The organism is Comamonas testosteroni ATCC 11996 (assembly GCF_000241525.1).
GTDB lineage: Bacteria > Pseudomonadota > Gammaproteobacteria > Burkholderiales > Burkholderiaceae_C > Comamonas > Comamonas testosteroni.
The window spans coordinates 54798-166746 of record NZ_AHIL01000041.1 but is presented as its reverse complement, the minus strand read 5'-3'; the positions used below and the strand labels follow the sequence as shown (position 1 = coordinate 166746).

Annotated in this window: 109 protein-coding genes, 1 tRNA gene and 1 pseudogene (1 of these 111 running past the window's edge); 49 read left to right on the top strand and 62 right to left on the bottom strand. The window is 61.8% G+C overall.

The features are described from left to right. The 5 genes in view from CTATCC11996_RS18175 to CTATCC11996_RS24660 are tightly spaced (at most 2 nt apart) and all read right to left on the bottom strand, a layout consistent with a single transcriptional unit that may run on beyond the window. Nucleotides 1-1961 carry the 5' portion of a host specificity factor TipJ family phage tail protein gene (locus CTATCC11996_RS18175; protein ID WP_080569896.1) on the bottom strand. Its footprint begins 724 nt before the window's first position, so the window shows 1961 of its 2685 coding nt (coding positions 1-1961); its start codon is at nt 1959-1961; its stop codon lies off the left edge, out of view. After that, a complete protein-coding gene (locus CTATCC11996_RS18170) occupies nt 1861-2337 on the bottom strand; it encodes a hypothetical protein (protein WP_003078913.1) in 477 nt (158 codons plus the stop codon). Before CTATCC11996_RS18170 ends, CTATCC11996_RS18175 begins: the two co-directional genes overlap by 101 nt. Beyond that, on the bottom strand, nt 2334-2825 hold the full coding sequence (locus CTATCC11996_RS18165) for a DUF1833 family protein (protein WP_003078912.1): 492 nt from the start codon (nt 2823-2825) through the stop codon (nt 2334-2336). The genes CTATCC11996_RS18170 and CTATCC11996_RS18165 overlap by 4 nt, the downstream gene beginning before the upstream one ends. A 2-nt stretch (nt 2826-2827) precedes the next feature. Next, on the bottom strand, nt 2828-3295 hold the full coding sequence (locus tag CTATCC11996_RS18160) for a hypothetical protein (RefSeq protein ID WP_034349572.1): 468 nt from the start codon (nt 3293-3295) through the stop codon (nt 2828-2830). Further along, complete coding sequence (locus CTATCC11996_RS24660) at nt 3296-5320, bottom strand: phage tail tape measure protein (protein WP_157999251.1); 2025 nt, start codon at nt 5318-5320, stop codon at nt 3296-3298. Between CTATCC11996_RS24660 and CTATCC11996_RS26595 the strand changes: the two genes are divergently transcribed. Next, the gene (locus CTATCC11996_RS26595; protein ID WP_238532426.1) at nt 5261-6058 is read left to right on the top strand and encodes a hypothetical protein; all 798 of its coding nucleotides are present in this window, start codon (nt 5261-5263) and stop codon (nt 6056-6058) included. The two genes, CTATCC11996_RS24660 and CTATCC11996_RS26595, sit on opposite strands and share 60 nt — an antisense overlap. A gap of 3 nt (nt 6059-6061) precedes the next feature. On the opposite strand, the pseudogene CTATCC11996_RS26590 reads toward CTATCC11996_RS26595, so the two are convergent. The 22 genes and pseudogenes from CTATCC11996_RS26590 to CTATCC11996_RS18045 all read right to left on the bottom strand — a co-directional run. Continuing rightward, nucleotides 6062-6145 (bottom strand): annotated as a pseudogene (locus CTATCC11996_RS26590) (hypothetical protein); the annotation flags it as partial. Then, nucleotides 6142-6600, bottom strand: coding sequence for a phage tail assembly chaperone family protein, TAC (locus CTATCC11996_RS18140; RefSeq protein WP_003078903.1), 459 nt, complete (start codon nt 6598-6600; stop codon nt 6142-6144). The gene CTATCC11996_RS18140 and the pseudogene CTATCC11996_RS26590, both read right to left, overlap by 4 nt. Beyond that, nucleotides 6597-7097: a phage tail tube protein gene (locus CTATCC11996_RS18135; RefSeq protein WP_034349571.1), complete on the bottom strand. Its 501-nt coding sequence runs from the start codon at nt 7095-7097 to the stop codon at nt 6597-6599. Before CTATCC11996_RS18135 ends, CTATCC11996_RS18140 begins: the two co-directional genes overlap by 4 nt. A 48-nt stretch (nt 7098-7145) precedes the next feature. After that, nucleotides 7146-7514: a DUF3168 domain-containing protein gene (locus tag CTATCC11996_RS18130; protein ID WP_003078899.1), complete on the bottom strand. Its 369-nt coding sequence runs from the start codon at nt 7512-7514 to the stop codon at nt 7146-7148. After that, nucleotides 7511-7984 carry an HK97-gp10 family putative phage morphogenesis protein gene (locus tag CTATCC11996_RS18125; protein WP_003078897.1) on the bottom strand — a complete coding sequence of 158 codons (474 nt, stop codon included), beginning with the start codon at nt 7982-7984 and terminating at the stop codon, nt 7511-7513. The genes CTATCC11996_RS18130 and CTATCC11996_RS18125 overlap by 4 nt, the downstream gene beginning before the upstream one ends. Then, on the bottom strand, nt 7974-8318 hold the full coding sequence (locus CTATCC11996_RS18120) for a phage head closure protein (protein WP_003078894.1): 345 nt from the start codon (nt 8316-8318) through the stop codon (nt 7974-7976). The genes CTATCC11996_RS18125 and CTATCC11996_RS18120 overlap by 11 nt, the downstream gene beginning before the upstream one ends. Continuing rightward, entirely contained in the window at nt 8315-8515 is a 201-nt protein-coding gene (locus CTATCC11996_RS18115) for a hypothetical protein (RefSeq protein WP_003078892.1), read from the bottom strand. Before CTATCC11996_RS18115 ends, CTATCC11996_RS18120 begins: the two co-directional genes overlap by 4 nt. A gap of 69 nt (nt 8516-8584) precedes the next feature. Further along, nucleotides 8585-8944, bottom strand: a complete 360-nt coding sequence (locus CTATCC11996_RS18110) for a head-tail connector protein (protein ID WP_003078891.1) — start codon at nt 8942-8944, stop codon at nt 8585-8587. 2 nt (nt 8945-8946) lie between these two features. Further along, nucleotides 8947-9330: a hypothetical protein gene (locus CTATCC11996_RS18105; RefSeq protein ID WP_003078889.1), complete on the bottom strand. Its 384-nt coding sequence runs from the start codon at nt 9328-9330 to the stop codon at nt 8947-8949. Between the two features lie 71 nt (nt 9331-9401). Next, nucleotides 9402-10811 carry a phage major capsid protein gene (locus CTATCC11996_RS18100; protein WP_003078887.1) on the bottom strand — a complete coding sequence of 470 codons (1410 nt, stop codon included), beginning with the start codon at nt 10809-10811 and terminating at the stop codon, nt 9402-9404. 3 nt (nt 10812-10814) lie between these two features. Continuing rightward, nucleotides 10815-11444 (bottom strand): HK97 family phage prohead protease, encoded by a 630-nt coding sequence (locus CTATCC11996_RS18095; RefSeq protein WP_003078885.1) that lies wholly within the window; start codon nt 11442-11444, stop codon nt 10815-10817. Continuing rightward, complete coding sequence (locus tag CTATCC11996_RS18090; protein WP_003078883.1) at nt 11444-12691, bottom strand: phage portal protein; 1248 nt, start codon at nt 12689-12691, stop codon at nt 11444-11446. Before CTATCC11996_RS18090 ends, CTATCC11996_RS18095 begins: the two co-directional genes overlap by 1 nt. After that, nucleotides 12688-14418 (bottom strand): terminase large subunit, encoded by a 1731-nt coding sequence (locus tag CTATCC11996_RS18085; protein WP_003078880.1) that lies wholly within the window; start codon nt 14416-14418, stop codon nt 12688-12690. Before CTATCC11996_RS18085 ends, CTATCC11996_RS18090 begins: the two co-directional genes overlap by 4 nt. A 17-nt stretch (nt 14419-14435) precedes the next feature. Beyond that, complete coding sequence (locus CTATCC11996_RS18080) at nt 14436-14954, bottom strand: phage terminase small subunit P27 family (RefSeq protein ID WP_003078879.1); 519 nt, start codon at nt 14952-14954, stop codon at nt 14436-14438. 183 nt (nt 14955-15137) lie between these two features. Next, the gene (locus CTATCC11996_RS25135) at nt 15138-15467 is read right to left on the bottom strand and encodes an HNH endonuclease (RefSeq protein ID WP_236597793.1); all 330 of its coding nucleotides are present in this window, start codon (nt 15465-15467) and stop codon (nt 15138-15140) included. A 392-nt stretch (nt 15468-15859) separates the two neighbouring features. Next, nucleotides 15860-16285 (bottom strand): hypothetical protein, encoded by a 426-nt coding sequence (locus CTATCC11996_RS18070; protein WP_003078874.1) that lies wholly within the window; start codon nt 16283-16285, stop codon nt 15860-15862. Between the two features lie 2 nt (nt 16286-16287). Then, on the bottom strand, nt 16288-16632 hold the full coding sequence (locus tag CTATCC11996_RS18065; RefSeq protein ID WP_080569893.1) for a hypothetical protein: 345 nt from the start codon (nt 16630-16632) through the stop codon (nt 16288-16290). 218 nt (nt 16633-16850) lie between these two features. Then, nucleotides 16851-17018 (bottom strand): hypothetical protein, encoded by a 168-nt coding sequence (locus tag CTATCC11996_RS25730; protein ID WP_155278086.1) that lies wholly within the window; start codon nt 17016-17018, stop codon nt 16851-16853. Beyond that, the gene (locus CTATCC11996_RS18060) at nt 17005-19749 is read right to left on the bottom strand and encodes a VapE domain-containing protein (protein WP_003078868.1); all 2745 of its coding nucleotides are present in this window, start codon (nt 19747-19749) and stop codon (nt 17005-17007) included. Before CTATCC11996_RS18060 ends, CTATCC11996_RS25730 begins: the two co-directional genes overlap by 14 nt. 80 nt (nt 19750-19829) lie before the next feature. Further along, complete coding sequence (locus CTATCC11996_RS18055; RefSeq protein ID WP_003078867.1) at nt 19830-20132, bottom strand: hypothetical protein; 303 nt, start codon at nt 20130-20132, stop codon at nt 19830-19832. After that, nucleotides 20129-20650, bottom strand: a complete 522-nt coding sequence (locus CTATCC11996_RS18050; RefSeq protein ID WP_003078865.1) for a hypothetical protein — start codon at nt 20648-20650, stop codon at nt 20129-20131. Before CTATCC11996_RS18050 ends, CTATCC11996_RS18055 begins: the two co-directional genes overlap by 4 nt. A 207-nt stretch (nt 20651-20857) precedes the next feature. Then, nucleotides 20858-21097 (bottom strand): transcriptional regulator, encoded by a 240-nt coding sequence (locus tag CTATCC11996_RS18045; RefSeq protein WP_003078863.1) that lies wholly within the window; start codon nt 21095-21097, stop codon nt 20858-20860. 82 nt (nt 21098-21179) lie between these two features. On the opposite strand from CTATCC11996_RS18045, the gene CTATCC11996_RS18040 reads away from it, so the two are divergent. The 10 genes from CTATCC11996_RS18040 (at nt 21180) to CTATCC11996_RS18005 (ending at nt 27969) form a co-directional block, all read left to right on the top strand. Further along, the gene (locus CTATCC11996_RS18040; RefSeq protein ID WP_003078861.1) at nt 21180-21845 is read left to right on the top strand and encodes a LexA family protein; all 666 of its coding nucleotides are present in this window, start codon (nt 21180-21182) and stop codon (nt 21843-21845) included. Between the two features lie 932 nt (nt 21846-22777). Next, entirely contained in the window at nt 22778-23101 is a 324-nt protein-coding gene (locus CTATCC11996_RS18035) for a hypothetical protein (RefSeq protein ID WP_003078859.1), read from the top strand. Further along, nucleotides 23095-23232, top strand: coding sequence for a hypothetical protein (locus CTATCC11996_RS25915; protein ID WP_003078857.1), 138 nt, complete (start codon nt 23095-23097; stop codon nt 23230-23232). Before CTATCC11996_RS18035 ends, CTATCC11996_RS25915 begins: the two co-directional genes overlap by 7 nt. Then, complete coding sequence (locus tag CTATCC11996_RS18030; protein WP_003078853.1) at nt 23229-23603, top strand: hypothetical protein; 375 nt, start codon at nt 23229-23231, stop codon at nt 23601-23603. Before CTATCC11996_RS25915 ends, CTATCC11996_RS18030 begins: the two co-directional genes overlap by 4 nt. A gap of 8 nt (nt 23604-23611) precedes the next feature. After that, a complete protein-coding gene (locus tag CTATCC11996_RS25725) occupies nt 23612-23761 on the top strand; it encodes a hypothetical protein (protein ID WP_003078851.1) in 150 nt (49 codons plus the stop codon). Then, a complete protein-coding gene (locus tag CTATCC11996_RS18025) occupies nt 23761-24114 on the top strand; it encodes a hypothetical protein (protein ID WP_003078849.1) in 354 nt (117 codons plus the stop codon). Before CTATCC11996_RS25725 ends, CTATCC11996_RS18025 begins: the two co-directional genes overlap by 1 nt. Continuing rightward, complete coding sequence (locus CTATCC11996_RS24655; protein ID WP_003078847.1) at nt 24107-24574, top strand: hypothetical protein; 468 nt, start codon at nt 24107-24109, stop codon at nt 24572-24574. Before CTATCC11996_RS18025 ends, CTATCC11996_RS24655 begins: the two co-directional genes overlap by 8 nt. Then, nucleotides 24571-26913, top strand: a complete 2343-nt coding sequence (locus CTATCC11996_RS18015; RefSeq protein WP_003078845.1) for a ParB/RepB/Spo0J family partition protein — start codon at nt 24571-24573, stop codon at nt 26911-26913. The genes CTATCC11996_RS24655 and CTATCC11996_RS18015 overlap by 4 nt, the downstream gene beginning before the upstream one ends. Nucleotides 26914-27148: 235 nt before the next feature. Continuing rightward, nucleotides 27149-27673 (top strand): hypothetical protein, encoded by a 525-nt coding sequence (locus CTATCC11996_RS18010; RefSeq protein WP_003078843.1) that lies wholly within the window; start codon nt 27149-27151, stop codon nt 27671-27673. Nucleotides 27674-27675: 2 nt separating this feature from the next. Next, complete coding sequence (locus tag CTATCC11996_RS18005) at nt 27676-27969, top strand: helix-turn-helix transcriptional regulator (protein WP_003078841.1); 294 nt, start codon at nt 27676-27678, stop codon at nt 27967-27969. 684 nt (nt 27970-28653) lie between these two features. Here CTATCC11996_RS18005 and CTATCC11996_RS18000 read toward each other — a convergent pair. Beyond that, a complete protein-coding gene (locus CTATCC11996_RS18000; RefSeq protein ID WP_003078839.1) occupies nt 28654-29943 on the bottom strand; it encodes a tyrosine-type recombinase/integrase in 1290 nt (429 codons plus the stop codon). A 241-nt stretch (nt 29944-30184) separates the two neighbouring features. Here CTATCC11996_RS18000 and mutS point away from each other — a divergent pair, with 241 nt between their 5' ends. Further along, the gene (mutS, locus tag CTATCC11996_RS17995) at nt 30185-32776 is read left to right on the top strand and encodes a DNA mismatch repair protein MutS (protein ID WP_003078837.1); all 2592 of its coding nucleotides are present in this window, start codon (nt 30185-30187) and stop codon (nt 32774-32776) included. Nucleotides 32777-32838: 62 nt separating this feature from the next. Here the strand turns inward: mutS and CTATCC11996_RS17990 are convergent, their stop codons facing one another. After that, nucleotides 32839-34764 (bottom strand): methyl-accepting chemotaxis protein, encoded by a 1926-nt coding sequence (locus CTATCC11996_RS17990; protein ID WP_003078835.1) that lies wholly within the window; start codon nt 34762-34764, stop codon nt 32839-32841. 273 nt (nt 34765-35037) lie between these two features. Between CTATCC11996_RS17990 and CTATCC11996_RS17985 the strand changes: the two genes are divergently transcribed. Both CTATCC11996_RS17985 and CTATCC11996_RS17980 read left to right on the top strand, forming a co-directional pair. After that, nucleotides 35038-36021: a proteasome-type protease gene (locus CTATCC11996_RS17985; protein ID WP_003078832.1), complete on the top strand. Its 984-nt coding sequence runs from the start codon at nt 35038-35040 to the stop codon at nt 36019-36021. Nucleotides 36022-36081: 60 nt separating this feature from the next. Then, nucleotides 36082-36957: an alpha/beta fold hydrolase gene (locus CTATCC11996_RS17980; protein WP_003078830.1), complete on the top strand. Its 876-nt coding sequence runs from the start codon at nt 36082-36084 to the stop codon at nt 36955-36957. A gap of 137 nt (nt 36958-37094) precedes the next feature. Here the strand turns inward: CTATCC11996_RS17980 and CTATCC11996_RS17975 are convergent, their stop codons facing one another. Beyond that, nucleotides 37095-37919 carry an undecaprenyl-diphosphate phosphatase gene (locus CTATCC11996_RS17975; RefSeq protein ID WP_003078828.1) on the bottom strand — a complete coding sequence of 275 codons (825 nt, stop codon included), beginning with the start codon at nt 37917-37919 and terminating at the stop codon, nt 37095-37097. A gap of 213 nt (nt 37920-38132) precedes the next feature. On the opposite strand from CTATCC11996_RS17975, the gene CTATCC11996_RS17970 reads away from it, so the two are divergent. After that, the gene (locus tag CTATCC11996_RS17970) at nt 38133-38411 is read left to right on the top strand and encodes a PsiF family protein (protein WP_003078826.1); all 279 of its coding nucleotides are present in this window, start codon (nt 38133-38135) and stop codon (nt 38409-38411) included. Nucleotides 38412-38485: 74 nt separating this feature from the next. Here the strand turns inward: CTATCC11996_RS17970 and CTATCC11996_RS17965 are convergent, their stop codons facing one another. Next, entirely contained in the window at nt 38486-39745 is a 1260-nt protein-coding gene (locus CTATCC11996_RS17965) for a PepSY-associated TM helix domain-containing protein (protein ID WP_003078824.1), read from the bottom strand. After that, nucleotides 39745-41934 (bottom strand): TonB-dependent receptor, encoded by a 2190-nt coding sequence (locus tag CTATCC11996_RS17960; RefSeq protein ID WP_003078822.1) that lies wholly within the window; start codon nt 41932-41934, stop codon nt 39745-39747. The genes CTATCC11996_RS17965 and CTATCC11996_RS17960 overlap by 1 nt, the downstream gene beginning before the upstream one ends. Before the next feature lie 282 nt (nt 41935-42216). Here CTATCC11996_RS17960 and CTATCC11996_RS17955 point away from each other — a divergent pair, with 282 nt between their 5' ends. The 4 genes from CTATCC11996_RS17955 to CTATCC11996_RS17940 are packed head-to-tail and all read left to right on the top strand — an operon-like array spanning nt 42217 to nt 44840. Next, entirely contained in the window at nt 42217-42621 is a 405-nt protein-coding gene (locus CTATCC11996_RS17955) for a DUF2306 domain-containing protein (RefSeq protein WP_003078820.1), read from the top strand. Nucleotides 42622-42657: 36 nt separating this feature from the next. Further along, nucleotides 42658-42942 (top strand): 2TM domain-containing protein, encoded by a 285-nt coding sequence (locus tag CTATCC11996_RS17950; RefSeq protein ID WP_003078818.1) that lies wholly within the window; start codon nt 42658-42660, stop codon nt 42940-42942. A 24-nt stretch (nt 42943-42966) separates the two neighbouring features. Then, on the top strand, nt 42967-44028 hold the full coding sequence (locus CTATCC11996_RS17945) for a sensor histidine kinase (protein WP_003078816.1): 1062 nt from the start codon (nt 42967-42969) through the stop codon (nt 44026-44028). Then, nucleotides 44025-44840, top strand: coding sequence for a LytR/AlgR family response regulator transcription factor (locus tag CTATCC11996_RS17940; protein WP_003078815.1), 816 nt, complete (start codon nt 44025-44027; stop codon nt 44838-44840). The genes CTATCC11996_RS17945 and CTATCC11996_RS17940 overlap by 4 nt, the downstream gene beginning before the upstream one ends. Here the strand turns inward: CTATCC11996_RS17940 and CTATCC11996_RS17935 are convergent. Beyond that, a complete protein-coding gene (locus tag CTATCC11996_RS17935) occupies nt 44827-45498 on the bottom strand; it encodes an ABC transporter ATP-binding protein (protein ID WP_003078813.1) in 672 nt (223 codons plus the stop codon). The genes CTATCC11996_RS17940 and CTATCC11996_RS17935 overlap by 14 nt on opposite strands. Nucleotides 45499-45614: 116 nt before the next feature. Here CTATCC11996_RS17935 and CTATCC11996_RS17930 point away from each other — a divergent pair, with 116 nt between their 5' ends. Next, entirely contained in the window at nt 45615-45980 is a 366-nt protein-coding gene (locus CTATCC11996_RS17930) for a hypothetical protein (RefSeq protein ID WP_003078811.1), read from the top strand. Nucleotides 45981-46065: 85 nt separating this feature from the next. Further along, complete coding sequence (locus tag CTATCC11996_RS17925) at nt 46066-46584, top strand: SRPBCC family protein (protein WP_003078809.1); 519 nt, start codon at nt 46066-46068, stop codon at nt 46582-46584. Here the strand turns inward: CTATCC11996_RS17925 and CTATCC11996_RS17920 are convergent. The 5 genes from CTATCC11996_RS17920 to CTATCC11996_RS17900 form a co-directional block, all read right to left on the bottom strand. Continuing rightward, nucleotides 46581-46904 carry a hypothetical protein gene (locus CTATCC11996_RS17920; protein WP_003078807.1) on the bottom strand — a complete coding sequence of 108 codons (324 nt, stop codon included), beginning with the start codon at nt 46902-46904 and terminating at the stop codon, nt 46581-46583. The genes CTATCC11996_RS17925 and CTATCC11996_RS17920 overlap by 4 nt on opposite strands. 63 nt (nt 46905-46967) lie before the next feature. After that, nucleotides 46968-48545 (bottom strand): efflux transporter outer membrane subunit, encoded by a 1578-nt coding sequence (locus tag CTATCC11996_RS17915; protein WP_003078805.1) that lies wholly within the window; start codon nt 48543-48545, stop codon nt 46968-46970. A 1-nt stretch (nt 48546) separates the two neighbouring features. Next, nucleotides 48547-51720: an efflux RND transporter permease subunit gene (locus CTATCC11996_RS17910; protein WP_003078803.1), complete on the bottom strand. Its 3174-nt coding sequence runs from the start codon at nt 51718-51720 to the stop codon at nt 48547-48549. After that, a complete protein-coding gene (locus CTATCC11996_RS17905) occupies nt 51717-54917 on the bottom strand; it encodes an MdtB/MuxB family multidrug efflux RND transporter permease subunit (RefSeq protein ID WP_003078801.1) in 3201 nt (1066 codons plus the stop codon). The genes CTATCC11996_RS17910 and CTATCC11996_RS17905 overlap by 4 nt, the downstream gene beginning before the upstream one ends. Before the next feature lie 24 nt (nt 54918-54941). Beyond that, entirely contained in the window at nt 54942-56699 is a 1758-nt protein-coding gene (locus tag CTATCC11996_RS17900) for an MdtA/MuxA family multidrug efflux RND transporter periplasmic adaptor subunit (protein ID WP_042438208.1), read from the bottom strand. Between the two features lie 267 nt (nt 56700-56966). On the opposite strand from CTATCC11996_RS17900, the gene CTATCC11996_RS17895 reads away from it, so the two are divergent. After that, nucleotides 56967-57350, top strand: coding sequence for a nuclear transport factor 2 family protein (locus CTATCC11996_RS17895; protein WP_003078797.1), 384 nt, complete (start codon nt 56967-56969; stop codon nt 57348-57350). 64 nt (nt 57351-57414) lie between these two features. Here the strand turns inward: CTATCC11996_RS17895 and CTATCC11996_RS17890 are convergent, their stop codons facing one another. The 6 genes from CTATCC11996_RS17890 to CTATCC11996_RS17865 form a co-directional block, all read right to left on the bottom strand. Beyond that, nucleotides 57415-58062: an SRPBCC family protein gene (locus CTATCC11996_RS17890; RefSeq protein ID WP_003078795.1), complete on the bottom strand. Its 648-nt coding sequence runs from the start codon at nt 58060-58062 to the stop codon at nt 57415-57417. Nucleotides 58063-58076: 14 nt separating this feature from the next. Then, entirely contained in the window at nt 58077-59318 is a 1242-nt protein-coding gene (locus tag CTATCC11996_RS17885) for a vWA domain-containing protein (protein WP_003078792.1), read from the bottom strand. Beyond that, nucleotides 59305-60225, bottom strand: a complete 921-nt coding sequence (locus CTATCC11996_RS17880; protein WP_034349590.1) for an AAA family ATPase — start codon at nt 60223-60225, stop codon at nt 59305-59307. Before CTATCC11996_RS17880 ends, CTATCC11996_RS17885 begins: the two co-directional genes overlap by 14 nt. A 167-nt stretch (nt 60226-60392) precedes the next feature. After that, on the bottom strand, nt 60393-61178 hold the full coding sequence (locus CTATCC11996_RS17875; protein WP_003078788.1) for an FAD binding domain-containing protein: 786 nt from the start codon (nt 61176-61178) through the stop codon (nt 60393-60395). Nucleotides 61179-61224: 46 nt separating this feature from the next. Then, nucleotides 61225-63612 carry a xanthine dehydrogenase family protein molybdopterin-binding subunit gene (locus CTATCC11996_RS17870; RefSeq protein WP_003078786.1) on the bottom strand — a complete coding sequence of 796 codons (2388 nt, stop codon included), beginning with the start codon at nt 63610-63612 and terminating at the stop codon, nt 61225-61227. A gap of 39 nt (nt 63613-63651) precedes the next feature. Continuing rightward, a complete protein-coding gene (locus tag CTATCC11996_RS17865) occupies nt 63652-64122 on the bottom strand; it encodes a (2Fe-2S)-binding protein (RefSeq protein ID WP_003078784.1) in 471 nt (156 codons plus the stop codon). Nucleotides 64123-64280: 158 nt separating this feature from the next. Between CTATCC11996_RS17865 and CTATCC11996_RS17860 the strand changes: the two genes are divergently transcribed. The 4 genes from CTATCC11996_RS17860 to CTATCC11996_RS17845 all read left to right on the top strand — a co-directional run bounded on the left by CTATCC11996_RS17860 (nt 64281) and on the right by CTATCC11996_RS17845 (nt 69029). After that, on the top strand, nt 64281-65453 hold the full coding sequence (locus CTATCC11996_RS17860; protein WP_003078782.1) for a helix-turn-helix domain-containing protein: 1173 nt from the start codon (nt 64281-64283) through the stop codon (nt 65451-65453). A gap of 345 nt (nt 65454-65798) precedes the next feature. Continuing rightward, nucleotides 65799-66419 carry a TRAP transporter small permease subunit gene (locus CTATCC11996_RS17855; RefSeq protein ID WP_003078781.1) on the top strand — a complete coding sequence of 207 codons (621 nt, stop codon included), beginning with the start codon at nt 65799-65801 and terminating at the stop codon, nt 66417-66419. Nucleotides 66420-66438: 19 nt separating this feature from the next. Continuing rightward, nucleotides 66439-68280 carry a TRAP transporter large permease gene (locus tag CTATCC11996_RS17850; RefSeq protein ID WP_003078780.1) on the top strand — a complete coding sequence of 614 codons (1842 nt, stop codon included), beginning with the start codon at nt 66439-66441 and terminating at the stop codon, nt 68278-68280. Between the two features lie 65 nt (nt 68281-68345). Then, a complete protein-coding gene (locus CTATCC11996_RS17845; protein ID WP_238532425.1) occupies nt 68346-69029 on the top strand; it encodes a hypothetical protein in 684 nt (227 codons plus the stop codon). Here the strand turns inward: CTATCC11996_RS17845 and CTATCC11996_RS17840 are convergent. The 5 genes from CTATCC11996_RS17840 to xseB all read right to left on the bottom strand — a co-directional run bounded on the left by CTATCC11996_RS17840 (nt 68998) and on the right by xseB (nt 74716). Then, nucleotides 68998-70080 (bottom strand): TRAP transporter substrate-binding protein, encoded by a 1083-nt coding sequence (locus CTATCC11996_RS17840; RefSeq protein WP_003069176.1) that lies wholly within the window; start codon nt 70078-70080, stop codon nt 68998-69000. The genes CTATCC11996_RS17845 and CTATCC11996_RS17840 overlap by 32 nt on opposite strands. Before the next feature lie 186 nt (nt 70081-70266). After that, nucleotides 70267-71349 carry a type 2 periplasmic-binding domain-containing protein gene (locus CTATCC11996_RS17835; RefSeq protein ID WP_003078776.1) on the bottom strand — a complete coding sequence of 361 codons (1083 nt, stop codon included), beginning with the start codon at nt 71347-71349 and terminating at the stop codon, nt 70267-70269. A 214-nt stretch (nt 71350-71563) separates the two neighbouring features. Beyond that, entirely contained in the window at nt 71564-73432 is a 1869-nt protein-coding gene (dxs, locus tag CTATCC11996_RS17830; protein ID WP_003078774.1) for a 1-deoxy-D-xylulose-5-phosphate synthase, read from the bottom strand. 65 nt (nt 73433-73497) lie between these two features. Beyond that, nucleotides 73498-74439, bottom strand: a complete 942-nt coding sequence (locus CTATCC11996_RS17825) for a polyprenyl synthetase family protein (RefSeq protein ID WP_042438195.1) — start codon at nt 74437-74439, stop codon at nt 73498-73500. Nucleotides 74440-74476: 37 nt separating this feature from the next. Then, the gene (gene xseB / locus CTATCC11996_RS17820) at nt 74477-74716 is read right to left on the bottom strand and encodes an exodeoxyribonuclease VII small subunit (protein WP_003078769.1); all 240 of its coding nucleotides are present in this window, start codon (nt 74714-74716) and stop codon (nt 74477-74479) included. Nucleotides 74717-75147: 431 nt separating this feature from the next. Here xseB and CTATCC11996_RS17810 point away from each other — a divergent pair, with 431 nt between their 5' ends. From CTATCC11996_RS17810 to flhC, 5 genes are all read left to right on the top strand, one after another. Then, nucleotides 75148-76287 carry an aromatic ring-hydroxylating oxygenase subunit alpha gene (locus tag CTATCC11996_RS17810; protein WP_003078766.1) on the top strand — a complete coding sequence of 380 codons (1140 nt, stop codon included), beginning with the start codon at nt 75148-75150 and terminating at the stop codon, nt 76285-76287. 83 nt (nt 76288-76370) lie between these two features. Continuing rightward, a complete protein-coding gene (locus tag CTATCC11996_RS17805; protein WP_003078764.1) occupies nt 76371-77285 on the top strand; it encodes a DMT family transporter in 915 nt (304 codons plus the stop codon). 207 nt (nt 77286-77492) lie between these two features. Then, complete coding sequence (locus CTATCC11996_RS17800) at nt 77493-78404, top strand: sulfurtransferase (protein WP_034349588.1); 912 nt, start codon at nt 77493-77495, stop codon at nt 78402-78404. Between the two features lie 628 nt (nt 78405-79032). Continuing rightward, entirely contained in the window at nt 79033-79359 is a 327-nt protein-coding gene (gene flhD / locus CTATCC11996_RS17790) for a flagellar transcriptional regulator FlhD (RefSeq protein WP_003078756.1), read from the top strand. Between the two features lie 38 nt (nt 79360-79397). Next, a complete protein-coding gene (flhC, locus tag CTATCC11996_RS17785) occupies nt 79398-79949 on the top strand; it encodes a flagellar transcriptional regulator FlhC (protein WP_003078755.1) in 552 nt (183 codons plus the stop codon). Between the two features lie 448 nt (nt 79950-80397). On the opposite strand, the gene ppc is transcribed toward flhC, so the two are convergent. Beyond that, the gene (gene ppc, locus CTATCC11996_RS17780; RefSeq protein ID WP_003078754.1) at nt 80398-83247 is read right to left on the bottom strand and encodes a phosphoenolpyruvate carboxylase; all 2850 of its coding nucleotides are present in this window, start codon (nt 83245-83247) and stop codon (nt 80398-80400) included. A gap of 78 nt (nt 83248-83325) precedes the next feature. Between ppc and hemC the strand changes: the two genes are divergently transcribed. From hemC to CTATCC11996_RS17760, 4 genes are read left to right on the top strand one after another with little or no spacing between them, the layout of a single operon-like run. Beyond that, nucleotides 83326-84270 carry a hydroxymethylbilane synthase gene (gene hemC / locus CTATCC11996_RS17775; protein ID WP_003078752.1) on the top strand — a complete coding sequence of 315 codons (945 nt, stop codon included), beginning with the start codon at nt 83326-83328 and terminating at the stop codon, nt 84268-84270. A 13-nt stretch (nt 84271-84283) separates the two neighbouring features. After that, entirely contained in the window at nt 84284-85129 is an 846-nt protein-coding gene (locus CTATCC11996_RS17770; protein ID WP_003078750.1) for a uroporphyrinogen-III synthase, read from the top strand. Beyond that, nucleotides 85126-86241 (top strand): uroporphyrinogen-III C-methyltransferase, encoded by a 1116-nt coding sequence (locus tag CTATCC11996_RS17765; RefSeq protein ID WP_003078747.1) that lies wholly within the window; start codon nt 85126-85128, stop codon nt 86239-86241. Before CTATCC11996_RS17770 ends, CTATCC11996_RS17765 begins: the two co-directional genes overlap by 4 nt. Nucleotides 86242-86258: 17 nt before the next feature. After that, the gene (locus CTATCC11996_RS17760) at nt 86259-87569 is read left to right on the top strand and encodes a heme biosynthesis protein HemY (protein ID WP_003078744.1); all 1311 of its coding nucleotides are present in this window, start codon (nt 86259-86261) and stop codon (nt 87567-87569) included. 164 nt (nt 87570-87733) lie between these two features. On the opposite strand, the gene CTATCC11996_RS17755 is transcribed toward CTATCC11996_RS17760, so the two are convergent. The 4 genes from CTATCC11996_RS17755 to CTATCC11996_RS25625 form a co-directional block, all read right to left on the bottom strand. After that, entirely contained in the window at nt 87734-89020 is a 1287-nt protein-coding gene (locus CTATCC11996_RS17755; protein ID WP_003078742.1) for a cytochrome c, read from the bottom strand. Beyond that, nucleotides 89013-89582 carry a (2Fe-2S)-binding protein gene (locus CTATCC11996_RS17750; RefSeq protein WP_003078739.1) on the bottom strand — a complete coding sequence of 190 codons (570 nt, stop codon included), beginning with the start codon at nt 89580-89582 and terminating at the stop codon, nt 89013-89015. The genes CTATCC11996_RS17755 and CTATCC11996_RS17750 overlap by 8 nt, the downstream gene beginning before the upstream one ends. After that, the gene (locus CTATCC11996_RS17745) at nt 89582-92389 is read right to left on the bottom strand and encodes a xanthine dehydrogenase family protein molybdopterin-binding subunit (RefSeq protein ID WP_003078736.1); all 2808 of its coding nucleotides are present in this window, start codon (nt 92387-92389) and stop codon (nt 89582-89584) included. The genes CTATCC11996_RS17750 and CTATCC11996_RS17745 overlap by 1 nt, the downstream gene beginning before the upstream one ends. Before the next feature lie 197 nt (nt 92390-92586). Further along, nucleotides 92587-92787 (bottom strand): hypothetical protein, encoded by a 201-nt coding sequence (locus tag CTATCC11996_RS25625; protein ID WP_042438198.1) that lies wholly within the window; start codon nt 92785-92787, stop codon nt 92587-92589. A 124-nt stretch (nt 92788-92911) separates the two neighbouring features. Here CTATCC11996_RS25625 and CTATCC11996_RS17740 point away from each other — a divergent pair, with 124 nt between their 5' ends. The 6 genes from CTATCC11996_RS17740 (at nt 92912) to galU (ending at nt 99841) form a co-directional block, all read left to right on the top strand. Further along, entirely contained in the window at nt 92912-93460 is a 549-nt protein-coding gene (locus CTATCC11996_RS17740) for a cytochrome b (RefSeq protein ID WP_042438214.1), read from the top strand. A 132-nt stretch (nt 93461-93592) separates the two neighbouring features. After that, nucleotides 93593-94156, top strand: coding sequence for a YceI family protein (locus CTATCC11996_RS17735; RefSeq protein WP_003078731.1), 564 nt, complete (start codon nt 93593-93595; stop codon nt 94154-94156). A gap of 82 nt (nt 94157-94238) precedes the next feature. Then, entirely contained in the window at nt 94239-94814 is a 576-nt protein-coding gene (locus CTATCC11996_RS17730) for a YceI family protein (protein WP_003078729.1), read from the top strand. A 194-nt stretch (nt 94815-95008) separates the two neighbouring features. Beyond that, nucleotides 95009-95659: a VOC family protein gene (locus CTATCC11996_RS17725; protein ID WP_003078725.1), complete on the top strand. Its 651-nt coding sequence runs from the start codon at nt 95009-95011 to the stop codon at nt 95657-95659. A gap of 318 nt (nt 95660-95977) precedes the next feature. Beyond that, the gene (locus tag CTATCC11996_RS17720; RefSeq protein WP_003078722.1) at nt 95978-98881 is read left to right on the top strand and encodes a valine--tRNA ligase; all 2904 of its coding nucleotides are present in this window, start codon (nt 95978-95980) and stop codon (nt 98879-98881) included. A 72-nt stretch (nt 98882-98953) separates the two neighbouring features. Next, the gene (gene galU, locus CTATCC11996_RS17715; protein WP_003078718.1) at nt 98954-99841 is read left to right on the top strand and encodes a UTP--glucose-1-phosphate uridylyltransferase GalU; all 888 of its coding nucleotides are present in this window, start codon (nt 98954-98956) and stop codon (nt 99839-99841) included. Between the two features lie 73 nt (nt 99842-99914). On the opposite strand, the gene CTATCC11996_RS17710 is transcribed toward galU, so the two are convergent. The 3 genes from CTATCC11996_RS17710 to cysM form a co-directional block, all read right to left on the bottom strand. After that, nucleotides 99915-100142 (bottom strand): sulfurtransferase TusA family protein, encoded by a 228-nt coding sequence (locus tag CTATCC11996_RS17710; RefSeq protein WP_003052800.1) that lies wholly within the window; start codon nt 100140-100142, stop codon nt 99915-99917. Between the two features lie 68 nt (nt 100143-100210). Then, nucleotides 100211-100834 (bottom strand): NUDIX domain-containing protein, encoded by a 624-nt coding sequence (locus CTATCC11996_RS17705; RefSeq protein ID WP_003078716.1) that lies wholly within the window; start codon nt 100832-100834, stop codon nt 100211-100213. A gap of 197 nt (nt 100835-101031) precedes the next feature. Next, nucleotides 101032-101937: a cysteine synthase CysM gene (cysM, locus tag CTATCC11996_RS17700; protein WP_003078715.1), complete on the bottom strand. Its 906-nt coding sequence runs from the start codon at nt 101935-101937 to the stop codon at nt 101032-101034. A gap of 40 nt (nt 101938-101977) precedes the next feature. Between cysM and CTATCC11996_RS17695 the strand changes: the two genes are divergently transcribed. Then, a tRNA-Leu gene (locus CTATCC11996_RS17695) sits at nt 101978-102062 on the top strand. Nucleotides 102063-102626: 564 nt separating this feature from the next. Next, the gene (locus CTATCC11996_RS25130) at nt 102627-103433 is read left to right on the top strand and encodes an AlpA family phage regulatory protein (RefSeq protein ID WP_238532424.1); all 807 of its coding nucleotides are present in this window, start codon (nt 102627-102629) and stop codon (nt 103431-103433) included. Here CTATCC11996_RS25130 and CTATCC11996_RS17685 read toward each other — a convergent pair. The 3 genes from CTATCC11996_RS17685 to CTATCC11996_RS17680 form a co-directional block, all read right to left on the bottom strand. Further along, the gene (locus CTATCC11996_RS17685) at nt 103378-103767 is read right to left on the bottom strand and encodes a phage portal family protein (protein ID WP_003078712.1); all 390 of its coding nucleotides are present in this window, start codon (nt 103765-103767) and stop codon (nt 103378-103380) included. The two genes, CTATCC11996_RS25130 and CTATCC11996_RS17685, sit on opposite strands and share 56 nt — an antisense overlap. A 36-nt stretch (nt 103768-103803) precedes the next feature. Beyond that, nucleotides 103804-104178: a hypothetical protein gene (locus tag CTATCC11996_RS25620; protein WP_238532423.1), complete on the bottom strand. Its 375-nt coding sequence runs from the start codon at nt 104176-104178 to the stop codon at nt 103804-103806. A gap of 161 nt (nt 104179-104339) precedes the next feature. After that, nucleotides 104340-105107: a LuxR C-terminal-related transcriptional regulator gene (locus CTATCC11996_RS17680; protein ID WP_003078710.1), complete on the bottom strand. Its 768-nt coding sequence runs from the start codon at nt 105105-105107 to the stop codon at nt 104340-104342. A 577-nt stretch (nt 105108-105684) separates the two neighbouring features. Here CTATCC11996_RS17680 and CTATCC11996_RS25960 point away from each other — a divergent pair. The 3 genes from CTATCC11996_RS25960 to CTATCC11996_RS17660 all read left to right on the top strand — a co-directional run bounded on the left by CTATCC11996_RS25960 (nt 105685) and on the right by CTATCC11996_RS17660 (nt 107488). Next, complete coding sequence (locus CTATCC11996_RS25960) at nt 105685-106308, top strand: hypothetical protein (protein ID WP_236597792.1); 624 nt, start codon at nt 105685-105687, stop codon at nt 106306-106308. Between the two features lie 319 nt (nt 106309-106627). Beyond that, nucleotides 106628-107125 (top strand): hypothetical protein, encoded by a 498-nt coding sequence (locus tag CTATCC11996_RS25955; RefSeq protein WP_238532422.1) that lies wholly within the window; start codon nt 106628-106630, stop codon nt 107123-107125. Between the two features lie 30 nt (nt 107126-107155). Beyond that, nucleotides 107156-107488 (top strand): hypothetical protein, encoded by a 333-nt coding sequence (locus tag CTATCC11996_RS17660; protein WP_034349562.1) that lies wholly within the window; start codon nt 107156-107158, stop codon nt 107486-107488. An 886-nt stretch (nt 107489-108374) separates the two neighbouring features. Here the strand turns inward: CTATCC11996_RS17660 and CTATCC11996_RS17650 are convergent. Further along, nucleotides 108375-108593 (bottom strand): hypothetical protein, encoded by a 219-nt coding sequence (locus CTATCC11996_RS17650; RefSeq protein WP_003078700.1) that lies wholly within the window; start codon nt 108591-108593, stop codon nt 108375-108377. A 199-nt stretch (nt 108594-108792) separates the two neighbouring features. Between CTATCC11996_RS17650 and CTATCC11996_RS17645 the strand changes: the two genes are divergently transcribed. Further along, nucleotides 108793-109182: a CidA/LrgA family protein gene (locus CTATCC11996_RS17645; protein WP_003078698.1), complete on the top strand. Its 390-nt coding sequence runs from the start codon at nt 108793-108795 to the stop codon at nt 109180-109182. Then, on the top strand, nt 109179-109919 hold the full coding sequence (locus tag CTATCC11996_RS17640) for an LrgB family protein (RefSeq protein ID WP_003078696.1): 741 nt from the start codon (nt 109179-109181) through the stop codon (nt 109917-109919). The genes CTATCC11996_RS17645 and CTATCC11996_RS17640 overlap by 4 nt, the downstream gene beginning before the upstream one ends. Nucleotides 109920-109958: 39 nt before the next feature. Here the strand turns inward: CTATCC11996_RS17640 and CTATCC11996_RS17635 are convergent, their stop codons facing one another. Then, nucleotides 109959-110909: a DMT family transporter gene (locus tag CTATCC11996_RS17635; protein WP_042438488.1), complete on the bottom strand. Its 951-nt coding sequence runs from the start codon at nt 110907-110909 to the stop codon at nt 109959-109961. A gap of 87 nt (nt 110910-110996) precedes the next feature. Between CTATCC11996_RS17635 and CTATCC11996_RS17630 the strand changes: the two genes are divergently transcribed. After that, the gene (locus CTATCC11996_RS17630; RefSeq protein ID WP_003078691.1) at nt 110997-111941 is read left to right on the top strand and encodes a LysR family transcriptional regulator; all 945 of its coding nucleotides are present in this window, start codon (nt 110997-110999) and stop codon (nt 111939-111941) included. The last annotated feature ends 8 nt before the right edge of the window (nt 111942-111949 follow it).

The following is a 111949-nucleotide window of genomic DNA, read 5'->3' as shown; positions in this document are numbered from 1 at the left end:
TCGACCGTACGCACACCCGCGCGCACAGAGCGCAGCAGGCCGTCATCAATCGTCAGCTCGGACATGCCAGCGGCCAGCACTGCCTGCAGGGCGGCGAGCACTGTGGTTTCGTCAAACACATGGTCTGCCGTTTCACCGCGAGTCATCCAGATGCCATGCAGGTGCTGCAGCTCCGCCATGTCGATGCTGTCCAGGCCATAGCCCACCGTGCTGCTGATGTGCCGCAGAGCGGCCGAGATATCCCGTGTAGGCTGTTCTGCGCTCCAGGAGCCATCGCCTTGAAGCACGGGCAGCATGCGTGTAGCCACCAGGTTGACCTGGTTCTCCGACCTGGCTGCGATCTGCCCCAGGCCCCGCACCCGCACGCTCAGCGTGGTCCAGTCCGGGTAGCTGGTGCGGGTTGGCAACCGCGTGCGCATGGCATACCACTGCACCTCATCGTGCACCTGCGTGCTAGTGCTCTTGGCACCCCGGCGCCGCACGCGCACCTGCGGCCGCATGGCATAAGGCAAGGCGATACGCTCGGTGAAACCGATCTGGTCCATGGTGGCATCGGTGTACCACTTGACCACGCTCTGCCAGGCGCCGCCGGCGGCGTAGTCGCGGTACTGGATCTCCACCCCCACGGATCTACCCTGCACCTCCCCCTTGTCGGAGACATAGCAAAGGCCCTGGCTGAAGAAGATATCGACCTCCAGCGTGGTGGAGACCTCAGCGGCCGGGCAGCTTACAAAGGGGCCAGCCTGCTCGCCGTAGACGGTGTCGGCCTGCACGGTAAAGCTTGCCTTAGCCGCCGGCACTGTGCGCGGCACAAAGCCCGCCCAGCTGCCGCCTTCGCTGGGTGCAAGCGTCAGCACCTGGCCGGCCACTGACGCGGCCGTGTAGGTACGCCCTGCCCGGCACACGGCCAGCGATATGACCCCATCGGGCAGGCCGCTGATGAGCCTATAGGTAAAGCCCCCGTCACCGTCGCTGACAGGCTCAGCCAGGGTGATCATGTTGCCGGCCACGGATTCCACTCGCAGCGAGCCAGTGAGCGCACCTGAAGCCGTGAGCAGCATCCACAGCGATGGCGCAATCTCGCTCCAGTCGGCTGTGAAGGTGTTGTAGGAGCCACCCTCCTCGCCCGTCATCAGCACCGTGGCGACCGTCACGTCTTGCTCAAACATCAGCGACATGGCGGTGCCAGAGCCCCAGGCATTGGGCCAATCCACGTCGGCCGTGATCTGCGCGCCATTGAGCGCATAGCTGCCAGCCGTAGGATTGACGTTGCCCGAATCAATGGCGCTCAGCTCAAGCCCCGCCGTTCCGGCGCTGGTGCCGCCCACCTCCGGGCAGCTGTACCAGTTTTCATGCTGGGTGATGCCGCCGATATCGGCACCAGGCCCATGCACCGTGAACTCTGCGCCCTCCAGCGTGCTCAGTGGCGTGTTGCCGATCTTGACCGTGGCCGGGTCGATCTGGTACTGGCCGGGGCCGACACAGAGCAACATCTCCAGCCATTGCTCACGCGGCGTGCTGAAGTAGCGGCGCGGCGGGGTCAGATAGTCCGGGTAGCGAATGAACTGGCCCAGCAGCTCAGGCACCACGCCATTGAGCTTTGCCGTGTTCGCCTTACCCTCGGCCGAGCTCAGCTGCTTGCCTTGCGGCGTGTCATAGCGCTGGTTGCTAGTCGATGGGAGCAGCCAGCCAAAGAAGAAGTTGAAGATGCTGCCCACCAGCTTGAAGACGCCGCCGTGAGGGATGGGGCGGATATCAACCTGGTCTTCATTGCTGATCACCGTCTGGGCCCAGGCCTCCACCGGCAGCAGCACGCCATTCAGGTGCAGCGTGATGGGCTGGATCTCGCGCGCCGCATAGTCAATGCCCACCGCCGCGAACCAGCCCGCAATCGTGCCCGCCCAAGGGTGCGACTCCACAGGCTGACTCGGCATCTGTCCGGGGTAAATCTTGATCGTCATAAAACAAAACCCGCGTGTAGCGGGCCTGAAATCGGTTGAGAGCAGTCAGACATGGCCCATCGGGCTCATCGGTTTCGAGTATTCGCAGCTGGCCGTCCACCTCGACCACCAGCCCCACATGCACGCACAGGCTGGCCCTCCAGGCCGTGGCAACCGCGCCTGCCCGAGGGCTGCACGGCGCGAAGCCATGCAAGGCTATGACCCGCTCGACTGCCCGCGTGATGCCGCGCAGCTCACCCGGCCAGGCATCCTGCAGGGTCGGCAGCAAGGCCCGACCGAACAGGGCCGTGCGCGCATCGCGCACCAGGCCCCAGCAGTCGTAGTCCACGGGGCCACGCCCGCCTCGCACATAGCGCGTCCGCAGGAACTGCCTCATTGGTACTTGACGCCAGGCGCCTTGTCCGCCGTGTAGCGATCACGCGGCCAGGCCAGATTGAGCAGATCGAAGTAACTGGCCTCAATCTGCAGAGCATTGCTATTCAGATCGCCTCCCTGGATCAGCATGCGCTTCGGTGCAGCCGCCGGCGCCGATGTGTCGGTCGACACATACTCGCGGTAGACCACATACGAAGGCTGGCCAGAGTCGAGCGCATCACTGATCAAGCGGTGCGCGCGACCATCGACCACTCCCAGGCCAAAGCGCAGAGACTGGTTTCCGATGGTGCTGCGCTCCGGCAGGGAGATCTCCAGGCCGCAGGCCTCAAAGAGCTGCGGCACCCCGTCCACCCCCAGCGTGAGATCTTCATAGCTGTGCGCTAGACGTATGTGCTCGCCACCCGGCAGCTCGATGTCCAGAGTACAGATGCGCACGGTCGTCACATCGTCGCCGGCATAGAGCAGCTTCAAGGCTGTACTGGTTGCCATGTCTACCCCTCCGGCCATTCTTGATTCACCGCCCGGTCGATGATGCTGGAGCCGATCACCAACTCCGGCAGCAAGCCCCAGCCAGGCGGCAGCAGCGGCCGCGCCCACACCTCAATCGGAGCGGAGATCTGCCAGCGGTCGATCCCCACCAAATCCGGGCCTTCATACATGTCCGCGAATCGGCAAAGCAGCTTCCCCGGCCCCATGGGCGTCCTGAGCGGCATGTTGAACCACTCCGTACCATCGATCAGCGTCTCAACAAACCACGCCTCAAAGGACAGTGCTTGCGCCTCCGTCATCAGCCATGCACACGTGTGCATACTCGGCACACTCTTAAATTTGCGGCGCTGCCGAGACCGCCCCGATGCCATAGGGGTTCGCACAAATGGCTTGACGTGTCGGGTTGTATGCCCATCACGCAGCACGCAGGGGAAGCCCTGCGGCCAGTCAATGTTTGAAGTGAATGCCATCTATCGTCCTCGGCGCGTCAGCCCGTAAGTTGTTTCCAGCGCAGTTGCTTCCTCGCCGCCGCTGCGGATATTGCGAACAAACACGTTCGTGCTGTAGCTGCCATCAGCGTTTTGCGTCTGCTCGATCTGGCCGGCCTTGCTGGCGTCCTCGATGACATTGACGATGGGTGCGCTGCCTGCAAGCTGCGCCGCATAGTCAGCACGCGTTGCAATACGCGGCGCACCAACAACGCCCCCGCTGGCATAGCCCGGCATGCCGTGCAGGCTGCGACGGAATGCCTCGAATGCTGCAGGCCCACCGAGCGCGGCCATGTCGTCCTGGTTGAGAACGCCCTCGCCCGCATGCACCCAGCCCGCGATCTGCAGCCGTGCACCAGGACCGGTATAGCCACCCTGGTCAAAGCCGGGGATCATGGCCAGACCTTGGCTCAGGGCCACCGTGCTGGCAATGCCCGCACTGGCAGGCGCCGCATTCGCACCAAACGATGCGAGCGAAGCCATGGCAGCAGCCGGCGCCCAAGCTGCAGCAGTCGCAGCACCAGCAGCCAGAGAAGTGGCTACACCAGCCGCCTGCAACGTATCGCCCAGCAGCTTATTGGCCACCATCTGGATGCCCATGCGGATCAGCATGCGTAGCACTTCTTCGCCAATTGAAGCGAACAGGCTCCCCACATCCATCTTGCCGGTCTTGACGAAGTTGACCAGCATGTCCTCCATGCCAGTGAAGGCCCTGGATGCGATACCCTGCGCCTGCGAGTACATGTCGCGGGCGTTTTCCAGATACGTTGCGAGACCCGACTGAGCACCGAGCAGCCAATTTCCCTCGCGCTCGCGCTTTTGCTGCAGGAAGTCTTCATACAGCTGCAGCTCCTGCTGCTGGGCGGTCTGCGTGATCCGAATACGCTCAGCAAACGCGGCCTGGATGCGTTGACGCTCTTTCTCAGTATCCGCACCGATGACTGCGCTGGCCTGGTCTTGCTGCAGCTTTCTCAGCTCTGCCTGGTGCTGCTGCATCAGCGAGATCTTTTCGTGCAGCTCTGCGGCAGACTTATCACCCATCCCGTAGGTCAGAAGCTCCAACTGCAGTTGCTGCTCTTTGGCGATCAGACGGTTCTGCGCCTCATAGAGCACATTGCTGCGCTCCACTTCGACCGCACGCTGGCGCTCTGCCTCCTTAGACATATCGATGGCCGTTGCAAGGCCAGTCGCTTTGCTGAGCTGAGACTCTGAGAGCTTCAAGCTTTTGCTTTGGATATCGTAGAAGAGCTGCTCGTATGCCGATCTCTCCTCAATCTTGAAAGCCTGATCTCGCAAGGACTGCAAGAACTTTTCTGCGGCCTCCTGATCTTTTTCGGCTTGGGACTTGCCTTTGCCTCCATCAGGTTTCGGCGGCGTTACCGGGGAATAGGGTCCTTTGGGCTTCGGAGGCTCCGGGAGCTCAACCTTAGGGACTTGAACATCCTTTTGATTTGCCCAGTTCTTTAGGGCATCCGATGCATCCACTGCCGCGTTCTGCGCCTGAAAAAGCAGATCGCGCGTCTTGCTTACATTACGCTGCAGCCGCGCATTCCCCGGATCTCTGCTGAGAGCTTCCTGGTGACGCTCCAGTGTGCCGGTCAAACGTTCGACATGGGCAGAGGCCTCCGATGCGGAAGCCTTCATCTTGCCGAAGTCATCCGTTCCAAGAAGCGCACCAAGCTTGTTTTTCGTGTTGATGAAAGCGACGATATTGGCGGAAGCTTTCACTACCACATTGGTCAGATCGACAACCCAGCTCATGAGCGTTGCAAAGGCCTGCCGCGTGCTTTCATCAGCTAGTTGGCTATTGAGCTGAGTAAGCGCCGGGAGCACCTCCACAGCCACAGCATTCTTGATGCCTTGCAGATTGGCTTCAAGCTTTCGTGTCTCATCACGATATGCAGCACTGGCCGCCAGCGCGTCCTGATTGAGCACCAAGCCATATTTTTGCGCCTCGGCAGCCAACTCATTCCAGGCTTTGCCGTTGTTTTGCAGCAAAGGCTGCAAGGCCGTAGCATCATTGGCCACAGCCTCCAGGTAGAAAACCATGTCCTGCTGGGACAGGTTGGCCTTGGCCAAACTGTTGTAGTACAGCTGCAAGGCATCAGCACCGGAGAGTTTGCGGAACTGGTCGATAGTCACACCGACCTTGGGAGCGATCTTCTCGAAGAAGTCCTTCATTTCGCCGCCGCCGGTCTGCGCAAAATCGCCAAACTTGTCCTGCACATCCTTGAAGATGTCGGCCATTTTCTCGCCGCTCACGCCAACCTGCTGGGCACCATAAGCCAACTCTTGAAAGCGAGTGGTAGACGTTCCAGAGATACGCGACAGCGTCTCAACCTCTTTGGCAGCATTGGCCGTTTCCTTGGCCAGGTTGACTACCCCTTGCACCGCCCCTGTAACGCTGATTCCCGCGATGGTTGCAGTGAGTACCGTGCCAATACCGGCCCATGCCTTTTCTACGCTTTGAGCCCGAGCCTTGAGCTTTTGCTCCATCTCTCGGGACTTGCGATCTGCGGCGCGCTCAGCATCGGTCATGCCTTTGACAAAGCCACCGATTTTGGCGATCAGATCGATTGTCAGTGTGCCAAGTTGCCGTGCCATGTTTCAAGCGCCCATAAGGATCGCCGCTCGAAGGCGGCATATAGGAAATCACAGAAGCTTCATTGCCTCCTCCAGCGTCAGCACTGCACCGCTCGCCGACCGCTCCCCCCACTGAGGAAGGAAGTCAGAGAACGCGGGTGACTTGCTGCCACGCTTGCGGGGCACAGTGCTGCTGACAGTGAGCGACACCGTGGCCCCAGCATTGGCGATGTGCTTGGCAAGAGTCAAAGGGCCGTGGAGCCGCCGGTACTCTTGCCAGGCAAGGACTTCTTCGTAGCTGAGGTTCGCCTTGGCTTGCGCAACTGTCCAGCCGCCGATGCCTGCGAGGACGAGCTCGTGGAGGAATTCATCGGCGGCGGAGAGTTTTTTGGGGCATTGACCTCATTGATAGCGACCACCATGGCCCAGGCCAGCGAGGGCCACAAGCTGTATGCTTGGTCATAAGTCAGCTGCTCAGAGGGCTTTTCAATGCCCAAACGGACAGAGAGGCTGATCATCTTGGCACCCTGACTGCGGTCAGGCTCCCCTTTGCCTGCGAAACTTTCCATCACGCCGAAAGGCTGACGCACGACCCAAATATGGTCGATGTGGATCGTGCCGTCCTTATCCAGCCACTTGATTTCCTTGTGGACGGGCGCGGAATCGACAAAGCCACCACGGTTCATCAAGTCCTGAATATTCATGGTGCGCGGCCCTTCACCAGCCATTCAGCCGCAGTGGAGCGCTTGATCTTGACAGAGCCCTGCACGGGTGCCCCGCCTGCTTCGAAGCCCGTGAAGTTCATGCCCGAGATATGGCCGCGCCAGGTACTCCAGGTACGTGTCTCAGGCAGCTCCCAGTCTTCATTAGCAGCGGCGGGGCCAGTGGGATCGATGTCCACGCCGTCGCCCCAGCCCATGGCCCAGAGCACTTTGGTGCGCGCCTTGTACAAGGACCAGAGCTTGACATGGCTCGGATCAGCGGGATCGATGCGCACCGTGAACGTGGCATCGCCAGGGGTAGTCAACCCGGGAAAGGTGGATTTCGACTCCATCTCTTCCAGGCAAGTGTCATCGTGCTCGTCACGCTCGTCCTCGCCGGTATCGACGGTCAGCGCGCAAGCGACTTTGATAACTTCAGCAGCGCCTGCGTCTTTGGGCATGAGCGCATAGAGCTGCGTGCCTTGGGGCAACATAGGCATGGCGGTTCCTTTCGGTGGTTTCCGCGCGTGGCGGGATGGGTGAAAAAATCAGGTACGGCGAACCCACCAGCTCACGTCCAGGCTGATGCGGTAGGTACGCGTTGAGGGGTCACGCCCCATGTCGCGAATGGTGTTGATGTAGCAGTTCAGCTCAATCGCGCTGCGCAGAGCATCCCGCACCGCCTTCGCTGATTGGGCAGACTCTGCCCAGATGTCGATTGAGAGCTGCCCCTCATCGGCGCAGGCACGGCCGGCCATGACGTTGCTGGGCAGCAAGTCGGTGCGGTACGTCACATAGGGGTAGACACGCTCTTCATCGTCGTTTTCGCCCCAGGGATAGATCCGAGGCTCCGGGTCACCCAGCAGAGCGAGCACGGCAGGCGACGCCTTCGCCACACGGTAAAAAGGCACTGTCATTTCAGCTTGCTCACGATCTTGGTGATCTGCTTGTCCAGATCCGTGCCGAACAAGTTGATCGCCTGCTCTGCCGTGGCCTGGGCCGCCGGCACCAGGAACGGTTCGGGCTTTGCCACCTCAGTGCCCAGTTCAATCAAATGCCAGTGCGGTGTGTTGCCCTTGGGGCCTGTGTCGGGGTTCCCCTTGGGGATACGGCCCTTTTCAGTGCCGACGCCCACGCTGATCATCAGGTCGCCTGTGCGCTTGTAGTGGCGGCTGCGAAATCGCTGAATGATGTTGTCCGAGATCTTGCGACCCGTTTCAGCATCATCAATGCTCTCTGCATTGATCTTGGCTTGCCTGCGCACCACGCTTGCAGCCTGACCCAGCGCCGACCGGCCAGGCTTGAGCTGCAGCTCGCGCGGCAACGCAAGCAATCGCTTGCGCAGCTCACCCGCGCCGCTCAAAGTGAATTTGATGTCATTTGCCATCGTTCACGCCCTCACTGACTGGGTGGGTCTGATACTCGCGACCATTCTTCTTGTCAGGAAGTGCGGCCGCGATGGGATAGATGCTGCCGTCATCGCTGACAAAGCGCATTCCACGTTTCACACGCGGATCTCGGTAAGTGATGATGTGAGCCGATATTTCGCTCTGGGCTGCAGCAGCGGCAATGAATGCCCGGCCGCTCAGGGGCTCAATGCTGGCCCAGAGCTTTCCGATCTCTATCCAGACCTCATTGATGACTGCACCTGTGTCCGGGTCCCGCCCGGTCTGCCGCTGCTGCAGGCTGAGCAGATGATTGAGAGAGCCAGCGCGAATCATCCGAGTGCCCTCCCATCAAGACCCACATTGGTGGGCAGATCCTGCTCCGCATAGTCCAGAGCAATGACTTCGGCCAGTTGCTCAATCGACTGGGCCAGGCGATTGACCGCCTGCGTCTGAGCCTGGATCTGCATCACCAGTTGCTGCTGGCTCTGCAGGAGCTGGCGCGTCAGCGATACCGAGGATTTGTTTCGCACGATTCAGACTCTCCTTCCCCCACTTCAGCATCCACTGCCGGCGGGCTTCGCAATCTGCACAGGCCATGGTCAAGCTCCCAAGCGGCGCAGAGGCCGCAAACATGCTTTGGCACCCGTAGGCAACTGGGAGGTGATAGTCCCAGTCACTACCTCTTCGCGGTTTGCGAACAAGTCGCCTAGCGTCAAAAGAATGCCGGCCCGGACCATATCCATGTCGTCATCTGTTACCAGAAGCGGGTATGGCCGCGCCGCTCCAGCTGCAATTGCTGCATCAAGCGCCGCCTGGCTTTCGTACACATCACGGTCCAGATAGACGATGGCCATGCGAGTGGCTGCATTGAGCTTGAGCTGGATATCGCTGTCTTCGTGATCGTGCCTGACACGCAGATGGGCCTTGGCCTGAGCCAATGTGACAAGCTCAATGGCCATGATCAAGCCTCGGGTTGAGCGGCGCTCGAATCAGATGCAGGGGCGGCAGCAGAAGAGTCGCCGGGTTCCTGTGCAGACGTGTGCACAGTGCCGTCTGCCTGGCCATCACTGCCGCTGCGCACCTGTTCATTACCAGCAGACAGATCAGACTGACCTGCGGATTGATTGCTATCACCTGGGCCTGCAGACTTGATTTCCTTCTGGCGCGGTGTTGTCGTGCGACGTTTCGATGCGTCGGGCTTGGATTCCTGCGGCTTGACTTCGCGCACCATGCCGTGGCGCTTGTAGTGGTCCAGAGTGATCTTGTCCATGGCGGCAGGCAAAGGATCACCAGGCTTCAGCAGCTTGTCGCCGCTTTTGAACGTCTTTCCGATCTCATATTCCATTTCATTCTCCAAAGGCAAAGGCCAGCGCGAGGCCGGCCTTTGCGGTTTAAGTTGAGAGAGCTGCGCCTCGATCAGGGAGCAGGTGCAGGGAATGTGCCGGCAACAATGGCCTTGGGGCGCTCGACAGTGAAGGCCAAGCGCTCTTCCACCAGCAGGGCCACCATGTTCTTGATGAAGAAGTCAGCGTGCTGCTCTGCCACACGCACAGTGACTTCCTCACGGTCGTAGATGGTGGCTGCGAAGCCGCTGCCACTGAGAAACTGACCTGTGGGCAGACCGTAGCTTTCCACCACACGTTTGCCCCACACACGCGGCGCGGCACCATCGGTGGGTGTACCAAAGATGTAGGCACCGTCATTGGTCTTCAGCAGCTGGATGGTGGCCCAGTCCTCCAGGCTCAGCACCGAGAAGGTGGCCGGGTACAGCGCCTTGGCCACCTGCAGATGAGACCAGCGTAGGTGGTCGAGCATTGTTGTTGCCGGACCGCCAGCCGCAGGAGCGGGCAGGCCCGCAGCACTGTAGTCCGTGGCCTGGGGAACGAGACCCAAGAGATGACCATTCAGCCCGTCACCGAAGAGCAGATCTTCATCTTCCTTGATCTTCAGGCCTTCGCGCATACGACCATCGATCAGGCCTTGCAGCTGCGGCACATCGGCTAGCACTTGGCGGCTGATAGGGATCCAGTGTGCGATGGTTTCGACCGAGCTCGACTTCTTCTCAAACGTAATGCCCGATTCGTTTTTGGCAGTGCCTTCACCGTTTTGGGGACCGGCATTGTTGGTGAACAGCTTCTCCTGAACCCACTCCACCGCGTTGGTGGAGATCGAGACCGCCATAAAGAGGTCACGCACAGTGAGCGGAATAGCCGGATCCACCAGCAGGCCGCGGCGATCGGGTTCGATGAACGCGCCCGCGCTGGCTGCTGAGCTGGTCACAGCCGCCTTGCCGAACAGCGGGGCATTCATGGTAATGAGCTCAGCCGTGCCGCCGCGATAGGACTTGCAGACATCGGATTCGCCGGCCAGTTGGCCCAGGCTCTTGCGCTGCTGACCGCCACCGCCGAGCAGGTTGGCAGATTTGCGGGCCAGGTCGGTCAGCTCTTCGGTGAGCTTTTCGACCGACTTCTCAACCTTGTCCACCTTCTGGACCGCGTCCTGGAATGCAGCCTTGGTTGTGGCGTCAACGCCAGCAGCCTTGAGTTCTTCGTGCATTTTGCCGACTCGGCCATCCAGCTCGGTATGCGCCTTCTTCATATCGGCGACCGCCTGCTGAGCGGCCTTAGCCACATCGGTGAGTTGGCCCAAGGCCTTTTGGATGTCGCCGCCAGTCTCGCCCGTCAGAGCCATAGGCATGGCTCCAGCGGCTGCCAGAGCGGCCCATGTGTCGTGGGAGACCAGCGGAATGCCAGCCAGAGATGCGACGGCCAGGACCGCCATGCCGGCCAGGAATGCGACCGTGAGATGTTTACGAGTGAGTTGCATAGTTCAGTTCCAGGTAAATGCTTGCGTGAGTGCCTTGATTTCGTCTGCCAGCGTCTCGCTGTCCGGGCCACCATCACGGTGGCCTAGCGACTTGAAGCCGCCAGCAGCCAAGGCCTTGGCCTCGCGCTGGCTGTATCCGAGGCCACGCAGCTGCGCCTCGAAATCTCGAATGCTTTTTACGGAATCGACCAACGCGGCAGGGTTCATGCCGAAGGGCACCAGGCTGAATTCCCACAGCTCGGCCTCTTTGATGATTCGCACGTAGTCACCATCGCGGTCTTCCCAAGAGGATCCGCCGTAGGGGATGTCAAAGCCGACGCTGAGGCCATCGAGCACGCCGGCTTTCATGAGCTCATACGCATCGCGCACGTAGCCAACGCCTAGAGCCAGCTGGCCTTCGACGAACAGGCCATAGTCGTCTTGCTCAAACTTGGCTTTGCCTGCCAGCTGGTTGAGGTTGTGATGCATGGCAATACGCACTTGGCCATCACGAGTGGTCTTCACATTGGTGAAGGCGCCAGGCAGGATCACATCTCGCCCTAGATCCACGTTATTGAAGACCGCTGCGTAGCCGGTAAAACTCCCGTCAGCCTTTGCCTCCTTGATTTCAATGGGTGCAGTGATGCGATCCATCAGGAGTCTCCTTTCTGGTCAATCTGTTGGCGCAGCAGATCCAGCGGCGCCATGTTGAGCGGCGCCATAAGGTCATCAGCACCATCGACACGCGGCAGGTTCTCCCGTTCGCGGATTTCGTTGGCAGTGATGGCCGAGGCTTGCCGCAGCTTGAGATATTGGTCAGCACGCGCAGTGCTGTCGCCCCGAAGCAGGTTGTTGACGTCGAACTCGAAATACATGCCCGCCGAACGCTCGCTGGCTTCCAGCAGGCAGCTGTTGAGGCTGGCCTCGATGCGGGTCAGGTACGACAGCAGCGTGTAATCCAGAAAGTGCTTGTTGGCCTGCTCCGTGTTGTTGTAGCTGGCCTTGTCCGTCTCCATCAGCATGTGCAGCGGCACTCGGTAGATCCGGGCCACTTCTGCAATCTGGAGCTTGCGCGCTTCGATGAACTGCGAGTCGTTGTTCGTCGTGCTGATAGGCGTGTACTTGGTGCCGTCCGTGAAGAACGGATGCTCGCCCTTCTCGCGTGACTCCCGGATGTACTTCGAGACGCTCTTTCGGAACTGATCCCGCGTCATCTCGCCAGGGGCATAGTCGCCAGTGATGATGCCCAGAGGCTGACCACCGCTGCCGAAAAACTCAGCCGCATACTTCTCCAGCGCCACGGACAAGCCCAAGCTATTGCCGTGCACTTGGTGCGGTGCATATCCTTCAAGCTGCCCCACACCACCAAAGCCGCGCACAGGCATAACATCGCGCCGCTTGAGCGCACGTCGCTGGCCGTTGCGATCGGTCAGCCAGTAGATAAGGCTGCCGTCGCGCTGTACTTCAGGCTGCACCCGGCTTTTGTGCACGGGCTGGATCTCAATGATGCGACCCGTGCTCTCAAATCGAGTGACCGGGTTGTAGGCCTGCCCCATCGTCGCCAGGCTGACCACCATGGACTCCTTCCATTCGGGAGCCGTGAGGTAATCGCAAGGCTGCCAGCGCACAAGCGCGTATCGTGGATCGTCTTTGGCTCTCTCTCGGCCTTTGGCCGTAGTCCTGTACAGGTGCAGCGGCAAGGTGCCAACGGTTTCCGCAATCAGGCGGATAGCGGACCAGGCCGTGGTGATCTGCAACTGCGTGGCATCGCTGACATTGATGTTGGCCCAGGTGCGGCCGGCACCCAATGCTCCCCAGCCTTGAGGGTTGTTGAGCGTTAGGTCCGTGCCCTTGAGCACCCAGCCAGCGGCGTGCAGTAGGGATCGGCGGATGATGTTCATGTCGTCTCTTCTGCAAAGGAGTCCCAGAAGGCTTTGGCCTGCTGGGTCTTGGTATCGACCACCGGAATCGAAAGCGCACGCCCGAGCGCCATAAGCATGGCGAGCACACCATCGATCTTGTTTTCCGGACGCTCTTTTGTTGGAGCCCGTAGTTCGTTGAATTTGCTGACCTTGACGACAAGATTGCTCATCATCCAGTTCATGACGGGGTTGCCGTCGTGTACCAGCCGCTCCTCATGGACCAGGTTCTCCACCTCAATCAGCGGTCCAGTGAAGAACATGCTGCGCTGAGTGATTTCGACCAAAGGCAGGCCTTCATCCAGCAGCTGCCGCGCGAAGTAGCGAGATAGCGCCGGGTCGTAAGCCACCTCTTGCACATTCAGCCGCCCGCACAGTTCGCGGATGTCGTTGGCAATGACATCGAAGTCGGTGATGTTTCCGTCAGTGACTTCAACGTGGCCCTGATGCACCCAGCCGCTGAGGTAGGCGTTAGTGCTTGCAGCGACCGCCACCTCATTCAGATACAGGCGCGGGCACACGTGCCAGCAGCCATTCATCTGATACACGGCGACCAGCGCGGCGAAGTCAACCTTCTCTGCAAGGTCCAGACCCAGCCACACAGGGACGTCACGCGGAATTGCTTCCAGGCTGATGCCCGGTAGCGTGCGATCTTCCCAAGCCCTCATGTCCATCCAGGCGCTCTCACCGTTGACCCATACGTTGAGACGCTTGGTCAGGAAGTTGTTGAGCGCGCTGGGCATAGCCTTGGCCTTGCGGGCAGCTGCGGCCATGTCATCCTCAAGCACCGAGTGCCCGTAGTTCGGATTGGCCTTGGCCCAGCTGCTTGGCGCGTAGGGATCGTCGGCAGAGTCGATGGTGTAGATGATCCCGAACAGGGCCGGGTCATCAATGACGTGCTCAAGCACCTTGACAGTGTGCGTACGGCGCTCGTAGCAGATGCCACCAATGTCAGTGCCCGCTGTTGTGATATTCCACAGCAGCGACTGCTCACGCGAGCCGCGAGCCGAATCAATCACGTCATACACGGCACGTGTCTTGTGCGCATGCAACTCATCGATGACGGCGAAGTGCACATTCAAACCGTCCAGCGTGGAACCCTCGGCTGCCAGCGGCGTGTATTTGCTGGCCGTGTGCGCCACCGTGATGCTGTGCTGCATGAAGGCCACGCCCAGATACGTGCGCAGGTCCGACACGCGCTCGGCCATGGCCCGGCTGTCATCAAACACGATCCGCGCCTGGTCGCGCGTGGTGGCAGCGCTGTAGACCTCGGCGCCATGCTCACCATCGGCGCTGAGCATATAGAGCGCGAGTCCGCTGGACAGCGTGGACTTCGCGTTTTTGCGCGGCACCTCCACATAGCCTTCACGGTAACGGCGCACCCAGGTCTCTGCCTGAGTTTTGGGGTCCACTTTCTTGTGGATCCAACCGAAGACCGTGGTGATGATGAAGCACTGCCAGTCTTCAAGCTCGATCAGGCGCCCTTCACGTGCCCACTTTCCCTTGATGTGGGGCAGCAGCTCAATGAACTCGCAGGGGCGCGATGCGCGGGCATGGTCAAAGATGTAGGGCCACGATGAACTCGGGGCACGCGCCAGGTCATCGCGTTGACGCTCTACAGCCAGCCGAGTCCACTTACACGCAGGCACAGCTCCGCTGAGCACATTGCGCATATAGCGCTGTGCAGCTTCGATGTATTTGCTGGTCATGCAAGTGAATCACGGTGTTAGCGGCCTCCCACCAAGGTGAAAGCGGCGAAGCCAGTTGGCGCCTGCGGTGGCGCATCGATGCCGGGCAGCGTTGGCTGCACGTAGTTGCTGGGTGATACACGGCCACGGGCCGCCGGGCTCATACCGAAGTGCTGCAGATAGCGATTGACCTGCTCACGGTGACTCTTGATGAGCTGCACCATGACGCTCTGCTGGGCATAGCCGCTCGGTGTCACCGCATGGCTGGCCTCATACACCGCATCTGGATATTCCAGCCCGCGCTGATCCATCAGGCGGTTGACCTGGCCGTTGAATGCTTCCTCCAGCTCGGCCAGGCGGCCGGCTGCCTGGCAGTACAGCGCAAGAGCTGTGCGGTCCAAGCCGCTGATCAGGCCCAGCTCCTCCAGCAACGGAGTGATCCGCTTCCACTCTTTGCGCGCTTCACGGCTGAGGTGTCTCGGCGGAGCCGGGATTTCGATTTTCGGATTGACGCCATCCGCCAGATTCAGCGGACGCTTTCCTGCATTGCCTTCCAAAACACGAAGAGCAAGCGGCTTTGGCATTGGTCCACGTTGGGCCATGATTCCTCCTATCGGGGGTACCCCCCCCTCCTAAACCTGCGCGCGCAAAAAAAAGACTGGGGGCTCGGTTTCCGGTCGGTTCGGGGTGAACTTTTTTCACCCCCTCCCCCTGCCCGCGCCTACAAATGAGAATTCATCTCATTCGCAGCGATATCCGGCCCATGACCGTTTGACGCCGCGCGCCCGCTCGGCCTTGGACTTGATGTCGTGGCAGTCGTCACACAGGGGCTGGACGTTGTCCTCCGTGTCGGTGCCGCCCTCTTCAAGAGACTTGATGTGGTCGCGCTGGGTTGCCAGCTTGACAACGTCTTTGCGTCGGCATTCACGACACAGCGGCTCGCGGGCGAACAAATCAGCTCGCAGGCGCTGCAGTGGCCTGCCCGTGATGCGCTTCGCGGCCGTGGGCTTCTTCGACCAGGTTTGCTTCGGGTGCTTTGGACATCTGCCCGTGCCATCGCGGACCAGCACGCCACAGCCAGGATGAGAGCAAGGACGCGGGGCAGCTGACGGCACGGTGATGTCTCCTGAATATTTGCTGGTTACGGCTCCAGCGTTGATGGCGCAACCGTTGAGTGGTCTCGCATTCAAGTGCCAACCTCAAATGCTGTGTCGCTCACCCAGACACACGGCCCCTAGCGCTCTATGCATCGCGGTAATGGGAAGGCCCGGCATTACTCCACCTCTGTGGTGCCGGTTGGTTTTTATCGCTCGTACCTCAGCGAGCTGTTGGGGATTGAGGATTCCGGCTCAAGCGCGCCCAAAAGAAAACCCCGCACAGCGCAAACTGGCGGGGTTCCCGGGCAAGTACTCAGTGGTTAGGGGCACCGAGCACTAGCTTGCCGCAAATGTACTGCAACTCTCTATGTGGAAAAACTCCCTTGGGGCTGCATGTGGGAGCGTCTGCGCTCTTTCTCTTGAGCCAACGCCACCAACCAGGCATCAATGGCGCGGTCTGCTGCGTCCAGCTGCGCATGCACCGTGGATGGTGCACGGCCGATACGGCGGGCCGTGCCCGTGATACCGAGGTCACGGACATAGATGCAGTACAGCGTGTCATACAGATGGGACTTGCCACCCTTCAACGACTCCACCGCCTTATCCGTCTCCTCAGCCTCCAGGTGCAGCACCGGCATGACTGACTCGCGGTTCTTTTGCGGCTGCTCAACACTGGCACCCCACACGGCCAGGATGTTCTGCGATGGGAAGCCCAGCCCGTTGTTGTCGCGCCGTGCCCGCCACAGCGCCCAGTTATCCAGGCGGCGCTTGATGTGCTCGATCCGCGCCATGGTCAGGTTCCTCCCAGATCACCATGGCCCGCGATCATGCACACGTGTGCACAACCGAAGCGGGCAATCAAGCGCGACACCTCGACAGCCCGCTTGAATTGAGTGAAGGGTGCGCCGGCCACGTGCCCAGCCTCGCAGGCCCAGAACTGATCGGGCCGACCAACCAGGCCCAAGCGCACGATGCGCCACACATTCGAGTCCTTCTCTGCATACCGGCAAATGGTCTTGTACACCTCAGGCATCAAAGTCTTGATGCGCTGCTGCCCCTGCTCAATCAACCACTTCTCATGATCAGACCACTGGCCCTGACCACCCACTTTGACTGATGCCCTAACATCTTTGTTCATCTGTTCACCCTGTTCAGTTAATTGATAAGAGGGAATTGCGGATTTGCCCGAGCGCACGCGCGCCTGTGCCTATGCGCCCCGGCATGCGCTTGTCTCAGTCATCCAGGCTGAACAGTCATCAACTAGGCAATGCAGCAGCTTCAACCCCAAAAGAGAGGGGTAGTGATTGCTATATGGCACTAGGCAAATGCCTGAACAGCCTGAACAACTGAACAAAATCAACTCATAGGCGCATAGCAGTCCATCCCCGCCACTGCACCGCAGGCCGGGCGCACCATCACCCAGGCCACCACGTGGACGCGAATCTCGCCTCCAGCCACGTGGGCGGTGCAGCGCGATTCAGGCGCTGCCACCATGTAAAAAGAAGAAGGGTTAGAACGGTTCATCGTCTCCGTCCATAGGCCCATATCCGCCGCCACCAGCTGCGCCAATGCCAGCAGGTAAAGGTGGGGCCTCAAAGGTGGTCGTTCCGCCAGCAGAGGCGGCTTCAGGTGAAGCAGCCACATCCGATTGCTGGGTCCATGACGCGGACGCAGCGTCCTCCTCGGCCGGTGGCCACACATCGGGGCGGAAGTACACCCCCGACTCCAGCTGGCCGTTGACGCGCTGGCGGCCTTTGAACTGCCAGCCATTGCTTTCAAGCCAGGCCTCGATCTGCCCCTTCAAGACAGAGGTAGCCTTGCCAATGTCAACGCCTAGGGCCTTGATCAGGGTATTGATCGCGATACGTTCGGCATCGCTGTTGATGAATCGCGCATCAGCAGTGGCAGGACGGGTCAGCAGCTTGAACAGCTCGGCATCGACGGCCGACTCCTGCTGGCGGCTTTCCTGCATCGGTACAAACAGGCGCTCTTCTTCCTCCTCGGTCGGCGTGTAGCGCACGCCTCCCTTCTGATAGAGCGCATAGGCCTCGGCCATCAGCTGGTCGCGCCACTTCTCAATCCACTCGGTCTTGATCTTGTGGCGCACCGGCACAGGCCAGAAACGACGATTGCCCGTGCGGTCGCGCAGATACTTCTTATCGTTGGTCGAGCCCACCAGCACACACTGGCGCGGGAACTCCTGCGCCTGGTCACCGTAGGCCACCCGGTAGTTGTCCACCATCGACGACACAAAGGCCTTGATGTCATTCACGTCCGCCTTGGAGAAGCTTGACATTTCCTGAATCTCATACAGCCACTTGCCGCGCACCTGTTCATAGGCTTCTTTGCCCCTGCTCAGGTCAAACTTGGTGTCGCTGAACCACTCAGGCCGGCCCGCCAACAAGCGACCCAAGGTGGACTTGCGCAAGCCACCCTTGCCCTCAAGCACAGGCATATAGTCAAACTTGCAACCGGGCTCCATCACCCGCCAGACCATGCCCATCACCCAGTAGCGGCCGACAAGCGCCAGATATTCATTCATTGGCGCCTTCAGCGTCTCGGGGGACTCACCCAGCACATGGATAAGCCATTTGTCCAGGCGCGGCTTTCCATCCCACTCCAGGCCCGACAGCCATTCACGCACCGGGTGATAGCGCTCCGTATAGGCCACCGTAGCAATCCCGTCCTTGATGTTCTGGGTAGAGACATCGCCCACGCCATACACATCATTCAAGTACATGCCCAGCAGCAAGGTGCTATCGGCCTCAAGCCCACCCGCTTTGGCATGCGGCCACGGCCAGGCCTTGCGCACGCTGGTGCTCTTGCTCAGCTCATTGAATGCCACGCAGCCCTTGAGCTGAGGATCATTCTGCAAAGCGGCCACCACCAGGCTACGACGCAGATCCCAGCGGTGCTTCCTGCGGTCGTAGAACTGCCACAGCCAGTCCCGGTCGTCGGGGTCGCCCGATGGCGGCTCAGACCCGCCGCCGTCTGTGCCAACGGGGGAATCGCGTTTTGGGGGCTTGCCGCCGTTACCGGCCGCTGCCGCAGGGGCATCAGCCTGAACAGGCGCGTCTGCAGACGCATCGACGACAGGCAAAGGCTGCGCCCGGCCAAAGAAGGCCAGCACATCCTCGCCCGTCCAGCCTTCATCCTTGATGGCGTCCTTGCAGTCCCAGCCGCTGGGCTTCGCGCCTGGCTCAGGAATGGGCAACAGCTGCACAGTGCAGCCTTGCTCAGCCACCAGATGGGCACCAATGCCCAGCATCGCGCCCATGCCCGGCTGCTTATGTGCCGGCAGCAAAGCCTTTGTCAGTTGCAAGGCTTCCTTCGCCTCGGGCTTGTCCTTCACCTCGGCCTGCTCAGCCTTGGTCAACCTCTCACGCTGCGCATCGCAGTCAGGCCACAGCAGCACCGTGGCCCCGGCAAGCCAGTCCCAACCTGTTTTCTTCCACGCCTTGCTGCCACTGGGCCAGCTGGCCACGCAGTAAATGCCTGGGGCTACCGCATCCAGCAATTGCTGCAGCACGTCCGCCTTCAGCTCACCCTCAACCAGAATGACCGTGCGCCCATTGGGCAACTCGTGACTGGGGAAATACAACGGCCGAGGCTCGTCCCAGGTCTTCCACTTCCAGGCACGAGTCCCATCGCGGGCACTACTGCAAAACGTGTGAGGCAAAGTATCCTTGCCGCCATCGCTGGTGCGGTACCGCATCACAAAACCGTGCAAATCTGCGCCCACGCGGTATTCAGCTTTGTGCTCCAGGTCTTCCAACTGGCGATGCTTGTGCCAAAACGTCGGCTGTTGCGCATTGCCTGGCACCGGCCGCAGCGTGCTCCACTCCTCCTGGTCGCGAGTCTTGTCAGCTTTGGGCGCGGGTGCTGGGCGCGGGTTGGCAGCGGGCACCACAGCTGCACCGCTGGCCTGCTTCACCAGCCCCGCCACACTCTCCAGCTTTTCCTCACGCGCCACCTGAATGGCAGCCTTGGCATTACTCAGGTCATGGATTGCGGCATAGAGGCCTATCAGGTCATTGCCCTGGTCGCCCGTGGCAAAGTCGCCCCAGCTGCCCGACTTCACATTGACGCTGCAGCTGTGACCATGCCCGCCGCTCAAGTCGGCGCACCGGTACTCATGCCCGTCAAACTGCCCACCAGGCAGCCAGCGCGGCACCAGATTCTCTGCATTGGCCAGCAGCGCCTCACGCAGCGGGCCGAACTGGATGGGCGGCAAAGGTTCGCGGTGCTGGTTCATGCAGCACCCCCTTGCCATCCCTGACAGAACATCGACACGCCGGCGTCCCTAACACCAGCGACGTGCACTACAACCATTCCTTACCCCCAGAGCTGCATGGCCTGCGAAAGGCCGACGAAATCCGCCTCATTGGCGGCATGAACTTGATGCGGCAGCGCGTACTCGGCTGCCGGTCGATTGCGTCTAGGCACCTTGCGCTGCCCACTAATCACAAGGCGGCCATAGCGCTTCATCTTTGGGACCGTGTTGCGGATGGCGTTGAAAGCCACGCCCACCGTCATCAAATGAGCGGCAATCTCGGCCAGGGTCGGGCTGCGCTCAGGCGTCCAGAGCTTCTCCACGGCCTGCTCGATAGCCAGGCTGATTTCTCCTGCGGGCCTCATAGATCCACCTCCAGGCCGGCAGCGCGGCGCACATTGCGGTGCAGGCGCAGGAGCAGCTCAACCTCTCCCATGATCTGGGCGCACATCTGCTCGGCCTCGGCCGGCTCCACGCGCTTGTCCTCGGTGACTCGCATACCCAGGGCGGTCAAAGATCCACCCTCGACGCCCAGCTGCAGCAGCTTCTTCTGGATGGCCTCGGCCTCGCAGGGCCAGCCACCAGGAGGTGCAGGGGGCAAGGTCATGGCCACCATTCCATATTGCTGGTTCAGGGTGGTCAGCCACTTGAGGGCACCAGGATCCCGGCATTCCTGCATCCATTCCGTCAGCAGCTCCAGCATCTCCAGGTTGATCCACTCGCCATCAACGCCACGCAGACGGGCGCGCAGGGTTTCAGGGTGAATGCTGCGACCACGACGCATGGTCAGAAAAGTGGCAGCGGCCGAGACGCCGCCGGGGGTGTTGCGCACCGCGTTGTAGAGCACATCGCGCCATGCATTGGGAGACAGATAGCAGGTCACAGCCCACCCCCTTGAAACAGAAAAATTTCAGGCTTTCGGCCCGCACCCGCAGCAACGACACTGCGTCCATGAATAAAAAAGCCCACCGCCCGCAGCACAACAAGCCGCACACACCTTCCCGCGTGTGCAGCACCTTGATGGAGCGAGGAGACAAAACGCCCGGCAGCTGTACAGCTCCGATCTGGGCGGTGGGTGAAGTTCAGGCCGTCAACCAAGGGATGACTCCTGCGAAGAGGTCTCCAGCTCGGGCCAGATATCAGGCCAGTCAAACGGCCTCAACTCTTTGCGCGACACACCGAACTGCTTCTCTATCCGAACGCAGCTCACTGGATCAGGCAGCGTCCCACGCTTGCGCCAATTGCTAATGACCGACTGGCCGACACCAATCGCGTCAGCCAGACGGCAAACGCCTTGAGCCCTCTCGATAGCAGTGTTCAGTGCATTCATTGCCTCGCATTATCACTCAAGTGATAGATCCAGCAACAACAAAACATACCAAAGTGATTCACACAAGTGATGAAATCTAACTATGGAAACACTAGGCCAACGACTCAAGCGCTTGCGACAAGCCAAGGGCCTCACGCAGGCTCAACTTGCTACAGAAGCTGGCTTCTCCAGCCAGGGCGGCATCGGCAATATCGAACGCGATTTGCGCGGATATGGAGCCAGCATCGTAAAAATTGCAGATATTTTGGGCACAACCCCAGATTATCTTCAAACAGGCATTGACAAGCACCTGTATATATCCAGTAATATCGAGCCCGGACCGAATATCAAGGGAAAAGGGAGATATCCAATCGTGTCGTTGGTGCAAGCTGGAAAATGGACAGGCAGCTGCGAGGGCGTTGAAGCTTGGCAAGCCGAAGAATATGGATACTCACCATACGACCTTGGCGAATGCGGGTATCTTCTGCGAGTTCGTGGAAGCTCGATGACCTCAAAGTCTGGTCCACATTCGTTCCCTGATGGGATGCTGCTACATGTCAACCCTCATCTAGAGGCGAAGCCTGGTCAGTTTGTCATTGCGCGCCGCGAGGCAGAGCACGAGGCAACTTTTAAGCTATACACGCTTGTCGATGGCGAGCCTTATCTTGAAGCCATCAACCCCGACTGGCCACACCGATTCTTAAAAATGCTTGAAGGCGACGCCATCGTTGGCGTAGTGGTTGACGCATCCTTTGGTCGACTTCCCTGAGAACTGCCCTCACCACTCAAAGCGCCGAAAGGCGCTTTTTTTGCGCCAACAAGCAAAGGCAGGCTACCCCGCGCCCCTGGAAGGTAGACCATCAAGCCACTTGAAATCACATATCTCAGAGCCCCGCACCGCAACACCCCTTAGTCACCCTGACTGGTGCGCAATCAATTTCGCACGCGAAAAAGCCCCCGCCTGGACAACAGACAGCCGCTCTTGGAACTTTTGCTGCAAAACCCCCCATGCACTCTTGGAAGCAGCTACTCAATAGAGCGCAGAACGACACTCACACACACCAACTCGGCACCTAACGCCGCGCTTTTCAAGCACGCAGACACCTGCATCACGGACACCGCGCACTATCGTGTACCCCTGCATCAAGCGCCTTGATACGGCAAGCACACCCACCTGCACAAGCCTCCCACTTCAAGCAGCTTGAGATTCATTTCTTTCCCCACATTTCGAATCCACTTGGTTTTCCTAAAGTTAATTCCATTTTGAATAATGCACCAATGAAACAAAGCGTATAGCAAAGAAAGCAAACAACGAACGAAGCAAATGCCGAAGGAAGCAAATAACGAACAAAGCGTATAACGAACAAAGTAAATAATGCACATACTTTGCATACTCCGTATACAAGCAAAAGCCATCAGTGCACATTAATTGTTTAGGACTAAATTCCCAAGTTGGATATTCAACTGGATTTGAAACACTCAAATCCAAATCAAGCGGCTTGATGAGAGGAATCTGGGTTCCCGCATAGAGCATCCAGTCGCCCCCCCCCAAGCAGAGCAGACCAACACCTCCAACACTCACGCTCGAAATCATCACTAGTGTGTTGACAAGCAAAGATCACTCGTGTGATTATTGGCGCCGCATCAAATCACACGAGTGATGCAAACATTGCCTTCATAGACATGTCGAGGAGTTGGGGAATGTCAAACACACACAGTGCACACGTGTGCACATCAAAGCGGTTCACGGAAAACCTCATCTGGCTCAAATGCGCATGGCAAGGCCGCGAGTCTTTCGCATTGCTGCAAAAGAAGCGCGATGCACTGCGCCCTGGACCGTACCGCAACGCGATTCTTGATGCCTGCACTGCACTCGAATTCTCGGCCAAATCAGACGAGAAGCACGCCATAGATGGCGGCTTGCTGCTGCACTTGGGCGTTGAAAAAGCCGCCAAACTCGCATGCCAGCTCTGGGAGGAAGCGTTTCGGGCACGTCATTTTCCAAATGGAGGCCCCACATGCTGACCCGCTACATCGTCACCTGTGGTCGCAAGCGCCGCACCACCCTGGCCACGGGCGGCTGCGATGCCATCGCGCGTGCTATGGCTCGCTTCGGCAATGCCCATCCCATCAGCGCACGGAGGGCCGCAGCGTGAAGACCATCCACAACACCAACAAGGCCCTGCTGCGCGTGCTGGGTCTGGAGGACATGAAGTACATCCAAGCCGTCGATGTCGCGCTGCGCCCTCGTCAATTGCCCGAAGTGACCGTCCGCATGACCGTCGATCTGCCTAACAGGACGGATACCCAAGTCTTTCGACTGATTGCTCCGTTGACTGCTGCACCACGCCCAGCGCTAGACCTGGACGCGATGTGCCGGCTGGCCTGCGACCGACTGCGCCACCGCATTGAGGACGACGCGCACGAGGCCATCAATCACTGCGCCTATGACAGCTACGACCGAGCAAAGCAGTACACCGGCTTTGTCCGCGAGTTGATCGAAGAGAGCAGCCCCTATCCATTTTGAGGTCGGACATGAGCACACCCATCATTCAACTGGACGGGGCACCCACACCCCGCATGCTCAAACGCAACCGAAGGGCCTACATTCGCTCGGCTGCAATCTGTGCAGTGGCTTTGGCCCTGGCCGCACTGCGCGTGGCAATTGACGCTGGAGTGCTGTGATGCCCAACGCATTGACCGACACCCATATCCAGCTCAGCGGCGTGCTGCTGCAGGACGCTGAGGTCCGCACCCGCCCCATGGGTGATGACAACACCCCCATGCCCGTGCTCTGCCTGGTCATGCAGTCAGACGGCAGTTGCACCGCCCCGGTTCGGGCCGAGCAGGTCTACCCGGCCGCTCTGCGCGGCGATGCCGACCGTGCAGCTCGCTCCATGAAAAAAGGCATGCGCGTCACGGTCTGGGCACCCATCGCCCAGCTGCGCACCACGCTGGGCATGTCCAGCCACATCCAAGTCCACGGCCGCGCCACGCAGGCCAATGCAACCCCACCCAAGGAGGCAGCACATGCCTGATCTGAATCGCATCACCCTGGTCATCGAAAACCTGCCCGATGGACACGCCCAAGTGCACGTGGACATTCCAAGCCCTCGCCCCGGCATGCGCCTTGAGACAGCAGCCCACGCGCTGGCCATCGATGCCGTGGGGTGGCTGGGCAAGCAACCGGCAGTGAAAGGGTTCCTGTACGGCATGGCTCCCCCGGAAAAAGCAGCGGCACCTGTAATTCCACCCCTTACAGCAGAGCTGAAAAAGATCCTCGGACTGATGTGCTTTCAGTGCGTAACTTTTGCAGAGGCCTTGCGCATGGGTGGACATGACGTCCCACGCAAAGCCGAAGAGGAGCAGGCTGCCGTCCTGCACTGGATGCTGACCCACTACCTGACACATGGCGATGACTGGCGCACCAATGCCATCCATGACGTGGACCGCATGCGCGCCCACTGGATGGCTCGGACTGAAGGAGCTGCAGCATGACCGATACCCAGGACACCGTCACCCAGGCCCTGCCCACGCCAGGCGCTGGCGAGCGCATGGCACATATCCCCGTGCTTAGCATCGCCCGGAGCCTGACGAATCCCCGCAAGCACTTCGACCCCGAGAAGCTCGCTGAGCTGGCCGACAGCATCAAGGCATCAGGCGTGCATCAACCCATCTTGGTACGCCCTCTCCCCGTGGAGCGCATCAGCGATGAAATGGCTTGGGCCAGGGCGGAGAAACGCCAGCCAGCCGAGTACGAGCTGGTCTGTGGCGAGCGTCGCTGGCGCGCCAGCCAGATAGCGGCCGTGGCAGAGATTCCGGCCATGATCCGCCTCATGACGGATGCCCAGGCGCTGGAAGCCCAGGTCATCGAGAACCTGCAGCGCGAAGACGTAACAGCACTGGAGGAAGCCGAGGGCTACCAAGTGCTGATGGACAACAACGGCATGAATGCCGACCAGGTGGCCGAAAAAATCGGCAAGAGCCGGGCCTACGTCTATGCCCGCCTGAAGATCCTGAACCTGTGCCCCGAGGGCCGCGATGCCATGCGCCAAGGCGAGCTGGACTACAGCTGCGCCCTACCCATCGCCCGCATTGCGACCTTTGACCTGCAGCGCGAAGCCCTGGATTGGGCACTGGAGACGAACTACCGCGATGAGAAGCCCAGTGCGCGGGATGTGCAGAGCCACGTCAAGACTAATTACATGCTGGACTTGCGCAAAGCCCCGTTCAGCCGCAAGGACGCAGACCTCTGCCCTTCTGCAGGCGCATGCACCACCTGCCCGCATCGCACTGGTGCCGACCAGGACGAAGAAAGCAAGGGTGCAGACGTGTGCACAAACCCGCCTTGCTACCGCAACAAGGAACAGGCCCACGCTGAGCAACTGCGCAAGCAAGCCCAGGAACGCGGCTGCGAAGTGCTGGACGAAAGGGAATCTAAGCAACTGATCGGCAGCTACTACAGCGACTTCACCGGAGTGCCTGGCTACAAGCGTCTGGACAGCCAGCGGGACTGCCCCATCGAGGGCAAGACTCTGCGCAAGGCCATCGGCGCCAAGGTCATGGAGCAGTCGGGCATCAAGCCCACCATGGTCACCAACCCAGACAACCCCAAGGAACTCATTGCCTGCGTGACGCCCGAGCAGGCGCAACAGCTGCTGCAGATGGCCGGCCACGTCGAGGCCGAGGAGAAGCTGGCGGCCGAGGCTGTCGAGCAAGCTGCGCGCGCTGAGAAGGAAGCCAAAAAACAAGCCCAGGACGACTACGAACGCGCCTGGCGCATGGACGTGTTGCAGGCAATAGTCAAGCGGCTACAGCAAGAAGAACAGGAGGTCGATCTACTCCTCACGCCCATGGCCAAGGCCGGCAACCGTCTGGCTGCGCGGCGCCTGGCAGGGCAGATCAATGGTGACGATGCCAAGCTGCTGTGCAAGCTGCTGGATCTGGGAAAGGTCGTCCCCAAGGAAGCCATCAGGCAAGCTGCCAACGACTGGAACAGCCCCCACCTGCTGACCGGTTGCATCATCGCCCTGCATGACCGTAGCTTCTGGAACCGCTACGACCTCGATACGAACGACTGGCGACCAGCACCCAATACCGAGCTGCTGGCCATGGCCGAGGCCTGCGGCGTGGACGTGGAGGCCGCAAAAGCCAAGGCCAAAGCCAATATGCGCGCGGCCGAAGCCGCCCGAAAGGCCGCTGCCACCCCTCAACCTGACGCCCCAAAGGCCGATCTACCCCAACACCCCGCTGCGCGCGCTGGCGGTGATGGCGGGCGAGGCAATGCCAAAAAAGGCAAGAAGCCCGCTGCGCGGGCCGGCGAAGTGCCGAAAACCAGCGCTGCGCATGCGTCTGCCCAGATCGCTGAAGCGTTGCAGGAGTTGGAAGGATCAGGCGCGGCCGCAGCCGCGCAGGGCATCGAGGGGGCGCCTGTGGCTGTCGCCCAGGCACCCATATCAGGCGCTAAAGCGCAAGGCAACAAAGCAGCCCCTGTAGCCGCCGAGGCGGCTCATGGTCTGCCGCCCGCCTCCGAGATCGAGGACGATTTCCCCTACCCGGACGATGACGCACAGCAGCCTGCTGGCGCGCAGGCTGCGGCCGTGGACGCTGGCCAAGGCAGTGCTGATGTGAAGGAAGGGGCAACACTGGCAATTGGCACGCGTGTGCAGGTCAATGAGTCAGCCACCGGCAAAAAGCAAAAGCCCTGGATCGGCTATTACGGAACCATCGCCGCGCAGGTCGGTGCTGAAGCGTGGGAGGTAGACATCGAGCGCGCCCCACGTTGCAAGCCCCTGCGTGTCTGCTTCCACCAGACGGAGCTGGAGGACGCCGAATGAACAGCGACGAAAAGATCTGCACCAAGTGCCGGGAATCGTGGCCGAACACCACGGAGTTCTACCGCCGCACATCATCGAGAAAGAAGCACCTACAGGGGTACTGTATTGCCTGCCTCAGCGACTACAACAGAGGACCAGCTCCAACTGAGTGGAAGACTCCAATCAGCGCCCAAAGCAGCTTGCCCGCAGCTACTTTGCAGGGCATTTTTCGCAACCTAGTGGCAGGAGCACAAGCATGAGCCGCACTAGCTTCTTCCGATCCGGGCCGCGCCATGTGCGTGACCCGCGCCAGGTCTTCAACCGCCATAACAGCAAGCTGACGCCTGCCGAGGTTGCCGAGACCATGGGACCGCTGCGCACGGCCTTTGCACACATCAGTGAAGGCGTGGCCACTCACAACGAATACGTGGTTCTGCACTCCATCATGCTGATTGCACAGGAGATCGAGCACTTGGGCATTGTGCGCGGCCTTCAAGAACACATTGCGGCCGCGCTGCATGCCTGCGCCTCCTACCAGGCGCGCAGCGGACATGCCGACAACTGGCGGCCCAGCGCCGTCCACTTCCACGAACTGGACGCCATACGAGAGATGGTGGATCTGCACGAGTTTCAACTGCAGCAGCTCACTGCCCGCGAAGTGCACCAGGCTGCACAACGCCTGATTGCACGCACAAAGTCTGCTGGCGGCGAGGTCTACCAGGCAGACAACAGCATGACCACCCTGACACCCCACAAACAAGAACAAAGAAAGCGAGCCTGACCATGGCCACCATCGCATTCCACTGCACCCCAGCCGCCCTGGACAAAGAAATGGCCGCAGCCTACTGCTCCGTAGGTGTCTCCATGTTTGAGCAAATGGTCCAAGACGGGACTGCCCCCAAAGCCCGCCGCTTTCCTGGACGCCGCCGTGTTGCCTGGCTGCGCTCCGAACTTGATGCTTGGTTGGCAGGACTGCCGCTTTCGGACTTGCTTCCACCAGATAACACTGGTGCGAAGAAGCCCCGAAGCATTAAGGCGCAGGTCATTGCACAAAGCCCTGCAAGCACCAACCTCTGAGTCACCGTCAATGGCGCGCGCGCAACAACTGTCTCCTGCATCAAACACGCAAATTTTTTACATATTTCCGACCCGTTCTGCCAGCGTACGTATCTACGCCACGGGCCTTTATCCATGCGGGATGAAGTCATTTTCTCAGCTGTCAAGCGACGCTCGAAATGACTGATTCAGTAGTTTCATCAGGCCAGACGCTTGGCGGCCGAATAGAATATCCACAGCTTGTTCAATTGCGACTTCTGATTTCTACCAAGAAGCCGTTTTTGAAAATGAAAAAGCCGCTCCCGGCAAGGAGCGGCCTCTTCAATAGCAAGCTAACCCGTCGACTCTCTTCTAGAGTGAGCCTTGAGTATTACTAGCAAAGTACCGGTTGCCATTGTAGTGCTCTCGATAACGCATTGCGTTAGTCGCTAACAACAGAAGAGGGTTTTTCAAGCTACGACTTTAGAGCGTCGAAGAAGTATCAACGACAAAACTCAAGAGTCATGGCCGTCGAGCTCGTCTCGATGACAACCTGTTTTCTGAATGGAGCAAGGCATGAGTGATTTCTCAGTCGCAATGCTGGCCATCGGCGGGGTGCTTATTGCACTGACGCTGCTGGTTATCGCAATCAAGTCGTAAGACCAAAGAGGCCCGCTCAAGCGGGCCTCTTTGCACCTGATTCCCAAACCTTCACCAACCGGGCTGCTACTGCTGGACTATTTGTTCCCAGTACGCAGACAGATTGGTCAACCACTCCCGCCGCTCATTGTCATAGCTGTGTCGGTTGTACACGCCGACGATCCCGCTGGGCAAATGCCCCAGCACCGCCTCGGCCACAGCATCAGGGCAGCCCAGCATGGCCAGAGTCGTGCGAACAGTGCGGCGCAGGTCATGAGGCGCCCAGGGATCAATCTCCAGCTTCATCTTCCCATTGGCACCCAGGCGGCCATTTGTTCCCGGCCGACTGCACCACGCGGCAACACCTAGCACCTTCTGCTCGACATGAGGCAGCATCGAGCCAGGCTGTGATGGGAACAGATGGCCAGCTCCATAAGCTGCAATGCGACGGCGCACCAACACCAGGGCACGCCCAACCAACGGCACCCGCAGGTCAGTTGCCAAGTCATTGCGAGCCATCTTGAGCTTGCTACGCGGGATAGTCCACCACCAGCCATCCGACTCTTGAGTGACCTCCTGGCCCATCATCTGCACCAGCTCCGAACCACGGCAGCCCGTCCACAAGTACAAAGTAAAAAGATCATCCAGCAGGCTGGACAAGTTGGGCAAGAACCGAATCAGCGCCACGACCTCCGGCCCCTGCAGCGCGCGTAGCTTGACGCCTTGATGCTCACCATCGACGATCTTTCCGCGACTGCGAAGCTTGCCCTTGAGAATCAGTCGCCACCAATTAGGGGTCTCTTCAGAAATCCGGCCAGCATCGAGGGCATAGTCCCAGGCCGCGCCCAGCTCCGTGCGCAAATTGTTGGCCAGGACGGGCGTATGCGCCCCCACCTTCTCCAGCAAAGCAAACGCATGTGTGCGCTTCACATCCTCTGGCTTCATGGGCAGCAGAAAATCGCTGTAGCCCAACATCAGGCGCCGCGTCTCCTTCTGCCCCTTGAGCTTGCGATGCCGCTCCACATGGCCCTGCAGATAGTCCTCGATCAGGCGCTCGACGGTATAGATACCCTGCGCCTCTTTGAGATGCGCTTTGGCTTTGGCCACTGCGCCGGCGCGCTTCTTTTCCTTGGCCAAGTCTTCGCCAGCATCGCGCCTGGTGCGCAACTCATCCCACACACCTAGCGCTGCTGCGTAGGTCATGGCAGGCCATTGCCCCATGGCCACCTGGCGCATGCGCCCATCGATGGGGCTCTTATATCTGTATGTCCAAGTCTTGCGCGTGGCTGTAGCCACAAGTCGCAGGCCGGGAGCATCATCGACAATAATGTGCTCCCCAGCCGCCAGAGCCTTGGCCTTCTTCGCATCGAACCCCATGCCGCATTCCTGATCGGCGTAGGTTTCCCGAGAGGACCCCAACCAGCTCGGCGTAGATTAATAAAAATCAACGCCAAAAACCTACGCCAAAGCGCGAAGTTTAGATGTGTTTTGGCATGGCGTTGATGCACTGTAAATAAAAACAGCAAACCAAACTAAGTGATTGATTTAAATAATAGTTATGAGTGAATCCTGGATAAATCAAGCACTTAGCGGCGGCGATATCTCTGCACATACACCTATGATGCAGCAGTACTTCAAGCTCAAAGCCGATCACCCCGACACGCTGGTTTTCTACCGCATGGGTGACTTTTACGAGCTGTTCTTTGGCGATGCCGAAAAAGTCACGCGCCTGCTGGACATCACGCTGACCACGCGCGGCCAGACCGCAGGCCAGCCCATTCCCATGGCCGGCGTGCCTTTCCACGCCCTGGAAAACTATCTGGGCCGCCTGATCAAGATGGGCGAGTCGGTGGCGATCTGCGAGCAGGTCGGCGAGATCGGCGTGGGCAAGGGTCCGGTGGAGCGCAAGGTGGTGCGCGTGGTCACGCCCGGCACGCTGACGGACAGCGAACTGCTTTCCGACAAGAGCGAAGCCATTCTGGTGGCCCTGCACACCGCCGGTCGCCAGCGCGTGGGACTGGCCTGGATGGCCGTGACCCAGGGCCGCATCCATATGGCCGAATGCGCGGCCGATGATCTCGGCGCCTGGCTGTCGCGCATTGCGCCCAGCGAGGTGATCTACAGCGCAGGCGTGACCGAGCGCTTTGAGCAGGCATTGTTTGCCGTCAAGCACAGCGGCTCCATCAGCTGCCCTCTGTCGCCCCGCCCTGACTGGCAGTTTGACTCGGGCCTGGGCGAGCGCAAGCTGCTGGAGCTGCTGGGCGCGGCCAGCCTCAAGGCCTGGGAGGCCGAAGGTCTGCCGCTGGCCCATGGAGCCAGCGCCGCCCTGCTGTCCTATGCCGAACACACCCAGGGCCGCAACCTGACCCACATCCACGCCATACAGGTGCAGCGCGACGACGAGCTGATTGCCCTGCCGCTGGCCACGCGCCGCAATCTGGAGCTTGTCAAGACGCTGCGCGGCGAAGATTCGCCCACGCTGTTTTCGCTGCTGGACAGCTGCATGACCGGCATGGGCAGCCGCCTGCTCAAGACCTGGCTGCTGGAGCCCGAGCGCAATCGCAAGGCAGCCATGCAGCGTCTGGAAGCGATTGGCGTGCTGCGCGGCACAGGGGCTGGCATGCCCCCCTGGCAAGCCCTGCGTGCCGAGCTCAAGGGCGTGAGCGATGTGGAGCGCATCACGGCCCGCATCGCCCTGCGCCAGGTGCGCCCGCGCGAGCTGGTGGGCCTGTCCAAAACGCTGGAAAAAGCGAAGCTGCTGGCGCAGTCCGGACAGGCTCCGTCGGCCTATCTGACGCAGATATTCAGCGACCTGATGCCACCCGAAGGCTGCGCCGAGCTGCTGGCGCGCGCTATTCATGAAGAGCCCGCAGCCCTGGTGCGCGACGGCGGCGTGATTGCCACGGGCTTTGATGCGGAACTCGACGAGCTGCGCGCCATTCAGAACAACTGCGACGAGTTTCTGCTGGAGCTGGAGGCCAAGGAAAAGCTGCTCACCGGCATTCCCAACCTGCGCGTGCAGTTCAACAAGGTGCATGGCTTCTATATCGAGGTCACCAACAGCTACAAGGATGCGGTACCCGAGCGCTTTCGCCGCCGCCAGACGCTCAAGAACGCCGAGCGCTACATCACGCCCGAGCTCAAGGCCTTCGAGGACAAGGCCTTGTCGGCCCAGGAGCGAGCGCTGCAGCGCGAGAAGTTCCTTTTCGAGCAGCTGCTCGACCAGCTTCAGCCCCATGTCCCCCAGCTCACGCGCGTGGCCCAGGCGATTGCCGCACTGGACGTTCTGTGCACGCTGGCCGAGCGCTCTCTGACACTGAACTGGGCCGAGCCGCAGTTCGTCAGCCAGCCCTGCATCGAGATCGAGGGCGGCCGCCACCCCGTGGTGGAAGCACGCATGGCCGAGACCTCCAGCGGCAGCTTCATTGCCAACCACACGCGCATGAACCTCAACACGCGCATGCAGATCATTACCGGCCCGAACATGGGCGGTAAATCGACCTATATGCGCCAGGTGGCCTTGATCGTGCTGCTGGCCAGCATGGGCAGCTATGTGCCCGCCAGCGCTTGCTGCCTGGGGCCCATCGATGCCATTCACACGCGCATCGGCGCCGCCGACGACCTGGCCAATGCCCAGTCCACCTTCATGATGGAGATGACCGAGGCCGCGCAGATTCTGCATTCGGCCACGCCCCACTCCCTGGTGCTGATGGACGAGATCGGTCGCGGCACCAGCACCTTCGACGGACTGGCCCTGGCCAGCGGCATTGCCAGCCAGCTGCATGACAAGACCAAGGCGTTCACGCTGTTTGCCACGCACTACTTCGAGCTGACCGAGCTGCCCGCCAAGGCCAAGGCCGCCGTCAACGTGCATGTCAGCGCCGCAGAGTCGGGCAGCGACATCGTGTTTCTGCACGAGATCCAGGCCGGCCCCGCCAGCCGCAGCTACGGTATTCAGGTGGCCAAGCTGGCCGGCATGCCCGCAGGCGTTCTCAACCATGCGCGCCATGCGCTGGAAGCACTCGAATCCCAGGCCGGCGAGAACGAGCTGCAGGTCAATCTGTTCGATGCGCCGGAACTGGTGGACGCAAGCGCCGCCCTCAGCCCGCTGGATCAGGCCATGGCCGACGTCAACCCCGATGCGCTGAGCCCGCGCGAAGCGCTGGAGGTGCTCTACCAGCTCAAGAAACTGAGCACCAGCGCCGCCTAAGAACACGTTCCAGGCGTTACGCACTCAAGCCCGGGCCTGATCTCTTCAGGCCCGGCTTGCGTTCAGGCCTCCAGCAGTTGCGGCTGCCGCTCCTGCACGGACGGGCGACTCTGGGGCCTGTCACCCAGCTTGAAGGCAGACACCTCGCCCATCAGGCGTGCAGCCTGCTCGCGCAGGCTGACTGCAGCAGCAGCCGACTGCTCGACCAGGGCAGAGTTCTGCTGCGTGGCATCGTCCAGCCCGGCCACGGACTGGTTGATTTCGGCGATGCCGCGCCCCTGGGTCTGCGAAGCATCGCTGATCTCCTCGATGATCCGCGTCACCCTGGCCACGGCCTCCAGCAACTCCCGCATGGTGCCCCCCGCATGCGCTACCTGCTGCGATCCACTGCCCACCTGGGTCACCGAGTCAGTGATGAGCTGGCGCACTTCCTTTGCAGCCTCGGCCGAGCGCTGGGCCAGGCTGCGCACCTCGGCTGCCACCACGGAAAAGCCCCGGCCCTGCTCGCCGGCACGCGCGGCCTCGACGGCTGCGTTCAGCGCCAGGATGTTGGTCTGGAAGGCGATGGAGTCGATCACGCCGATGATGTCGGCAATCTTGCGCGACGAGTGATTGATGCCCTCCATGGTCATCACCACCTGCTCGAAGGCCGCACCGCCACGCTCGGCCACGCCGCGCGCCGACTGTGCCAGATCGCCCGCGCTGCGCGTGGCCTCGGTATTGGCCTGCACGCTGTCCGTCAGCACCGACAGCGATGCCGCCGTCTGCTGCAGGGCGCTGGCCGCCTGTTCGGTGCGCTGGCTCAGGTCCTGGTTGCCCTGGGCCACCTCTGAGCTGGCCACTGAAATCGAATCGGCGGCCTGGCGTACGGCCCCCACCATGCGCTCCAGTGACGAGACAAAGCGGTTGAAGGCCGAGGCCAGCGCCCCCACCTCGTCATTGCTCTCCACCGGCATGCGGCGGCTCAGGTCGCCATGGCCGTCGGCAATCTCCTCCAGCATGCGCGCCGCGCGCCCCACGGGTGCCGCAATCGCCCGGCTCACCAGCCAGATCACCAGCAGGCCGATGCCGCCGCCCACCAGGCCGGCCACGGCCGAGGTCAGCGCAATGGTTCGCCGCACGCCGCCCAGCACCTGGGCCTCGGGCAGCTCGGCAACCACGTACAGGTCCAGCTCGGGCACATAGGAGGAAGCAATCAGTTGGCGGCCCGACGGCGCCTCGTACATGGAATGGGCAAAGCGCTCGCGGTTCAGCAGCGCAGCGCTGAGCTCGATGCTGAAACCGGGCCGGTCCTTGAGCCAGTGCTTGCCGTCCACCAGGGCCGGGTCGCGGTGCACGAGAATGCTGCCGTTGCCACGCACCAGGGAGACCGAGCCGGACTCACCGACCTTGTAGGCACGCACGGCCTGGGCCAGCCCGTCCACCGACAGGCCCAGGCCCGCAATGCCCTGCCTGCCCTGGCCCGCATCGAAGCGGACATTGATGAACAGCATGTAGGCGCTGGAGCTGACGTCCTTGTCGATCTCCAGCACCTGCGACTTGTCGCCGGCCAGCAGGTCGTAGAACCATTGGTCACCCTGGCCCTTGGGCGCGAGCTTGCGCACCGGCCCCTGCTCGCCGAAATACTGGCCCGTGGTGCCCGACACCCAGAACACCGATGAGGCCCCGGCCTGCTGCTTGACGGCCTGAGCGTATCTGGCCCACGCGGCATTGCCCTCCTCGGGCTCGCCCGCGGCCTCCCAGTCCAGCACAAAGCTGTTGCCAGCCACCGACCTGGCCATGGCCAGCGGCGTGCCGATCTGGCGCAGGATGTCGTTGCGAATCTCCCCCACCACGGCCGGAAGCTCCTGCCCCACCACACGTTCGCGCAGGCTGGTGCCCGTCAGCACAAAGCCCAGCGCCGTGGAAATCGCCACGAACAGCAACAGGCAGGCCAGCATGCTGGACATGAGCTTGGTCCGTATCGACAGGTTGCGGAATGCGTGCATGGGAGTCCCTCTTCTAGCCAGCTGTAAGCAAGTGTTCTATCAAGGGGCGGCATCTTCTCACGCATCCCGGGCGTGCATCTCAGGGACTTCCTGAGCCGGGCCCCGCAGCCGGGCCTGGGCAGGGCATTGGCAACAGTGACAGGGCCGCCAACGGCACTATTAAAACCCTTCTAAAATCACGTGGCAGCCTGCGTTTTAAGCTATCTATTTTGAAGCACAAAGCACTTGCTGTGCCTGGCATTCATACGTTTTTCATTATTGTCTTTATCACCCATGACATACTGCGTCGCCCTCAAGCTCAACGCCGGCCTGGTGTTTCTGTCCGACTCCCGCACCAATGCCGGACTCGACCAGATCAGCACCTTCCGCAAGGTCATGCTGTATGAGCAACCGGGCGAGCGCTTCATGGTGCTGCAATCGGCCGGCAATCTGTCCATCACCCAGTCGGTGCGCGAGCTGCTGGAGAGCTTTCAGCTGCACGACACGACCACGGACGAGATGCTGACCATCTGGAATGTGCGCAGCATGTTCGATGCCGCGCGCGTGCTGGGCGCTGCCGTGCGCCATGTGCATGAGCGCGAGGCCGCAGCCCTGCAGCGCGCCGGGGTGGACTTCAATGTCTCCATGATTTTTGGCGGACAGATCCAGGGCGAGCGCATGCGCCTGTTCCAGGTCTATTCGGCGGGCAACTTCATCGAGGCCACGGGCGAGACGCCCTACTTCCAGATCGGCGAATCCAAGTACGGCAAGCCCGTGCTGGACCGCGTCATCACCTCCGAGACCCCGCTGGACGAAGCCGCCAAGTGCGCTCTGGTGTCCATGGACAGCACGCTCAAGTCCAACCTCTCGGTGGGCCTGCCGCTGGATCTGATCGTCTACGAGAACAACCGCTTCGCCACGGACCGCATTGTCTGCCTGGACGCCGACAACCCCTATCTGCGCATGCTGCACGACAGCTGGGGCGAGCGCCTGCGCCATGTCTTCGACAGCATCGACGATCCGGCCTGGGACGGCGGCCAGACCGATACGCCGATCCGCATTCACAGCCCGCGCGCCCATCCGCTGATCAAAGTGGGAGCCCCCGTTGCATCACGCTCGGCCCACGGGCTGGGTGCAGGCAATATTCCCCCCGCCGCGCTGCGCCAGCCCGTGGTGCCGGCTCAGGCCGGCCTGAGCATGGCCGATGAATACCAGCGCCTTCAGACGGCAGAAGAGCAGGCTCGCATGCAAAGACAGGCAGCCCTGTCCAAGCGCTAAACTGATCGACGCATCCAACGCCCCTTCGGGGCGTTTTTCCTGTCCAGCCCGTCCCGCGCCATGTCCCAACCCACTACCAGCACCAGCACGACGAACACCCTGCCCGTGGTCTTCGCGCATGCCAACAGCTTTCCCATAGGTACCTATCGCCTGCTGTTTTCGCTGCTGCGCCAGCGCGGTATCGAGGCTGGCGGCGTGCAGCGCTTCGGCCACGACCCGCAGCGCCCGGTCACCAACCACTGGCCGCATCTGGTGGACGAGCTCATCGAATATATCGAGCAGCAGGTCGAGCAGCATGGCCGGCCGGTCTATCTGGTGGGCCACTCGCTGGGCGGCATTCTGAGTTTTCAGGCCGCCTCCAAACGCCCCGATCTGGCGCGCGGCGTTCTGCTCATCGACTCGCCCCTGCTGGGCGGCTGGAAGGCGAACGCCGTGGGCCTGGCCAAGCAGACGCAGATCGTGGCCTCTGTCTCCCCCGGCAAGATCAGCCAGCGCCGGCGCACCACCTGGGCCAGCAACGAAGAGGCGCTGGAGTACTTTCGCGGCAAGAAGGCGTTTGCCCAGTGGCACCCGCAGGTGCTGCAGGACTATGTGCAGCTCGGCCTGGAGGACGACCAGGGCAAGCGCAGCCTGCTGTTCAGGCGCGAGGTGGAGACCGCCATCTACAACACCCTGCCCAGCAATCTCAACAACCAGCTCAGGCGTCACCCCGTGCGCTGCCCGGTGGCCTTCATCGGCGGTCGCTCGTCGGTGGAGATGCGCCAGGTGGGCATGGAGATGACGCAGCGCATCACCCGCGGGCGCATCACCATGCTGGACGGCGGTCATCTGTTTCCCATGGAGCGCCCCGAGGCCACAGCCGCCGCCATCGAGGCGTCACTGCTCAATATGGAGCAGACCATTTTGCAGAAACTCGCGGCAAGCACTCATAAATAGATAGCTTCTTGCGCTTATCAGATAACGATTTCATCATCAAAATTATCTGAAATTCAATCAGAACAAGCGCTGTTAGCTATTAAAAAAAGCCGCTTGCTATCACGCAAGCGGCTTTTTTGTGGGCAGCGCCAGGCAGCTCAATGGTGCCAGTCGACGATGCCGGTATAGGCCGTCACCAGCACGATGATGCCGAAAACGATGCGGTACCAGGCAAATGGCACAAAGCTGTTGGTGGAGATAAAGCGCAGCAGCCAGCGCACGCACAGCCAGGCGCTGATGAACGAGAAGATCAGGCCCACGGCAAACAGCGGCACATCCGCCATGGACAGCAGCGCGCGCTCTTTGTAGAGGCTGTAGACGCCCGCGCCGATCAGCGTGGGCATGGCCAGAAAGAACGAGAAGTCCGTGGCCGCCTTGCGCGACAGGCCCATGAGCATGCCACCGATGATGGTGGAGCCGCTGCGGCTGGTGCCGGGCACCAGGGCAAAGCACTGCACCAGGCCGACCTTGAGCGCATCGAGAGCCGTCATATCGTCCACCGACTGCACGCGAGTGGCGGCGGCGGGCCGCTTCTCGGCCCACAGAATCACGAAGCCGCCGAGGATGAAGGTGGTCGCCACGATGACCGGCGTGAACAGGTGTTCCTGCACATATTTGCCGAACAACAGTGCCAGCACCACGGCAGGCAAAAAGCCGATGAGGACATTGAGCGCGAACTTTTGCGCCTGGCGGCTGCTGGGCAGCTCCACCAGCGTGTCCCGGATCTTCTGCCAGTACACCAGCATCACGGCAAAGATGGCCCCGGTCTGGATCGCAATCTCAAACACCTTGGCCTTGCCGCCGACAAAACCCATCAGCGAACCGGCCAGGATCAGGTGGCCGGTTGAGGAAATCGGCAAGAACTCGGTCAGCCCCTCCACAATGCCCATGATGGCGGCCTTGACCAGCAATAAAGTATCCACGCGAATCGTCCTTTGGATGCAGGGTTGAAGCAAAGCCGCCCATTATCCGCTCGCCATTTTCCCGCTCGCGCTCACAAGACCTTTTCCGGCCACCAATCGACAGACAATCGCAAACTTTTACAAGACACGGTCGGCGCTTCTGGGCAAAGTCACGCGCTTGTGCTGCAATAGCTGCGCGCCGGTTGTCGGCGTTTTTTCAAAAATCACACCATCATGAAAAAATTTGTGGTCCTGGCTGTCGTGTCCCTGGCCTGCAGCATGAGCATGGCTGCCGGCGACAAACCCAAAACCGCCCAGCAGCAGCTCATGGGCACCTGCAACACCGAAGCCACCGGCAAGAAGGGCGATGAGCGCAAGGAGTTCATGAAGTCCTGCCTGTCCGACGGCAAGAAGCGCCAGCAGGAACGCATGAAGAGCTGCAATGTCGACGCTGCGGGCAAAAAGGGCGACGAGCGCAAGGCATTCATGAGCGAGTGCCTGAAGAAGGACTGAAGGGCCTGAGCGGCTTTGCCGCTCCCGCGCGCAGCGCGCAATGCACAAAGCCACCGCAGGGTGGCTTTGTGGTTTCAGGCTGAGGCAGCTGCCAGGGCCGTTCGCCGGGCACGGCGTTTTTTCCACCAGATGATGACGCCGGTGATGGACAGCATGGCCACCATCACGCCGACCACCGATATCAGCACACGTCCGAAGGTGCCCAGAATGCGGCCGCTGTGCAGCGGCAGCTGCAGCTGCACGAACACATCGGCCCCCGTGCCGTGCCAGGGGCGATAGCTGCCCAGCACCTCACCGCTTTCCGAGCTCACATAGACATTGGACAACCCCATGCCCATGGCCCCGGTTTCGTCGTCGGGATCGAAGAAGGACACGTTGTAGAACGGGAAATCCCCGCCATACCAGATGCCTCCGGCCTCGGTCTTGATACCCAGCCTCACCGCTTCCTGGCGCGCGATCTCGATGGCCGTGGCAAAGCCGATCTTGGGCTCGATAAAGCTGCCCAAAGGTGCCGGCTTGAGCGTCTCGTAGGGGCCGGGCGTGGTGGTAGAGACCTTGCTCATTACGGGATAGAACACCTCGCGGTAGAGATTGATCGAGAACGATGTAAAGGCCACGATGACGATCACGCCCCAGATCCACAGCGCACCCGCGCGGTGCAGATCGAAGTTGAGCTTGTAGGCACCGGCGCCCCAGCGTATGCGCCAGGACGGCATCCAGCGTGCCCACCAGGACTTGCCGCCAGCCTTGGCGGGGGCGTCCTGCGCCCCGGCCGCAGCCGCCTTCTTCTTCACCGGCAGGGTCAGCACCAGCGCCCAGAAGCTGTCGGCCAGCCACAACAGTGCGAGACCGCCCATGAACCAGTAGCCCCAGCGGTTGCTGCCCGCAAACGTGGGGCTGAGCAGGCTTTCATGCAGATGGCGCAGCCAGGGCATGAGATTGCGCCAGCTCAGGGCCAGGCTCTTGGAGTCTCGGTGGCCGGTGATGGCTCCCGTCACCGGGTCCACGAACACCGTGTTGTAGCCCAGCACATGGGGCTTGCCCGTGCCCTGGTCCAGCAGCGGGCGCACCAGAAAGGAGGCCGCCTCGCCCTCGCGCAGGCCCAGGCTCATATACGAGATCTCGGCGCGCGCATCGGCTGTCTGCACGGCCTGGGCCAGTTGCAGCGGCGTCTGCAGCGGGCCGCGCCCCGGCGTGTGCAGCATGTCGGCGTTGAGCCAGTCGTCGATTTCATGATCCCACGAGAGCACCGCCCCCGTGAGACCGGTCATGACCAGGAAGGCCGCGAGAAACAGGCCGACCCAGCGATGAACCACAGTCCACAGAGCGCGCATCAGAAGTCCACGCTGGCGGTCAGCGAGAAGGTACGCGGCGCGCCCTGGACCAGATAGCCGTTGGTGGCGTAGCCGCCGACCGAGGCCCAGTAGTTGCGGTTGGCCACGTTGTCCACGCGTGCATTCAGGGTCACCAGCTTGCCGCCGACGTCCATCAGATAGCGGGCGCCCAGGTCAAAGCGGGTCCAGGCCGGCACGCGCTGGGTGTTGCCGGCATTGGCGTACTGCGCGCCGGTATACATCAGCCGTGCGTTCAATGCCAGGCCGCGCACGCCCGGCACATCCCAGTCAGCGCCGATATTGGCCTGGCTGCGGGGCACACCCACCACGCGTTTGCCGTCATTGGCGCCACTCGCCGTGGTCAGGTATTTGGCGTCCAGCAGGGTCAGGCCGCCGAGCACGCGCAGGCCCTTGACGGGCTCGCCGAACACATTGAACTCCAGACCGCGGTTGCGCTGCTTGCCGAACACGCCGTAGACATTGTTCTGCACATAGGCGCTGGGCATGCTGGTGGTGAAGAAGGAGGCGCTGGCGCCGATATTGCCGCCGTCGTATTTGAGACCCACCTCCTTCTGGCGGGAGACATAGGGAGCGAACACCTGGCCAGCATTGCTGACGACCTGGCCCCCGTTGGTCATGGGCGCGCTGCCGCCCTTGGCCAGACCTTCAATGTAGTTGGCATAAGCCGACACCTCGGGGGTCAGCTTGAACACCAGGCCCGCCACCGGAGTCACGCGGCTCTTGTCGTAGCTGCCCGAGCTTGCGCCCGTCGTGGCATCGAAACCGTCGACCTTGATGCTCTGGTAGCGCATGCCCACTGTCAGCAGCAGGCGCTCGTCCATGAAGCCCAGGGTATCGGCCAGCGCCAGGCTGCTGGTCTTGATGCGCTCGGTCTCGCGCGGGCTGCCCAGTATGCCGCCCAGTCCGGTATAGCCAGGCGCAGGCAGGGCCACCGGGTTGTAGATGTTGTTGCTCTGGCCGGTTGCGTAGTTGTAACCCCAGGCATTGCGCTCGCTGGAATCGAAGGCCGACAGGGAAGCCACCACCGAATGCTTGACCGAGCCGGTCTCGAACTTGCCGCGCAGCCCCAGCTCGCCGGTCTTGACGCGGTTCTTGCGGGTGTTGTCGAAGCGGTTGACCGTGGCATCGCCAGCCGCGCTGGACAGCGTCAGGCCCGACAGCGCGTTGTCCTCGCTGCCCCGGCGCATGCCCACAGCGGCCCAGCCGGTCCATTGGTCATTGAAGTCGTATTCCCCGCGCACCGTGCCGAACAGGTCGCGGCTGTTGGAGTAGGTCCAGGGCTGGGCGTAGTTGGTCTTGCTGTCAGGAGCTGCCGGAATGGGCAGATTGCCCGAAGGTGTCAGCGATGGACGCGGCGCCGTCAGCTTGTGCTCCTGCCAGCCCAGATCGGCCGACAGGCGTGCACGGCTGCTGCGCCAGTCCAGGCCCAGCGAACCGACAGTGGTGTGGACCTTCTCGTTGCTCACGCCGGTGCCGCCGCTGCGACGCGCAAGATTCAGGCGTACACCGGCTGCATCATCGGGGCCGAAACGGCGCGCCACATCGGCAGCGGCGTAGGTCTGGCCGCCGCTGGCACCGCCCAGGGTCACACGATTGAGCGGCTCGTTGCCGGCGCGCTTGGGCACCACATTGATCAGGCCGCCCAGACCGCCGCCGCTGACGCTGCCCGCACCCGCACCGCTGAGAAAGGCATTCGCTCCGCGAAACACTTCCACACGCTCCACGAACTCCGACGCCATGTACTGGCGCGGCACCAGACCGTACAGGCCGTTATAGGCCACATCGTCGGAATACAGCACAAAGCCGCGCACAAAGTAGGCCTGCTGGAAGTTGCCGAAGCCGCGCGCCGAGCGCACGCCCGCATCGTTGAGCAGCACATCGCCCACGCTCTTGGCCTGCTGATCCTGAATCAGATCGCTGGTATAGCTGGTGGCGGAAAACGGGGTCTCCATCATGTCCTGGTTTCCGAGCACGCCGACACGCGCGCCGCGTGCCACCTGCCCACCCGCAAAAGGCTTGGCCAGACCCTGGGCCGAAGCATCGGCGCTGGCCTCCACGGTCACGGTCTGCAGGGCAGCTTCTGATTCAGCGCTGGAAGTCTGGGCAAAAACACTCTGCTGGCTGCACAGTGCGAGGGCAGCCAGGGAAATCGGTCGGAGCAGGAACATTATTGAAGTTATTGAGAATGATTTTCAGAATCGTTAATTTTAGTAATCAATCTCATTGCCGGTATCAAACACCCTGAAATTTCAACGGGATCCAAGGCAGGCTGCATGCCCTGACGCTGCTGCGTGATATGTGTGCGCGCACAAACAAACACAAGCAAAACCAGTACACCACTCACACCTGCTGAGGTGCAGCTGGCTCCCGTGTCTGGTCATTTCGTCGCAAAGCGCTGGTCGGCAGCAGGCCCGACTTGCACAGTCATGTGCAACCACCAGGAGCCAGCCATGCAACTCACGCCCTTGATTGCCTTTCACATGAGTTCCGCCATCGCGGCCACTCTTGCCGGAGCCATCGCCCTGTGGGCCAGGCGCCATGCCAGCCCGCTGCCCTGGCTGCACAGAATCGCAGGCTATGGCTTTGTGCTGCTCATGCTGGCCACTGCCATCTCCGCATTGTTCATACGCGACTTCAAGCTGCCCAACTGGGCAGGCTTCACGCCCGTTCATCTGCTGATCCCCGTGACGCTGGGAGGCCTGGCCTTGTCTTTCTGGCATCTGGCCCATCGACGCATTGCCCAGCACCGCAGCGTCATGCGCAAGCTGTACTTCGGCAGCTGCGTCGTCGCGGGACTGTTCACGCTGCTTCCGGGCCGGCTGCTCGGCAATCTGCTGTGGCAGCAATTGGCCTGAAACCCACCCTCATTCCACGCTCGACAAGGAAAAGACATGAACCCGATCTCTGAAGACGCTCTGCACCGGCAGGCACGCCGCCGCGCCGGCATGAAGCTGGGCTGGTATATCCATGCTGCGGTCTATGCCGCAGTGAATCTGGGACTGATGGCCCTGGCTCTGAGCCAGGGACGGCACTGGGCCGTCTACCCGGCTCTGGGCTGGGGCCTGGGCCTGCTGATTCATGGAGTCGTGGTCTGGCTGCTGGCGCCCGGCAGTCCGCTCTTTCAGCAACTGCTGGAGCACGAGCTGAAAGCGCTGCAGCGCAGCGAAAAGCGCTAGATGCCAGGCCCCCCATCACCTACCATGCCCGTCATGTCCATGTTTGCGCCCGCTCCCCTCTTTCGTCACGCCGGCATCACCGTGGCTGCCTGTCTGCTGATCGCTGCGGCCCTGACGGCACTCGGCCAGGGCCTGTGGGATGTCAACCTTGCCTATTCGCTGACCATCGGCCTGATCAGCTGGCTGAGCATCGATCTGCTAAGGCTGCGCTGGCGCGAGTCCGACGACATTCCCTGGCCGCGCGGCATGCGCGGCATGGCCGTGGTGCCGCTGGGAATTGCAGCAGGTCTGGTTCTGGGCAATCCGCTGGGGCACCTTTACGTTCAGCAGTTCCATCCCGAACTGCCAGCGGCAGCCCGGCCCTCCCTATGGCTGCCGCTTGCCATCACCATGGCGACCAGCATTGCCATGTCCTGGGGCTTTTATGTGGTGGGCAAGTCGCGCCATCTGCAAATGCAGGCAGAGCAGGCCCAGCGCCAGGCCGCCGAAGCCCGGCTCAGCCTGCTGCAGGCCCAGCTGGAGCCGCATATGCTGTTCAACACCCTGGCCAATCTGCGTGTGCTGATCGCCACCGATGCGCCACGCGCCGAGCAGATGCTCGATCATCTGATTGCCTACCTGCGTGCCACGCTAGCCGGCTCGCGCAGCGGCACCCATAGTCTTGCCAGCGAATTTGCCTTGCTGGCCGACTATCTGGCCCTGATGCAGATCCGCATGGGCGACCGGCTCAGCTATGGCCTGCATCTGCCCGCTGAACTGGCCGAACTGCCCGTGCCAACCCTGCTGCTGCAGCCGCTGGTGGAGAACAGCATTCGCCACGGACTGGAGCCCCAGCTGGCCGGCGGCCACATCGCCGTTCAGGCAAGCATGCTGGATGACCGCCATCTCCTGCTCAGCGTGCATGACAATGGCCTGGGCCTGCCAGTGCGGCCTGGCCAGCCGCCTTCCGGCTCCGGCTTTGGCCTGCAGCAGATTCGCGAACGTCTGGCCAGCCGCTACGGCGGCACTGCCCGCTTCGATCTGACAGCAGACAGCGCAGGCGGAACCAGGGCCTGCATCGTATTACCCCTGAAGTCCCAGCCATGAACACCAGTCCGCCGCGCGCCCTGATTGCCGAAGATGAACCGCTGCTGGCCCTGGCATTGCAGCAGTTGCTGGGCCAGCTCTGGCCCCAGTTGCATATCGAGGCCAGCGTGGCCGACGGCATCAGTGCCGTGCAGCAGGCGCTGACCAGACTGCCCGATCTGCTGTTCCTGGACATTCGCATGCCTGGCCAGACGGGGCTGGAAGCCGCCGCCGAAATCGCCGATGCCTGGCCTGAGGAGCAAGCACTGCCGGCGATTGTCTTTGTCACCGCCTACGACCAGTACGCCCTGGCAGCCTTCGAGGCCTGCGCCATGGACTATGTGCTCAAGCCGGTGCAGGCGGCGCGCCTGGGGCAGACCGTGCAGCGCCTGCAGCAGTGGTGGCAGCAGCGCCAGCAGGTACAGGGCACGGACCTTGCCATGCACAATCACCGTCAGCTCGAACAGCTGCTCGGGCTGCAGCAGCAACTGCTGGGGCAGGGCCCCGCCGCGCTGCAGATCATTCAGGCCAGCGTCGGCAACCAGATCCATATGGTGAGGGTGCAGGACATCATCTACCTCGAAGCCGCCGACAAATACCTGCGCGTGCTGACGGCCGCTCAGGAGTATCTGATCCGCACTCCGCTCAAGGATCTGCTGCCGCAGCTGGACGCCCGCGAGTTCTGGCAGATCCATCGCGGCACCGTGGTGCGCGCTCAAGCCATTGCCAGCGCCCAGCGTGACGAGTCCGGGCGCCTGAGCCTGCTGCTGCGCGAGCGCCCTGAAAAGCTGGCTGTCAGCCGTCTCTACGCAGCGCGGTTCAAGGCGATGTAGCCAGCTCCATCACATCCTCCCACTCCACACCCTGCATGGCATCCCAATGCGCCACGATGACGCTGCGGGGCCGCGCCGGGTTCTTGAGCTCGGCGGACATGGCAGCCAGCGCATGCTGCACATAGCGCTCGGACGGCTTGTCCAGCGCCGCCAGCGGCTCGTCGATCAGTACCAGCTCGGCGGCGCTGGCCCAGCCCGCTGCCATCCACAGCTTGCGCTGCGTGCCCGAAGACAGGGCCAGCAGCGGCTTGTGCAAATGCGGCTCCAGCCCGAAGCCCTGCACATGCTGCTCGAACTGCTTCTGCGACCAATGCGGATACAGCGTGCGCTGCAAAGCCACCCAGCTCTGGGCCGACATCTGGCTGTAGACATCGTTGAGCGGCTGGCGCGGGTCCTGCCAGAAGCAGGAACTGGCAGCCAGGCGGCCGTTGTCAGCGAACGGATAGTGCAGCAAGCCCATGCGCAGGGGCAATTGCCCGGCCAATGCCTTGAGCCAGCTGGTCTTGCCCGTGCCCTCGTCGCCCTGCAGCAGGCACAGCCCGGCATGCCAGCAATGCGAGGCCTCATGAGCCACGGTTCGGCCCGGGTAGCCAAAGCTCACCTGCAGGGCCTGCACCATGCAGCGAGATTCGCAATCTTCATCGATATCAGAATTCATAGCTGACAATGCCTTGTATATCTAGGTGTACGGCTGTTTACTGCCAAAGAACCCACAGCCAAGCGAGAAGCAAGGCACAGGCACAATGACGTCCCCTCAATAGCGCGCAATATGCCATGGCTCTGGATTATCTGGAATTCGATTACAGCGAAGATGAAGAAGGCACGGGCACCTGGGACGCAATGGCCAGCGTCAAGGCCGAGCGCGTGCCGGAACTGACTGGCGAAATCGAAGCTCTGCTGTGCTGGGCCAGCCAGAAGTTTGCGGGCCGCCAGGGGCCCCTGGAGGATGGCAATGACTGGGACTATGACCTGCAGGCGCAGGACGACGACGGCGAGCCCTTGAGCGCCCGCTTCGACAAGGCGGCAGGCAAGCTGGAGCTGCAGGCCTCGGCCACGGGCCGCACCACGGTAAGCCTCTGTCTTTCGGGCTCCACCCAGTTCGGCGATGCACTGCGCCAGGCCTTTGACCTCGAAGCCTGACATCCAAGCCAGAGACTGCAGCACTTGAAGTCAGGTGCGCACTGTGCACAATGGACGGCTCCAAGCGATTTGCAAAGGCAATGCCATGACCGAGCGACTCTCTGCCCCGTTTGTCATCGAGCAATTCATCAAGGCACCGCGCGAACTGGTCTACGCGGCCTTCACGCAAGGCGAGCACCTGAGCCACTGGATGCGCCCACCGGGTATGGTGATGACGCAATGCGAAGTGGATGCACGCGAAGGAGGCAGCTTTCATTACGGCATGCGTGCCGAGGCCATGCCCCAGGCGCCTGCCATGTGGGGCAAATGGAGCTTCAGGGAGCTCAAAGCGCCCGAGCGCATTGTCGTCGTGGTGCAGTTCAGCGATGCCGCCGGCGGTGTCACGCGCCACCCGATGGCGCCGCAATGGCCGCTCCATACCTTGTCGACCACCACGCTCAGCGAGGAAGCTGGCGGCACGCGCCTGCATCTGGAGTGGCGCGCCCTCAACGCAAGTGCCGTGGAAGAAGCGGTGTTCGACAGCTCGCACGCCAGCATGAACATGGGCTGGAGCGGCAGCATGCAGTTGCTGGCCGGCTATCTGGCCAAGGTACAGGCGGCCTAGCAATCCATATCCTGGCGCTGCCTGGGCGGCTCGGCCGCATTTCTGCGACTGGCCCCGGCACGCCCGGCCTTGCTCCACTGATAGTCCACTCCGTCGGGCGTCTTGCCGTCCTCGACCGCAGACACGCCCACAGGCCCGACCATATCGCGCAACTCCGACGAAATCACCACATGGGCATGGCGCTCGTCCTTGCGCAGTTGCTGGCACAGGGCCAGCGCCTCGCTCATCTGCGCATCGGAGAAGGCCCGGCATTGCGGCTGCCAGACCGGTGTCTGGCCCTCGGACTCGGAATTGCGCAGGTAGAAAACAGCAATGCTCATGGTTTGATCTTCACAACAACAGAGCCACCGTTGTAACCCAGACCACAAGCCTGCACGACGCGCTCACTCTTTGCGCTGCCCCGCATCCAGCGACTCCCAGCGCCCTGCCACATTCTTGAGCAAGGTGTTCACGGCCGTCAGCCTGCGGTTTCTGACGCTGTTGAGGCTGTTCTGGGCGCTGAGCACCGTCGTCTGGGCCGAGAGCACATTCAGATAGGCCACGATGCCGGCCTGGTACTGGTTGTTGGCCACGGTCAGCGATTTCTGAGCTGCGGCCAGGGCCTCGGTCTGCACCTGCTCCTCCTGCGCCAGATTGACGGCGGCGACCAGGTTGTCCTCCACCTCCTGCAGCGCCGTCAGCACGGTCTGCTTGTAGGTGGCGGCATTCAGGTCCAGCGCGGCACGGGCCGATTCCACGGCCGCCGAACGCGCGCCGCCGTCAAACAGACTCATGGCCAGGGCCGGGCCCAGCGACCAGAACAGATTCGGTGCATTGAGCAGATCGGAGAGCACGGAGTTGCGATAGCCGGTCGATGCCGACAAGGTCAGCGAGGGGAAATAGGCCGCACGCGCGACGCCGATCTGCGCATTGGCCATGGCCACGCGGCGCTCGGCAGCAGCGATGTCGGGGCGCCTCTCCAGCAAGGTGGAGGCCAGCATCTCAGGCACTGCAGGCGGCGTCGGCAGGTGGCCGGTCACCGGCAGGCTGAAATTGGCCGGAGCCTTGCCCAGCAAGGCCGCCAACGCATGCTCGTACTGGGCACGCGTGATGCTGGCCTCCAGCAGGCTGGCCTGGGTGCTCTTGTACTGGGACTGGGCCTGGGCCACATCGGCCGACGACACCACGCCCGCCTGGTAGCGGTTCTGCGTGAGCTTCAGGCTTTGCTGGTAAGCCTCCAGACTCTCCTGCAGATACTTCATCTGCGCCTCGGCGGCACGCAGCGAGAAATAAGTCTGGGCCACCGATGCCTGGGCCGACAGACGGGCAGCAGCCAGATCGTCGGCACTGGCCTGGGCCGAAGCGCGGCTGGCGTCCACCGCGCCCGAGAGCTTTCCCCAGAGATCCAGCTCCCAGCTAGCGCTCAGGCCCAGCGAGAAGTTGTTGTTGATGCTGCCGCTGCGCGCCACGTTCTCGCCGTTGGTGTTGCTGTAGGTGCCGCCGCCGGTCAAGGCACGCGAGCCGCTGCCCGTGGTGCTGAGCGTGGGCAATTGCGCGGCGCGGCTACTGGCGACGGCGGCCTGGGCCGAGCGCAGACGAGCCACGGCCTGCTCCACGCTGGGATTGCCTGCGGCTGCCGCTTGCTGCAGCTGATCCAGCGTGCTGTCGCCATACACCGTCCACCACTGGTCTGGCACTGCCGCGGCCGGGCTGGCCGCCGAGCTCTGCGCCGGTTGCCAGATGCCGAACTGCGCCGCCTCAGGCGTGGCCTCCTTGAACCGGGCCGGCACATCCAGCCGGGGCGGCTGATAGGCGGGCTGGGTGGAACAGGCCGCCAGCGCCAGCGCCGTGGCAAGCGGCAGCAGACGCGGCATCCAGCGGGGCAGTGCCCGGGGAGAATTCTTCATAAAAGTGAGCTTCTTACGCTTACCCTGATTGAGGTTGAAGCCGATTTGATTCAAAAACTGTGCTGGCATATTCATCTCACTTCGCCTCAGCCATGGCAGAGGCCCGGCCGCCGCGCCTTCTGGCCGGACGGCGCGCCCAGAGGCGCAACACACGCAGACGCACACGGTCCAGCAGCACATAGACCACGGGCGTGGTGTAGAGCGTGAGCAACTGGCTCAGCAGCAGACCGCCCACGATCGCAATGCCCAGGGGCTGGCGCAGTTCGGCACCGTCGCCCCGGCCCAGGGCCAGGGGCAGCGCACCGAACAGGGCTGCCATGGTGGTCATCAGAATGGGGCGCAGACGCAGGTGGCATGCGCGATAGATGGCCTGGGCCGCCGTGGCATGGCCGCCTTTCTCGCGCTCCAGCGCGAAGTCGATCATCATGATGGCGTTCTTCTTGACGAGGCCAATCAGCAGGATCACGCCGATGAAGGCGATCAGCGAGAACTCGGTCTTGAACCACATCAGCGCCAGCAGTGCACCCACGCCGGCCGAAGGCAAGGTGGACAGAATCGTCAGCGGGTGGACCAGGTTCTCGTAGAGGATGCCCAGCACCAGATAGATGGTGATGATGGCCGCGAGAATCAGCAGGGGCTGGCCCGCCAGCGCCTGCTGGAAGGCCCCGGCCGAGCCGCTGAAGCTGCCGCGGATGGATACCGGAACGCCCAGCTCCAGCATGGCATTGCGGATCGCGTCATTGGCCTGCGACAGCGAGACATTGGGCGCCAGGTTGTAGCTCACGGTGCTGGCCGGCGTGCCGCTCTGGTGCTGCACGGACAGCGGCGTGGTCGAGGTGGTGATCCTGGCAAAGGCAGTCAGCGGAATCTGCTGGCCCGCGCTGTTGACGAAGAAGAAGCCGCGCAGCGTCTCAGGGCTTTGCAGATACTGGGACGAGGCCGTCATCACCACGCGGTACTGGTTGAGCGGGTTGTAGATCACGCCCACCTGGCGCTGGCCGAAGGCATCGTTGAGCGTGTTGTCGATCTGCGCCACCGTCAGGCCCAGGCGCGTGGCCTGGTCGCGGTCTATGACCAGCTTGGTCTGCATGCCGTTGTCCTGCACATCGCTGTTGACATCGGTCAGCTCCGGCAGGGTGGAGAGCACCTGACGGATGCGCGGCTCCCACAGGCGCAGCTCGGCCGTATCGTCGGCCTGCAGCGTGTACTGATAGGAAGACATGCTCTGGCGTCCGCCGATGCGCACATCGCTCTGGGTCATCATGAACAGGCGCGCGCCGGGTTCGTCCTTGAGCTTTTCACGCAGGCGGTTGATGACCTCGTCGCTGGACACCTTGCGCTCGGCCATGGGCTTGAGCGACATGAACATATTGGCCGAATTGGCCTGGCCGCCGCCGGTAAAGCCGGTCACATACTCCACCGCCGGATCCTGCTGCACCACATCGAGAAAACGCTTGATGCGGCGCTCCATGGCCTGGAAGGACGTGGACTGGTCGGCACGGATGAAGCCCATGACGCGGCCCGTGTCCTCGCTGGGCATGAAGCCCTTGTCTATGGTCTGGTAGAGATGGATGTTGAGGCCGATGACCGCCACCAGACTGAGCAGTACCACCGGCTGGTGGCGCAAACCCCAGGCCAGGGTGCGGCGGTACAGCGCCGTCACACGCGCCTCGAAGCGATCCATGGCCAGCGAGACGCGCAGCCAGAAGGCATCCCAGCGGCGCGTGAACGGGCGCCGGGCACGCTCGGCGCGGCGGCGCTCCTCCTCTGCCGGTGTGCGCAGCAGGGCCGCACACATCATGGGCGTGGTGGTCAGCGAGATGATCATGGAGACCAGAATCGCCGCCGACATGACCACGGCAAATTCACGAAAGAACCGCCCCACGATGCCGGCCATGAACAGAATGGGCACGAACACCGCAATCAGCGACAGGCTCATGGAGACCACGGTAAAGCCGATCTCGCGCGCGCCTTCGATGGCCGCCTGCATGGCGGTCTTGCCGCGCTCCATGTGGCGCATCACGTTCTCCAGCACCACGATGGCATCGTCCACCACAAAGCCTGCGGCCACCGTCAGCGCCATCAGCGAGAGGTTGTCCAGCGTGTAGCCGCACAGATACATGACGCCGAAGGTGCCCATCAGCGAGGCGGGAACGGCCACGGCCGGAATCAGCGTGGCGCGCAGCCGCCGCAGAAAGACGAACACCACCATGATGACCAGCGCTATCGAGATCAGCAGCGCGTTCTGCACCTCCTTGACCGAGGCGCGCAGCGTGGGCGTGCGGTCCGAGATCACCGTGACATCGATGGCCGGATTGATGGAGGCCCTGAGCTGGGGCAGCATGGCGCGCACCTTGTCCACAGCCTGCAGGATGTTGGCATCGGGCTGCTTGAACACCTGCAGCAGCACGGCGGGCTTGCCGTTCATGACGCCGTAGTTGCGTATGTCCTGCACGGAGTCGGTGACATCGGCCACATCGGACAGCCGCACCGCATTGCCGTTGTTCCAGCGCAGCACCAGCGGTGCGTACTCGGCGGCGGTGCGGGCCTGGTCATTGGTGGCCACCTGCCAATAGTGGTCTTCACGCTCCACGGCGCCCAGGGGGCGGTTGGCATTGGTGGCGGTGATGGCCGTGCGCACCGCATCCAGCGATACGCCGTTGGCGGCCAGCCGCACCGGGTCCAGCTCCACCCGCACGGCCGGCAGCGCGCCGCCGTTGATCGATGCCTGACCCACGCCCTCCACCTGGGCCAGCTTCTGCGCCAGCACCGTGGAGGCCGCGTCATACATCTGGCCGCGCGTGAGGGATTCGGACGTCAGCGCCAGAATCATGATGGGCGCATCGGCCGGGTTGACCTTGCGATAGGTCGGGTTGCCCGGCATGCCCGAAGGCAGCAGCGTGCGCGCCGCATTGATGGCGGCCTGCACATCGTGGGCTGCGCTGTCCACCGTGCGCGTCAGATCGAACTGCAGCGTGATGCGCGTGCTGCCCATGCTGGAGCTGGAGGTCATCTCGTTGACGCCCGCAATCGCACCCAGGGCGCGCTCCAGCGGCGTGGCCACGGTGGCCGCCATGGTGTCCGGCGCCGCGCCGGGTAGGCTGGCGGTCACCGAAATCGTTGGATAGTCCACCTGAGGCAGCGGTGCCACCGGCAGCTGGAAATAGGCCACGCCGCCCACCAGGGCCATGCCGATGGTCAGCAGCAGGGTCGCAATGGGCCGGAAGATGAAGGGCGTGGAGATGCTCATGGACGCGCCCCGTCCTGGCCGCCGTCGCCTGCCTCGCCCATGACTTCGGCTTCGGAATGCGGCACATGCTTGACAGCCGGCAGGCCGCGCCTGGTGCGCCAGCCCTCGGCCCAGCCTTCAAAGGTCAGATAGATCACCGGCGTGGTGAACAGGGTCAGCAACTGGCTCAGCAGCAGGCCGCCCACCAGGGTCACGCCCAGGGGCTGGCGCAGCTCGCTGCCCACGCCCGTTCCCAGCATCATGGGCAGCGCGCTCAGCAGGGCCGCCAGCGTGGTCATGAGAATCGGCCTGAAACGCAGCAGACAGGCCTGATAGATCGCGTCGCGCGCATTCATGCCTTCCTCGCGCTGGGCGTCCAGCGCGAAGTCGATCATCATGATGGCGTTCTTCTTGACGATGCCGATCAGCAAGATGATGCCGATGATGGCGATGATGTCCAGGTCCAGCCCCGACACCAGCAGCGCCAGCAGCGCACCCACGCCCGCCGACGGCAGTGTGGAGAGAATCGTGATCGGGTGAATCGTGCTCTCGTAGAGCACGCCCAGCACGATGTACATGGTGATGATGGCGGCCAAAACCAGCAGCAGAGTGTTGGACAGCGAGGCCTGGAAAGCCAGCGCCGCGCCCTGGAACTGCGTATCCACCGACAGCGGGATCTGCCCCTCGTCGCGCAGCTGTGCAATGATGGTCTGCGCCGCCTCCACCGCATGACCCAGCGACACGCCGGATGCGGTGTTGAACGAAATGGTGGCCGCAGGCAGCTGCCCCACATGGTTGACGGCCAGCGCCATCGGGCGCTCGCTCACCGTGGCAATCGAGGACAGCGGCACCGGTGCGCCATTGCTCGATGCGGCATAGATGTTCTGCAGGGCTTCGGGCCCGATCTTGAACTGCGGCGCCACCTCCAGCACCACACGATACTGGTTGGACTGCGTGAAGATGGTGGAGATCAGGCGCTGGCCGAAAGCGTTGTAGAGGGCCGAGTCCACCGACGAGACCGTCACGCCCAGGCGGCTGGCCTGGGCGCGGTCGATCTGCACATAGGCCTGGCGACCCTGGTTCTGCAGATCGCTGCTCACATCGAGCAGCTGGGGCAGTTGCTGCAAACGCTCCACCAGAATCCTGGTGCTGGCCGTGAGCTGACTCATGTCCGGTGAGGACAGCAGCAGCTGGTACTGCGTGCGGGCCTGGCGGTCCTCTATGGTCAGATCCTGCACGGGCTGGGCATAGAGGCGGATGCCGGGCACCGCCCGGGAGTCTTCGGCCAGGCGGTTGAGCACCACGGGCAGGCGCTCACGCTGGGCATGGGGCTTGAGGTCGATCTGGATGCGGCCGGTATTGAGCGTGGTATTGGTTCCATCGACGCCGATAAACGAGGAGATGGAAGCCACGGCCGGGTCCTTGAGCAAATGCTCGGCCAAAGCCTGCTGGCGCTCGGCCATGGCGGCAAAGGAGATGGACTGATCGGCCTCGGTGGTCGCGGCAATCGTGCCCGTATCCTGCTCGGGGAAGAAGCCCTTGGGCACGACGAAGTACAGCAGCACCGTGACCACCAGCGTGGCGATGAACACCAGCCAGGTCAGCTTGCTGTGATCCAGCACCCAGGTCAGCATGCGCCCGTACCCGGCAATCACCTTGTCGAAAAAGCGCCCGACTGCAGCGCCCAAGCCCCTGGACTGCGCCTGATTCTTCTCGCCCTCGGGCTGGTGGCGCAGCAGGCGCGCGCACAGCATGGGGGTGAGCGTGAGCGAAACCACGGCAGAGATCAGAATCGCCACCGTCATGGTGATGGCGAATTCGTGGAACAGACGTCCCACCACATCCCCCATGAACAGCAGCGGAATCAGCACTGCGACCAGCGAGATGGTCAGCGAGATGATGGTGAAGCCGATCTGCTTGGCGCCCTTGAGCGCGGCCTGCATGGGCGGCTCGCCCTTTTCCACGTAGCGGGCGATGTTCTCGATCATCACAATGGCATCGTCCACCACAAAGCCCGTGGCGATGGTCAGGGCCATCAGCGTGAGGTTGTTGATGGAAAAGCCCGCCAGATACATGACGCCGAAGGTGCCTATCAGAGACAGCGGCACCGCCACACTGGGAATCAGCGTGGCCGATGCGCTGCGCAGAAACAGGAAGATCACCATCACCACCAGGGCGATGGCCAGCGCCAGCTCGAACTGCATGTCCTTGACCGAGGCGCGAATGGTCACTGTGCGGTCGGTCAGCACCTGCACGTCAATGGAGGCAGGCAGGGTCTCCTTGAGCTGGGGCAGCAGGTTCTTGATGGCATCGACCGTCTCGATCACGTTCGCGCCGGGCTGACGACGGATATTGAGGATCACGGCCGACTTGGAGCCGGTCTCGGGCGTGCCCGACCAGGCGGCCAGACGCGTGTTCTCGGCGTCGTCCACGGTCTGCGCCACATCGGACAGGCGCACGGGGTTGCCGTTCTTGAACGCGATGATGAGGTTGCGGTATTCGGCCGCCGACTGCATCTGGTCGTTGGCATCGATGGTCGATGCGCGGTTGGGGCCGTCAAAGCTGCCCTTGGCGGTCTTGACGTTGGCCGCAGAGATGGCGGTGCGCACATCATCCAGCGTCATGCCGAAGCTGGCCAGCGCAGCCGGGTTGGCCTGAATGCGCACAGCCGGGCGGCGCGCGCCGGCAATGGCCACCAGGCCCACACCCTTGACCTGGGAGAGCTTGGGCGCGAGGCGGTTCTCCACCAGATCGTTGATCTTGATGACGGGCAGCGAAGGCGAGCTGATGGCCAGCGTCAGCACCGGCGCATCGGCCGGGTTGACCTTGCTGTAGAGCGGGGGCATGGGAAGGTCGCTGGGCAGCAGATTGGTGCCCGCGTTGATGGCGGCTTGCACCTGCTGCTCGGCCACATCCATGGACATATCGAGCGCAAAGCGCAGACTGATCACCGATGCACCGCCCGAGCTTGTCGAGGACATCTGGTCCAGCCCCGGCATCTGGCCGAACTGGCGCTCCAGAGGAGCCGTGACGTTGGAGGTCATCACATCGGGGCTGGCCCCCGGATACAGGGTGGTGACCTGAATCGTGGGGTAATCCACCTCGGGCAGGGCCGAGATGGGCAGCAGACGGTAGGCGAGAATGCCCGAAATCAGCACCGCCACCATCAGCAAGCTGGTGGCGATGGGCCTGAGAATGAAGAGGCGCGAGAGATTCATGATGGCCGCAGGCTTTGACTATGCTCAGCGGCCCGTGCCGCCGGCGGCCGTGCCGGTCTGCCCATTGGCTTCGCGCTCGGCGCGCAGCTTCTGGAAGAAGGCGCGACGCTCTTCGGGCGACAGGGCCTCCAGCTTGGCGCGCTGCTCGGGTGTCAGCTGGGGACGGTCACCCCGGCCCTCGGCTCTCTCGGCTCGGCCCTCGCTGCCGTCACCACGCTCGGCGCCGGCCTGAGGCCTGGCCTCGTTCCCAGCTGCAGGCTTGGCATCCGGCTTGGCTTCGGCCTTGGCGTCCGGCTTGGAGGGACTGCCCTGCGCCTCACGCAGCTGATCGCCACGGGCGTCCGCACCACGGGGGCCTGGGCCCGCATTGCCGCCATTGCCGCCGCGCTCGGCGCGCAGCTTCTGGAAGAACTCCTTGCGCTCCTCGGGCGTCATCTTGGCGACTTTTTCACGCTGCTCGGGACTGAGGTTTCGCATCATGCCCCGCGGCTGGTTGGCGGCATCCTGCACGGCCTGGTCGACCTTCTTGACTTTTTCGGAGTCCACCACCGTCACCTGGGCTCCTTCGCGCAGGCGGTCGATACCGTCGGTCACCACCTTGTCGCCGGGCTCCAGCTCGCCGCGCACGCTGACATAGTCACCGTCCGTCACGCCCACGGTGATCTTGCGCTGGGTGACCGTGTTGTCGGGCTTGACCAGATAGACAAAATTGTTCTGCACCGCATTCGCGGGCACGACCAACGCCTGATCGATCTGGCGCAGCTGCAGCTTGACGTTGACGAACTGATTCGCGAACAGCTTGCGCTCGGCATTGTCGAACGAGGCTTTGGCCTTGACCGTGCCCGTGGTCGTGTCGATGGTGTTGTCCAGCGCATTGAGCTGGCCCTTGGCCAGCATCTGCTTTTGCTCACGGTCCCAGAGCTCGACGGGCATGAGCTTGCCCTCGCGCAACTGCTGGGCCAGCGTGCCGACATGGGCTTCGGGAATGGAGAAGACGGCGTCGATGGGGCGAATCTGGGAGATCGTCACCAATCCGTTGGTATCAGAAGGATTGACCACATTGCCGAGGTCGGCCTGGCGCAGGCCCAGGCGACCCGAGATGGGCGCCGTGATCCTGGTATAGCTCAGCTGCAGCTTGGCCGCATCGACCTGGCCCTGGTCAGCCGCCACCGTGCCCTGCAGCTGCCGCACCAGCGCGGCCTGGGTATCGACCTGCTGGCGGGCAATCGAGTCCTGGGCCTGCAGTTCCTTGTAGCGCTGCAGATCCAGCTGCGCATTCTTGAGCTGGGCCTGGTCGCGTGCCAGAGAGCCCTGCACCTGCGCCAGCGAGGCAGCAAAGCTGCGCGGGTCGATCTCGGCCAGCAACTGACCCGCCTTGACCTCGTCACCTTCCTTGAAGTGCAGCTTGAGCAGCTCCCCCGAGACCTTGGCGCGCACCACGGCCGTGGCGCGTGCATTCATGGTGCCGATGGCGCTGACGAGCACGCGCATGTCGCGTTGCTCCACCACGCCTACGCTCACGGGCTGAGCCTGGCTCATGCCACCGGGGCCGCCCGGCCCTGCGCGACCATTGCGCCCTGCGCGTGCACCGGGCCCGCCCGCTCCCTGCTTGGGAGCTGCGGACGCAGACGTGTCACCGCTTGCACCCTGTTTTTGCGTGTACCACCAATAGCCACCGCCAGCGGCAGCCACAGCGAGCACCACACTGGCAAGAATCGCGGGCCGGACCTTGCCCTGCTGTAAAGAATGACGATTGAGGTGCAATTTGGATGAGCTGGACATGGTTGAGCGCAGGAATTTCGAGCCTGAATTGGCGCCAATGGTATCCAGTTGCAATCAAACCCCGGGTCAGGCAGCGCCGGCTTTGCCTGCATTTACCCCCGCTTTACCTTGGGTTTACCTGCTGAAGTTCCCCATTCGGAGACTTAAACAGTGCTGACTTTCATAGCAGCAATGACGGTGTTTTCAGGCCTCATGCTTGGCGGCTGACACTGCCATTGCTGCGTCCGCCATGCGGCGCAGGGAATCCGGCTCCAAGGAGAAACCCATATGACCACCGAACGCCTGACCAATCACCCTGAAGAAGCCGCCGTGCGCGTGCCGCTGGAGCTGTACATGCGCGGCCATGCCGAAGACAATGCCGAGCATATGCGTGCAGCCTTCATGCCCACGGCCCGGCTGGAATCCGTGCGCGAAGGCCCGCTGACTTCCTGGGATCTGGACTTCTACTGCCAGCGCTTCAAGAACACGCCTGCTGCCGACGAAGCCACGCGTCGCCGCGTCATCGACTCCCTGGACATCGTGGGCACGGCCGCCATGGCCAAGGTCACGCTCTTCCATGGTGCCGTGACCTTTACCGACTACTTTGTGCTGCTCAAGACCGAGCAGGGCTGGAAGATTGCCAACAAGGCTTTCCACGCCCAGCCTCAGTAAGGCGAAGCCACCTGCACCCTGCCCCTGGCCTCAGGCTCAGGGGCTTTTTTTATTCACGCGCAGGTCAGCGGGTCAGCAGCCAGAGCGCGCCCAGCACGATGACAGCTCCCAGGCCCCAGGCCCAGACGGGGATGCCAGACGATTCGCGCGGTGGCGCCGAAGGTGTGGCGTCCAGCGGGGCGTAGCTGGTGGAAGCCGCGTCGTGCTCCCAGGAGCGTGTATCCAGCTCCTCTGAACCGCCTTCGTCTTCGGGGTTCTCGCTAGCGTGGCGCTGCTGCATCAAGGCTTCGAAGCGCGCAAAGAAATCCTCGGCCATGCTCTTGGCTGCACCGTCGATCAGGCGCTGGCCCAGCTGGGCAATCTTGCCGCCGACCTGGGCCTGCACCTCGTACTGCAGCTCGCAGTGGCGCTCATCGGTGGGAGTCAGATCCACCTTGGCCTGGCCTTTGCCAAAGCCGGCCACTCCGCCCTGCCCTTCAAAGGCGATCGTGTAGCTCTTGGGCGGCTGCACATCCGACAGCGTGACCCGGCCGTTGAACTTGGCCGATACCGGACCGATCTTCACGGACATGATCACGGCATAGGAGCCATCGCCCGCATCCTCGAACTTCTCGCAGCCGGCCAGGCATTGCTGCAAGGTTTGCGGATCGTTGAGCGCCTCCCAGGCCTGCTGCTGGCTCACGGCAAGAGGGCGGCTGGCATGCATTTCCATGGTGTTCTCCTTTTTCAATCTCGGTGCGGCAGCTGCAGCAGCTTCGCAAGGTGGGCAGCCAGTTGCTGCAACGACTGCAGGTTGTGCACGGCCAGCATGGCATGGCTGTGACGATGCAGTACCTGCGCGCCTTTGGCCAGCGGGGCATACCCGTCAAAGCGCAACAAGGGGTTGAGCCAGACAATGCGCGCGCTGTGCCGTGCCAGCCACTGCAGCTCCCGCTCCAGCAGCGCACTGTCGCCGGTATCCAGCCCGTCGCTGACCAGCAGCACCAGGGTACGCCTGCCCACCAGATGGCGCGCCTGCTGCCGGCGCAGCTGCGCCAGGCATTCCCCCAGGCAGGTACCGCCGCCGAAATCGTCAATGTCGCGATTGAGCTGGGCCAGCATGGCATCGGGGTCGCTGTGAGCAAAAGCCCGGTTGAGCTCCTGCAGGCTGGTTCCCATGCTGAAAACATGGCGGCGCAGCTGCGGATAGCGCCGAGGGCTGGTGGCCTGGTGCAGAAATGCCAGCAACAGACGCACATAACGCTCCATGGAGCCCGACACATCGACCAGCGCCAGCCAGGGCATGGGCAGCCGCTTGCGCCTGCGCCATTTGAGCAGTGCCAGCTCGCCGCCCGTGGCTGCCGCAGCTTTCAGGCTGGCGGGCCAGTGCACCCGCAGTCCCGAGGCGCGCAACTCGCTTCTGCGACTGCGATAGCTGGGCAGCGGCAAACGGATATCGCGCGCCAGTTGCTGGACCAGGCGGTACTCGCTGGCACTGAGCTGATTGAAATCCGCATGCTGCAGCCTGTGCCGGTCGCTGGCCGACATGGCGGCATCCAGCGTCAGCTCCTCGCTCGCGGTTTTTTGCTGTGCGGCACGAATCGCCGTCAAGGCCTCCTGCACACGCGGCCTGTGACGCGGCCTGGCAGCCTCCGGCGCGCCCGGCAGCAACTGGCTCAAAAGCTGCTGGGCCACCTCGGGGTTGCGAAAGTAGGCCGCAAACAGCTCGCGAAAGACCCCCAGGTCCTGTTCACGCGAAACCAGCACAGCCTCCAGCGCGGCAGCCACGTCCTCACGCCTCATGCCCACCAGTATCAGGCCTTGCTGGGCCAATGCCAGGCGCTCGGCATCCACCGCCAGCCCCGCGCGGCGCAGGGCTCGGCCAAACCCCAGCAGATTGACGGGTAGCTTGCCGCTGCGAGCATCGCCCCACCAGCTCACGCTTGCGGGTCGGACTGGCGACTGCGCTTGCAGCTCAGGCTGTGGCATCGGGCTCCAGCAATTGCTGCAGACGCTCTGGAGTGAGCGCCGCCACGTCTTCACGCTGCTTGAACAGAATGCCCGCCGTCTCGTGCACCAGCTCGGGGTCTATGACCAGGGTGTCGAGCGCCACCAGCGCCTTGGCCCACTCCACGCTTTCGGCAATGCCGGGCGTGCGCTCGAATGCATCGGCAAACGGACGGCTGCGCAGCCGGTCCACAAAACGGGCGATCTGCTCGGTCAACGCCGCCCCGGCTTCGGGCACCTTGGACTGGACGATGGCCAGCTCGCGCTCGCGCTCGGGGTAGTCCAGCCAGTGGTAGAGGCAGCGGCGCTTGACCGCATCATGCAGATCGCGCGTGCGATTGCTGGTCAGGATGGTGACGGGCGGCACCTGGGCCCGGACGACGCCGAGCTCGGGAATGCTGACCTGGTACTCGCCCAGATATTCGAGCAAAAAGGCCTCGAAAGGCTCGTCGGCCCGGTCCACCTCGTCAATCAGCAGCACCGCGCCGGGCGCGGGCGCCTGCAGGGCCTGCAGCAAAGGGCGGCGCACCAGATAGCGCGGCTGATAGACCTCCTGCTCGACCGCTTCCAGCTCCGCCGCGCCCCGCAGCTCGGCCGCGCGCAGATGCAGCAGCTGCGCCGCGTAATTCCACTCATACAGCGCTTCGCGCTGCTCCAGTCCGTCATAGCACTGCAGCCGGATCAGCTGCCGCTCCAGCACCTGGGACAGCGCCTGGGCCAGCGAAGTCTTGCCAACGCCCGGCTCGCCCTCCAGCAGCAGGGGCCTCTGCAGCCTGAGTGCCAGAAACACGGCCGTGGCCAGACGCCGGTCCGCAAAATAACCCACCTCCTGCAAGGCGGCGAGCAGCCCATCCACCGACTGCAGAGCGCTCTTCACTTCGGTATTCATAGCTGCCTGCACCTTATCCATATAGACCAGAGCCAGTTTTCTTCATGATTCAGTACAAAACCAGGCGAGTGCGCTCTGCAAGAAAGAGACAGCAAGCAAGGGCCGCCCCGCAGCGAGGCTGCTGCCCCCCTCTAGCAAAGCGAGAGAGGGGAAAGCGGCCAAGCCGCTCAGGCAGAGAGCATCTGATCCACCGCCCGCTGCGTCAGGACGCTGATCAGCTGTGCCCGGTAGCGCGCACTGGCGTGCAGATCGCTGTTGAGTTCGCTGTCGTCGATCAGCACCGCAGCCGCCGCAGCGGCCGTGAAGCTCTGGTTGAGCGCGGCTTCCAGCCCCGCATGGCGGAAGACCGACAGCCCCGCGCCGGTCACGGCCACACGCACGCCCTGCGTCGTCTGCGCCACAAAAACGCCCACCAGCGCAAAGCGCGACGCGGGCTGCTTGAACTTGATATAGGCCGCCTTTCTGGGCACCGGAAAGCGCACGGCCTTGATCAGCTCGCCCTCTTCCAGTGCCGTGGTGTACATGCCCTGGAAGAAGTCGTCTGCCGCTATCTCGCGCCAGTTCGTGACCACGGTGGCACCCAGCCCCAGCACCGCACTGGGATAGCAGGCCGCAGGGTCGTTGTTGGCCAGCGAGCCGCCAATCGTGCCGCGCGCGCGCACCTGCCGATCGCCAATGCCGCCTGCCAGTTCGGCCAGCGCTGGAATGGCGGCCTGCACCTCACGGCTGGCCGCGACATCGGCATGACGGGTCATGGCGCCGATCTCGACCTGATCGCCGCTGACGCGGATTCCCGCCAGACCATCGACCTGATTGAGATCCACAATCGCGCCAGGCTGGGCCAGACGCAACTTCATGGAAGGAATCAGGCTCTGGCCGCCGGCCAGAAACTGGCCGCTGGCAGCGCTCACCTCATCCAGCGTCCGGGGATTGGAGTAACTGAAGGCATACATATGTGTTGTCCTCTCTTCCTCTCAGTCGGGTGTGTTCAGGCAGCGGTCAGGGGCGTGCAGCATCGATGGCCTCCCACACGCGGTGCGGGCTGGCAGGCATGTCCAGATCCTTGACACCCAGCGAATGCAGTGCATCGAGCACGGCGTTGATCACGGCAGGCGGCGAGCCTATGGCCCCGGCCTCGCCGCAGCCCTTGGTACCTAGCGGGTTATGGGTGCAGGGCGTGCAGACCGTGCCCAGCTTGAAGTCGGGCAGATCGTCGGCGCGGGGCATGGCGTAGTCCATGAAACTGCCGGTCAGCAACTGCCCCGAGTCACGGTCGTAGACGCAGTTCTCCAGCAGCGCCTGACCTATCCCCTGGGCCAGTCCGCCATGAACCTGACCCTCCACGATCATGGGGTTGATGATGGTGCCGAAATCGTCCACGGCACTGAAGCGGTCGACGCGCACCACGCCCGTGGCAAGGTCCACCTCGACCTCGCAGATATAGGTGCCGGCCGGGAAGGTGAAGTTGGTGGGGTCGTAGAAAGCAGTCTCGTCCAGCCCCGGCTCCAGCTTGTCCAGCGGATAGTTGTGCGGCACATAGGCCGTCAGCGCAATCTGGGCAAACGGCAGCTTTCTGTCGGTGCCGCGCACCGTGAACTCGCCTCCCGCGAAATCGATGTCGGCGTCGCTGGCCTCCATCAGGTGCGCGGCGATCTTCTTGGCCTTGGCCTCGATCTTGTCCAGCGCCTTCATGATGGCCGCCCCTCCCACGCTGATGGAGCGCGAGCCATAGGTTCCCATGCCAAAGGGCACGCGGCCCGTATCGCCATGGACGATCTCGACATGCTCGACGGGAATGCCCAGCCGCGCCGCCACCACCTGGGCAAAAGTCGTCTCATGCCCCTGACCGTGGCTGTGAGAGCCCGTGAACACCGTCACGCTGCCAGTGGGGTGGACGCGCACCTCGCCGCACTCGAACAGGCCGGCACGCGCGCCCAGTGCCCCGGCAATATTGCTGGGCGCCAGACCACAGGCCTCGATATAGCTGCTGTAGCCCAGGCCGCGCCTGAGGCCTTTGGCCTCGCTGGCGGCACGCCGGGCCGCAAAGCCCGCCACATCGGCCAGTTGCTCGGCCTGATCCATGCAGGCTTTGTAGTCGCCTATGTCGTACTGCAGCGCTACCGGCGTCTGATAGGGAAAGCTGGTGATGAAGTTGCGGCGGCGGATTTCGGCCTGGGACAGATTCATTTCCCAGGCGCAGCGACTGACCAGGCGCTCGAGCAGGTACGTGGCCTCGGGGCGGCCTGCGCCCCGGTAGGCATCCACGGGCGAGGTGTTGGTGAACCAGGCATCGACCTCGATATGGATCTGCGGCGTGGTGTACTGCCCCGCCAGCAGCGTTGCGTAAAGAATCGTCGGAACGGCGCTGGCGAAGGTGGACAGATAGGCACCCAGATTCGCATCGGTATGCACGCGCATGGCCAGGAACTTGCCGTCGGCATCCATGGCCATCTCGGCATGGCTGACATGGTCGCGGCCGTGGGCATCTGTCAGGAAGGATTCGCTGCGATCGGCCGTCCACTTGATATTGCGGTTGAGCTTCTTGGCCGCCCAGGTCAGGCAGACATCCTCGGCATACAGAAAGATCTTGGAGCCGAAGCCTCCACCCACATCGGGCGCAATCACGCGCACCTTGCTCTCCGGCAGACCCATGACGAAGGCCGTCATCAGCAGCCGCTCCACATGCGGGTTCTGGTTGGCCACGTACAGCGTGTACTCATCCATGGCGCGGTTGTAGCTGCCGATGGCCACGCGCGGCTCCATCGCATTGGGGATCAGCCGGTTGTTGACCAGGTCCAGCCGCGTCACATGGGCCGCGCCCGCAAACACGGCATCCACAGCCGCCTTGTCGCCAATCGCCCATTTGTAGCAATGGTTGTCCGGGGCAATGTCGTGCACCACAGCCCCGGGCTTTTTGCCGCCCGCTGCATCGGCCACATTCACCACCGCAGGCAGCACCTCGTAGTCAACCTCCACCAGCTCAGCGGCATCGCGTGCCTGCTGCAGGGTCTCGGCAACCACCATAGCCACCTGATCGCCCACATAGCGCACAGTATCGAGGGCCAGAATCGGGTGCGGCGGCTCCTTCATGGGCTCGCCATTAGTGCTGGTGATCAGCCAGCCGCAGGGCAGGCCGTTGATACCGGCTGCAGCCACGTCGGCCCCTGTGAGAACACCGATTACGCCCTCAGCTGCCTTGGCTGCATCGATGTTGACGCTGCGCAACCTGGCATGGGCATGGGGCGAGCGCACAAACACCGCATAGGTCTGTGCGCCCAGCGTGATGTCGTCCGTGTACTGGCCTGCGCCGGTCAGAAAGCGCTCGTCCTCGCGACGCAAAAGGGGCTCGCCGATATGCGGCAGCTTGGAAAAGTCAGATGCACCCATGGTGTGTCTCCTCTTCTAGTTGTAGTTGTGATGCGCGACTCAAGCGGCGCTCATGCCGTCGCGACCTGCCTTGACGGCGGCGACGATGTTCTGGTAGCCCGTGCAGCGGCAGATATTGCCTTCGAGCAGTTCGCGGATCTCGGCATCGGTGGCCTGAGGCTTCTGGCGGCACAGATCCACCGCACTCATCACCATGCCGGGCGTGCAGAAGCCGCACTGCAGGCCATGGCACTGCTTGAACGCCGCCTGCATGGGGTGCATGGCTCCATCGGCTGCGGCCATGCCCTCTATGGTCTGGACCTCGGCGCCCTGCGCCTGCACGGCCAGCATGGTGCAGGACTTGATGGCCTTGCCATTGACCAGCACCGTGCAGGCTCCGCACTGACTGGTATCGCAGCCCACATGTGTGCCGGTCAGGCGCAGCTGTTCACGCAGCGCCTGCACCAGCAAGGTATTGGGGGGGACGTCAATGCTGGCCGCGCGGCCATTGACCGTGAACTGAACATTCATCGTGATGCCTCCTGCCTATATCCGAAGAGTTGGGTAACAAAGCACAACCTCACTCTCTATGGTGGGCAGTTACCGCGATGCAAGGCGCTAGGGTTGACCCCCAAGTCAGGCGCAGTACGCACAGATATTCTCAAAATGAAACACTGTCCGGAGTCCGCATGTCGCCCGCCAGCCTCGCCACATCCGCGCAAGCCGCAGCCCATCCAGGTTCACGCCACTCCCTCCTTGTCCAGGCCAGGCAGCTGCTGCTGGAGGCGGACTCCTCCCATGCGCTGATACCGTCTGGCCTTGCCCCCTGGCTCTGGCGCTCCTGGCAGCGCTGCATGGCCCAGGGGCGCCATCCCGCGCAAAGAGTGGAGTTCGAGGCGGTTGGACCTCATGCGCTGCGCCACGCCCAGGATCGGCACCAGTTGCTGCTGCAGGCCGCACGCCCGGTCATGACGCAACTGGTGGCGGCCGTGGGCGCCATGCGCTACTTCTGCCTGCTCACCGATGCGCAGGGCCTGGCGCTGGAGGTGCAAGGCCCCGTCGACCACAGCGATCTGCGCGCGCTGGCCGTTGGCCGGGTCGGCGTGGACCTGTCCGAGCGCGGCGTGGGCACCTCGGCCATAGGCGCGACGCTGGCCGAGCTCAGCCCGGTATGGCTGCACCGGCAGGAACATTTTTTTGACGATCTGCGCGACTACAGCTGCGCAGGTGCTCCGGTATTCGGCCCTCAGGGCGAATGCCTGGGCATGCTGGACATCACCGGCATTGATGTCCCCGAGCGCCCCGAGCTGCTGCTGCTGGCGCTGCGCTGTGCACGCGCCATCGAAGATCGATTGCTGCGGGCCCTGCCTCACACCCTGCTGCTGCGCGTGAACTGGCCAGGCGGGCCGCTGGGCCAGGAGGGTGAAGGCCTGATGATGTTTGACGCCGAAGGCAGATTGCTGGGCAGCAATACCGTGGCCAGGCAACTGGTGCCACGCCCTCTGCAAGCCCCTGGTGAGGATTCGCTCATTCAGAGCCATGAGCTGCTGGCCCTGCCCTGGAGCCATCTGATCGAGCATGCGCGCCAGCGGCCCGAGACGCCACTGCAACTGCCGCTGTGGTCCGGTCTGCGCCTGCTGGCGCTGGCACAGGCCGGCCCCTTGCTGCGCGCCCCCGTCATGACGGGTTCCGGCGCAGCCAGCCGGCAAATATCTGCCAATACCATGGCCACGCCGCTGCGCACCAGCGAGTTGCTGCTGATTCAGCAGGCCATGCAGGAGGCTCACGGGAATGTAACCGTGGCAGCCCGCAATCTGGGATTGAGCCGGGCCACGCTCTATCGCCGGCTGGCCAGCAAATAAGAGGTCTTGAACCGGATTCAAGGCAGTTTGACTCTCTCCGGATTTGCCCTAGTTTCAGCACATAGACGCCCTCCACGACAGCAGGCGCCCACTAGCATCAAAGCCCATCAAAAATCAAAAATACCTCAATAAAACAATCATCTAAGCGGCACCAGCCATGCACTTGCAGCTATCGTGCGCATAGCAGACACAACTGACGCTCGGGCGCCACATTTGCGTGCGTATTTGTAAAAAACACCATACCTGCGTCCGTAGAATCTCCAGTTCGGTTCAAAAACTCAGATCGCCCTAAGGCTTACCAGCCCAACAGCGCGACGCATACACGGCCTACTTTTTGGAGACACCATGCAGGCTTTACTTGCCCTGCCCAGGGCTATCGACAGGCTCAACGCCTTCGTCGGCAAATATTCAATCTGGCTGATATTTGCCGCCACCTTCATCAGCGCCGCCAACGCCATTGTTCGCAAGGCCTTCGACACCAGCTCCAATGCCTTTCTGGAAGTCCAGTGGTATCTGTTCGCATGGTCCTTTCTGATTGCGGCGGGCTACACCCTGCTGCACCGCGAACATGTGCGCATCGACGTGATCAACAGCCGTCTGTCCAAAAAGGCCCAGGTCTGGATCGACATCGTCGGCTTTGCCTTCTTTCTCACCCCGCTATGCCTGACCATTCTGTGGCTGAGCATGCCGGTGGTGATTCAGATGTACCAGTCCGGAGAAATGTCGGGCAACCCCGGCGGTCTGATCCGTTGGCCCGTATGGACGGCGATTCCTGTAGGCATCACCTTGCTGCTGCTGCAGGGCATCTCCGAGCTGATCAAGCGCATTGCCTTCCTGACCGGTGACGGCCCCGACCCCATGGGCAAGCTCAGCGACAAGAGCGCCGAGGAAGAACTGGCCGAGGCCCTGCGCGCCGAAGCCGATCGCAAGCAGGCTGAGGCGCTGGCCGCCCAGGCCAAGGCATAACGGTAGCGGGAGACAATCGATGGAATTTATCGCTACCAACTACGCCCCCATCATGTTTGCGGGGCTGATCTGCTTTTTGCTGCTGGGCTTTCCCGTGGCCTTCAGCCTGGGCGCCGCGGGCCTGACCTTCGGCTTTCTGGGCATCGAACTGGGGGTCTTTCCCTCCTCCGTGATGGCCTGGCTGCCCCAGCGCCTGATTGGCATCATGGCCAACGACACCTTGTTGGCCGTGCCTTTCTTCACCTTGATGGGCCTGATTCTTGAACGCTCCGGCATGGCAGAGGACCTGCTCGACACTGTCGGTCAGGTGTTCGGACCGATCCGCGGCGGTCTGGCGCTGGCCGTGATCTTTGTGGGCGCGCTGCTGGCCGCCACCACCGGCGTGGTTGCCGCTTCGGTGATCTCCATGGGCCTGATCTCTCTGCCCATCATGCTGCGCTACGGCTATGACCGCCGCCTGGCATCGGGTGTGATTGCCGCCTCGGGCACGCTGGCCCAGATCATCCCACCCTCGCTGGTGCTGATTCTGATGGCCGACCAGCTGGGCAAGAGCGTGGGCGATATGTACAAGGGTGCCTTCATTCCCGGCTTCATGCTCATGGGCCTGTACGTGGTCTGGGTGGCATTCCTGGCCATCTTCAAGCCCCATACCGTGCCTGCACTGCCGCCCGAAGCGCGCATCTACCGCGAGTCCAACGGCAACTCCGGCTATACCTCGCTGGTCGTGGTGATGGGCCTGTCCACCATCGTGGCCATCTTCCTGGCCAGCCATATGGCCGACCTGCACACCTGGTGGCAGGGCAAGGAAGTCACCGAAGTCGCCACTGACGAGAAGATCGTCACCGCCATGTGCGGCGGCACCTTCATCGCCTTCGTGATCGCCGCGCTCAACCGGGTCCTCAAGCTGGGCCTGCTGTCCAAGCTGGCCGAGCGCGTGACCTTTGTGCTGATCCCACCGCTGCTGCTGATCTTCCTGGTGCTGGGCACCATCTTCCTGGGCATTGCGACTCCCACCGAAGGCGGCGCCATGGGCGCCATGGCAGCACTGATCATGGGTTTTGCCCGCCGACGCCTGAACATGGATCTGCTCAAGCAGGCCCTGGCCTCGACCACCAAGCTGGCAAGCTTCGTGATGTTCATCATGATCGGCGCCACCACCTTCAGCCTGGTGTTCCAGGCCGCCGACGGCCCCAAGTGGGTGGAACACCTGCTGACCAGCCTGCCCGGCGGCCAGGTTGGTTTCCTGATCGTGGTCAACATCATGATATTCTTCCTGGCCTTCTTCCTGGACTACTTTGAACTCTCGTTCATCGTGGTGCCTCTGCTGGGGCCCGTGGCCGAGAAGATGGGCATCGACCTGATCTGGTTCGGCGTGCTGCTGGCCGTGAACATGCAGACCTCGTTCATGCATCCGCCCTTCGGTTTTGCACTGTTCTTCCTGCGCTCGGTCGCTCCGGACAAGCAATACGTTGACAAGGTCACGCACAAGGTCATCGAGCCCGTCACCACCATGCAGATCTACAAGGGTGCCGTGCCCTTTGTGCTGATTCAGCTGGTGATGGTGGGTGTGCTGATCGCCTTCCCCGGCATCGTGACCGGCGCGCTCGACAAACCGGTGGTCGTGGACATGAACAAGGTGGGCGACGAGATGCTCAACCAGCTCAATGATGCTGGCGGCGGCTATGGTGCAGACAACCCCTTCGGAGCGCCTGAAGGCGGTGAAGAAGGCTCTGCTGCGCCAGAGGCCCCTGCCGATGGCAGCCAGCCTGCTCCGGCCGCGCCCGATGCGGGCGGCTATGGCTCGGACGACCCAGCCAAGGCCTTGCAGGATTCGCTGAACGCAGCTCCTGCGAGCAAGTAAATCGGCTCTCCTTCGCTGATACAGCCCCGGCTCGCAAGAGCCGGGGCTTTTTCATTGAGCAGAGATTGCTGAGTGATAGATTTGCTGCTTTCCCGGGAAACCATAATGAGCACCGCCGAATTGCTGACCTGCTGTCACCGGCAGCCAATGCTCAGGACTCTCATGTGAAGGCGGCCTATCGCAACAGCGATGGAACGCTGGCTACCGAAGGTGCATGGAATCTACCCTGCCTGGTCGATGCCATCCCCGCATCGGAAAACAGCGCAGAACCTGCAAAGGTGGATTCACAGACCCGGCTCGAATTCGAACCCATTCATTTCCGCCTCGGTGATTCCGCAGTGGAGCGGCAGCCCTTTGTCTGGGACTGGCTGTCGCTGCAAGTGCAAGGTCTGGCGGAAGAGAAGGCCTCCAATGCGCTCATCGACTGGTTCAACGATTGGTTTGATCGGGACGATGAGAACGAGCCCGATAAGGTGGGGCTGCAGCAAGTCGTTCACTTCATGTCGGACCCGCAAGTCCTGGCAGAAGGAGTGAAAGCGACCATGGGCCTGGGCTCTGCAACCGTCGAAGGCCTGGAGGATTTGCTGCTTGCGCTGTCCTACGCAGGAGCCGCTCAACTCAGGCTCGCATCATTTCGGACGCATGAAAAAAACCGCAGCTTGCTGCGGTTTTTTAGCAGCCAGCGCATGGCGCCGGCACTCTGGAGTCTGAGCGCAATCAGATCTTGGCAGTCGCCATGTACTGATTGAAAGGGTACTCGGAGAAGCGGTTCCACAGAATCTGGTCGCGCTGGAAGGCGCGCATGTCCTGGTGGATCTTCTTGAATTCGGGCGACTTGGCTTCGTGCTCGGCAAACACTTCCATGGAGGCCTTGAAGCCGGCGTCCATCAAAGGCTTGGGGAACATCTTGAGCTGGGTCTTGTTGGCCACCAGGCGCTTGATGGCCTGAGGATTCAGCACCTGGTACTTGCTGGTCATGTCGGCGGCAGCCACGCGGGTTGCAGCGTCCAGGATCGCCTTGTTCTCGGGCGACAGCGCGTTGTACTTCTTGATGTTGATGAAGAACTCCAGCTCGGCAGAGCCTTCCCACCAGCCGGGGTAGTAGTAGTAAGGCGCAACCTTGTTGAAGCCCAGCTTCTCATCGTCGTAGGGACCGACGAATTCCACGGCGTCCAGCGTACCCTTTTCCAGAGCCTGGTAGACATCGCCAGCAGGCATGTTCTGCGCCACCACGCCCAGCTTGGCCATGGCCTCGCCGAACACGCCGCCGCCCAGACGCATCTTCAGACCCTTGAGGTCTTCCACGGTCTTGATTTCCTTGCGGTACCAGCCGCCCATCTGGGTCGTGGTGTTGCCGGCCGATGCGGTCTTGAAGTTGTACTTGGCAAAGAAGGCGTCGAGCAGCTTGCGGCCGTTGCCATGGTCTTTCCAGCCGTTCATCTGCAATGCGGTCAGGCCAAAGGGCACGGCGCAGCTGAAGGCGAAGATGGGATCCTTGCCGGTGAAGTAGTAGGCAGCGGTCTGTGCCATGTCGATGGTATCGCCCTGCAGCGCATCCACCACACCGAAAGCGGGCATCAGCTCGCCAGCGGGGTGCACCGAAATCTCGAACTTGCCGCCCGACATGGCCTTGACCAGTTGCGACAGCTTTTCAGCGCTGCCGAAGATGGTGTCCAGCGACTTGGGAAAGCTGGAGGCCAGGCGCCAGCGCACAGCGGCCTGGGCGTGAACAGCAGGTGCTGCACCCGCAGCCAGCACGCCAGCGATACCGGCATTTTTCAGAATGGAACGACGATCCACTTTAGTCTCCTTGAGGAACGAATTGAGCTGATACAGACCACTGATCTATGCCAGCTTGTTTTATGCAACAGGCACAAAATGTACACGAGCCAACCGTTTCGCAAGCGCTAAAAAGTGACCGTTCGCTTAAGAAGTTCTACCTAGTGAGGTGCATCAAATCAGGCCTCGGCGGGCAGCGACCGATGCTTACAGCCGTACCGCGCTCATATAGCTGGCATAGCGGAACTCGGAGAAACGATCCCAGAGCAACTGGTCATGCTGGAATCCGCGCATGCTTCTATGAATTTTCTTGAACGATGCCGACTTGGCCTCATGCTCGGCCATGGTGGCCATCACGGCCTTGAAGCCCGCATCCATGAGCTCGCGCGGAAAGGCTCGCAGCTGCACGCGTTCGCTGAGCAGCTTCTTGAGCGCAGCGGGGTTGTACGCAAGGTACTTGGCCGTCAGATCCTTGGCGGCCAGCGCCGCTGCGGCCTCCACCATGGCGCGCAGCTCAGGCGTCAGGGCCGCAAAGGACTTGGCGTTGATGAAATAGGCCAGCTCGGCGCCGCCCTCCCACCAGCCCGGATAGTAGTAGTAAGGCGCGATCTTGCCGAAGCCCAGCTTCTGGTCGTCATAAGGGCCGACAAACTCCACCGCATCAAGGCGGTTCTTTTCCAGTGCCTGCTGCGCATCAGCGATGGGCATGTTGACGGCCTGCACGCCGAGCTTTTGCAGCGCATCGCCGAGCAAGCCACCTCCAGCGCGCATGCGCAGACCATGCAGATCCTGCACGGTCTTGATTTCCTTGCGGTACCAGCCCCCCATCTGCGTGCCGGTATTGCCGGCACTCAGACTCTTGATGTTGTACTGCGCGTAGAAATCATCTATGAGCTTGCGCCCACCGCCCCACTCCATCCAGGCATCCATCTGCCGCGCCGTCAGACCAAAGGGCACGGCGCACCCGAGTGCAAAGCAGTAGTCCTTGTCGGTGAAGTAGTAGGGTGCCGTCAGAGCCATGTCGACCACGCCGTTCTGCACCCCCTCCATCACGCCAAACGCGGGCATCAGTTCGCCTGCAGAGTGCACGCTGACCTCGATCTGGCCGCCCGACATAAGACGCAGCGACTGGGCAAATTTCTCGGCCCCGCCAGAAATGGCATCAAGGACTTTGGGGAAACTCGTCACCAGGCGCCAGCGCAGCACCTCCTGGCTGCGCACCGCAGGAGCCACGCCCGCTGCCAGCACACCGGCCATGCCCACATGTTTGACGAGTGAGCGACGATCCATGAATATTTCTCCGCTAGTAGTTGTCCATTGCAAAGTCGGCTGCAGCAGCCTGATCACAGGCCGGCAGCCACAGGCATTCTAGGAACGCAGACGCCGGCCGTGTGGCGATTCGCGGTTGCCGTCAGTTTTCTTGACGACAAGCAATGAAAAAGGCCCTTCATAGAAGGGCCCGGTGTCAATCCATTGGACTTGCGCAAACCATGTCCATATTGCGTCAGCCCGCAGCCAGACGCTTGCGGATGGAGGCCTCGATGCCTGCCGCATCCAGCCCTTGCAGCGCTAGCAGCTTGGCGGGGTCGCCATGCTCGATGAACTCGTCAGGCAGACCCAGCTGCAGCACGCTCTTGCTCAGGCCATGGGCGGCAAGGCTCTCCATGACGGCACTGCCAGCGCCGCCCATGATGCAACCCTCTTCCAGCGTAACGATGAGTTCATGCTCGGCGGCGATCTGGAGCAACAATTCTTCATCGAGAGGCTTGGCCCAGCGCATATTGGCCACGCTGGCATCCAAGGCTTCGGCGGCCTGCAAGGCAGGGTACAGCAAGCTGCCGAAAGCCAGAATCGCCACCTTTTTGGAGGCCGACTCGCGGCGCATCTCGCCCTTGCCGAAGGGCAGACCTTCCAGACTTTCCAGCGGAGTCACGCCCACACCGGCGCCGCGCGGATAGCGGACGCAGACGGGGTGATGCTGCTCATAGGCCGTACTCAGCAACTGGCGCGTTTCACGTTCGTCAGCCGGGCAGGCCATGCTCATATTGGGAATGCAGCGCACAAAGGCGATGTCATAGGCACCGGCGTGCGTGGCACCGTCGGCGCCCACCAGACCAGCGCGATCCAGAGCAAACACCACAGGCAGGTTCTGCAGCGCGACGTCGTGGATCAGCTGGTCATAGGCACGCTGCAGGAAAGTGGAATAGATGGCCACCACGGGCTTGACGCCTTCGCAGGCCATACCGCCGGCGAAAGTGACTGCATGCTGCTCGGCAATGCCCACGTCGTAGTAGCGACCGGGAAAGCGCTTGTGGAATTCCACCATGCCCGAGCCTTCACGCATGGCGGGCGTGATGCCGACCAGACGCTGGTCCTTGGCCGCCATATCACAGAGCCAGTGACCAAACACCTGGGTGAAGGTCTGCTTGGCAGGCGTGGCCGGCTTGACCAGACCAACTGCCGGGTCGAACTTCCCGGGGCCGTGATAGGCCACGGGATCGGCCTCGGCCAGCTTGTAGCCTTGACCCTTTTTGGTGACCACATGCAGGAACTGCGGGCCCTTGAGACCCTTGATGTTCTCCAGTGTGGGAATCAGCGAATCGAGATCATGGCCGTCGATGGGACCGATGTAGTTGAAGCCGAATTGCTCGAACATGGTGGCAGGCACGACCATGCCCTTGGCCTGTTGCTCCAGACGCTTGGCCAGCTCCAGCAAGGGCGGCACCTGCTTGAGAACGCTCTTGCCCACATCGCGGGCCTTGGCGTAGAACTGACCGCTCATCAGCTGGGCCAGATAGCGATTGAGCGCGCCCACAGGCGGGCTGATGCTCATATCGTTGTCGTTGAGGATGACCAGCAGGTTGGCGTCATGCACGCCGCCGTTGTTCAGCGCCTCGAACGCCATGCCGGCCGTCATCGCGCCGTCGCCGATCACGGCTATTGCACGGCGATCCTCGCCTTTTTGCTTGGCGGCCAGAGCCATGCCCAGCGCAGCAGAGATGCTGGTGGACGAGTGCGCCGTGCCAAAAGTGTCGTATTCGCTCTCGGCCCGCTGGGGAAAGCCGGACAGGCCGCCGAACTGGCGCAGCGTGCCCATGCGATCGCGGCGGCCGGTCAATATCTTGTGCGGATAGGTCTGGTGGCCCACATCCCAGACGATGCGGTCATAGGGCGTGTTGAACACCGAGTGCAGCGCCACGGTCAACTCCACCGTCCCCAGGTTGGAGCTGAGGTGCCCGCCGGTCCTTGAAACGCTGTCGATCACATAGGTGCGCAGCTCTGCGGCCAGGCTCTTGAGCTGGGAGCGCGAGAGGCCGCGCATATCTGCGGGATCGTTGATGTTGTGCAGCAGGGAAGAGGTATTCGTGGACATGTTCTATATTTTTAATAGCTGCTAGTGTTTACCAATACTGGATTACAGGGCTTCTCTATTAAATCTCAGTGGGTACGCTGCACGACCATATCGGCCAGTGCACCCAAGGCCTGCGTGTCGGCCAGACCGCTGCGCGTCAAGGCGGCATGAGCCTGCTGGCGCAGCTGCTCGGCATGGGCTCTCGCAGCCTCCAGCCCCAGCAGCGACACAAAAGTGGGCTTGTCATTGGCCGCGTCCTTGCCGGCCGTCTTGCCCAGCGTTGCGGAGTCGGCCACCACATCCAGAATGTCGTCCACCACCTGGAAAGCCACGCCCAGTGCCTGGCCGTAGACGGTCAGCGCAGCCAGTGCCCTGACGTCGGTCTGCGCATTGCAGGCAGCTCCCATGAGCACGCTGCCCAGCAGCAGCGCACCGGTCTTGAGGCGGTGCATTTCGCGCAGTTGCGCCTCACTCAGTTGCTTGCCCACGCTGGCCAGGTCGATGGCCTGGCCGCCGGCCATGCCCTGGCTGCCCGCCGCCGCGCCCAGCAGACGGCAAAGCTTGGCCTGCATGGAGCAGGGAATGCCGTCGTCTTCAGGCAGCAGCAGCTCGAACGCCAGGGCCTGCAGAGCATCGCCGGCCAGCAGTGCCGAGGCTTCGCCAAACTGCACATGCACGGTGGGCTTGCCACGACGCATGGTGTCGTTGTCCATGCAGGGCATGTCGTCGTGCACCAGGGAATAAGCGTGAATCAGCTCAACAGCGCAACCTGCGCGCAGCGTGGCCGCAGCCAGACCACCCACTGCCTCGGCAGCCGCCCATACCAGCAGCGGTCGCAAGCGCTTGCCGCCATCGAGCACGGCGTAGCGCATGGCTTCACCCAGGCCCGCAGGTGCATTGATGCCCACCCAGCGCGACAGCGCATCTTCGGTGCGCGCCAGTCTCTCCTGCATCCAGACGGAAAAATCCAGGGCTGGCTTGCCCTCGTTCAAAGGCGTCGATGGTTGGGCAATCATTGATTCATTCATGGGTGCATCTTCAAGGCAAAAAGCGCGGACGCCGGGATCAGTCCTGGGTCCAGGCGGACAGCTTGCCTTCATCCAGTACCTTGACCTGCTCCTGCACGGCTTCGAGCTGGCTGCGGCAAAAGCCCAGCAGCTCGGCCGCACGCTGGTAGCCGCTGAGCATCTGCTCCAGCGGCAGCTGACCCGATTCGATCTGCGCAATCAGTTGTTCCAGCTCCTGCAAAGCAGCTTCATAGCTGACAGGTTGTTCGGATTTTTTGACGGCAGCGGCCTTGGGCATGGAGGGTGTGGCTTATGTTGGACGAAAACGACGATTTTAGGCGTCCCTGCACCATTGGCGTGCAATGCCCGCAAAGCCGGCCGGAGAGAGATGTCTTGGCTGTGACTTCCGGCCAGGTCGGCGCCGTTCTTGCCGACCTTTTTGGCGACCTGCCAAGGTTTGCGCGCGGCTGGCAGCTTGCTGACAGGATTTTTCGCTAGATCGACGAAATAACGTCAATACACGTACCAGAAAAACGGAAATAACCCCACAGCCTATAATCCCATTCCCGTCAAGCCGGCCCCGTGCCTGGTCATCCGGTCGGGCAAACGAGTCGGCTGTCCAAGCCACCGCCTATTGCCTGAAGCCCGTGTCCAGACAAGGCCGGTTTCGTTTTTTACCGTGTGCGCACGTGCACCCTCCCTGTGGGGAGTCTTTAGGTCAGGTCATCCATGACTGATTTAAGTCTTCAACTGCAGCAGGCCGCAAGCCAACTACCAGTTTCAAGTTATTTCGACGAAGCGCTGTTCCAGCGCGAGTTGGAAACGATTTTCAAGCGCGGCCCGCGCTATGTGGGCCATCAGCTGGCCGTTCCCGAGATAGGCGACTACTACGCCCTGCCTCAGGAAAAAGAGGGGCGCGCCTTGGTGCGCAATGCCAAGGGCGAGATCGAGCTGATCTCCAATGTCTGCCGCCACCGCCAGGCCGTGATGCTCAAGGGACGCGGCAATCTGCTGTCCGAGGGCAAGGGCCATGCCGGCGGCAACATTGTCTGCCCGCTGCACCGCTGGACCTACAGCACCAGCGGCGAGTTGCTGGGCGCGCCCCATTTCAGCCACGACCCCTGCCTGAACCTCAACAACTACCGTCTGCGCGAGTGGAACGGACTGCTGTTCGAGGACAACGGCCGCGACATCGAGGCCGACCTGGCCGGCATGAAGCTGCGCGAGCAGCTCCAGTTCGACGGCTTTGTGCTCGACCATGTCGAGATGCACGAGTGCAACTACAACTGGAAGACCTTTATCGAGGTCTATCTGGAGGACTATCACGTCGGCCCCTTCCACCCCGGTCTGGGCAACTTCGTCACCTGCGACGATCTGAAGTGGGAATTCGCCAGCGAGTACTCGGTGCAGACCGTGGGTGTGGCCCCCAGCTTCGGCAACCCCGGCTCGGACATCTACAAGAAATGGCACGAGGTGCTGCTGGCCTACCGCAATGGCGAGCTGCCCGATCGCGGCGCCATCTGGCTGACCTACTACCCCCACATCATGGTGGAGTGGTATCCGCATGTGCTCACGGTCTCGACCCTGCACCCGCTTGCCGTGGACAGGACGCTGAACGTGGTGGAGTTCTTCTACCCCGAGGAAATCGCCGCCTTTGAGCCCGAGTTCGTGCAGGCCCAGAAGGCCGCCTACATGGAAACCTGCATCGAGGACGACGAGATCGCCGAGCGCATGGACGGCGGCCGCAAGGCCCTGTATGAACGCGGCGACAACGAGGTCGGCCCCTATCAGAGCCCCATGGAAGACGGCATGCAACATTTCCATGAGTGGTATCGCCGCATCATGGGTGACAGCGTTCCCCAACGCTGAATGAGGTAAACCTCAAGACTGATAGCTGCTATCGCTTACCCCATAAGCACAGCAGCTATTTTTTATGCTGAATTGAGTGAGATATGCAAGCCCTGTGGATGGTGTTGGCCGCGTTGATTTTTGCGGTCATGAGTGTGTGTGTGAAGTTTGCCTCCCAGGACTTCAATGCGGCGGAGATCGTGTTCTACCGCGGCCTGGTCAGCATGGCGCTGCTGATCTGGCTGGCCAGGCGCAGCGGCGTGACGCTGACCACCCAGTACTCGCGTGAGCATGCCTGGCGCAGCTTTGTCGGCGTGATCTCCATGGGTGCCTGGTTCTACGCCATCGGCCATCTGCCGCTGGCCACGGCCACCACGCTCAACTCCATGAGCAGCATCTGGATGGCGGTGTTTCTCATCGCCCAGGGCCTGTGGATGCGCCATACCCTTCGCAAATCCTATGCGGCCGAGCCCGAAACCCGCCGCGCCATTCCGCCCTTCCCCTGGGGCCTGGTGTCCACGGTGGTGGCGGGTTTTGTCGGCGTGCTGCTGGTGCTGCGCCCTACCAGCGCCCCGGCCAGCGAATGGGTGGCTGCGCTCGGCGGCCTGTTTGGCGGCATGTTTGCGGCCATGGCCTATATGCAGGTGACCACCCTGTCGCGCCTGGGCGAGCCTGAAACCCGCGTGGTGTTCTATTTCTCGGTCGGCTCGGCTGTTGCTGGCGGCATCACCATGCTGTTCACCGGCATCTCGCCCTTCCCCGGCTGGAGCGCGCTGTGGCTGGTGCCCGTGGGCGTGCTGGCCGCCGTGGCCCAGGTCTGCATGACCAAGGCCTATGCCTCGGCAGGCAGCAAGACCAACACTCTGGTCGTCGCCAATCTGCAGTACTCGGGCATTGTGTTTGCCGCCCTGCTCAGCCTGGTGCTGTTCGGTGAGAGCATCCCCCTGATCGGCTGGGTGGGCATTGTGCTCATCGTCGCCAGCGGAGCCGCAGCAACCGCCTTGCGCTCCAGGGGCTAGCCATGGCAGGGGGCGCCCTGCGCCTTCGCCATGCACGTCAGCTGCCCCAGCCTGCCGCGCAGTCCACGCCGGATCTGCGCGGCTTGCCATATCCAAACAATGAAGCAGCGGAGCACCGGCGCTACGGCCCGATCGCATAATGGTCTGCATGCCGCAAGACTGCACGCCATGCCGTCTGCAGCCATTCAATCTTTGGAGCAGCAAGCCATGAATCACTCGACGCCCGAGCACTACAACACCCTGATTTCCGTCGAACAGCTGGCCGGGCTCAAGGCCAGCGGCAAGCCCTTGATGGTGTTTGACTGCAGCTTTGACCTCATGAACCCGCCTGCCGGCCGCGAGCAGTATCTGCAGGTCCATATCTCCGGCGCAGTCTTCGCCGACCTGGACAAAGACCTCAGCGCACCGCATGGCACGCCCGGCGAAGACGGCCAGGTCGCCACCAGCGTGCAGTCCGCATCCGGTGGCCGCCACCCCTTGCCCACGCGCGAGCGCTTTTCCGCCTGGCTGTCGTCCATAGGCTTTGCCAACGATATGCAGGCCGTGGTCTATGACCGCAACGCTGCCAATTACTGCGGTCGCCTGTGGTGGATGCTGCGCTGGGCCGGCCACGATGCCGTGGCCGTGCTCGATGGCGGGCTGCAGGCCTGGCAGGCGGCCGGCCAGGCCTTGAGCAGCGGGGAAGAGCCCGGCCATTTCCAGTCCAACTTTGAACTGGGCCAGCCGCTGGAGACGCTCAAGACCGTCGCTCAGGTCGAGGCCGACCTGGGTCAGGCCACCCAGACCCTCATCGATGCCCGGGCCCCGGCCCGCTACCGCGGCGAGGTGGAGCCCCTGGACCCGGTGGCAGGCCATATTCCGGGTGCGCTGAACCGCCCGTTCGGCAGCAATATCGCCGCCGACGGACGCTTCAAGCCCGCAGCGCTGCTCAAGGCAGAGTTTGACCAGTTGCTGGCCGGGCGCGACCCCGCCAGCGTGGTGCACCAGTGCGGCAGCGGTGTCAGCGCCACCCCCAATGTGCTGGCCATGCGCATTGCCGGCTTTGCTCCCACTGCCTTGTTTGCCGGCAGCTGGAGCGAGTGGTGCAGCCGGCCCTCCCGCCCGGCCGAGAAGGGCTGAGGCTGCCGCATGCCGGTGCCGCGCCAGACACCGGCCTCAAACAGGCATGCTCTCCCCCGCGCTTGCCGGGTTCAGCCCCTGGGCCACGGACACAGTGCACCGTGATCACGGCAGACAGGCGCAAACTAGGTGCGGTGCGGTGCGCTTGATCAGCGCCAAGCCAAGCCAGGCCAGACCAAGCCCACTCCTTCGCGACGCCCCGAGCCTTGGCGGCATGGCCGAGGCTCATGTCCGCACTCCCATGCCGATGCAGCTTGGCAACCCGGCTGCGGACCGTTATCACAGGGAATCCGGGCTGCCCTGTTTCATAGGCGATCAGATACCGAATAAAAAGCCGCCTATTTCCTCGTTTGTCATCTTCCGGACAGATTCACAATACATGCACCAGCGGAATCCGGCCTGATGCAATGTCAGCCCCCACGCGGCACTCCGAGTCATCCCGAAGGACGGCAAAGCAGTAAGGGAAATCCTACATGCCTGCCTGTAAAACCAGACCGGCGATACCGACGCTCCCCGACTTCAGTTCGATCAAGGCTTGAAACACAATTCATTTCAACAGATCGAAACACTTTTAACGTCTTGTTTGTGTGTGCCGTGACGGTCTGTCGAGATTGAAAGGACTGGACCCATGAACAACGAACAACTGCTTGCCGAGATCCGCGAAGCCAACCTCACCTACCTGATGCTGGCCCAGACCCTGATCCGCCAGGACAAGGCCGAGGCCGTGTTCCGTCTGGGTCTGAACGAAGAGTCCTGCGACCTGCTGGGCTCGCTGTCTTCGGCCCAGGTGCTCAAGCTGGCATCGCGCAACACCTTGCTGGCCAGCTTCCGCGCCGATGACGAAATGGTCTGGAGCTTGCTGACCAATCACAGCGGCAACAAGATCGGCAACGCCGCCACCAATACGCTGCACGCCAACATCCTGATGGCCAGCCGTGTCTCCGAAGTGCTCTGAGCACCCGCTAGCGACTACCTGGTTTTAAGGAGAGATTGATGCCCGCCGCCAAGACTGCCACCAAAAGCGTTCTGAACGAATCCAAGCAAATCGAGCGCGCCGCCATGCTCATCGAGATGGGCGCCCGCATGCAGGTGCTGGAGTCCGAGACCACGCTGTCTTATGAACGCCTGATCCGGCTGTACAAGGAAATCTCGGGAAAGTCTCCCTCCAAGGGCCAGTTGCCGTTTTCCACGGACTGGTTTCTGACCTGGCAGGAAAACATCCACAGCTCGCTGTTCCTCAACATCTACGAATACCTGTCCAAGGGCGTGGAGCTGGACTCGGCCGAGCAGCTGACCAAGGCCTACCGCCTCTATGCCGAACAGATTCAGGCTGCCGAACTTGAGGTGCTGCTGTCCTTTACCCGCGCCTGGCGCCTGGTGAAGTTTGTCGATGCACAGATGCTGACGCGCACCCAGTGCTCGGTCTGCAAGGGCCAGTTCGTGACCGAGCCTTACGAGAATGCGCGCCACTACCAGTGCGGCCTGTGCAACCCTCCCGCTCGCGCCGGCAAGAGCAAGGCGGCTGGCTCCTTGATGCTTCACTGAGGGGTTGACTCCCCCTGAGCCGCTTTGCGGCTTCCCCCTGAGGGGGGGACGACATCCTCGCTGCGCGGCGGCGCTTGCTTGATGTCTCGCTTTTGGAGCATGAGTGCTTGAAGGCTTTTCAACTTTCATAGCAACTAGCGCCATATATAAAAGGGTTTGAAGCATTCATATGCCTCAAACCCTTTATGCATTGGCGCAGGCAGCTCCTAAAGTTGCTGCCTATCCCCCGTGATCTGCTGCGATGCTTTTAGCGTGCCCGGCCTTGATGGCTGCGAAGCTGCGACAGCATTTGCTTGATGGCTCACTGTGCAAGCATGCTGGTTTGACGCCATTTCAACTTTCATAGCTGACAGCGCCATATAAAAAAGGATTTCAAGTACTTATATACCTGAAACCCTTTATTAATTAGCGATATAAGCTCCTTATTCAGGAGCACCCGCCAGCGCTCTCAACCCGTGTTGCGTACTCCGGCGGCAATGCCGTTGATGGACAGGTGGATGCCGTTCTTGACCCTGTCGTCGGTCTGTCCCGCACGCCAGCGGCGCACCAGCTCCACCTGCAGGTGGTTGAGCGGATCGATATAGGGGAAGCGGTGGCGGATGGAACGCGCCAGTGCCGAGTTGTGCTCCAGGCGCTGCTTGTCACCCGTTATCTGGTTGAGCGCCTCCACAGTGCTGTGCCACTCGGCTTCGATCGCACCGAAGATGCGGCGGCGCAAGCGCGTGTCGGTCACCAGCTCGCTGTAGCGCGAGGCCAGGTTCAGGTCGCTCTTGGCCAGCACCATGTCCATATTCGACAGCAGGGTGCGGAAGAACGGCCACTGGCGGTACATCTTCTGCAGCAGTGCCAGCTGCGCCTTGGCATCCTTGCCGGGGCGGTGGATGAAGGCCTGGATCGCCGAGCCGAAACCATACCAGCCCGGCAGCGTCAGTCGGCACTGCCCCCAGCTGAAGCCCCAGGGAATGGCGCGCAGGTCCTCGATGGCCTGGGTCGCCTTGCGCGATGCGGGGCGCGAACCGATATTGAGTTCGGCGATCTCGCGAATCGGCGTGCTGCTGAAGAAGTAATTGGTAAAGCCCGGAGTCTCGTAGACCAGCGCGCGGTAGGCCGCCATGCTGGCTTCGGACAGAAACGCCGCAGCCTCCAGGAAGGCCTTGGTCGCCGGCTTGGTCGGCTGCAGCAGCGTGGCCTCCAGCGTGGCGGCCACCAGGGTTTCCAGGTTGCGGCGCCCGATCTCGGGGTTGGCGTATTTGGAGGCGATGACCTCGCCCTGCTCGGTCAGGCGGATCTGACCGCGCACCGTGCCCGGTGGCTGCGCCAGGATGGCCTGATAGCTGGGGCCGCCGCCACGTCCCACGGTGCCGCCACGGCCATGGAACATGCGCAGCTGGATGCCGTAGTGGTCGGCCAGATCGTCAAACAGATCGACCAGCGCAATCTCGGCCCGGTACAGCTCCCAGTTGCTGGTGAAGATGCCTCCGTCCTTGTTGCTGTCGCTGTAGCCCAGCATGATGTCCTGCTCGCCGCCACTTTTTCGGACCAGCTCGGCAATGCCTGGCAACTGGTAGTAGCGGCGCATGATGGGCGCGGCATTGCGCAGATCCTCGATGGTCTCGAACAGCGGCACCACGATCAGGTCGCATTGCGCACCGTCCTGCAGGGTGCCGCGCAGCAGGCCCACTTCCTTTTGCAGCAGCAGCACCTCGAGCAGATCGCTGACGGTCTCGGTGTGGCTGATGATGCAATGGCGAATCGCCTCGCCGCCCAGGCGCTCGCGCAGGCGCTTGGCGGTCTCGAAGATGGCCAGCTCGCTGCGCGTGTGGTCGCCGTAGTCGCCGCCCATGACGCGCAGGGGGCGTGCGTCTTCGAGCAGGCGCACCAGCAGCGCGCATTTGGCGTCTTCTTCGAGCAGGCTGTAATCGAGCTCGACCTTGGCGACCGAGAGCAGCTCGCGCACCACTTCTTCGTGCTTGTCCGAGCTTTGACGCAGGTCCACCGTGGACAGATAGAAACCAAAGACCCGCACGGCACGCATCAGCGGGCGCAGGCGCTGCGGCGCCAGGGCATTGCCGTGATAGCGCGACAGCGAGTCGTCGATGATCTGCAGATCGGCCAGAAACGCGTCGGCCGAAGCATAGGCGTTCTGGGGCGCTACGGCGTGGCGTGCCGCCTCGCCGCCCGTCAGCTGCCTGAGCGTCGCGGCCAGCCGCGCATAGATGCCCGTCAGCGCCCGGCGATAAGGCTCGTCACTGCGGTGCACATTGTGGTCGGGCGAGGCATCGGCCAGCGCCTGCATCTCGGGCGTGATGTCCACCAGATTGGCCGACAGCGACAGCTCGCCGCCCAGATAGTGCACCTCGCGCAGATAGTGGCGCAGCGCCACGTCGGCCTGACGCGTCAGGGCCAGCTCCAGACTCTCGGCCGTCACAAAGGGATTGCCGTCGCGGTCGCCGCCTATCCATTGACCCATGCGCAAAAAGCTCTGCTCGGGCAGCTTCTCGCCCAGCTCCTGCTCCAGCTGCTCGTAGATCTTGGGGATCTCCTGCAGGAACGTCGCCTCGTAATAGGACAGGGCGTTCTCGATCTCGTCGGCCACCGTGAGCTTGGAATGGCGCAGCAGCCGGGTCTGCCAGAGCTGGGCCACGCAGGCACGCAGTTGCGCCTCCACCCGCGTCAGCTCGCGCGGGGTCAGTGCATCCTTGGCACTGTTGTAGAGCTGGGCGCGCATCAGGATATCGTCGCGCTCGGCCAGCAACTGGGCAATGCGGCGCTCGGCCGTCAGAATGCTCTGGCGCTGCACCTCGGTGGGGTGAGCCGTCAGCACGGGCGAGATGAAACTCCTGGCCAGCGTATTGACCACGGTGGCCGTCGAGATGCCCGCCCAGCGCAGGCGCGCCAGTGCCACCTCGATGCTGCCTTCCTGCGTGTTGCCGGCTCGCTCGTGCACGGCGCGGCGGCGGATGTGGTGGCGGTCTTCGGCCAGATTGGCCAGGTGCGAGAAATAGGTGAAGGCGCGAATCACGCTCACCGTCTGGTCGCTGGACAGTCCCTTGAGCAGTTTCTTGAGCGCCTTGTCGGCCGCTTCGTCGGCATCGCGCCTGAAGGCCACCGAAAGCTGGCGTACCTGCTCGACCAGCTCGTAGGCCGGCCCGCCCTCCTGCTCGCGAATCACATCGCCCAGAATGCGCCCCAGCAGCCGTATGTCCTCGATCAGCGGCAAATCCTTGTCGGTCTTGCGTGCCGGCTTGTCGCCATGTTTGTCTGCATGTGCGGCGCTCTTGGGGCGGGCGGAAGGCATGAACTATTCTCCTTGGGCACGGTGTAAGGCAACTTGCCATGCTAGCATTCCCTGTTACCCGCTTGAGACCGCGCCGTCATGAAATTTTCTGCATCCTCACCCACAGTAATCGTCATTGCCACACGTGAGAGCCAGCTGGCCATGTGGCAGGCCGAGCATGTGCAGGCGATCTTGCGCGGGCGCGGCCACAGCGTCGATCTGCTGGGGATGACGACCAAGGGCGATCTGATTCTGGACCGAGCCCTGTCCAAGGTGGGCGGCAAGGGCCTGTTCGTCAAGGAGCTGGAAGTGGCTCTCGAGGAAGGCCGCGCCGATCTGGCCGTGCACTCCCTGAAGGATGTGCCCATGGAGCTGCCCGAGGGCTTCGTGCTGGCCTGCGTGATGACGCGCGAAGACCCGCGTGACGCCTTTGTCTCCAACCGCTATGCATCGCTGGACGAGCTGCCCCAGGGCGCCGTGGTCGGCACCTCCAGCCTGCGCCGCCAGGCCCTGCTGCAGGCGCTGCGCCCCGACCTCAAGATCGAAGCCCTGCGCGGCAATGTCAACACCCGCCTGCGCAAGCTCGACGAAGGCCAGTACGACGCCATCGTGCTCGCCGCCGCCGGCCTGATGCGCCTGGAGATGAGCGAGCGCATCCGCGCCCGATTCGACCCGGCCCAGATGCTGCCCGCCGCCGGTCAGGGTGCATTGGGCATCGAGGTGCGCGCCGACCGTCAGGACATCATCGACGCCCTGGCCCCGCTGGCCCATATGCCCACCTGGCTGACCGTGACCGCCGAGCGCGCCGTCAGCCGCTGCATGGGCGGCAGCTGCTCCATGCCGCTGGCCGCCTATGGCCGCTTTGAAGGCGACACCCTGCACATGGATGCGGCCTGGGGCGATATGGAAGGCAGCAAGGGTCTGGTTCGCGTGCAGGCCAGCGCCCAAGTCACGGACTTTGCCAGCGCCAATGCCCTGGGCGAGCAACTGGCCGCGCAACTGCAAGCTGCAGGTGCCGTGCCTGCGGCGCCCAAGCAGGACTGAGCCGCGCCTGCCGATGCGCCTCGTTCTGGTCACCCGTCCCTTGCATGATGCAAAACCATGGGTTGATGCATTTCGCGCCCGCGGCCTGCAGGCCGAGGCCTTGCCGCTGATAGGCATAGGGCCTTGCAACGACCCGGCGGCTCGCCAGGCCTTGTTGAGGGCGCGCCAGTTGGCGCTGAAACCCGGTCACTACCGGGCCGTGATGTTTGTCAGCGGCAATGCGGTGCAGTATTTTTTTGCCCAGGATCAAACTCCGGCGTTTGATGCTGAAGCGTTGCTGGCACCTGATACCAGGGCATGGACGCCGGGCCCGGGCACAGAGCGCGCCCTGCTCGAAGCAGGACTGGCCTCCCTCCAGATTGACGGCCCTTCGCCTGACGCGGCCCAGTTCGAATCCGAAGCGCTTTGGCAGAACGTCCACGGCCAGGTTCGAGCCGGCGACCGCGTGCTGATCGTGCGCGGTACCAGCCCTTCGACCGCCCCTGTCGTCGGCAATGCAGGCATGCAAATCCCGTCCACACAAGGTGCAGGCCGTGACTGGCTGGCATCCCGGCTGCGCGAAGCCGGAGCCGAGGTGGAACTGCTGGCTGTGTATGAGCGCCAGCTTCCCGTATGGACGGCGCAGCAGCTGGATCTGGCCCGGCAAGCCGCCAGCGACGGCAGCCTGTGGCTGTTCAGCAGCTCGGAAGCTGTTGCCAACCTGCAACAGCTGCTGCCCCAGCAGAAATGGCACTCTGGGTTAGCGCTCACCACCCATGAACGCATTGCCAGCAAAGCACTTTCAGCAGGTTTCGGTCGGGTTTTGCACAGTCGCCCAAGTCTGGACGATGTGGTTGCGTCTATAGAATCGGCTCTATGAGCTCCGATGCCATCCCCACCTCCGACAACCAACCCTCAGCCCCCCCTTCCAGCCAGGATCCTTCCGTGCCCGCTCAGACCGGGCGTGGTGCTCCCACGGCTCTGGTGCTGACGCTGGGAGCGGTGGCTGCCGCAGCCCTGGTCGCCTGCGGCATGCTGTGGCAGCGCGTGGGCAATATGCAGGAGCAGCTGGCTCGTCAGTCGGCGCAGTCCGGCGCGCAGTCGGTGGAGGCTCGCACCCTGGCCAAGGACGCCCAAGATCTGGCTCGCGACAGCGCAGCGCGTGTCTCCGTGATGGAGGCGCGTGTGGCCGAACTCAGCCTGCAACGCAACCAGCTCGAAGAGCTGATGCAAAGCATGTCGCGCTCACGCGATGAAAACCTGGTGGCCGACATCGAATCCTCGGTACGCATGGCCCAGCAACAGGCTGAACTCTCGGGCAGCCTGCAGCCGCTGGTCGCCAGCCTCAAATCGGCCCGAAAGCGCGTGGAAAGCACAGCCCAGCCGCGTCTGGCTCCCGTTGTGCGAGCCATTGATCTGGATCTGGACAAGCTCTCGCGCATGAGCGTGACGGACACCACGGGGGTGCTCAGCCGTATCGAAGACCTGATTCGCCAGGTGGACGACCTGGCTCTCATCAACGATGTGGGCCGCCCGCGTGCGCGCGATGCCCAGCCCCGCAAGACGGCGGCCGCTCATGACACGCCCGAGGACGCCAGTCTCTCCCTCACTCAATGGGCCTGGTGGCAGGGCCAGGGTGAGCGGGTCTGGGACTCCTTCAAGGATGGCGCGGCCGATCTGGTGCGCGTGCGCCGCATCGATCACCCCGAGGTGGCCCTGCTGGCCCCCGAGCAGGGCTATTTTCTGCGCGAGAACCTCAAGCTGCAACTGCTCAACGCCCGTCTGGCCCTGCTGTCGCGCCAGTGGGAATCGGCACGCGCCGACCTCAGCGCTGCTGGCACCCTGCTCAACAAATACTTTGACTCACGCTCACGACGCACTCAGATCGCCCAGGCGCAGCTGCAGCAGATTCAGGCCAATCTGCATACGGGCGGACGCGTAGAGCTTGAAGACACGCTGAACGCTTTGACCACAGCGGCCGCCGGCCGCTAATCGAGGAGGACACAGAAATGCGCGCCGCCTTGTGGTTGATGGGTCTGTTTGCCGTGGCCGTGGCCATGGCCTTGTTTGCTGGCAATAACCAGAGCTCGGTCACCTGGTTCTGGTCGCCCTACCGGGTGGACATGTCGCTGAACCTGGCCCTGGCTCTGCTCTTTCTGGCTTTCTTGCTGCTTTATGCCGCGCTGCGTGCCCTGGCAGTGCTGCTGCAGATGCCGCACCAGGCACGCCGCTGGCGCATGCAGCAAAAAGAGCGTGGCATGAACCAGAGCCTGCTCGAAGCACTCTCGCACCTGCAAGCCGGCCGCTTTTTGCGCGCCCGCAAATCGGCCCTGGCCGCCTTGTCCACCGAGCAATCGCTGCGCGAAGCAAAGGCCGGCCTGCCTTATGGCGAGCGCCTGAACGCCACGGCCCATCTGATCGCCGCCGATGCCTCCCACGCCCTGCAGGATGCCACCTTGCGCGACAAGCACTGGCAGCAGGCCCTGGACGTGCTGCCCATACCCGGCAACACCCAGGACATGGAAATTCGCGAAGGCGCCCAGATGCGCGCGGCCCGCTGGGCACTGGACGACCGCGATGCCGCAGAATCGATTCGCCGCCTGGGCGAGTTGCCCCTGGGCGCCGGCCGTCGCACGATTGCCCTGCGCATCAAGCTCAAGGCCGCACGCCTTTCCGGCGACACGCAGGCGGCGCTGGACACCGCCCGCCTGCTGGCCAAGCACCGCGCCTTCTCTCCTGCGGCCTCGGCCAGCGTGGTTCGTGGCCTGCTTCTGGCCAGCATCCGTGACGCACGCGACACCTCGTCGCTGCAGCAGTTCTGGCTGTCGCTGGACGAAGACGAACGCGCCATGCCCGAAGTGGCCATCCCTGCCACGGAACGCCTGATCGAGTTGGGTGGCGAAGCCCAGCAGGCACGCGCCTGGCTGCTGCCCGTGTGGGAGCATCTGCTGACCCAGCCCGGACCGCGCACAGAAACCCATCTGCCCAAGCTGGTGGAAGTGCTGCAATCGTGCCTGGGCAAGCTGGATGGAGCCTGGCTCGCTCGCATGGAAGCTGCAGCCAATGCCAACCCGCGCGAGCCGCGCCTGCAATATCTGGCCGGCATGGCCTGCGTGCAGCGTGAGCTATGGGGCAAGGCCCAGCAGTTGCTGACCCGCGCCGCGCCGCTGCTGCAAGACCCCCAGCTGCGTACCCGCGCCTGGCAGCGCCTGGCGCTGATGGCCGAGCACCGTGGCGATATGGAGGCCTCGGCCATCGCCTGGAAGCTCGCAGCCCAGGCCATGGTGGTGCTACCGGACAATCCGGCGCAGGACGAATAAGCGCGCTCCGATACGACTCACAGGCAACAGGCAAGCCGCGACTGCGGCATGGAGTCGTGCGCACTCTGTGCGGCCAACGCCCCTGCGGCCCTCTGGCGCAAAGCAAAAGGCCACGGCCGCTGCGGCAATCCGCGAGCGACCGTGGCCTCAAGCCTGGTCCGGAGTTACTTGCTGTGCTCTATGGTCTTCACATGCTCCGCCACCTGCGCGGCAGTCACGTCGCCAGGGCGACCACCCCAGGTCTGACGCATGTAGTTGACCAGCTCGGCCATCTCCTCGTTGCTGAGCTTGTCGGCATAGCCGGGCATGGTCTGCATGCGTTCGCCATGGGCCAGATCACGCTCGTGCACGCCTTCGCGGATCACGCGAATCAGGTTGATGGGCGTGGGGAACATGGCCGTGGTGTTGGTGCTCATAGGCACCGACGAATGCGGCTGACCCTGGCCCTGCACACCGTGGCAGCCTGCGCACAGGCCCAGGTACAGGTTCTCGCCCTTGACGCTGGTCTGCCCCTCGGCAGCCTTGAGCTTGGGCCCGGGCATCTCGCGGTTCTGGGTCAGATAAGCGGCCATGGCGCGCACATCGGCCTCCGCCATGCGCGAGGTGGAATGCTCAAGCACTGATGACATGCGGAAAGTCATCACCCCTTGCGGCGACAGTCCGGTGCGGAAGAACTTGACCAGATCGTCCTTGGTCCAGCCGCGCTCGCTCAGCGCATCGGGGGTCAGCGCCGGAGCGTAGGAGCCCTCGATGGTATTGCCCTCGAGATAGCGCGAGCCATCCATGGCAAAGGTGGCCTTGGTGCGCGGGCTGTGGCATTCGGCACAATGGCCCAGCACATCCACCAGATACTTGCCGCGCACCAGTTCGTCCACCGACATGTCGAACTCCTTGGCGGCGGGGCGATTGAGCGCATTCCACATGGCCACGGCAGGACGGATGTTGAACGGGAAGTTCATCTCGCTGGGCTTGTTGGCGACTTCCACGGCCGGCTGCTTCATCAGCCACACCCAGAGTGCATCGACATCGGCACGCGTGATCTGGTGGTAGCTGGCATACGGCATGGCCGGATACAGGTTCTTGCGCCCCGGCGCCATGCCGGCAGCCACTGCGCGGTACAGATCGTCGGCCGTCCAGCCGCCGATGCCGTGCTCCTTGGAAGGCGAGATATTGCTGCCGTAAAGCGTTCCCATGGGTGTGACCATGGGAACGCCGCCCGCCAGCTCCGCGCCCGTGGCGGGCGAGCTGTGGCAGGCCGCGCAGTCACCACCGCGAAACACCTGCTCTCCGCGCCTGTACAGCGTATCGAACTCCTGCGGGCCCAGCTTGGCAAAGTCCACCGTGGCCGGCGGGACGTCGCCGCTTGCGCTGCCGTACAGATACATGCCGCCGGCCACGAGCGCACCCACAGCGGCGGCTGCGCCCAGGCCCTTGATCCAGGTCTTAGCCATTGTTGACGACCTCCTTGCTGCGCTTGCCCGTGGTCAGGCCCGGCGTCTTCAGGATCACGTCGCGCACCGCGTTGTAGTAGCGCACATAGCCAGTGCAGCGGCAGATATGGGGCTCCAGTTGTTCCTCGATGGCTTTTTCCACCTCATCGGCAGGCACGGGGTGCTTCTGGAGCTTTTCCACCAGCACGGTGGCCGAGTTCACGAAACCGGGCGTGCAGTAGCCGCACTGGAAGGAGTAGTGCTCGAGAAAGGCCTTCTGCACCGGCGAGGGATGGACTACGCCCTTGTCGTCCACCGAAGCAATGCCCTCCACGGTACGAATGGTCTTGCCGTTGAGCCAGGTCACGCCGGTCACGCAGGCGGGCACGGTGATCGAGCCTTTTTCAGGGTCGTCGACGATGATGGTGCAGGCGCGGCACACACCCTGGCCGCAGCTCAGGCGCGTGCCGTTCATGCCCGCGTACTCCTGCAGGAACTCGATCATCATCAAGTCCTTGGGAACGTCGACGGGGCCTACCTGTTTGCGATTGATGGTGGCGGAGAATTGAATACGGTCCTGCATCACAGTGCCTCTTTGATTTTGTCGGGGGTCACGGGGGTCGCATGGAAGCGCTTGCCCGTGGCATGGGCGATGGCGTTGACGCAGGCGGCAACCACCGGAATCATCACCACCTCGGCCATGCCCTTGGGCGGATCGGTGCGCGACAGCGGCGGCAGCACCACGCCCTCGGCCTTCCACACGGCCACTTCGCTGGCACGCGGCACGTGGTAGCGGTTCAGGTTCCACTGGCCGTTGCCGGGGCCGGTCTCATGGAGCGGCAGGTCTTCGTACAGCGCATGGCCAATGCCCATGGCCACACCGCCCTGGATCTGGCCGGAGACCAGCTCGGGCACGATCTGCGTGCCGCATTCCAGCCAGGTCTTGTGCGAGAGGATGTTCACCTTGCCCGTACCCGGGGCCACGGACAGCTCCACCATGGTGGCGCAGGGCGCGTAGTACACCGTGCCCGCATTGGTGCGCTGCACCGGCGGGTAATAGACCTTGTCGCGTGCGATGAAGGCATAGCCGCCGGATTTCATCGCAGCCTTCTTGGCCTCGCCGGCACTCTTGCCGTACTGCACGGACAGGGCGTCGATCATGGCCTGGAACTTAATGCCCTCGACCGTGAAGTCGGCCTTGGCCCAGGCCCAGCGGTTGAAGGCGTGCACGCACACGCCGGTCACGATGCCCAGCTCGTGCGCGCGCTCGGCCAGGCGCTCAAGGCTCAGCGGCTCCAGGCCTTCGGCCACGAGCATGCGCTCGCGCCACTCCAGCATGTCTTCGGTGACGGTGCTGGGCAGCAACTGTCCACCACCTTCCTTGCCGGACCAGATCGACTGGGCAGCCGGCCACAGGCAGAGCTTGAGCAGCAACTGCGCCGCCTGCTGCGTGGCGTGGCGGAAGTAGTAGGCCGAGTTCGAGGCCGATACCGGCGAGACCAGGCGCGGTGTCCAGGTCGGGTCCCGCGCCAGCTCGTCCTCCTTGGCCTGGGGCGTGGTGTAGGGCTCGTCCTTGGTATGCAGCGGCAGGTTGTCCCAGTGGTTGACTGCGAAGTCCACGTCGTCCGCCGGGCGCCCCAGGAAGGGCTCGACCGCCACCAGCTGCGCCGTGGTGCTGCCGGTGCCGATCTCGGTGGCGATGTGGCGCATCTTGATGCGGCCCTCGGGCGTGATCTCAAGCTGCGCGATCGAGGCTTCTGCCCCCGTGCCGAAGTCCTTTTGCACCGCACCGAAGCCTATGCCGTAGCGCAGGCCGGGGTTGGCTGCCTCGAAGTCGGCCTTGCGCTTGGCGCGCTCGGTCCACATCGGGTCCTTGGCGGCCATATCCAGGATCTCGCCGATACGCAGATGACCCGAGGGCGAGGCGCCCTGGGTGTTCTTCATGCTGCTCTTGAGCACATTGCGCCGGCGCAGCTCGATGGCGTCCAGGCCGATCTCCTGGGCGATCTCATCGACCAGCATCTCGGTATAGGCCATGGATTGCACCGTGCCGTAGCCGCGCATGGAGCCGGCCGTGACGCCGATGGAGGGGTACACCTCGGTCGACAGGTCGCTCTCCGGGAAGTAGTAAATGGATTGCGCCGCGGTCACTGCCACCGTGCCCACCGAGGGGCTGAAGTTGGTCACGCCGCCGCCGTCGCCCACCATGTGGCAGGTCAGCGCGTGGAACTTGCCATCCTTGTCCACCGAGATCGCTGTCTCTACATCGAAGGGATGGCGCTTCAGGGCGAACTGGAAGTGCTTCCAGCGGTCCAGCGCCAGCCGCACCGGACGGCCCTGGGCGTACAGCGACGCCAGTGCCACGTAGAACGGGAAGGGATGGTGCTCCTTCTGGCCGTAGCCCACCGTGTAGGAGCTGATGTAGTCGAGCTGGTTCAGCGCCAGCTTGCTGTCCTTGAGCATGTGCATCACATGCTCGGCCGTGCCGTAGGGCGCCTGGCTCGCTGCGACCATATGCAGCGCACCGCTGCCCTGCTCATACCAGGCCAGGCCGTTTTCCATTTCCATGGCCACATGCTCGATGGACTGGCTGTAGTACTTGCGTGCAAAAGCGCGCAACCCGTCCTTGGGCTGCTTCATCTCGGCCTGGATGCGGGCCGACTCGCCCATCAGCGCGCCGAAGGCGGGATGGCTGCTGTCGGGCCAGTGCACGCCTTTTTCATCGAGCTGAGGCCAGATGACGGTGTTCTTCATGGGCGAGAACCTGTCCTCGCCATAGCCGTCCTCGCCCTGCACGCGTACATAGCGCGCGGCCACATAGGGCGCGCGCGGTGGCTGGGCAGCCTCGGCTCCGAAGCGGAAGATCGCGTCGTTGAAGCGCAGGCGCTGGTTGGCCACGCGGAACTTCTCGTAGTCGTGCCAGATGGCCACGGCCACGGGGTGACCCAGCATGGGCGAGACCTGACCCTTCTTGACGAAGAATTCGCCGTAGAAGCCCGGCTCGGGCATTCCCACGCCGTCGGCGGCGATGGACTCGGCGTCGATCAGCACATCAGGCTGGTAGTCGCTGCCCAGCACCGACAGATCCAGGCCTTCGTAGATGCGGTCGGCGCGCGGGATGTGGATGGTCAGCGCGTGCGACTGCTGCGCAGGCCAGCCCTGCATGTCCCTGGCGCGCAGGTCGATGGCAAAGACCTTCTGCCCGGTGACCTTGGCCATGCCGTCGCGGCGGTAATTGAGCGTGTTGCCACTGATCCAGTGGGTCTCCTGACCGCTGGCGGGCGTTATCAATTCCGCAAGTACATCTTTGACCGGGCGCACACTCGCAATCACGCCCATGGCGGCGGCAGCCTTCAGAAAACTGCGCCGATTCAAGTCCAGTTTGGACACGGTTCCAACTCCTTGCTGCAATGCGCACAGCAACAGCAAGGACTGGCGTGGGCACATCGCTAGATGACTATGTGTTCCCGAACGTTGTATGCGTCCGAGAGTCAAAAAGCAGGTGATAACGGCTGCAGTTGTTGTCGGCATTTCTGCCCACATATCGCCAGCCTTGGCCGTCCGCCACGCTTTGGTCTTTTAAAAGACTAAGAGGCGCGGAGTATAGAAACAGCGGCCAGCATGATTTCTCGCCACCCAAATTCACAAGTCAAATACTCGGAAAATTGATGTGCATCAATGCCGACTTCCTTCATTGATGCTTGTCGTGCAAAACGGCATGCGCCCACTTCGCTCTGCATCGATTGCTCGATGAGCTTGCAGAAGCCAGCGCTTTTTGGCTCGGGCATTCAGCTTTTTTGAATCGAGCCCTCAATCTTGCTGAACCTTTTTGCATTCCCCGCTTCATACACTGCATATCAATTTCAGCAGGCCCCCAGCGCCCGCAACCCGCACTTTCTGATTGCAGTTTCCATGAACTCAAGCCCCCGCTATACCGGTACCGCCATCGCCCTGCACTGGGTTCTGGCCTTGGCACTGATCGGCATCTTCGCCTTTGGCCTCTATATGACGGGGCTGCCTTTCTCGCCCACACGCCTCAAGTACTTCAACTGGCACAAATGGGCCGGCATGACGATTCTGATCCTGTCCGTGCTGCGCCTGGTCTGGCGCATCACCCACCGACCACCGGAGCTGCCCGAAGCCGTCACCCGCACCATGCCGGGCTGGCAGCGCATGGCCCACCATGGCGTGCATCACCTGATGTATGCGCTGTTCTTTGCCATCCCGCTGGTGGGCTGGATGTACAGCTCGGCCGCAGGCTTTCCCATCGTGCTGTTCGGACAATTGCCCCTGCCTGACCTGGTGAGCAAGAGTCCCGAGCTGGCCGAAGCACTCAAGCCCTGGCATGGCTATCTGGCCTATGCGCTGGCAGCCCTGGTGGTGATGCATATCGCTGCCGTCATCAAGCATCAGATCGTTGACCGCGACGGACTGCTGTCACGAATGGTTCCGGGCAAATAGTCCCCCCTGAGCGGCCCCGCCGCTTCCCCCCAAGGGGACAACACCGTCGCTGCGGGGCGGCCCTTGCTCGGTGTTTCTCGCTTGGATCGCGCCAATTTTTCAATTTTCTCTGTTCATCACAAGGAGTTTTTGATGAAAGTCCTTTTTTCCTCCGCACTGATTGCAGCCGCTTTCCTAGGCAACACCGCACAGGCCGCTCAAGCCCTGGTGCCCGCGCAAAGCGCTGTCAACTTTGAAGCCAAGCAGATGGGCGTGCCGCTCAAGGGCCACTTCAAGAAGTTCGACGCCCAGATTGCCTTCGACGCCGCTAAACCTGAGAGCAGCAAGATCCATTTCACGGTCGATACCGGCAGCGCCACCATGGGCGCCAAGGAAACCGATGCCGAACTGCCCAAGGCAGACTGGTTCAACGTTGCCAAATTCCCTCAGGCCACCTTTGACTCCAGCGCCGTCAAGGCTCTGGGTGGCGGCAAGTTCCAGGTGGACGGCACGCTGACCATCAAGGGCAATGCACAGAAAGTGAGCCTGCCTGTGACGCTGACCCAGTCCGGCGCCACCACCACGGCCACCGGCACGCTGGCGCTCAAGCGCCTGAACTTCAAGATCGGCGATGGCGACTGGAAGGACACCTCCATGGTGGCCGACGAGGTCAACGTGCAATTCAAGCTGGCTCTGACCGGCGTCGGCAAGCTCTAAGCGTTTTTTGGCTCCAGCCCTTGATAGTCAATCGCTGGTAGCTCGTGTTTTGATAGTTCCAATCCCTGAAGGAGTATTCACCATGCGTTCCACTCTGTTCGCCCTGGCCGCTGCGTCCCTGTTTGCCACCGCTGCCCAGGCGGCACCTGCCACCTACGCCATCGACCCCACACACACGTTTGCGACTTTCGAGATCGATCACTTTGGCGCCTCGACCAATCGTGCCCGCTTTGACAAGAAGAGCGGCAACGTGCAGTTCGACAAGGCAGGCAAGACCGGCAAGGTCGATGTCGAACTGGACATGACATCGGTGAACTCCGGCACCGCCGCTTTCAACAAGCATCTGCAAAGCGCCGACATCTTTGACGCCGAGAAATTCCCCAGCGCCAAGTTTGTCTCCGACAAATTTGTCTTCGACGGCGACAAGCTCAAGGAAGTGACCGGCCACCTGACGCTCAAGGGCAAGACCGCCCCCGTCACCCTCAAGGCCAACAAGTTCACCTGCTACGAAAGCCCCATGCTGCAAAAGCGTGAAGTCTGCGGCGGCGACTTTGAAGCATCCATCGACCGCACCCAGTGGGGCGTGGACTACGGCATCCCCTATGGCTTCTCCAAGCAAGTGCGCCTGGTCATGCAGATCGAAGCCGTGAAGCAGTAATCCAGGTCCGCAAAGTCTCTCGAGTGAAGCCCTTTGCGGGCTCTCTCTTTGGCCCGGCCCGTGCAAACGGTCCGGGCTTTTTTGCGTCTGCGGCATGCTTCAGACACAAATCCCTTTCATTAAAAAATTTACTTTAGGTTAATCAATTACGAATAGTAGAATAAATCCACTCACACAATTGAAGGAGACATCGCATGAGCCAAGCCGCCCCTACTCCGGTTTACTCCCAGCCCCGGCGCGCGGACATGAGCCAGCTGCCCGCACCTGCCGCCGTGCAGCAGCTGCACCACTACGCCTACAAGGCCAAGGATGCAGAAGAGACCCGTCACTTCTACGAGGACATCCTGGGCCTGCCGCTCTACCACATCATCCAGAGCGACTACGTCCCCTCCACGGGCGAGTACTGCCCCTACACCCATTTCTTCTTCCGCCTCAAGGACGGCTCCTTCATCGCCTTCTTTGACATTGGCGACGACGAGGCAGCCCTGCCCTCACCCAACACTCCGATCTGGATCAATCACATCTCCTTCCGCGTGGACTCCGTGCAGGAGCTGGAAAACACCAAGGCCCGCCTGCAGGCCTGCGGCGTGGAAGTGCTGGGCGTGACCGATCACCACATCTTCAAGAGCATTTACTTCTTCGACCCCAACGGCATCCGCCTGGAGTTGACGGCCCAGCTGGCCGACGAGCTGCAAATGCTCAAGGAAAGCAAGACCGCCCATGCACGCCTGGACGAGTGGACGGCCCGCAAGGAGCAGTGGCGCAAGGAACGTGCCGAAGGCAAGTCCGACGCTCCGCTCAAACCGCAAAGCAACGACCGGCCGGAGTTTGTTCCTCCCAAGTAAGCGCCCCCTCTGAGGCGCTATGCCCAGGTGGCCCCGCGCCTTCCCCCTCTGTGCTTGTCGGGGCGATTGGGGCCGCCCAGGCCTCGCTTGCTGCCCTTTGGCTGGCGCACGCATATTCAAAGTGCAGCTGGCTCAGTCGGTATCAGTTTTATAGCTACGAGCACTTGATAAATAAGCGCAGAAGGGCGAAATAAGACCTACCGCGCTCATCACCGGATCGGATCGCTAAAATCATTGGCAATCCGTCCCTATCTTTCATGCAGACGGCATCCCTTTTCAGGATGCCGTTTTCATTTCCAGAGTTCTTGTAACGCAGCCATGAGCGACACCATTCAACAGCCCGGCCTCGACAGCCTCTCCAAGTCTTTTGAACCTGCCTCCATCGAAGCCCATTGGGGTCCTGAGTGGGAAAAGCGCGGCTACGGCAATGCCGGCTATCGCGGCACGGGCAAGCCCGGTACCGAAGCTGCCGCTGCAGGCAACAACTTCTCCATCCAGCTGCCCCCACCCAATGTGACAGGTACGCTGCACATGGGCCACGCGTTCAACCAGACCATCATGGACTCGCTGACACGCTACCACCGCATGAAGGGCTACAACACGGCCTGGATTCCCGGCACCGACCATGCAGGCATCGCTACCCAGATCGTGGTTGAGCGCCAGCTGCAGACCCAGGGCGTGAGCCGCTATGACCTGGGCCGTGACGAATTCACCAAAAAGGTCTGGGAGTGGAAGGAAAAGTCCGGCAACACCATCACCACCCAGATGCGCCGCATGGGCGACACCGTGGACTGGAGCCGTGAGTACTTCACCATGGACGAAAAACTGTCCAAGGTGGTGACCGAAACCTTTGTGAAGCTGTACCAGCAAGGCCTGATCTACCGCGGCAAGCGCCTGGTGAACTGGGACCCGGTGCTGCAGTCTGCAGTGTCCGATCTGGAAGTCGAGAACCAGGAAAAGGACGGCAGCCTGTGGCATATCGCCTACCCGCTGACCAGCGGCGAAGGCCAACTGGTGGTCGCCACCACCCGCCCCGAAACCATGCTGGGCGACGTGGCCGTGATGGTCCACCCCGAAGACGAGCGCTATCGCGCCCTGATCGGCCAGACAGTGACCCTGCCGCTGGTGGGCCGCCAGATCCCTATCATTGCCGACGAATACGTGGACCGCGAATTCGGCACCGGCGTGGTGAAGGTGACGCCTGCGCATGACCAGAACGACTATCAGGTGGGCCAGCGCCACAAGCTGCCCATGATCACGGTGCTGACGCTGACCGCCAAGATCAACGACGAAGCACCCGAGAAATACCGTGGCATGGACCGCTTTGTGGCCCGCAAGGCCATCGTGGCCGACCTGGAAGAACTGGGCCTGATGGTCGAGATCAAGAAGCACAAGCTGATGGTGCCCATCTGCGACCGTACCGGCCAGGTGATCGAGCCCATGCTGACCGACCAGTGGTTCATCGCAATGAGCAAGGTCAGCGACCAGGACCCTACCGGCAAGTCCATCGCCCAGAAGGCGATTGATGCCGTGGCCAATGGCGACGTGACCTTCGTGCCCGAAAACTGGGTCAACACCTACAACCAGTGGATGAACAACATCCAGGACTGGTGCATCTCGCGCCAGCTGTGGTGGGGTCACCAGATTCCGGCCTGGTATGACGAAGAAGGCAATATCTACGTCGCCAAGAACGAAGCCGACGCCCAGGCACAGGCCCCCGGCAAGAAGCTGACCCGCGACGAAGACGTGCTGGACACCTGGTACTCCTCGGCCATGGTTCCGTTCAGCACCATGGGCTGGCCCGAGCAAGGCAATGCTGCCGATGATGATTACAACCTCTACCTGCCCTCCTCGGTGCTGGTGACGGGTTACGACATCATCTTCTTCTGGGTGGCGCGCATGATCATGATGACCACGCACTTCACCGGTCGCGTTCCGTTCAAGCATGTCTACATCCATGGCCTGGTGCGCGATGCACAGGGCAAGAAGATGAGCAAGTCCGAAGGCAATGTGCTGGACCCGGTCGATCTGATCGACGGCATCTCGCTGGAGCCGCTGCTGGAAAAGCGCACCACCGGCCTGCGCAAGCCCGAGACTGCGCCCCAGGTGCGCAAGAACACGCAAAAGGAATTCCCCGAAGGCATTCCCGCCTACGGAGCCGACGCACTGCGCTTCACCTTTGCCGCCCTGGCGTCTCTGGGCCGCAGCATCAACTTCGACAGCAAGCGCTGCGAGGGCTACCGCAACTTCTGCAACAAGCTCTGGAATGCTTCGCGTTTCGTGCTGATGAACTGCGAAGGCCATGACTGCGGCCTGGCTCCTCACACCAAGGAGCAATGCCAGCCCGGCGGCGAGTTTGCGGGTTATATGCACTTCAGCCAGCCCGACCGCTGGATCGCCTCGCAGCTGCAGAAGGTCGAGGCAGAAGTGGCCAAGGGCTTTGCCGAGTTCCGCCTGGACAATGTCGCCAACACGATTTACGACTTCGTCTGGAACGAGTTCTGCGACTGGTATCTGGAAATCGCCAAGGTGCAGATCCAGACTGGCAATGAAGCCCAGCAGCGCGCCACGCGCCGCACGCTGATCCGTACGCTGGAGGTGATCCTGCGTCTGGCCCACCCCATCATTCCGTTCGTGACGGAAGAGCTGTGGCAGCAGGTTGCGCCCGTGGCCGGCCTCAAGGGCGAGTCCATCGCCGTGGCCCGCTACCCCGAAGCCCAGCCCGAGAAGATCGACGAAGCATCGATTGCCTACGTGGGCCGCATCAAGCAGATGGTTGACGCCTGCCGCGCTCTGCGTGGTGAGATGGGCGTCTCGCCCGCCCAGCGCCTGCCGCTGCTGGCGGTTGCCGGCAATGCCGACGATTCGGCCTTCCTGCGCGCCAATGCCGACGTTCTCAAGAACCTGGCCAAGCTAAGCGAAGTCAAGGTCTTCGACGACGAGGCCGCCTGGGCCACTGCAGCTCAAGCCTCGCCCGTGAACGTGATGGGCGATATCCGCCTGGCTTTGTTCGTGGAGATTGACGTGGAAGCCGAGAAGGCCCGCCTGAGCAAGGAAGCCAAGCGCCTCGAAGGCGAGATCGTCAAGGCCAACGGCAAGCTGAGCAACGAGGCCTTCTGCGCCAAGGCTCCTGCTGCGGTGCTGGAGCAGGAGCGCAAGCGTCTTGCCGATTTCGGCGCCACCTTGGCCCGCATCAACGAGCAACTCGCTCGTCTGGGCTAAACCCCGCTAAACTCCCTCCAAAAACAAGGCGCAGGCAACTGCGCCTTTTTTCCATCCAGAAATGACAAGCACATGAGCAATCAAACCCGCGTCCGCAAAGCCGTGTTCCCTGTTGCAGGCCTGGGCACCCGTTTTCTGCCCGCCACCAAGGCTTCGCCCAAGGAAATGCTGCCCGTCGTGGACAAGCCGCTGATCCAGTACGCCGTGGAAGAGGCTTACGAGGCCGGCATCCGCGACATGGTCTTTGTCACCGGCCGCAGCAAGCGGGCCATCGAAGACCATTTCGACACCTCCTACGAACTCGAGAACGAACTCGAGAATGCCGGCAAGCAGGCCATGCTGGATCTGGTGCGCAGCGTCAGCCCGGCCGACATGAACTGCCTGTTCGTGCGCCAGCCCCGCTCCCTGGGTCTGGGCCATGCCGTGCTGTGCGCAGAGCCTCTGGTGGGGAACGAGCCCTTTGCCGTGATTCTGGCCGACGACCTGATGACCGGAGAGAACGGCGGCCCCGGCGTGATGGCGCAGATGACTGCCGCCTTCCAGAAGCAGGGCCGCTCTCTGCTGGCCGTGCAGGAAGTGCCGCTTGAGCACACCAAGCGCTACGGCATCGTCAAGGGCGAGCCCGCAGGCGGACCGCTGATGCGTATCGACGAGATCGTGGAAAAGCCCGCCCCCGAAAAAGCCCCGTCGCGCATGGGCGTGGCCGGCCGCTATGTACTGACCCCGGCCATCTTCGACCAGATCCGCAACCAGCCCCAGGGCGTGGGCGGAGAGATTCAGCTGACCGATGCCATCGAGCGCCTGATGCAGCACGAGGCCGTCTACGCCTTCCAATACGCCGGCAAACGCTATGACTGCGGCAGCAAGGAAGGTTTTCTGCAGGCCACGGTGGAGCTGGCGCTGCAGCACCCCGATGTGGGCGACAGCTTTCGCGAGTACCTCAAAAGCTTGAGCCTCTGAGCCAGCTCGCCAAGGAGCTCTGATACGAAAAAGGCCTGCAAATGCAGGCCTTTGTTGCGTCAACCGTTGGCTTTCAACGTCGGCGCAGGATGTGAATGAATTCATCACCGACCGTCTGCTGCTCGACCAGCTCATTGCCGGTCTGCTTGGCAAAGGCCTGGAAGTCCCGGATGGAGCCAGTATCGGTGGCCACGACCTTGAGCAGTTGGCCGCTTTGCATGGCAGCCAGCGCTTTCTTGGCTTTGAGAATGGGCAGCGGACAGTTCAGGCCGCGGGTGTCAACTTCTTGATCTACGTGCATGGGGTGGATTCCTCGTCAGCTCCGATTGTAGAAAAACCAGGCGCAGGCAGTGCCAGCGCGGTCTTTGCTCAAACCAGAACGGGGGCCACCGTAAAGCGCGGATCCTCGCCCCAGCGTCGCACAGGCCATTTAGCGGGGTCAGGCTCGGGATTTTGACCAGGACGGAAAGCGCCAAAGCGCGGTTCGAAGCCTTTTTGCTTGATCCACTCTGCCAGAGCGTAGCCCGTGCCCGCAGGCCAGCACAGCGACTCCTGGGCCGTCTGCCAGCGGTATTCCAGCAGCTCGGGCGAGAGCTTCACATCCTCTGGCCGGCCATGCACACGCACATGGTAGGCAATCAGCACCTGATTCATGCGCAAAAACTCCGAGCAGCACAGCAGACGCAGCGCCTTCACGCGCAGCCCCGTCTCTTCGAGAACCTCGCGACAGATACCGGCTTCTGGCGATTCACCGGCTTCCATAAAGCCCGTAATCAGGCCGAAAACACCCTCTTGCCACAGTGCATTGCGCGCCAGCAGCACCCGGCCGTCATCACCCTCCACCACAGCCGCCAGCACCGGCGTGGGATTGCCCCAATGCGTGAACCCGCAACTCGGGCAACGCAGACGCTGTACCTCGCCGCTGTCCTCGCTGGCCACAATCCATTGCAGCTCAGTCGCGCAGTTGGAACAAAAGCGGACTTCATAAGCCATGAGGCTCTCCGTATTCTTCACGACTTACGCAAAACAGGTTCAGGCGAGGCGTCTGTCTCAGAAGGCAGGCCGCTGTTGCATTCTTGTTTGCGTAAGTACTATTCTTGATATTGCTAGCAGTCAGCGCTTGATGGATAAGCGCTGACTGTCATTTGGAGCTTTGATTCTCTTTTGCGCTATCACGCAAAAGACATGGCTCATGCCGGAAACACGCCTGTAGAGAGGTAGCGATCACCACGGTCGCACACCACAAACACGATGGTGGCATTCTGCTCGCGCTTGGCAATTTCCTGGGCCACCCACAGTGCCCCGGCAGCCGAGATACCCGCAAAGATGCCTTCTTCGCGCGCCATGCGGCGGGCCATGTCTTCGGCATCGTCCTGGGTCACATAGACCAGTTCGTCGACCAGCGAAGCGTCATAGATCTTGGGCAGATACTCCTCGGGCCACTTGCGGATGCCAGGAATGCGCGATCCCTCCGAAGGCTGAGCGCCGATGATCTTGATGTTCGGGTTCTTTTCCTTGAGGAACTTGGCCACGCCGGTAATGGTTCCGGTCGTACCCATGGCACTCACAAAGTGAGTGATCTCGCCACCGGTCTGCTCCCACAGCTCCGGCCCTGTAGTTTCATAGTGGGCCCTGGGATTGTCGGGGTTGGCAAACTGATCCAGCAGCACACCTTTGCCCTGGGCCACCATCTGGTCGGCCAGATCGCGCGCATATTCCATGCCGCCGCTCTTGGGCGTCAGAATCAGTTCGGCGCCATAAGCCTTCATGGTCTGTGCACGTTCGATGGACAGGTCCTCGGGCATGATCAGAATCATGCGATAGCCCTTGATGGCTGCAGCCATGGCCAAGGCAATGCCAGTGTTACCCGACGTTGCCTCGATCAGTGCGTCGCCCGGCTTGATCTCGCCGCGCTCTTCAGCACGCTGGATCATGGACAGCGCAGGCCGGTCCTTGACGGAGCCAGCCGGGTTGTTGCCTTCGAGCTTGCCCAGCACTACGTTTGCACGTTCACGGTTTGCATCCGCGCCGATGCGTTGCAATGCCACCAGCGGCGTGTGACCGATAGCATGTTCGATGGTCGAATAAGTTTTCATGTCCAATACTGTGCCATAATTCGCGTCTGCGCTAAGCGAAGCCCGGGTGGTGAAATTGGTAGACGCAGGGGACTCAAAATCCCCCGCCGCAAGGCGTGCCGGTTCGATTCCGGCCCCGGGCACCACATACAAAAAGCCGTTAAGTTTTAAGGACTTAACGGCTTTTTTTTTTGCCGCAATGGCCCCCTCGCAAATTGAGATTTGGCGTATCTCAAAAAAACGATTGGCGCAAAAACCATGCAACGACATCCGAAAGCATGCCTGTGTCCTCCCGCTTGCATGGCGAGATGGCAGCTCTCGCCTTGAACAAAGGCACCCCCACCCAATGATGGCTTCAGCCTATCTGGCGTCCCGCAAGCCTCGTAATTTCCCGCCCCCTCAAAGACCCGGCCTCCCGTGCATCAGTGCAGGTTGATATGCCGACCAACTCGTAATTTGCACCTTACGAAGCAGGCAGACTCGGCAGCAACGTCATGTCCCTCCGCATGGTGAAAGGGGATGAAAATACACACAGAATACAAATCGTTCGTATTCGACAACAATGCCAGAATCACTCCTACATCGGTTATGGCTATCGAAACTTAATACTTATTGCATTAATTAACGCCAGTTCATCCACCTAACACACGAGCTCAAGAAGCCATATGTCTACGGAGAGCACGTCACGCTTCACCAAGAATGTCATCTCTATGGATGAGGTTCTGACACGGACTGGGTTATCAAGATCGATGCTCTACAAGCTGTTGCGCAAGGACAAGTTTCCCCATCCCACACCAATGAGCAACAGAGCAGTTGGCTGGTTCGAAACGGATGTCGAAAGCTGGCTGCAGGCGAGCAGGGCAACTCGCCAAGCGAACCTGGTTCTACCTGTCGTCTACATGGCGGGAAAAATGGGGGCAGCTTCAGACAATGGGAACCTGGGCGGAGAGTTTTCCTGTTGGCGAATCTTCGACGTATCCAGATCCAAGGCACTTGGTGATCTAGGGATCGAGAATTCAGATACCGATGTGCTGATTGCACCGCCGGAAGAAATGCTATTTCACGGAACTTGTACGAGGTTCATGTATTCCGGTCCGTGGAAAGCGAGAAATGGCAACCATGGACCGATGCATGGCACGAATTCTTACTCTCCCTCCAGCCCGCAAAGCGCTGCCTATCGCGGAGCTCTTCAAGGCATCTCACGGGCCGACGTTGTTGTCGCCTATCTCGAAGACCTGGAGGCTTTTGGAACGCTGGTTGAAATCGGCTATGCAAGAGCGGGCAATAAGAGAGTCGTCGTGATTACGGCACCAGGCCTTAAGAAGCAGCGACGAGACAAGGACTGGGACCATGGCATTTGGTTCGCTATTCGGGCTGCTGATAGACACATCGAACTACCAGACCATCCTGGCTCCAGCCAGAACGACCTCTGGCGATCAGCACATGCACACGCAGCATCGGTCATTTCGGAGTGGTACCCCCATTCCCTGACTCCCCCTCCCAGTACCGCTGAATAGAGTGCAGTGGCCAGCTCGAATTTGCCTCATAAGAAAGCCACCTCACAATACCCCATCCCGCCCACTCTTTGAATGTCTCGCACAGCTCTTGCAACGGGGTAACCTCATTCTTGTAGAAAACATCCAGGGATTGGCTGGCATTGCCAAGTCTGCCCGTGATGTTGGGGATGATGCCCTGCAATCCGGACGGGACGGGATACGCGGCCAGCACATTGGCCTCGCGGGCTTTCCTGATCACACTGAAATCATCCTTGGCCACGATCTCGTTGACCGAAATCAGCTTGAGATCTTCGGGCCTGGCGCATGGACACAACGCCCGCACTTTCAAGATCACGCCAGAGCTGTTTCGCGCCGTCGATGCGCAAGTCGATCAAGTGCTACGTGACGGAATGGAGCAGGCATTTGCCACCGGCATGCTTTTGAATGATGTGATTGCAGTAAAGATGCCCCAGGCCTGCTCAGGCACGACGTCAGCAAGACCTAGAAAGTCAAAGGTGCTATTGAATTTGAAATTGGCATTTGAGATTGCAGCATCTCCCGCCTTTGGGGAGATGACTGCGACGCGGAGGACTACCGCACAGAAGTCACCGTCACTGAAGGGGCTGGCAAACGAATCCGCGCCATGCCTATGTGCGACATGCCCAACCTCGCGGTCGACCCAACCACGACCTTGATGAAGCGCCAAAGCTGCTGGATCGCATCCATGTGAAAGCAGCACGCAAGCCTTGCCCAACATGGACCACATGATCGAAGATCGGTCAGGTAAAGCGCCCTCCACCTCATGAAAGAAATTTCCCTGTAAAGAAACCTTCAAACGAATATTTCAAATTCAAATATCATTTCAATACTCGATGTCAGACAGAGTATTTCTTCATGTAAGAACTCGAGCACAGCTAACAGCAGTATTCAAATAACTCCTATCAGGATTGCACACCTGACAGCTTGCGCTCTGGTTCTTACTTGCATTTTTCCATAAATATTTTTTATATGCGTTGACACAGTCAAAGGGCTTATTTTCAAGTAGGACGCAACCTCGAGAGAGCTTTTTCCTTGAGCTATCAATTTCAATATTTCCACTTCTCTTTCAGTCAGCGACTCGAAGCTCTTGTGTTTGAGGATGCTTTCTTCATGCAAATTGGCTTTGAATATTTTAGGAATGATTTTTTTTGCCACTACTGGAGATATAGCCGCTCCGCCATTGGCCACTTCCAGCACAGCTTGCGAGTAACTTCCAAACCATGAGTTTTTCACCAGGTATCCAACAGCGCCTCTTTTAAGAGCATTCATTGCCGCATCGTCGTTTTCACTTGCAGAAATTGCAATGCTGAGCACGTCAGGCCTCTTTAGTTGGATCGATTCCAGCAACTCGTCTCCCTGGCCTTCACCAATAGACAGGTCAATGAGGAGCACATCGAACTCTTGCAAAAAGACGTTCTTACGAGCCTCCTTGTAGCTGGAAGCCTGCCCTACCAGAAGAGTGCGCGGGTCACGCATGAGCTCCTGCGAGATCACATTCCTGACATGGCTGTCCTCGTCAACCAGAAAGACTCGCACCGGCTGGTTCTGCTGCCCCTTCATGTCGGACGGCCACATGCGCCCAAAGACTGTAGATGTGACTTCTGCACTGCCTGCATCATCAAACCGTGAACTCATAGATGCGTCGGATAGATACATGTGACACTCCATTTGATGAGTCGATTGCTTGCGAATCTCGCGAAAAATAAAATTCATCCCATTGGAAATCCACAAAAAACAAGTATAGAAAAATAAGGTTTATATTTTTACAAATTAATACTTGAATACAAGGTATTAACTTATCTCCATCGCAAAATAGATGTAAACCCTTTATTTTTGAAACAATGGGCAGATAAAATAAAAAGAAATAAAGATTACATTTTTTAGCATTGTAAGAATTTTCCAACAAGCACTATTTTTTCAATAGCACATCATCCACAGACCATAACAAATTAATCATTTTTTCATCATTTTAAATTCTTCAAAAAATATCTTTGAATGGGGTATTACTGTTTCTCCGTCGTTTTCTGAAACTGCCTTCACCGAAAGCAGTTTTGGAACGTAACAAAGCACTCCAGAACTTGTTGACGGTTAACACTGGCCTTTGCGAAATTGCATCGGTCTCTCGCTCACACACTCTCAGTTATCTGGGAACTCGCTATTCAAAGGAATGATCATGAAAAAGTCTCTGATTGCCATGGCGGTTATTGCGTTGGCTGGTGTTGCATCTGCTGCAGTGAGCAGTTCAAGCATTGCAGCCACAAACACGACGTCGAGCGCATCGTCTGCCACGCTGTCGGGTGCTGCCAGCTCGGGCAACGGAAGTGCGCTGAGCATGAATAGTGCAACCTCCGGTGCCACGTCGAATGCAAACGCTGCTGGCGGCGCTATCGGCGCAGGCGGTTTTGGCATCGGTGGGGCCGCTGTCGACGGTAGCGCCACTACTTTCGGTAATGTGAAGAGCCTTTCCGCAACCTCCGGCAACGGTGTTGCGGGCGGCGTAGCGGCTACCAATGCCAATGCGGGCTCGGCTGCTGCTGCCGGCTATAACGCAGGACCCGTCAGCGGCACTGCCTTCGGCGGCGCCTCTTCCCAGACAGCGAATGTTGCTGCAACTGGCGCCGGCCCTGGCGGCGGCTTGGCTTACATCAACAACAATGCTGGCACCACCTCTGGCTACAACGCCACATCGGGAGCCGTTTCCTCACCTTGGGGCTCATTGACCAACACCACATCGAACGCAGGCTCTGTGGGTACCGTCCACCAGAATGCGGGTTCCTGGGGTAACGCCGGCTACTTCTCCAATGGTGGTGGCACCTCCGGTCTTGCTGGTGCAGGCTCTACTGCCAATGCCAACTAAGGCAGCTGTCCCAAGATAGTTGTGTGTGTCCCGGGTCTGGCTGCCTGGCCGGGCTCGGGCAACATAGGAGCAAAGCATGAAATTCTCAATAGCTCTGTTAAGTCTTTGCGTTCCTTTGTGCAGTTATGCGCAAAGTGCCGACAGCAGCGCGCAAAGCTCCTCTAGCTCCTCATCCGTGGGGGCACAACAGAATCAGTCGGTCACCATTGTCAATCCGGTCGTTGCCCCGGCGGAGAGTCGATCTGTCGCCACGATGGACAGCAGATCCACTTCAACGTCCGATCAAAACATCACAACGAACGGCACGACCACTCAGAACTTGAACAGCACTGTGTCCGGGACGTCCAAGAACATTGTGGAGTACACCGGTACTTACACCATGAAGAACGTTCCCAGCGTGAACGGCCCCAACCTCACGACCAGCAATGACACCTGCATGGGCAGCAGCAGCGGCAGTGCCAACGGCCCAGGCTTTGGCGTGAGCTTCGGTACAACCTGGACGGACGAGCATTGCAAACGCCTGAAAATGAGCCGCGAGCTCTGGAACAAGGGCATGAAGGCAGCCTCGCTGGCTATGGACTGCATGGATCCTGCCGCTCGCGTGGCACTGGAGATCACGGGTTCTAAATGCCCGCAATCCATGACCGCTGATGAGCGCCGCAACAACTACGGGCCGGATGCTTCGGCACAAGGTAGCCCAACTCCTGCTGCGTCCCCCTCAGAGGCTCAGTCGGGTTTGGCACCTGAAGTCACTCGACCATCGGCGGTCACCTCTGTGATGGATGACCCACGTACAGCACAGCTGTACCCCAATTAGTGGGCGTGATTCCTAATCTAGGAGGCCGCTATGGGCAAGACTCTAGCTCTTTTAGCGATTGCACTATGCTGCGCTTCGTCTTTGGCTGCACCCGACTCCAGGGCCATCAACGAGCCGTTGAGCATTCAGCGCCAGATCTTCGGAAGCGGCGAGCAAGGTGCAGCAGGCTCGCAGCAAGCAGAGCCGGTTGGTGACTATGGCGTCTGGCATGTGCCGCAGTACCTGCCTGGCTATCCGACTGCTGCAACGATATGGCCCCGCGCTATCCCTGTGAAATGCAAGGACAGGCAGTGCGAAGGCTATGTGATTACCCCGCAGATGGGGCCAGGTGAGTACCTGTTTTTCGTGCCTACCAGCGAATAGGCTAATCAAAGGCATAACAGGAGGGCAGCACTCCATTGATGCTGACCGCAACTCACCTAACAAGGGCGGGCTTCAACCCGCCCTTGTTGATTTTTGCTCTGCAAATATGCAGTCACTCAGCACTGATAGCGACACCAAGAAGAGTCTGTGCTGACAAAGTGACTCAGCGTCCCCCATGTCGACATCGTGGGCGCAACGCGTTTTCCCCCAAAGGAAAGCCGCGACATTTTTTTGCGCCTGAATATCGAATACAATCCGCATCCCTCTAGGGCGAGAGCTGGGAAGTGAAATTCCCAAATCAGGGCGTTCCGGTCCGATCCGGCACTACATACCCAAGCCGAGAAGGCAGCTTCGCTCCATCCAGCCTTCCGTTCTCCACGCGAAAAGCCGGCGCATCAATTACGCCACAGCCGCATGCCTTTCCCTTGCAGGGATAAGGCAGGATCTCTCTTGCTCGCTCATCTTTTCGACGTTGCACAGTCGCTGTGCATAACTTTGCACAATCTGGTGCAGACCTATATCTTGCAATGCCATGCCTGGCACCGACAGCATCGCCCCATCTGGCAAGCATCCATTCGCTTCAATCCTTTAGCACATAGCAGGCCACCAGGGTTATTTCTCTCTGAAAAATGCCTTTTGAGCATCACTGTGCTTGTACTGTCAACGAGATCATTAGCTGTCAATCCGAGCAACCCAGGCTTGAGTCAAGCCACAAAAAAAGCGCTGTCCATGACAGCGCTTTTTTCCACAGTTCATGTGGACATGATTGTGGATATCCAGTGAAATCCTGGTGATAACAGCACGCAAGCCCTTGTACTTGCGGGTTGAAAGGTAGGATGCCTCCAAATCAGGCAATTGCAATCAAAGGGTTAACCCTTGATGATTTTCAGAGCTGACGACGGATCACCATACGCCCCGACTCGGTGATATGCCAGTGCTTTTCTGCGTCCTGCTCCACCAGCCCCCGCTCCAGCAGGCGCCTGGAGAGATACTCCTTGGCAGCAGACCACAGGGAGACATCCTCGCCCAGCTCCAGCTTCTTGAGCGTTTCCAATTCATCGACCGTAGGTTCATACACAGGTGCGCGATAGACTGCGGTTTGCATGGTGACTTCTCCTAAGCTCGTGCGATAACTGGCCGCTTCGGCTCCGAAGCGCCTGAGAGCCAAGATAAACCTGTCATCAACGACACGCAATAGTTACCTGCCTGCTTTACCTTTATTCACCCGAGCTATACCCCACCCTCACAGAGTTGACAGCCTGGCCACAGACTGCCAACTCATTATTCAGGAGCTGACCGCCTTTATGCTGTATGCGCTTGCTGTACTTTTCGCCTTCCAGCTACTGGGTGAGTTCCTGGCCCGCTTTACGGGCCTGCCCCTACCCGGCGCGCTGATCGGCACCCTGCTTTTGCTGCTGGGTCTGCTGTTTTACAAACGTCTACCCAAGACACTGGAAGACACGGCTCAGGTGCTGTTGCAGAACATGATGCTGCTTTTCATTCCCGTCATTGCTGGCGTGATGCTGGAATTCGACCACCTGCGCCGCGAATGGCTGCCGTTTGTGCTGGCCTGCATTGCCGGAGCTGCCATCACATTCACCGCAACCGCCCTCACCTTCCGCTTCTGCCTGCAGCGCCAGCGCACTCGACAGCCGAATAAGGCGTCCGCCGCCAAACAGGAACAGAACGTATGAGCACCTCACTGCTTGAGCGTCTGCACACCGCCTGGCTGAGCCTGGCCGAAGGCTCGCCCCTGCCCTGGCTGGTGCTGACCATGCTGGTCTATATGGCAGCCATGGCCATCTACCGAAAAAGCGGCAACCGCCCGCTGCTGATACCGGTGTTCACAGGCGTGGTCGTCATCGTCGCCATTCTGATGATCACGGGCACGCCTTATGCGACCTACCGCAGCGGCGTCTCCCTGCTGGGCCTGATGATAGGGCCGGCCACCGTGGCACTGGCCATCCCGCTGTACGCACAGCGCGAACGTATCAGCCAGTTGTGGCTGCCCATCAGCGTGGCACTGCTGGTGGGCTGTCTGGTCGCACTACTTTCAGCCCTGGGCATTGCCTGGGCTTTCGGCGGCTCTCAAGCCACGCTGATCGCCGTGGCCCCCAAGTCGGCCACCATTCCCATCGCCCTGCCCATGGCCGAGCGTTTTGGCGGAACACCCTCGCTGGCCGCCGTGGCAGTAGCCATCACCGGCATCAGCGGCACCATGATGGCGCCGCTGCTGTGCCGCGTACTGCGTCTCAAGGACCCTGCGGTCGAAGGCTTTGCCATCGGGCTCACGGCCCATGCCATTGGCACGGCACGCGCCATTCAGCTCAACCCCACGGCCGGCGCGTTCTCCGCTCTGGCCATGGGCCTGAACGGCGTGGCCACGGCGGTGCTGATGCCGTTGGTGCTGGCCATTGCCCCCTGGATCTGAAACGCTAGCTGGCAGCGCTTGAAACATAAGCGCCTCCAGCTAATTTGCTTTGGTTTTTCGCTCACTGCGCCGGTAGGCAGCCAGCGCCCCCAGAATCAGAGCCATCCCCAGCCATTGCACCGGCTGCGGCCTGGCACCAAACCAGAGCAAATCCACCAGCAAAGCCATGACGGGGTAAATAAAGGACAGGCCGGCGATGGCCTGCGCCTGAAGCCTTTGAAATGCCGTGTACATCAGCGTGTACATCCAGGCCGTATGCACCAGGCCCAGCACCAGCACCGCAACCCAGACCTTGGGACTGAAAAGTGCCTGGGTGCGCAGCTCCCACACCCAGGGCAGCAAGCTCAGCGCACCCACCAGCATCTGCAGCATCGCGATCTGCGCCGGCGCAAGCCGCCTGAGCCGCTGGGTGGCCAAAGTGGCCATGGCATAAAGACCGGCTGCCAACAGTGCCAGCACAATGCCCAAGGATTGCCCTTGCGACGTCTGCTGGTCAGTCAACCCGACCAGGCCGCTGCTCAAGCCCACGCCAACCAGCGCCAATACCAGCCAGGGCAGCCGATTGAGCGGCAGAGGCTCGCCCTGCAGCAGAGCTGCCAGCAGCAACAGCAAGAAGGGCTGCACGTGATAGACCACCGTGGCAACGGCAATGCCGCTGTATTCATAGGCACGAAACAGGCACAGCCAATTGACGATGAGCGCCACCGCCCCCAGCAGCAGCCAGCCGCTCTCGCGCCAGCTCGGCCTGGACCACTGGCCCGACCAAAGCACCCAGGCAGCCAGCCCGAGACCGCCGAGCAGACAACGCAACCACACCACCCACAGCACGGGCAGGCCGCTCTCCAACACCAGCAGGCCGATGGTTCCGGAAAGCGCCATGGCTAGCACCATGCGCCAGTTGCCGCCAGCTGCTGCATTGGACGGCGAGGTGGAGGGCACAACCGACTTGGCAGCCAGGGCTTGCAAAGAAGAAGAGGTTTGAGAAGTCATGATGGCATCGTCCATCAATCACATTCACGCATCAATATAGCTTTATTCCACTTACTATTACCCATGGAGCAACAATCAAACTGAACCATGAGCACAGAGCCCGGCCTGCTTCCTGAAATGCTGGTTTTCGCCAAGGTGGTGGAGCAGCGCAGCTTTGCCGCCGCCGCGCGGCAACTGGATCTGACCACCTCGGCCGTCAGCCGCAGCGTGGGCCGGCTCGAAGCCCATTGGGGCGTGCAGCTGCTGCATCGCACGACCCGCTCGCTGTCCCTGACCGAGCTGGGAGCCGAGGTCTATGCTGCCTGCAGCCAGCTGGCACAGACCGCCAGCGATATCCACGCCATCGCCGGCCATTACAGCGGCGTGCCGCGCGGCACGGTGCGACTGACGGCGCCGACCATCTTTGGTGAAATCTGGCTCAGCGCACAGCTGCCCGCCCTGCGCCGCCAATGGCCCGAGCTCGAGGTCGCCGTCAGCCTCAGCGACCAGATGCAGGACCTGGCTCAGCAAGGCCTGGATCTGGCCATTCGCCTGACCCGGCCCGAACAGCTGCCGCCACATATGGTGGCGCGCGAGCTGCGCCAGGTGCGCTACATCGCCGTGGCCTCGCCGGCCTACCTCAAGGGCCTGATCAAGCCGCCCAAGCACCCGCAGGAGCTGGGCCGCGAGCATGGCGTGGCATGCATCACGCTGGGCTATGGCGACTTCCAGAATCGGCTGCAATGGGTGCAAGGCCAAGATCGCCGCCCGGTGCCGGTCGTGACCGAGGTCGCCGTTCACTCTCCTTTGTCCATGGACAGCAGCACCGGAATCATCAATCTGGCGCTGCAGCACCAGGGCATAGGCCTGGTGGCAGACTTTGCCGCCCAGACCGTGCTGCACAGTGGTGCGCTGGTACAGGTCCTGCCAGACTGGCAACTGACGGGCAATTACGCTCCACGCACCGCTTATGTGCTGTATATGCCGTCACGCCATTTGCCACTCAAGGTGCGGGCGCTGATCGATCACTTGGTCGAGGCAGGCAAGCATTAAGAGCCGCC

Coding starts and splice junctions, on each gene's coding strand:
- CTATCC11996_RS18165 (WP_003078912.1), bottom strand. CDS start 2,825: ATGGCAACCAGTACAGCCTTGAAGCTGCTCTATGCCGGCGACGATGTG.
- CTATCC11996_RS18110 (WP_003078891.1), bottom strand. CDS start 8,944: ATGGCCATTGAGCTTGTCACATTGGCTCAGGCCAAGGCCCATCTGCGT.
- CTATCC11996_RS17835 (WP_003078776.1), bottom strand. CDS start 71,349: ATGGATCGTCGCTCACTCGTCAAACATGTGGGCATGGCCGGTGTGCTG.
- CTATCC11996_RS17755 (WP_003078742.1), bottom strand. CDS start 89,020: ATGGCTAAGACCTGGATCAAGGGCCTGGGCGCAGCCGCCGCTGTGGGT.
- CTATCC11996_RS17905 (WP_003078801.1), bottom strand. CDS start 54,917: ATGAATCTCTCGCGCCTCTTCATTCTCAGGCCCATCGCCACCAGCTTG.
- CTATCC11996_RS17730 (WP_003078729.1), top strand. CDS start 94,239: ATGCGTTCCACTCTGTTCGCCCTGGCCGCTGCGTCCCTGTTTGCCACC.
- hemC (WP_003078752.1), top strand. CDS start 83,326: ATGAAATTTTCTGCATCCTCACCCACAGTAATCGTCATTGCCACACGT.
- CTATCC11996_RS18015 (WP_003078845.1), top strand. CDS start 24,571: ATGACCGATACCCAGGACACCGTCACCCAGGCCCTGCCCACGCCAGGC.
- CTATCC11996_RS17850 (WP_003078780.1), top strand. CDS start 66,439: ATGGAATTTATCGCTACCAACTACGCCCCCATCATGTTTGCGGGGCTG.
- CTATCC11996_RS18045 (WP_003078863.1), bottom strand. CDS start 21,097: ATGAATGCACTGAACACTGCTATCGAGAGGGCTCAAGGCGTTTGCCGT.
- flhC (WP_003078755.1), top strand. CDS start 79,398: ATGCCCGCCGCCAAGACTGCCACCAAAAGCGTTCTGAACGAATCCAAG.
- CTATCC11996_RS17970 (WP_003078826.1), top strand. CDS start 38,133: ATGAAAAAATTTGTGGTCCTGGCTGTCGTGTCCCTGGCCTGCAGCATG.
- CTATCC11996_RS17945 (WP_003078816.1), top strand. CDS start 42,967: ATGCCCGTCATGTCCATGTTTGCGCCCGCTCCCCTCTTTCGTCACGCC.
- CTATCC11996_RS18000 (WP_003078839.1), bottom strand. CDS start 29,943: ATGGGGTTCGATGCGAAGAAGGCCAAGGCTCTGGCGGCTGGGGAGCAC.
- CTATCC11996_RS18065 (WP_080569893.1), bottom strand. CDS start 16,632: ATGAACAAAGATGTTAGGGCATCAGTCAAAGTGGGTGGTCAGGGCCAG.
- CTATCC11996_RS18105 (WP_003078889.1), bottom strand. CDS start 9,330: ATGGAATATGAGATCGGAAAGACGTTCAAAAGCGGCGACAAGCTGCTG.
- CTATCC11996_RS18070 (WP_003078874.1), bottom strand. CDS start 16,285: ATGGCGCGGATCGAGCACATCAAGCGCCGCCTGGATAACTGGGCGCTG.
- CTATCC11996_RS17880 (WP_034349590.1), bottom strand. CDS start 60,225: ATGAATACCGAAGTGAAGAGCGCTCTGCAGTCGGTGGATGGGCTGCTC.
- CTATCC11996_RS17865 (WP_003078784.1), bottom strand. CDS start 64,122: ATGAATGTTCAGTTCACGGTCAATGGCCGCGCGGCCAGCATTGACGTC.
- CTATCC11996_RS25915 (WP_003078857.1), top strand. CDS start 23,095: ATGCTGACCCGCTACATCGTCACCTGTGGTCGCAAGCGCCGCACCACC.
- CTATCC11996_RS17825 (WP_042438195.1), bottom strand. CDS start 74,439: ATGAATGAATCAATGATTGCCCAACCATCGACGCCTTTGAACGAGGGC.
- CTATCC11996_RS17720 (WP_003078722.1), top strand. CDS start 95,978: ATGAGCGACACCATTCAACAGCCCGGCCTCGACAGCCTCTCCAAGTCT.
- CTATCC11996_RS17810 (WP_003078766.1), top strand. CDS start 75,148: ATGACTGATTTAAGTCTTCAACTGCAGCAGGCCGCAAGCCAACTACCA.
- CTATCC11996_RS18040 (WP_003078861.1), top strand. CDS start 21,180: ATGGAAACACTAGGCCAACGACTCAAGCGCTTGCGACAAGCCAAGGGC.
- CTATCC11996_RS17660 (WP_034349562.1), top strand. CDS start 107,156: ATGGGCAAGACTCTAGCTCTTTTAGCGATTGCACTATGCTGCGCTTCG.
- flhD (WP_003078756.1), top strand. CDS start 79,033: ATGAACAACGAACAACTGCTTGCCGAGATCCGCGAAGCCAACCTCACC.
- CTATCC11996_RS17940 (WP_003078815.1), top strand. CDS start 44,025: ATGAACACCAGTCCGCCGCGCGCCCTGATTGCCGAAGATGAACCGCTG.
- galU (WP_003078718.1), top strand. CDS start 98,954: ATGAGCAATCAAACCCGCGTCCGCAAAGCCGTGTTCCCTGTTGCAGGC.
- CTATCC11996_RS17740 (WP_042438214.1), top strand. CDS start 92,912: ATGAACTCAAGCCCCCGCTATACCGGTACCGCCATCGCCCTGCACTGG.
- CTATCC11996_RS18055 (WP_003078867.1), bottom strand. CDS start 20,132: ATGAGGCCCGCAGGAGAAATCAGCCTGGCTATCGAGCAGGCCGTGGAG.
- ppc (WP_003078754.1), bottom strand. CDS start 83,247: ATGCCTTCCGCCCGCCCCAAGAGCGCCGCACATGCAGACAAACATGGC.
- CTATCC11996_RS17645 (WP_003078698.1), top strand. CDS start 108,793: ATGCTGTATGCGCTTGCTGTACTTTTCGCCTTCCAGCTACTGGGTGAG.
- CTATCC11996_RS17895 (WP_003078797.1), top strand. CDS start 56,967: ATGACCACCGAACGCCTGACCAATCACCCTGAAGAAGCCGCCGTGCGC.
- CTATCC11996_RS17630 (WP_003078691.1), top strand. CDS start 110,997: ATGAGCACAGAGCCCGGCCTGCTTCCTGAAATGCTGGTTTTCGCCAAG.
- CTATCC11996_RS17735 (WP_003078731.1), top strand. CDS start 93,593: ATGAAAGTCCTTTTTTCCTCCGCACTGATTGCAGCCGCTTTCCTAGGC.
- CTATCC11996_RS17705 (WP_003078716.1), bottom strand. CDS start 100,834: ATGGCTTATGAAGTCCGCTTTTGTTCCAACTGCGCGACTGAGCTGCAA.
- CTATCC11996_RS17725 (WP_003078725.1), top strand. CDS start 95,009: ATGAGCCAAGCCGCCCCTACTCCGGTTTACTCCCAGCCCCGGCGCGCG.
- CTATCC11996_RS17710 (WP_003052800.1), bottom strand. CDS start 100,142: ATGCACGTAGATCAAGAAGTTGACACCCGCGGCCTGAACTGTCCGCTG.
- CTATCC11996_RS17750 (WP_003078739.1), bottom strand. CDS start 89,582: ATGCAGGACCGTATTCAATTCTCCGCCACCATCAATCGCAAACAGGTA.
- CTATCC11996_RS17915 (WP_003078805.1), bottom strand. CDS start 48,545: ATGAATATGCCAGCACAGTTTTTGAATCAAATCGGCTTCAACCTCAAT.
- CTATCC11996_RS17925 (WP_003078809.1), top strand. CDS start 46,066: ATGACCGAGCGACTCTCTGCCCCGTTTGTCATCGAGCAATTCATCAAG.
- CTATCC11996_RS17650 (WP_003078700.1), bottom strand. CDS start 108,593: ATGCAAACCGCAGTCTATCGCGCACCTGTGTATGAACCTACGGTCGAT.
- mutS (WP_003078837.1), top strand. CDS start 30,185: ATGATGCAGCAGTACTTCAAGCTCAAAGCCGATCACCCCGACACGCTG.
- CTATCC11996_RS25725 (WP_003078851.1), top strand. CDS start 23,612: ATGAGCACACCCATCATTCAACTGGACGGGGCACCCACACCCCGCATG.
- CTATCC11996_RS25620 (WP_238532423.1), bottom strand. CDS start 104,178: ATGTGGTCCATGTTGGGCAAGGCTTGCGTGCTGCTTTCACATGGATGC.
- CTATCC11996_RS17855 (WP_003078781.1), top strand. CDS start 65,799: ATGCAGGCTTTACTTGCCCTGCCCAGGGCTATCGACAGGCTCAACGCC.
- CTATCC11996_RS17960 (WP_003078822.1), bottom strand. CDS start 41,934: ATGTTCCTGCTCCGACCGATTTCCCTGGCTGCCCTCGCACTGTGCAGC.
- CTATCC11996_RS17980 (WP_003078830.1), top strand. CDS start 36,082: ATGTCCCAACCCACTACCAGCACCAGCACGACGAACACCCTGCCCGTG.
- CTATCC11996_RS18100 (WP_003078887.1), bottom strand. CDS start 10,811: ATGCAACTCACTCGTAAACATCTCACGGTCGCATTCCTGGCCGGCATG.
- dxs (WP_003078774.1), bottom strand. CDS start 73,432: ATGTCCACGAATACCTCTTCCCTGCTGCACAACATCAACGATCCCGCA.
- CTATCC11996_RS17860 (WP_003078782.1), top strand. CDS start 64,281: ATGTCGCCCGCCAGCCTCGCCACATCCGCGCAAGCCGCAGCCCATCCA.
- cysM (WP_003078715.1), bottom strand. CDS start 101,937: ATGAAAACTTATTCGACCATCGAACATGCTATCGGTCACACGCCGCTG.
- CTATCC11996_RS17885 (WP_003078792.1), bottom strand. CDS start 59,318: ATGCCACAGCCTGAGCTGCAAGCGCAGTCGCCAGTCCGACCCGCAAGC.
- CTATCC11996_RS18005 (WP_003078841.1), top strand. CDS start 27,676: ATGGCCACCATCGCATTCCACTGCACCCCAGCCGCCCTGGACAAAGAA.
- CTATCC11996_RS18010 (WP_003078843.1), top strand. CDS start 27,149: ATGAGCCGCACTAGCTTCTTCCGATCCGGGCCGCGCCATGTGCGTGAC.
- CTATCC11996_RS17805 (WP_003078764.1), top strand. CDS start 76,371: ATGCAAGCCCTGTGGATGGTGTTGGCCGCGTTGATTTTTGCGGTCATG.
- CTATCC11996_RS17985 (WP_003078832.1), top strand. CDS start 35,038: ATGACATACTGCGTCGCCCTCAAGCTCAACGCCGGCCTGGTGTTTCTG.
- CTATCC11996_RS17680 (WP_003078710.1), bottom strand. CDS start 105,107: ATGTATCTATCCGACGCATCTATGAGTTCACGGTTTGATGATGCAGGC.
- CTATCC11996_RS17800 (WP_034349588.1), top strand. CDS start 77,493: ATGAATCACTCGACGCCCGAGCACTACAACACCCTGATTTCCGTCGAA.
- CTATCC11996_RS18120 (WP_003078894.1), bottom strand. CDS start 8,318: ATGATTCGCGCTGGCTCTCTCAATCATCTGCTCAGCCTGCAGCAGCGG.
- CTATCC11996_RS17760 (WP_003078744.1), top strand. CDS start 86,259: ATGCGCGCCGCCTTGTGGTTGATGGGTCTGTTTGCCGTGGCCGTGGCC.
- CTATCC11996_RS18035 (WP_003078859.1), top strand. CDS start 22,778: ATGTCAAACACACACAGTGCACACGTGTGCACATCAAAGCGGTTCACG.
- CTATCC11996_RS17890 (WP_003078795.1), bottom strand. CDS start 58,062: ATGGAAATGCATGCCAGCCGCCCTCTTGCCGTGAGCCAGCAGCAGGCC.
- CTATCC11996_RS18025 (WP_003078849.1), top strand. CDS start 23,761: ATGCCCAACGCATTGACCGACACCCATATCCAGCTCAGCGGCGTGCTG.
- CTATCC11996_RS25130 (WP_238532424.1), top strand. CDS start 102,627: ATGGATGAGGTTCTGACACGGACTGGGTTATCAAGATCGATGCTCTAC.
- CTATCC11996_RS24655 (WP_003078847.1), top strand. CDS start 24,107: ATGCCTGATCTGAATCGCATCACCCTGGTCATCGAAAACCTGCCCGAT.
- CTATCC11996_RS18170 (WP_003078913.1), bottom strand. CDS start 2,337: ATGAGGCAGTTCCTGCGGACGCGCTATGTGCGAGGCGGGCGTGGCCCC.
- CTATCC11996_RS18130 (WP_003078899.1), bottom strand. CDS start 7,514: ATGACAGTGCCTTTTTACCGTGTGGCGAAGGCGTCGCCTGCCGTGCTC.
- CTATCC11996_RS18140 (WP_003078903.1), bottom strand. CDS start 6,600: ATGAATATTCAGGACTTGATGAACCGTGGTGGCTTTGTCGATTCCGCG.
- CTATCC11996_RS17635 (WP_042438488.1), bottom strand. CDS start 110,909: ATGACTTCTCAAACCTCTTCTTCTTTGCAAGCCCTGGCTGCCAAGTCG.
- CTATCC11996_RS18090 (WP_003078883.1), bottom strand. CDS start 12,691: ATGAACATCATCCGCCGATCCCTACTGCACGCCGCTGGCTGGGTGCTC.
- CTATCC11996_RS17870 (WP_003078786.1), bottom strand. CDS start 63,612: ATGGGTGCATCTGACTTTTCCAAGCTGCCGCATATCGGCGAGCCCCTT.
- CTATCC11996_RS17900 (WP_042438208.1), bottom strand. CDS start 56,699: ATGTCCAGCTCATCCAAATTGCACCTCAATCGTCATTCTTTACAGCAG.
- CTATCC11996_RS17920 (WP_003078807.1), bottom strand. CDS start 46,904: ATGAGCATTGCTGTTTTCTACCTGCGCAATTCCGAGTCCGAGGGCCAG.
- CTATCC11996_RS25730 (WP_155278086.1), bottom strand. CDS start 17,018: ATGAACCGTTCTAACCCTTCTTCTTTTTACATGGTGGCAGCGCCTGAA.
- CTATCC11996_RS25625 (WP_042438198.1), bottom strand. CDS start 92,787: ATGCCCGAGCCAAAAAGCGCTGGCTTCTGCAAGCTCATCGAGCAATCG.
- CTATCC11996_RS17765 (WP_003078747.1), top strand. CDS start 85,126: ATGAGCTCCGATGCCATCCCCACCTCCGACAACCAACCCTCAGCCCCC.
- CTATCC11996_RS17950 (WP_003078818.1), top strand. CDS start 42,658: ATGAACCCGATCTCTGAAGACGCTCTGCACCGGCAGGCACGCCGCCGC.
- CTATCC11996_RS18135 (WP_034349571.1), bottom strand. CDS start 7,097: ATGCCTATGTTGCCCCAAGGCACGCAGCTCTATGCGCTCATGCCCAAA.
- CTATCC11996_RS17990 (WP_003078835.1), bottom strand. CDS start 34,764: ATGCACGCATTCCGCAACCTGTCGATACGGACCAAGCTCATGTCCAGC.
- CTATCC11996_RS17935 (WP_003078813.1), bottom strand. CDS start 45,498: ATGAATTCTGATATCGATGAAGATTGCGAATCTCGCTGCATGGTGCAG.
- xseB (WP_003078769.1), bottom strand. CDS start 74,716: ATGCCCAAGGCCGCTGCCGTCAAAAAATCCGAACAACCTGTCAGCTAT.
- CTATCC11996_RS17640 (WP_003078696.1), top strand. CDS start 109,179: ATGAGCACCTCACTGCTTGAGCGTCTGCACACCGCCTGGCTGAGCCTG.
- CTATCC11996_RS18160 (WP_034349572.1), bottom strand. CDS start 3,295: ATGGCATTCACTTCAAACATTGACTGGCCGCAGGGCTTCCCCTGCGTG.
- CTATCC11996_RS18095 (WP_003078885.1), bottom strand. CDS start 11,444: ATGGATCGCATCACTGCACCCATTGAAATCAAGGAGGCAAAGGCTGAC.
- CTATCC11996_RS18085 (WP_003078880.1), bottom strand. CDS start 14,418: ATGACCAGCAAATACATCGAAGCTGCACAGCGCTATATGCGCAATGTG.
- CTATCC11996_RS17910 (WP_003078803.1), bottom strand. CDS start 51,720: ATGAGCATCTCCACGCCCTTCATCTTCCGGCCCATTGCGACCCTGCTG.
- CTATCC11996_RS18060 (WP_003078868.1), bottom strand. CDS start 19,749: ATGAACCAGCACCGCGAACCTTTGCCGCCCATCCAGTTCGGCCCGCTG.
- CTATCC11996_RS17930 (WP_003078811.1), top strand. CDS start 45,615: ATGGCTCTGGATTATCTGGAATTCGATTACAGCGAAGATGAAGAAGGC.
- CTATCC11996_RS17955 (WP_003078820.1), top strand. CDS start 42,217: ATGCAACTCACGCCCTTGATTGCCTTTCACATGAGTTCCGCCATCGCG.
- CTATCC11996_RS17770 (WP_003078750.1), top strand. CDS start 84,284: ATGCGCCTCGTTCTGGTCACCCGTCCCTTGCATGATGCAAAACCATGG.
- CTATCC11996_RS17965 (WP_003078824.1), bottom strand. CDS start 39,745: ATGCGCGCTCTGTGGACTGTGGTTCATCGCTGGGTCGGCCTGTTTCTC.
- CTATCC11996_RS18125 (WP_003078897.1), bottom strand. CDS start 7,984: ATGGCAAATGACATCAAATTCACTTTGAGCGGCGCGGGTGAGCTGCGC.
- CTATCC11996_RS17875 (WP_003078788.1), bottom strand. CDS start 61,178: ATGTATGCCTTCAGTTACTCCAATCCCCGGACGCTGGATGAGGTGAGC.